The organism is Streptomyces sp. Edi4 (assembly GCF_040253615.1).
Classification (GTDB): Bacteria; Actinomycetota; Actinomycetes; order Streptomycetales; family Streptomycetaceae; genus Streptomyces.
Genome location: NZ_JBEJGY010000004.1, coordinates 4861879 through 4975839, shown reverse-complemented (window position 1 = coordinate 4975839; position 113961 = coordinate 4861879). Strand labels below are relative to the sequence as shown.

Annotated in this window: 109 protein-coding genes, 4 tRNA genes and 3 pseudogenes (2 of these 116 cut by a window edge); 42 read left to right on the top strand and 74 right to left on the bottom strand. The window is 70.3% G+C overall.

What is annotated here, in order from left to right; genetic code table 11:
* From rplC to ABR738_RS24615, 7 genes and pseudogenes are all read right to left on the bottom strand, one after another.
* A protein-coding gene (gene rplC, locus ABR738_RS24645; protein WP_120721902.1) for a 50S ribosomal protein L3 crosses the window boundary here: on the bottom strand, window positions 1-48 show its beginning. Its footprint begins 597 nt before the window's first position; the window shows 48 of its 645 coding nt (coding positions 1-48); its start codon is at window positions 46-48; its stop codon lies beyond the left edge, outside the window.
* Between the two features lie 14 nt (window positions 49-62).
* Window positions 63-371: a 30S ribosomal protein S10 gene (gene rpsJ / locus ABR738_RS24640; protein WP_003948644.1), complete on the bottom strand. Its 309-nt coding sequence runs from the start codon at window positions 369-371 to the stop codon at window positions 63-65.
* Window positions 372-911: 540 nt separating this feature from the next.
* Entirely contained in the window at window positions 912-1121 is a 210-nt protein-coding gene (locus ABR738_RS24635; RefSeq protein ID WP_350232144.1) for a DUF397 domain-containing protein, read from the bottom strand.
* Window positions 1122-1174: 53 nt separating this feature from the next.
* On the bottom strand, window positions 1175-1384 hold the full coding sequence (locus tag ABR738_RS24630) for a DUF397 domain-containing protein (protein WP_350232143.1): 210 nt from the start codon (window positions 1382-1384) through the stop codon (window positions 1175-1177).
* Window positions 1385-1595: 211 nt separating this feature from the next.
* A pseudogene (locus tag ABR738_RS24625) lies at window positions 1596-1806 on the bottom strand (DUF397 domain-containing protein).
* Between the two features lie 64 nt (window positions 1807-1870).
* Window positions 1871-2077 (bottom strand): DUF397 domain-containing protein, encoded by a 207-nt coding sequence (locus tag ABR738_RS24620; protein WP_350232142.1) that lies wholly within the window; start codon window positions 2075-2077, stop codon window positions 1871-1873.
* A complete protein-coding gene (locus tag ABR738_RS24615) occupies window positions 2074-2952 on the bottom strand; it encodes a helix-turn-helix domain-containing protein (protein WP_350232141.1) in 879 nt (292 codons plus the stop codon). Before ABR738_RS24615 ends, ABR738_RS24620 begins: the two co-directional genes overlap by 4 nt.
* A gap of 155 nt (window positions 2953-3107) precedes the next feature.
* Here ABR738_RS24615 and ABR738_RS24610 point away from each other — a divergent pair, with 155 nt between their 5' ends.
* The 3 genes from ABR738_RS24610 (at window position 3108) to ABR738_RS24595 (ending at window position 7387) form a co-directional block, all read left to right on the top strand.
* Complete coding sequence (locus tag ABR738_RS24610) at window positions 3108-3605, top strand: ATP-binding protein (protein WP_350232140.1); 498 nt, start codon at window positions 3108-3110, stop codon at window positions 3603-3605.
* 558 nt (window positions 3606-4163) lie between these two features.
* The gene (locus ABR738_RS24600) at window positions 4164-5072 is read left to right on the top strand and encodes an RpnC/YadD family protein (protein ID WP_350232139.1); all 909 of its coding nucleotides are present in this window, start codon (window positions 4164-4166) and stop codon (window positions 5070-5072) included.
* A 266-nt stretch (window positions 5073-5338) separates the two neighbouring features.
* Window positions 5339-7387: a PIG-L family deacetylase gene (locus ABR738_RS24595; protein ID WP_350232138.1), complete on the top strand. Its 2049-nt coding sequence runs from the start codon at window positions 5339-5341 to the stop codon at window positions 7385-7387.
* Between the two features lie 121 nt (window positions 7388-7508).
* Here the strand turns inward: ABR738_RS24595 and tuf are convergent, their stop codons facing one another.
* The 4 genes from tuf to rpsL form a co-directional block, all read right to left on the bottom strand.
* Entirely contained in the window at window positions 7509-8702 is a 1194-nt protein-coding gene (gene tuf, locus ABR738_RS24590; RefSeq protein ID WP_350232137.1) for an elongation factor Tu, read from the bottom strand.
* 159 nt (window positions 8703-8861) lie between these two features.
* Window positions 8862-10988: an elongation factor G gene (fusA, locus tag ABR738_RS24585; protein WP_350232136.1), complete on the bottom strand. Its 2127-nt coding sequence runs from the start codon at window positions 10986-10988 to the stop codon at window positions 8862-8864.
* Window positions 10989-11027: 39 nt separating this feature from the next.
* Window positions 11028-11498, bottom strand: coding sequence for a 30S ribosomal protein S7 (rpsG, locus tag ABR738_RS24580; protein WP_014154599.1), 471 nt, complete (start codon window positions 11496-11498; stop codon window positions 11028-11030).
* Window positions 11499-11500: 2 nt separating this feature from the next.
* The gene (rpsL, locus tag ABR738_RS24575; RefSeq protein ID WP_003948652.1) at window positions 11501-11872 is read right to left on the bottom strand and encodes a 30S ribosomal protein S12; all 372 of its coding nucleotides are present in this window, start codon (window positions 11870-11872) and stop codon (window positions 11501-11503) included.
* A gap of 558 nt (window positions 11873-12430) precedes the next feature.
* On the opposite strand from rpsL, the gene ABR738_RS24570 reads away from it, so the two are divergent.
* From ABR738_RS24570 to ABR738_RS24555, 4 genes are all read left to right on the top strand, one after another.
* Entirely contained in the window at window positions 12431-12832 is a 402-nt protein-coding gene (locus ABR738_RS24570; protein WP_350232135.1) for a phage tail termination protein, read from the top strand.
* A gap of 79 nt (window positions 12833-12911) precedes the next feature.
* Window positions 12912-13487 (top strand): phage tail tube protein, encoded by a 576-nt coding sequence (locus ABR738_RS24565; RefSeq protein ID WP_350232134.1) that lies wholly within the window; start codon window positions 12912-12914, stop codon window positions 13485-13487.
* A 192-nt stretch (window positions 13488-13679) separates the two neighbouring features.
* Window positions 13680-13970 carry a hypothetical protein gene (locus ABR738_RS24560; protein ID WP_350232133.1) on the top strand — a complete coding sequence of 97 codons (291 nt, stop codon included), beginning with the start codon at window positions 13680-13682 and terminating at the stop codon, window positions 13968-13970.
* 47 nt (window positions 13971-14017) lie between these two features.
* Complete coding sequence (locus ABR738_RS24555) at window positions 14018-14386, top strand: hypothetical protein (RefSeq protein ID WP_350234717.1); 369 nt, start codon at window positions 14018-14020, stop codon at window positions 14384-14386.
* Window positions 14387-14428: 42 nt separating this feature from the next.
* On the opposite strand, the gene ABR738_RS24550 is transcribed toward ABR738_RS24555, so the two are convergent.
* Window positions 14429-14848: a hypothetical protein gene (locus ABR738_RS24550; protein ID WP_350232132.1), complete on the bottom strand. Its 420-nt coding sequence runs from the start codon at window positions 14846-14848 to the stop codon at window positions 14429-14431.
* 247 nt (window positions 14849-15095) lie between these two features.
* Here ABR738_RS24550 and ABR738_RS24545 point away from each other — a divergent pair, with 247 nt between their 5' ends.
* The 4 genes and pseudogenes from ABR738_RS24545 to ABR738_RS24530 all read left to right on the top strand — a co-directional run bounded on the left by ABR738_RS24545 (window position 15096) and on the right by ABR738_RS24530 (window position 17210).
* On the top strand, window positions 15096-15431 hold the full coding sequence (locus ABR738_RS24545) for a hypothetical protein (RefSeq protein ID WP_350232131.1): 336 nt from the start codon (window positions 15096-15098) through the stop codon (window positions 15429-15431).
* A 469-nt stretch (window positions 15432-15900) separates the two neighbouring features.
* Window positions 15901-16641 (top strand): annotated as a pseudogene (locus ABR738_RS24540) (peptidoglycan-binding protein); the annotation flags it as partial.
* A 76-nt stretch (window positions 16642-16717) separates the two neighbouring features.
* A complete protein-coding gene (locus ABR738_RS24535; protein ID WP_350232130.1) occupies window positions 16718-16960 on the top strand; it encodes a hypothetical protein in 243 nt (80 codons plus the stop codon).
* Entirely contained in the window at window positions 16947-17210 is a 264-nt protein-coding gene (locus ABR738_RS24530; RefSeq protein ID WP_350232129.1) for a hypothetical protein, read from the top strand. The genes ABR738_RS24535 and ABR738_RS24530 overlap by 14 nt, the downstream gene beginning before the upstream one ends.
* A gap of 67 nt (window positions 17211-17277) precedes the next feature.
* On the opposite strand, the gene ABR738_RS24525 is transcribed toward ABR738_RS24530, so the two are convergent.
* The 10 genes from ABR738_RS24525 to ABR738_RS24480 form a co-directional block, all read right to left on the bottom strand.
* The gene (locus tag ABR738_RS24525) at window positions 17278-21177 is read right to left on the bottom strand and encodes a DNA-directed RNA polymerase subunit beta' (RefSeq protein ID WP_350232128.1); all 3900 of its coding nucleotides are present in this window, start codon (window positions 21175-21177) and stop codon (window positions 17278-17280) included.
* A gap of 96 nt (window positions 21178-21273) precedes the next feature.
* A complete protein-coding gene (gene rpoB / locus ABR738_RS24520; protein WP_350232127.1) occupies window positions 21274-24759 on the bottom strand; it encodes a DNA-directed RNA polymerase subunit beta in 3486 nt (1161 codons plus the stop codon).
* 611 nt (window positions 24760-25370) lie between these two features.
* Window positions 25371-25754 carry a 50S ribosomal protein L7/L12 gene (rplL, locus tag ABR738_RS24515; RefSeq protein ID WP_350232126.1) on the bottom strand — a complete coding sequence of 128 codons (384 nt, stop codon included), beginning with the start codon at window positions 25752-25754 and terminating at the stop codon, window positions 25371-25373.
* Window positions 25755-25867: 113 nt separating this feature from the next.
* Window positions 25868-26398 (bottom strand): 50S ribosomal protein L10, encoded by a 531-nt coding sequence (gene rplJ, locus ABR738_RS24510; RefSeq protein ID WP_053731188.1) that lies wholly within the window; start codon window positions 26396-26398, stop codon window positions 25868-25870.
* Window positions 26399-26698: 300 nt separating this feature from the next.
* Window positions 26699-27643, bottom strand: coding sequence for an SCO4651 family lipoprotein (locus tag ABR738_RS24505; RefSeq protein ID WP_350232125.1), 945 nt, complete (start codon window positions 27641-27643; stop codon window positions 26699-26701).
* Window positions 27644-27819: 176 nt separating this feature from the next.
* Window positions 27820-28542, bottom strand: a complete 723-nt coding sequence (gene rplA, locus ABR738_RS24500) for a 50S ribosomal protein L1 (protein ID WP_350232124.1) — start codon at window positions 28540-28542, stop codon at window positions 27820-27822.
* Between the two features lie 89 nt (window positions 28543-28631).
* Window positions 28632-29066 (bottom strand): 50S ribosomal protein L11, encoded by a 435-nt coding sequence (rplK, locus tag ABR738_RS24495; protein WP_267055802.1) that lies wholly within the window; start codon window positions 29064-29066, stop codon window positions 28632-28634.
* Window positions 29067-29258: 192 nt separating this feature from the next.
* Window positions 29259-30209, bottom strand: a complete 951-nt coding sequence (gene nusG / locus ABR738_RS24490) for a transcription termination/antitermination protein NusG (protein ID WP_350232123.1) — start codon at window positions 30207-30209, stop codon at window positions 29259-29261.
* Between the two features lie 75 nt (window positions 30210-30284).
* The gene (gene secE / locus ABR738_RS24485; RefSeq protein WP_053731183.1) at window positions 30285-30581 is read right to left on the bottom strand and encodes a preprotein translocase subunit SecE; all 297 of its coding nucleotides are present in this window, start codon (window positions 30579-30581) and stop codon (window positions 30285-30287) included.
* Between the two features lie 106 nt (window positions 30582-30687).
* Window positions 30688-30760: transfer RNA gene (locus ABR738_RS24480), tRNA-Trp, on the bottom strand.
* 215 nt (window positions 30761-30975) lie between these two features.
* Between ABR738_RS24480 and ABR738_RS24475 the strand changes: the two genes are divergently transcribed.
* Both ABR738_RS24475 and ABR738_RS24470 read left to right on the top strand, forming a co-directional pair.
* Window positions 30976-32214, top strand: a complete 1239-nt coding sequence (locus ABR738_RS24475) for a pyridoxal phosphate-dependent aminotransferase (protein WP_350232122.1) — start codon at window positions 30976-30978, stop codon at window positions 32212-32214.
* A gap of 124 nt (window positions 32215-32338) precedes the next feature.
* A complete protein-coding gene (locus ABR738_RS24470; protein ID WP_350232121.1) occupies window positions 32339-33358 on the top strand; it encodes an adenosine deaminase in 1020 nt (339 codons plus the stop codon).
* A 361-nt stretch (window positions 33359-33719) separates the two neighbouring features.
* Here ABR738_RS24470 and ABR738_RS24465 read toward each other — a convergent pair whose 3' ends face one another.
* Window positions 33720-34361 carry a TetR/AcrR family transcriptional regulator gene (locus ABR738_RS24465; RefSeq protein WP_350232120.1) on the bottom strand — a complete coding sequence of 214 codons (642 nt, stop codon included), beginning with the start codon at window positions 34359-34361 and terminating at the stop codon, window positions 33720-33722.
* 91 nt (window positions 34362-34452) lie between these two features.
* Between ABR738_RS24465 and ABR738_RS24460 the strand changes: the two genes are divergently transcribed.
* On the top strand, window positions 34453-35097 hold the full coding sequence (locus tag ABR738_RS24460; protein WP_350232119.1) for an NAD(P)-dependent oxidoreductase: 645 nt from the start codon (window positions 34453-34455) through the stop codon (window positions 35095-35097).
* A 15-nt stretch (window positions 35098-35112) separates the two neighbouring features.
* On the opposite strand, the gene ABR738_RS24455 is transcribed toward ABR738_RS24460, so the two are convergent.
* The 6 genes from ABR738_RS24455 to ABR738_RS24430 form a co-directional block, all read right to left on the bottom strand.
* Window positions 35113-36177, bottom strand: a complete 1065-nt coding sequence (locus ABR738_RS24455; protein ID WP_350234716.1) for a UDP-N-acetylmuramate dehydrogenase — start codon at window positions 36175-36177, stop codon at window positions 35113-35115.
* A gap of 91 nt (window positions 36178-36268) precedes the next feature.
* Window positions 36269-36700: a MaoC family dehydratase gene (locus tag ABR738_RS24450; protein ID WP_350232118.1), complete on the bottom strand. Its 432-nt coding sequence runs from the start codon at window positions 36698-36700 to the stop codon at window positions 36269-36271.
* Window position 36701: 1 nt separating this feature from the next.
* A complete protein-coding gene (locus ABR738_RS24445; protein ID WP_350232117.1) occupies window positions 36702-37154 on the bottom strand; it encodes an FAS1-like dehydratase domain-containing protein in 453 nt (150 codons plus the stop codon).
* Between the two features lie 184 nt (window positions 37155-37338).
* On the bottom strand, window positions 37339-37503 hold the full coding sequence (gene rpmG, locus ABR738_RS24440; protein WP_003956487.1) for a 50S ribosomal protein L33: 165 nt from the start codon (window positions 37501-37503) through the stop codon (window positions 37339-37341).
* Between the two features lie 88 nt (window positions 37504-37591).
* A tRNA-Met gene (locus tag ABR738_RS24435) sits at window positions 37592-37664 on the bottom strand.
* Between the two features lie 44 nt (window positions 37665-37708).
* A tRNA-Thr gene (locus tag ABR738_RS24430) sits at window positions 37709-37781 on the bottom strand.
* Window positions 37782-38032: 251 nt separating this feature from the next.
* On the opposite strand from ABR738_RS24430, the gene ABR738_RS24425 reads away from it, so the two are divergent.
* Together ABR738_RS24425 and ABR738_RS24420 are read left to right on the top strand one after the other, a co-directional pair.
* Window positions 38033-39304 (top strand): amidohydrolase family protein, encoded by a 1272-nt coding sequence (locus tag ABR738_RS24425; RefSeq protein ID WP_350232116.1) that lies wholly within the window; start codon window positions 38033-38035, stop codon window positions 39302-39304.
* Window positions 39305-39419: 115 nt separating this feature from the next.
* Window positions 39420-40076 (top strand): SDR family oxidoreductase, encoded by a 657-nt coding sequence (locus ABR738_RS24420; protein ID WP_350232115.1) that lies wholly within the window; start codon window positions 39420-39422, stop codon window positions 40074-40076.
* Between the two features lie 18 nt (window positions 40077-40094).
* On the opposite strand, the gene ABR738_RS24415 is transcribed toward ABR738_RS24420, so the two are convergent.
* Together ABR738_RS24415 and ABR738_RS24410 are read right to left on the bottom strand one after the other, a co-directional pair.
* Window positions 40095-40805 (bottom strand): hypothetical protein, encoded by a 711-nt coding sequence (locus ABR738_RS24415; RefSeq protein WP_350232114.1) that lies wholly within the window; start codon window positions 40803-40805, stop codon window positions 40095-40097.
* Window positions 40806-40860: 55 nt separating this feature from the next.
* Window positions 40861-40942 (bottom strand) — tRNA-Tyr (locus ABR738_RS24410).
* Between the two features lie 227 nt (window positions 40943-41169).
* Between ABR738_RS24410 and ABR738_RS24405 the strand changes: the two genes are divergently transcribed.
* From ABR738_RS24405 to ABR738_RS24395, 3 genes are all read left to right on the top strand, one after another.
* Entirely contained in the window at window positions 41170-41658 is a 489-nt protein-coding gene (locus ABR738_RS24405; protein WP_350232113.1) for a YajQ family cyclic di-GMP-binding protein, read from the top strand.
* 122 nt (window positions 41659-41780) lie between these two features.
* Window positions 41781-42290: a methylated-DNA--[protein]-cysteine S-methyltransferase gene (locus ABR738_RS24400; protein WP_350232112.1), complete on the top strand. Its 510-nt coding sequence runs from the start codon at window positions 41781-41783 to the stop codon at window positions 42288-42290.
* Window positions 42287-42958 (top strand): alpha-ketoglutarate-dependent dioxygenase AlkB family protein, encoded by a 672-nt coding sequence (locus tag ABR738_RS24395; protein WP_350232111.1) that lies wholly within the window; start codon window positions 42287-42289, stop codon window positions 42956-42958. The genes ABR738_RS24400 and ABR738_RS24395 overlap by 4 nt, the downstream gene beginning before the upstream one ends.
* A gap of 34 nt (window positions 42959-42992) precedes the next feature.
* Here ABR738_RS24395 and ABR738_RS24390 read toward each other — a convergent pair whose 3' ends face one another.
* The 14 genes from ABR738_RS24390 to ABR738_RS24325 form a co-directional block, all read right to left on the bottom strand.
* Complete coding sequence (locus ABR738_RS24390) at window positions 42993-43262, bottom strand: GlsB/YeaQ/YmgE family stress response membrane protein (protein WP_350232110.1); 270 nt, start codon at window positions 43260-43262, stop codon at window positions 42993-42995.
* A 115-nt stretch (window positions 43263-43377) separates the two neighbouring features.
* Window positions 43378-43770, bottom strand: coding sequence for a YccF domain-containing protein (locus tag ABR738_RS24385; protein ID WP_350232109.1), 393 nt, complete (start codon window positions 43768-43770; stop codon window positions 43378-43380).
* Window positions 43767-44630, bottom strand: coding sequence for a zinc metalloprotease HtpX (gene htpX / locus ABR738_RS24380; RefSeq protein WP_350232108.1), 864 nt, complete (start codon window positions 44628-44630; stop codon window positions 43767-43769). Before htpX ends, ABR738_RS24385 begins: the two co-directional genes overlap by 4 nt.
* A gap of 145 nt (window positions 44631-44775) precedes the next feature.
* On the bottom strand, window positions 44776-45234 hold the full coding sequence (locus ABR738_RS24375; protein WP_350232107.1) for a large conductance mechanosensitive channel protein MscL: 459 nt from the start codon (window positions 45232-45234) through the stop codon (window positions 44776-44778).
* A 135-nt stretch (window positions 45235-45369) separates the two neighbouring features.
* Complete coding sequence (locus ABR738_RS24370; protein ID WP_350232106.1) at window positions 45370-46980, bottom strand: NADH-quinone oxidoreductase subunit N; 1611 nt, start codon at window positions 46978-46980, stop codon at window positions 45370-45372.
* Entirely contained in the window at window positions 46977-48557 is a 1581-nt protein-coding gene (locus ABR738_RS24365; RefSeq protein WP_350232105.1) for a complex I subunit 4 family protein, read from the bottom strand. Before ABR738_RS24365 ends, ABR738_RS24370 begins: the two co-directional genes overlap by 4 nt.
* A gap of 3 nt (window positions 48558-48560) precedes the next feature.
* Entirely contained in the window at window positions 48561-50600 is a 2040-nt protein-coding gene (locus ABR738_RS24360; RefSeq protein ID WP_350232104.1) for an NADH-quinone oxidoreductase subunit 5 family protein, read from the bottom strand.
* Window positions 50597-50965, bottom strand: a complete 369-nt coding sequence (nuoK, locus tag ABR738_RS24355; RefSeq protein WP_350232103.1) for an NADH-quinone oxidoreductase subunit NuoK — start codon at window positions 50963-50965, stop codon at window positions 50597-50599. Before nuoK (ABR738_RS24355) ends, ABR738_RS24360 begins: the two co-directional genes overlap by 4 nt.
* Window positions 50965-51603, bottom strand: a complete 639-nt coding sequence (locus tag ABR738_RS24350) for an NADH-quinone oxidoreductase subunit J family protein (RefSeq protein WP_350232102.1) — start codon at window positions 51601-51603, stop codon at window positions 50965-50967. The genes nuoK (ABR738_RS24355) and ABR738_RS24350 overlap by 1 nt, the downstream gene beginning before the upstream one ends.
* On the bottom strand, window positions 51600-52274 hold the full coding sequence (locus ABR738_RS24345) for a NuoI/complex I 23 kDa subunit family protein (RefSeq protein ID WP_350232101.1): 675 nt from the start codon (window positions 52272-52274) through the stop codon (window positions 51600-51602). The genes ABR738_RS24350 and ABR738_RS24345 overlap by 4 nt, the downstream gene beginning before the upstream one ends.
* A complete protein-coding gene (locus ABR738_RS24340) occupies window positions 52274-53242 on the bottom strand; it encodes a complex I subunit 1/NuoH family protein (RefSeq protein WP_350232100.1) in 969 nt (322 codons plus the stop codon). The genes ABR738_RS24345 and ABR738_RS24340 overlap by 1 nt, the downstream gene beginning before the upstream one ends.
* Window positions 53235-54449: an NADH-quinone oxidoreductase subunit C gene (locus ABR738_RS24335; protein WP_350232099.1), complete on the bottom strand. Its 1215-nt coding sequence runs from the start codon at window positions 54447-54449 to the stop codon at window positions 53235-53237. Before ABR738_RS24335 ends, ABR738_RS24340 begins: the two co-directional genes overlap by 8 nt.
* A complete protein-coding gene (locus ABR738_RS24330; protein WP_350232098.1) occupies window positions 54446-55051 on the bottom strand; it encodes an NADH-quinone oxidoreductase subunit B in 606 nt (201 codons plus the stop codon). The genes ABR738_RS24335 and ABR738_RS24330 overlap by 4 nt, the downstream gene beginning before the upstream one ends.
* On the bottom strand, window positions 55042-55449 hold the full coding sequence (locus tag ABR738_RS24325; protein ID WP_350232097.1) for an NADH-quinone oxidoreductase subunit A: 408 nt from the start codon (window positions 55447-55449) through the stop codon (window positions 55042-55044). Before ABR738_RS24325 ends, ABR738_RS24330 begins: the two co-directional genes overlap by 10 nt.
* Before the next feature lie 209 nt (window positions 55450-55658).
* On the opposite strand from ABR738_RS24325, the gene ABR738_RS24320 reads away from it, so the two are divergent.
* From ABR738_RS24320 to ABR738_RS24280, 9 genes are all read left to right on the top strand, one after another.
* Entirely contained in the window at window positions 55659-56882 is a 1224-nt protein-coding gene (locus tag ABR738_RS24320; RefSeq protein WP_350232096.1) for a sensor histidine kinase, read from the top strand.
* Window positions 56883-57140: 258 nt separating this feature from the next.
* Window positions 57141-58466 (top strand): sensor histidine kinase, encoded by a 1326-nt coding sequence (locus tag ABR738_RS24315; RefSeq protein WP_350234715.1) that lies wholly within the window; start codon window positions 57141-57143, stop codon window positions 58464-58466.
* A gap of 237 nt (window positions 58467-58703) precedes the next feature.
* Window positions 58704-59363 (top strand): LuxR C-terminal-related transcriptional regulator, encoded by a 660-nt coding sequence (locus tag ABR738_RS24310; RefSeq protein WP_350234714.1) that lies wholly within the window; start codon window positions 58704-58706, stop codon window positions 59361-59363.
* A 237-nt stretch (window positions 59364-59600) separates the two neighbouring features.
* Complete coding sequence (locus tag ABR738_RS24305) at window positions 59601-61538, top strand: 2-oxoacid:acceptor oxidoreductase subunit alpha (RefSeq protein ID WP_350232095.1); 1938 nt, start codon at window positions 59601-59603, stop codon at window positions 61536-61538.
* Window positions 61531-62595 (top strand): 2-oxoacid:ferredoxin oxidoreductase subunit beta, encoded by a 1065-nt coding sequence (locus ABR738_RS24300; protein ID WP_350232094.1) that lies wholly within the window; start codon window positions 61531-61533, stop codon window positions 62593-62595. The genes ABR738_RS24305 and ABR738_RS24300 overlap by 8 nt, the downstream gene beginning before the upstream one ends.
* Window positions 62596-62671: 76 nt before the next feature.
* Window positions 62672-64621 (top strand): APC family permease, encoded by a 1950-nt coding sequence (locus ABR738_RS24295; RefSeq protein ID WP_350232093.1) that lies wholly within the window; start codon window positions 62672-62674, stop codon window positions 64619-64621.
* A 209-nt stretch (window positions 64622-64830) separates the two neighbouring features.
* Complete coding sequence (rarD, locus tag ABR738_RS24290) at window positions 64831-65733, top strand: EamA family transporter RarD (RefSeq protein WP_502964239.1); 903 nt, start codon at window positions 64831-64833, stop codon at window positions 65731-65733.
* A 667-nt stretch (window positions 65734-66400) separates the two neighbouring features.
* A complete protein-coding gene (abc-f, locus tag ABR738_RS24285) occupies window positions 66401-68032 on the top strand; it encodes a ribosomal protection-like ABC-F family protein (RefSeq protein WP_350232091.1) in 1632 nt (543 codons plus the stop codon).
* Between the two features lie 260 nt (window positions 68033-68292).
* Window positions 68293-68868 carry a flavodoxin family protein gene (locus ABR738_RS24280; protein ID WP_350232090.1) on the top strand — a complete coding sequence of 192 codons (576 nt, stop codon included), beginning with the start codon at window positions 68293-68295 and terminating at the stop codon, window positions 68866-68868.
* On the opposite strand, the gene ABR738_RS24275 is transcribed toward ABR738_RS24280, so the two are convergent.
* The 5 genes from ABR738_RS24275 to ABR738_RS24255 form a co-directional block, all read right to left on the bottom strand.
* Window positions 68834-69439, bottom strand: coding sequence for a TetR/AcrR family transcriptional regulator (locus tag ABR738_RS24275; RefSeq protein ID WP_350232089.1), 606 nt, complete (start codon window positions 69437-69439; stop codon window positions 68834-68836). The genes ABR738_RS24280 and ABR738_RS24275 overlap by 35 nt on opposite strands.
* 136 nt (window positions 69440-69575) lie before the next feature.
* The gene (locus tag ABR738_RS24270) at window positions 69576-70502 is read right to left on the bottom strand and encodes an ABC transporter permease (protein WP_502964129.1); all 927 of its coding nucleotides are present in this window, start codon (window positions 70500-70502) and stop codon (window positions 69576-69578) included.
* Window positions 70489-71418 carry an ABC transporter ATP-binding protein gene (locus ABR738_RS24265; RefSeq protein ID WP_350234712.1) on the bottom strand — a complete coding sequence of 310 codons (930 nt, stop codon included), beginning with the start codon at window positions 71416-71418 and terminating at the stop codon, window positions 70489-70491. The genes ABR738_RS24270 and ABR738_RS24265 overlap by 14 nt, the downstream gene beginning before the upstream one ends.
* Before the next feature lie 194 nt (window positions 71419-71612).
* Window positions 71613-72857, bottom strand: coding sequence for a LolA family protein (locus ABR738_RS24260; protein WP_350232088.1), 1245 nt, complete (start codon window positions 72855-72857; stop codon window positions 71613-71615).
* A 218-nt stretch (window positions 72858-73075) separates the two neighbouring features.
* Window positions 73076-74086: a polyprenyl synthetase family protein gene (locus ABR738_RS24255; RefSeq protein WP_350232087.1), complete on the bottom strand. Its 1011-nt coding sequence runs from the start codon at window positions 74084-74086 to the stop codon at window positions 73076-73078.
* A gap of 246 nt (window positions 74087-74332) precedes the next feature.
* Between ABR738_RS24255 and ABR738_RS24250 the strand changes: the two genes are divergently transcribed.
* Window positions 74333-76333: a CocE/NonD family hydrolase gene (locus ABR738_RS24250; RefSeq protein ID WP_350232086.1), complete on the top strand. Its 2001-nt coding sequence runs from the start codon at window positions 74333-74335 to the stop codon at window positions 76331-76333.
* Between the two features lie 53 nt (window positions 76334-76386).
* On the opposite strand, the gene ABR738_RS24245 is transcribed toward ABR738_RS24250, so the two are convergent.
* The gene (locus tag ABR738_RS24245) at window positions 76387-77592 is read right to left on the bottom strand and encodes an FAD-dependent oxidoreductase (protein WP_350232084.1); all 1206 of its coding nucleotides are present in this window, start codon (window positions 77590-77592) and stop codon (window positions 76387-76389) included.
* A complete protein-coding gene (locus ABR738_RS24240) occupies window positions 77589-78932 on the bottom strand; it encodes a carboxylate--amine ligase (protein ID WP_350234711.1) in 1344 nt (447 codons plus the stop codon). Before ABR738_RS24240 ends, ABR738_RS24245 begins: the two co-directional genes overlap by 4 nt.
* A 220-nt stretch (window positions 78933-79152) precedes the next feature.
* Between ABR738_RS24240 and fahA the strand changes: the two are divergent.
* A pseudogene (gene fahA / locus ABR738_RS24235) lies at window positions 79153-80380 on the top strand (fumarylacetoacetase).
* Window positions 80381-80881: 501 nt separating this feature from the next.
* Here the strand turns inward: fahA and recQ are convergent.
* The 15 genes from recQ to ABR738_RS24160 form a co-directional block, all read right to left on the bottom strand.
* Window positions 80882-82765, bottom strand: coding sequence for a DNA helicase RecQ (recQ, locus tag ABR738_RS24230; protein WP_350232083.1), 1884 nt, complete (start codon window positions 82763-82765; stop codon window positions 80882-80884).
* A 168-nt stretch (window positions 82766-82933) separates the two neighbouring features.
* Window positions 82934-84586, bottom strand: coding sequence for an NADH-quinone oxidoreductase subunit NuoN (gene nuoN / locus ABR738_RS24225; protein ID WP_350232082.1), 1653 nt, complete (start codon window positions 84584-84586; stop codon window positions 82934-82936).
* Window positions 84583-86154 (bottom strand): NADH-quinone oxidoreductase subunit M, encoded by a 1572-nt coding sequence (locus tag ABR738_RS24220; protein WP_350232081.1) that lies wholly within the window; start codon window positions 86152-86154, stop codon window positions 84583-84585. Before ABR738_RS24220 ends, nuoN begins: the two co-directional genes overlap by 4 nt.
* A gap of 4 nt (window positions 86155-86158) precedes the next feature.
* Complete coding sequence (gene nuoL, locus ABR738_RS24215) at window positions 86159-88114, bottom strand: NADH-quinone oxidoreductase subunit L (protein WP_350232080.1); 1956 nt, start codon at window positions 88112-88114, stop codon at window positions 86159-86161.
* Between the two features lie 15 nt (window positions 88115-88129).
* Entirely contained in the window at window positions 88130-88429 is a 300-nt protein-coding gene (nuoK, locus tag ABR738_RS24210; protein ID WP_100578793.1) for an NADH-quinone oxidoreductase subunit NuoK, read from the bottom strand.
* On the bottom strand, window positions 88426-89307 hold the full coding sequence (locus ABR738_RS24205) for an NADH-quinone oxidoreductase subunit J (RefSeq protein ID WP_350232079.1): 882 nt from the start codon (window positions 89305-89307) through the stop codon (window positions 88426-88428). Before ABR738_RS24205 ends, nuoK (ABR738_RS24210) begins: the two co-directional genes overlap by 4 nt.
* Complete coding sequence (nuoI, locus tag ABR738_RS24200) at window positions 89304-90035, bottom strand: NADH-quinone oxidoreductase subunit NuoI (protein WP_350232078.1); 732 nt, start codon at window positions 90033-90035, stop codon at window positions 89304-89306. Before nuoI ends, ABR738_RS24205 begins: the two co-directional genes overlap by 4 nt.
* Window positions 90028-91362: an NADH-quinone oxidoreductase subunit NuoH gene (gene nuoH / locus ABR738_RS24195; RefSeq protein WP_350234710.1), complete on the bottom strand. Its 1335-nt coding sequence runs from the start codon at window positions 91360-91362 to the stop codon at window positions 90028-90030. Before nuoH ends, nuoI begins: the two co-directional genes overlap by 8 nt.
* A 26-nt stretch (window positions 91363-91388) precedes the next feature.
* On the bottom strand, window positions 91389-93911 hold the full coding sequence (locus ABR738_RS24190; RefSeq protein WP_350232077.1) for an NADH-quinone oxidoreductase subunit G: 2523 nt from the start codon (window positions 93909-93911) through the stop codon (window positions 91389-91391).
* Window positions 93908-95269, bottom strand: coding sequence for an NADH-quinone oxidoreductase subunit NuoF (gene nuoF / locus ABR738_RS24185; RefSeq protein WP_350232076.1), 1362 nt, complete (start codon window positions 95267-95269; stop codon window positions 93908-93910). Before nuoF ends, ABR738_RS24190 begins: the two co-directional genes overlap by 4 nt.
* Window positions 95269-96093: an NADH-quinone oxidoreductase subunit NuoE gene (gene nuoE, locus ABR738_RS24180; RefSeq protein ID WP_350234709.1), complete on the bottom strand. Its 825-nt coding sequence runs from the start codon at window positions 96091-96093 to the stop codon at window positions 95269-95271. The genes nuoF and nuoE overlap by 1 nt, the downstream gene beginning before the upstream one ends.
* A 17-nt stretch (window positions 96094-96110) precedes the next feature.
* A complete protein-coding gene (locus ABR738_RS24175) occupies window positions 96111-97433 on the bottom strand; it encodes an NADH-quinone oxidoreductase subunit D (protein WP_350232075.1) in 1323 nt (440 codons plus the stop codon).
* Window positions 97433-98158, bottom strand: a complete 726-nt coding sequence (locus ABR738_RS24170) for an NADH-quinone oxidoreductase subunit C (RefSeq protein ID WP_350232074.1) — start codon at window positions 98156-98158, stop codon at window positions 97433-97435. The genes ABR738_RS24175 and ABR738_RS24170 overlap by 1 nt, the downstream gene beginning before the upstream one ends.
* Entirely contained in the window at window positions 98155-98709 is a 555-nt protein-coding gene (locus ABR738_RS24165; protein ID WP_350232073.1) for a NuoB/complex I 20 kDa subunit family protein, read from the bottom strand. The genes ABR738_RS24170 and ABR738_RS24165 overlap by 4 nt, the downstream gene beginning before the upstream one ends.
* A gap of 17 nt (window positions 98710-98726) precedes the next feature.
* The gene (locus ABR738_RS24160; RefSeq protein WP_030494815.1) at window positions 98727-99086 is read right to left on the bottom strand and encodes an NADH-quinone oxidoreductase subunit A; all 360 of its coding nucleotides are present in this window, start codon (window positions 99084-99086) and stop codon (window positions 98727-98729) included.
* Window positions 99087-99810: 724 nt separating this feature from the next.
* On the opposite strand from ABR738_RS24160, the gene ABR738_RS24155 reads away from it, so the two are divergent.
* The 4 genes from ABR738_RS24155 to ABR738_RS24140 all read left to right on the top strand — a co-directional run bounded on the left by ABR738_RS24155 (window position 99811) and on the right by ABR738_RS24140 (window position 102457).
* Entirely contained in the window at window positions 99811-100635 is an 825-nt protein-coding gene (locus tag ABR738_RS24155; protein ID WP_350232072.1) for a C40 family peptidase, read from the top strand.
* A 144-nt stretch (window positions 100636-100779) separates the two neighbouring features.
* The gene (locus ABR738_RS24150; protein WP_350232071.1) at window positions 100780-101331 is read left to right on the top strand and encodes a hypothetical protein; all 552 of its coding nucleotides are present in this window, start codon (window positions 100780-100782) and stop codon (window positions 101329-101331) included.
* A 124-nt stretch (window positions 101332-101455) separates the two neighbouring features.
* Entirely contained in the window at window positions 101456-102028 is a 573-nt protein-coding gene (locus ABR738_RS24145; protein WP_350232070.1) for a dihydrofolate reductase family protein, read from the top strand.
* 204 nt (window positions 102029-102232) lie between these two features.
* Window positions 102233-102457 carry a DUF397 domain-containing protein gene (locus tag ABR738_RS24140; RefSeq protein ID WP_350232069.1) on the top strand — a complete coding sequence of 75 codons (225 nt, stop codon included), beginning with the start codon at window positions 102233-102235 and terminating at the stop codon, window positions 102455-102457.
* A 48-nt stretch (window positions 102458-102505) separates the two neighbouring features.
* Here the strand turns inward: ABR738_RS24140 and ABR738_RS24135 are convergent, their stop codons facing one another.
* Complete coding sequence (locus ABR738_RS24135; RefSeq protein ID WP_350232068.1) at window positions 102506-102961, bottom strand: ATP-binding protein; 456 nt, start codon at window positions 102959-102961, stop codon at window positions 102506-102508.
* A 244-nt stretch (window positions 102962-103205) separates the two neighbouring features.
* On the opposite strand from ABR738_RS24135, the gene ABR738_RS24130 reads away from it, so the two are divergent.
* The 3 genes from ABR738_RS24130 (at window position 103206) to ABR738_RS24120 (ending at window position 105035) form a co-directional block, all read left to right on the top strand.
* On the top strand, window positions 103206-104057 hold the full coding sequence (locus ABR738_RS24130) for a Scr1 family TA system antitoxin-like transcriptional regulator (RefSeq protein WP_350232067.1): 852 nt from the start codon (window positions 103206-103208) through the stop codon (window positions 104055-104057).
* A 13-nt stretch (window positions 104058-104070) separates the two neighbouring features.
* Window positions 104071-104265 carry a DUF397 domain-containing protein gene (locus ABR738_RS24125; protein ID WP_350234707.1) on the top strand — a complete coding sequence of 65 codons (195 nt, stop codon included), beginning with the start codon at window positions 104071-104073 and terminating at the stop codon, window positions 104263-104265.
* 413 nt (window positions 104266-104678) lie between these two features.
* Entirely contained in the window at window positions 104679-105035 is a 357-nt protein-coding gene (locus ABR738_RS24120; protein ID WP_350232066.1) for a hypothetical protein, read from the top strand.
* Here ABR738_RS24120 and ABR738_RS24115 read toward each other — a convergent pair.
* Entirely contained in the window at window positions 105001-106284 is a 1284-nt protein-coding gene (locus tag ABR738_RS24115; protein ID WP_350232065.1) for a geranylgeranyl reductase family protein, read from the bottom strand. The genes ABR738_RS24120 and ABR738_RS24115 overlap by 35 nt on opposite strands.
* A 101-nt stretch (window positions 106285-106385) precedes the next feature.
* Here ABR738_RS24115 and ABR738_RS24110 point away from each other — a divergent pair, with 101 nt between their 5' ends.
* On the top strand, window positions 106386-106958 hold the full coding sequence (locus ABR738_RS24110) for a GNAT family N-acetyltransferase (RefSeq protein ID WP_350232064.1): 573 nt from the start codon (window positions 106386-106388) through the stop codon (window positions 106956-106958).
* Between the two features lie 74 nt (window positions 106959-107032).
* Here the strand turns inward: ABR738_RS24110 and ABR738_RS24105 are convergent, their stop codons facing one another.
* Window positions 107033-107725, bottom strand: coding sequence for a demethylmenaquinone methyltransferase (locus tag ABR738_RS24105; protein ID WP_350232063.1), 693 nt, complete (start codon window positions 107723-107725; stop codon window positions 107033-107035).
* Window positions 107726-107850: 125 nt separating this feature from the next.
* On the opposite strand from ABR738_RS24105, the gene ABR738_RS24100 reads away from it, so the two are divergent.
* From ABR738_RS24100 to ABR738_RS24085, 4 genes are all read left to right on the top strand, one after another.
* Window positions 107851-108861, top strand: coding sequence for a chitinase (locus ABR738_RS24100; RefSeq protein ID WP_350232062.1), 1011 nt, complete (start codon window positions 107851-107853; stop codon window positions 108859-108861).
* Between the two features lie 104 nt (window positions 108862-108965).
* A complete protein-coding gene (locus ABR738_RS24095) occupies window positions 108966-109490 on the top strand; it encodes a hypothetical protein (RefSeq protein WP_350232061.1) in 525 nt (174 codons plus the stop codon).
* A 130-nt stretch (window positions 109491-109620) separates the two neighbouring features.
* Window positions 109621-110061, top strand: a complete 441-nt coding sequence (locus ABR738_RS24090; protein ID WP_350232060.1) for a MarR family winged helix-turn-helix transcriptional regulator — start codon at window positions 109621-109623, stop codon at window positions 110059-110061.
* A gap of 86 nt (window positions 110062-110147) precedes the next feature.
* Window positions 110148-111038 (top strand): NmrA/HSCARG family protein, encoded by an 891-nt coding sequence (locus ABR738_RS24085; protein ID WP_350232059.1) that lies wholly within the window; start codon window positions 110148-110150, stop codon window positions 111036-111038.
* 86 nt (window positions 111039-111124) lie between these two features.
* Here the strand turns inward: ABR738_RS24085 and ABR738_RS24080 are convergent, their stop codons facing one another.
* The 4 genes from ABR738_RS24080 to ABR738_RS24065 form a co-directional block, all read right to left on the bottom strand.
* Window positions 111125-111763, bottom strand: coding sequence for an imidazolonepropionase-like domain-containing protein (locus ABR738_RS24080; protein ID WP_350232058.1), 639 nt, complete (start codon window positions 111761-111763; stop codon window positions 111125-111127).
* A 15-nt stretch (window positions 111764-111778) separates the two neighbouring features.
* Entirely contained in the window at window positions 111779-112978 is a 1200-nt protein-coding gene (gene mqnC, locus ABR738_RS24075) for a cyclic dehypoxanthinyl futalosine synthase (RefSeq protein WP_350232057.1), read from the bottom strand.
* Between the two features lie 149 nt (window positions 112979-113127).
* A complete protein-coding gene (locus tag ABR738_RS24070) occupies window positions 113128-113853 on the bottom strand; it encodes a prepilin peptidase (protein ID WP_350232056.1) in 726 nt (241 codons plus the stop codon).
* 17 nt (window positions 113854-113870) lie between these two features.
* On the bottom strand, window positions 113871-113961 hold the 3' portion of the coding sequence (locus ABR738_RS24065; protein WP_350232055.1) for an AfsR/SARP family transcriptional regulator. The gene runs 2882 nt beyond the window's last position; only the last 91 of its 2973 coding nucleotides appear in the window; the start codon falls outside the window, past its right edge; the stop codon is at window positions 113871-113873.

Here is a 113961-nt window from a genome sequence, read left to right as displayed (position 1 = left end):
GGTCATGCCGAGCTTCTCGCCCAGGACGCCCTTGATGTTCTTGCTCATCTCGGCCCGTCCCTTCAGAGCTTGATCTCGATGTCGACACCGGCCGGGAGGTCGAGGCGCATCAGCGAGTCAACCGTCTTCGGCGTGGGGTCGAGAATGTCGATGAGGCGCTTGTGGGTGCGCATCTCGAAGTGCTCGCGAGAGTCCTTGTACTTGTGCGGCGACTTGATGACGCAGTACACGTTCTTCTCAGTGGGCAGCGGCACCGGGCCCGCGACCGACGCACCAGTGCGCGTCACCGTCTCGACGATCTTCTTCGCCGAGGAGTCGATGACCTCGTGGTCGTAGGCCTTGAGCCGGATGCGGATCTTCTGTCCCGCCATGGCTACCTAGTAGTCCTTTGTCTCGTAACGCTCTGGAACCCGGGGGTTCTGTTGTCTTTCCGTCTCCGACCCACGCGGTCGGGCGTGTCGCACTCCCTCTACGCAGAAATCCCATACGGAATTTCCCAACCAAGGGGATGCGGGCCACAGGACCTCGCAAGCGGGGGCAGAACACCCACCGGACGCCTGGCCGGAGCCCCGCTGACACTTCCCGGAAGATTCCCGTACGTCCGCCCCTGCCCCTCTGATCCAGAGAAGCGTGGGGCGACGAGTACTGTGGGACTCGCTTCCGGTCCTCCCGGCGGGAGACGCGCAGCATCGGCACTCAACCGAGCAACCCCGACAGTCTGCCATACCAGGACAGCACCTGGCCAATCGCAGCCGGGAAGCGTACCCCACGTCACATGCGCTCACGCATTCGGCACGCTGGGTCCTCGGCGGGGCCGAGATCTTCCGGGCGTTACGTCGACGCGTACGTCAGCCACGCGGCCCCACCGGGACACCCGGCGCCAGCGCGCGACGCACCCCCGCCGCCCCCGGTCAGCTCGCCGAGGCGTACGCCACGAAGTCCACCCAGGCGTCCGGCGCCAGCGCGAGGTGGGGGCGATCAGTGGCCTTCGAGTCCCGGACGCGGACGACGCCAGGGGCGACGGCGACCTCGACGCAGTCATTGCCGTCACCGCTGCTGCTGTAGCTGCTCTTGAACCACGTCAGGCCGGAGGCATACCCGGCCGAGGTGTTGCGGATCACGCTTTCTCCAGGAGCTGGAAGGCGGTGCACCGATGCGGGCGTGAGATCTTGCGTCAGCCACCCGCCGCGTACGCCACGAAGCCCGCCCACGCCTCCCGGGCGACCCCAAGCTGGGGACCGTCCGCGTTCTTGGAGTCCCGGACGCGGACGACGCCGGGGGCGATCGCGACCTCGAGGCATTCATTGCTGTTGCTGCTGTCGCTGTAGCTGCTCTTGAACCACGCCGGGCCGGAGGCACCCTCGGCCCTGGTGTTGCGGATCATGATTCCCCCAGCAGTCGCTCGACAAGGGCAGCGGGCACGCGACGTAAGGGCTCGCACCCGGATGATGCCCGCAACGGGGCCCAAGGATGCGGCGCCGCCCGAACCGCAGACCGTCCGACCGTTGGCCCCGACCGGACGCCCTCTTCCGGACCCATACGCCAACACCCCGCACCCGGCTTCAACCGGGCGCGGGGCGCCAGTAGTTGGGAGGTCAGCGACCCGACGCGTACGCCACGAAGTCCGTCCAGGCCCCGGGCGTCAGCGCGAGTCGCGGCCCCGTTGCGCGCTTGGAATCCCGGACGTGGACGGTGCCCGGGGGCGGCGGCGACTTCGGTGCAATCGTTGCCGACGCCGCTGCTGCTGTAGCTGCTCTTGAACCACGTCAGCTCGGAAGGGTCTCCGGCAGAGACCTCGCGGATCATGTCTCTCCCATGCCTCCCAGCAGGTGCTCGATACCGTGGCGGCCGGGCGCCGTCTTCCGGACTTCTACGCCGAGGCGTACGCCACGAAGCCCGCCCACGCGTCCGGCGTCAGCACGAGCTGGGGGCCGCCGAGGGCCTTGGAGTCGCGCACGCGGACCGCGCCGGGGGCTGTAGCCACCTCGACACAGGACTCGCCATCGGTGCCGCCGCTATAGCTGCTCTTGAACCACGTCAGACCGGAGGTGTCCCCGGTGGAAACCTTGCGGATCATGTCTCTCCCAGCAGTTTCTCAATAAAGGCAAGGGACTCCCTCGGTGGGAGAGCCTGCGCCCGGAGGGTGCCATACCGCAGCTCAAGGATGCGAAGCTGCTTCGGATCGGCGATCGGCCGCCCGTTAAACGCCCCGTCAGAGCGTCCCACCGCCGTCCCGTCCCGGAACTTCAGCAGCTCGATCCTGCCGTCCAAGCCTGGATGCGCCTCGGTGTTCGTCGGCATGACCTGAAGCGTGACGTTGCGCAACTTCCCTACCTCCAGCAGCCGTTGGAGCTGCGGTGCCCACACCATTGTGCCCCCAACCTGTCGGCGCAGTGGGGCCTCTTCCAGCACAAAGTGGATCGAGGGAGCCGGATCCCGCTCGAAGACCGCCTGCCGGGACAGGCGTGCGGCCACCATCCGCTCCACATCGTCCGGGGAATACGGCGGCTGCGCTGCTCCGATCACGGCCCGGGCGTGCTCCGGCGTCTGCAACAGCCCCGCGATGATGTTGCACTCGTAGACGCCGATCTCGATCGCCTGGGCCTCCAGCTTCTTCAGCTCCCGCACCTTCTTCGGGTACCGAACCTTCGCCACGTCCTCCTTCATCGCCGAGATGAGCCCGCCCGCCCCCAGCACCTCGTCCGCCTTGTCCAGGTACTCGGGCTGGGGGATCCGTTTGCCGCCCTCGACCTTGTAGACCATGTCCTCGCCGTACCCCACCGCCACCCCGAACTCGGCGGCCCGCATCCCCTTCGCCTCGCGGCGCAGCCTCAGCTGCCGCCCCACCGTCGCGACGACCGCCACGCCCCAGTCGTCGTCCGGATCCACCTCCCAGCCCGGCTCGTCCGCCTCGCCCTTGAGCCGGCCCTCAGCGCCACCCTCGTACTCCATCTCGCACCCCTCCGCCGCACGCCCTGGTCGCCACGCCCCTTACCCGTGCGGCCCGTGCCGACAGCCAGGACAACGCCGGACAAACTCCGGACAGTGACCATACGGACCTGCTGAGTCACTGGCCACGGTACGCACGTGGCACCACGCTCAGTCGCGTGAACCAGGAAAACCGCACCCAACTCACCGCCCCCGCCCGGCACTTCAGCGTTCTGCTGTCCGCCACGCCACGCGGCGCCCGCCTCGCCCGCATCCTCGCCGTCTCGTGGCTGCGGGACTGGCGCCTGGCACCCGGCACCATCCGCACCGCCGAACACCTCGTCGCCGAACTCGCCGCGAACGCCGCCACGCACGGCCGACTCACGGGGCGGAACTTCCAGCTCGCCCTCCTGGCCACCGCCGACGTGCTCCGCGTCGAAGTGACGGACGCGCGCGGGGACACCCTTCCCCGGCGCCGGCCCCCGTCCCCGGACGCCGAATCGGGGCGCGGCCTGGTCCTCGTGGACGCGTTCGCCGACCGCTGGGGCGTCAGCCTCGGCCCCGTACCCCGAAAAACCGTCTGGGCCGAACTGGACCTGCTCCCGGCACGCTCACCGGCGGGACCGGGACCGGGGCACGGCGGCCCGTGCTCCGGTTCGGCCGACGCTCTTCTTTAAAAGAACCGCTGGAGAGAGAGAACCCCACCAAGCCCCACCCCTCCCTCCCGCACATCCGTCCACCTACCGCGCAAACTCACTCACGCGAGTGAGCATCGCCAACTCCGGTGGATTTGGGCCCAGTTGACAGCCCTACGCTCAGCGCGTCACCGCTGAAGGTGACCCCAGACATGCGACGGCCCCCGCCGGGACTGGCATCCCAAAGCGAGGGCCTGACCACCGAGGAAGAAGGACCTTCCCGATGGACGTGCAGAACCCTAGCGCCCCCCGCGCTCCCAGTCCCGTACCGCGGGTAAAAACCACCCCCACCGGCGGCGCGTCGCGGGCGTCATCCACGACAACACCCGGCACACCACCCGCCTCACTGCCCTGCTGCCGCCTCCGCCGCCGGTCCGCGCGCCCGCGCCGGCCCTGGACGTACGGCATCCGCTCCAGACCTGCGAGGGCTGCGACCGGGCCTTCCGTTCTCCCGCGCCGGGCCGCTGCCGCGGCTGCCGGGCTCCGTCGCCCGCATCCTCCTGACGACCCACTCACGAACAACGACCGGCAAGGAACCACATGGTCAGCTCGCCCCACGAGGCGACGCATCGCGTCTTCCAGGAGTATCCGGAGCTCTTCTCCCGGGTCTCGGAAGTACTCGGCGTCGGCTTCAAACCGCCCACTTCGATCACTGTCCTGCCCAATGACCTCACCGAGACCAGTCCCCTCGAACGCCGGGTCGACACGCTGGTGCGGCTGGAGATGGCGGACGACGAGCCGCTTCTTCTCGCCGTCGAGGCCCAGGGCAAGAAGGACCCGGCCAAGCCCGCGAGCTGGGCGTACTACGCCTCGTATCTGCTCACGAAGTACCAAGTGCAGCCGATGCTGCTGGTCGTCTGCCAGGACCGTGCCACCGCCGAATGGGCAGACCGACCGGTCAGCTTCGGCCCTCCCCAGTGGCCTCTGCTCACCCTGCGCCCACTGGTCGCGGGCCCGCACAACATGCCGTTGATGACCGACCCCTCGGAAGTCCGCAAAGATCTCGCCCTGGCCACTCTGGCCACGATCACGCACGGCAAGAACCCGGACATCGGCGCCGTACTCAAAGCAGTGACGACCGCTCTGGTGGACACGCCGGACGCCGTCAAGAATCCCGTCATCGAATTCATCTCACAGGGCCTGGGCAAGCTGCCCGCCGCAGCGCTATGGAGGAAACTAGTGGCCGTGGACCTTTCTTTCTACAAGTCGCCCCTCGTCGAGGAAATCCGTGACGAAGCCCGGGTCGAGGGCCGGGTCGAGGGCCGGGCCGAGGGCGAGACGCGGCGGGCTGCCGAGGACGTCCTGACGGTCCTGGCCGAGCGTGGAATCGACGTCCCCGAGGAAGCCCGTGAACGCATCACCGAGTGTGGTGATCCCGAGGTCCTGGGGCGCTGGCTCCGGCGCGCCGTCACGGCCCCGACGGCTGAAGATGTCTTCAGGGAGGAGTAGCCCCGGCCTGGCAGGGAGGTGGGCCCACGCCGCCGCAGGCGTGGGCTCCGCTCCTCGGGCGGGACGGCGAACACCGCCACCCGCCGCATCCGCACCCCGCCACTACCCCGCGAACCAGCCCACCGGTCAGCACACCTCGGTGATCTCCACCGTATCGCTTCCCCGCTACCCCTAGCGAGCAACCCCGTCCCCCGCTCCCCCGTCTCACTGGGCGCGCGATCCCGCCGGATCGCGGGGACCGGGCGAGCGATGGAGACAGGGCGGACGTGGACGAGAGAGCAAGGCCCGCAGAACCGGGGCGAAGGGTCGTGCTCGGGGGTGCCGTCGCCGCCGGGCTCGCCGTCACCGTCGCGGGGTGCGGCGTGCCCGTGCGGACGAGGGCGGACGGATCGGCCGCCGTCACCCCGCTCGCCGCCACCCCCCGCAACCCCCTGCTGCTCCAGATCCTCGCCCACCCCGACGACGACCTGTACTTCATGAACCCGGACACCCAGCACGCCCTGGACTCCGGCGTTCCGCTGGTCAGCGTGTACGTCACCGGCGGTGAGGCCAACGGCGACAACCGGGTCACGAGCGACACCGGGCCGCATGTGTACGACAAGGCCGCCTATTCGTCCGCCCGGCACCAGGGGCTGCGCCAGGCGTACGCGGTCCTGCTCGGGCTCGACCGGTACGCCCCCTGGGAGAAGTCCGTCGCCGAGCTGCGCGGCGGCCACCGCGCCGAGGTCAACCGGCTCCAACACCAGGGCCGCAGCGTGGAGTTGGTGTTCCTCAACACCGCGATGCACACCCCGCTCGGGGGGAGGATGGGGCTGCCCAGCCTCTGGGAGGACCACAGTCTGCGTCTGCCCGTCGTCATCGCCGAAGGCTCCCCGCTGACCGAGGCCAAGTCGTACACGTACGACGAACTGATCGACGTGCTGGCCGGGCTCCTCTCCGACCACTCCCCCACCCTCGTCCAGACCCTCGACCCCGACCCGGACATCCAGCACAGCTCCCCCGCGATTCGCGCGCACGACTCCGAGCAGCCCGGCTACTCCGACCACGCCGACCACACCGCCGCCGCCTCCTTCGCCTGGGCCGCGCTCATCCGGCACGCCGAACAGGGTCACGCCTTCCTCGCCACCGCCTACCGCGCCTACTACAACCGGCACTGGCCCAAGAACCTCCCGGCGGGCGTCCTCGCCGAGAAGGCCGCGCACCTCGTGCCGTACGGCGGCGCCGAGGACTGGCAGTGCGGCAACCCCGGCGGATGCGGGGACTACAACGTCGGCGGGAAGCGGCCGCTGACCAACTGGAAAGGGTGGGTGCGCTCCACCCACTACCGCCACCCCGGCGCCCGGCTGCTCGTCCCGGCCGACGGCGCCCACGCCTACGGCGTACTCGGTCTGCGGGCCGTGCGGTGGAAGCGGGGCGCCGACGACAGCTGGGGCGCGCCCGAGGACCTGGGCGGCTCTCCGCTGGCGCCCGTCCTCGGCGGCGCCACCCTGCCCGACGGCCGGCAGCTGCTGTTCGCGCTGCGCTTCTCCTCGCTCCAAGGGCGCGCCGGCGCCAACACCCGGGAGATCGTCCTGCTCGAACAGGCCGCCCCCGAGGGCAAGTTCGGCGCCTGGAAGGGCCTGGGCAACCCCGAGCGCGGGGACGCCCGGGGACGGCGGATCGGGCCGCCGCTCGCCGTGACCGCGCCGGGCGGACGCGTCCACCTCTTCGTGCGCAACGCGGACCGGGGCGTCAGCACCCGGGTGCGGGAGGCGGACGGCACGTGGTCGCGCTGGCGCGATCTGGGCGGCGGCGACGTGCAGGAGGGACTGAGCGCCGTGGTGGACGGGCGCGGGCGCGTGCACGTCTTCGCGGCCGGCGCCGACACGGTCCACCACTGGACCCAGAACGCCCCGGACAAGCCGCTCGCCCCCGTCGCCTCCCGGCTGCCACTCGCCGTGGACCCAGTGGCCCCGGTCGCGCTCGGCGAGGGCGAGGGCAGCGGCGTGCAGCTCCTGTACCGCACCTCGGCCGATCCGGCGAAGGCCAGCAAGGACCCCGGCTCCCCCGCGTCCCCGCACCTCACCGCCGTACACCTGGACGGCAGCGCGGCGCCGCCGGTCACGCTCGACGGGTACGGTCCGGTCGCCGCGGCCGGCGGCCATGTGCTGGGGACGGACGAGCGGGGAAGGGTCCGACTGGCCGCCGGGGGGCGGGTGTCGCAGCGGACCCTCGGCGCCGTCCCGGTCGGTCCGCCCACGCTGTACGTGCGTGACGGGCGGCCCCTCGCGCTGGGACTCGGGGTCGACGCCGCGCCCTGGAGCTGGCGCCCGTAGGACCCCGCCTGGCATCGCGCAGCCCGCACCGCCCGCACGTACAACGCCAAGAGCCCCGCACCTCGAAAGGTGCGGGGCTCTTGTGACAGCTCAGCGAGCTACCAGGTCAATCGTCAGGTACTTACTTGACGATCTTGACGACCTGGCCGGCGCCCACGGTCCGGCCACCCTCACGGATGGCGAACTTCAGGCCCTCCTCCATGGCGACCGGCTGGATCAGCGCGACCGTCATCGAGGTGTTGTCGCCCGGCATGACCATCTCGGTGCCCTCGGGGAGGGTAACGACACCGGTCACGTCAGTCGTACGGAAGTAGAACTGCGGGCGGTAGTTGTTGAAGAACGGCGTGTGACGGCCACCCTCGTCCTTGGACAGGATGTACGCCTGGGCCTCGAACTCGGTGTGCGGGGTGACCGAACCGGGCTTGATGATGACCTGGCCGCGCTCGACGTCCTCGCGCTTGATGCCACGAAGCAGCAGACCGACGTTCTCACCGGCCTGGCCCTCGTCGAGCAGCTTGCGGAACATCTCGATGCCGGTGACCGTGGTGGTGGTCTTCTCGGTCTTGATACCGACGATGTCGACGGTCTCGTTGACCTTCAGGACACCACGCTCGATACGACCGGTGACGACGGTGCCACGACCGGTGATCGTGAAGACGTCCTCGATCGGCATCAGGAACGGCTTGTCGACGTCACGCTCGGGCTGCGGGATCGCCTCGTCGACGGCGGCCATGAGGTTCAGGACAGACTTGCCCCACTCCTCGTCGCCCTCGAGCGCCTTGAGCGCCGAGACCTTGACGACCGGCAGGTCGTCGCCCGGGAACTCGTACTCGGAGAGGAGCTCACGAACCTCGAGCTCGACGAGCTCCAGGATCTCCTCGTCGTCCACCATGTCGGCCTTGTTCAGGGCGACGACGATGTACGGAACGCCGACCTGGCGGGCCAGGAGCACGTGCTCCTTGGTCTGCGGCATCGGGCCGTCGGTGGCGGCAACCACGAGGATCGCGCCGTCCATCTGCGCGGCACCCGTGATCATGTTCTTGATGTAGTCCGCGTGACCGGGGCAGTCGACGTGGGCGTAGTGACGCGACTCGGTCTGGTACTCGACGTGCGCGATCGAGATCGTGATACCGCGCTGGCGCTCCTCGGGAGCCTTGTCGATCTGGTCGAAGGCCGAGGCCTCGTTCAGGTCCGGGTACGCGTCGTGCAGCACCTTGGTAATGGCGGCCGTGAGGGTCGTCTTACCGTGGTCAATGTGACCGATGGTGCCGATGTTGACGTGCGGCTTAGTCCGCTCGAACTTCGCCTTCGCCACTGGGTCCTCCTGTGGAGTGGTTCTGTACGCCTTGCTTCATCGGCGCCAGGTGATCTTTGCTGGGATGCCGGGGCCCGGGGCACTCACCGTAAACCGGATGGTTTACGCCGAATGCCCCAGTGGCTCCGGTGACAAGCCTAAAGCGTGAACTTGGGAGAGTTACTCGCCCTTGGCCTTCGCGATGATCTCCTCGGCGACGTTCCGCGGAACCTCGGCGTAGGAGTCGAACTGCATCGAGTAGCTTGCGCGACCCGAGGTCTTGCTGCGGAGGTCGCCGACGTAGCCGAACATCTCCGAGAGGGGCACGAGGCCCTTCACGACGCGGGCGCCGCTGCGCTCCTCCATGGCCTGGATCTGGCCACGGCGGGAGTTGATGTCACCGATGACTTCACCCATGTAGTCCTCGGGCGTGACGACCTCGACGGCCATCATCGGCTCGAGGAGCACGGGCGAAGCCTTGCGCGCGGCCTCCTTGAAGGCCTGCGAACCGGCGATCTTGAACGCGAGCTCGGAGGAGTCGACCTCGTGGTAGCCACCGTCGAGAAGCGTGACGCGGACGCCCGTCATCTCGTAGCCGGCCAGGATGCCGAACTGCATGGCCTCCTGCGCACCCGCGTCCACCGACGGGATGTACTCCCGGGGGATGCGGCCACCGGTGACCTTGTTCACGAACTCGTACGCCGCTTCGCCGCCCTCGATGGGCTCGATCGCGATCTGCACCTTGGCGAACTGACCGGTACCACCGGTCTGCTTCTTGTGGGTGTAGTCCACGCGCTCGACGGTCTTGCGGATCGTCTCGCGGTACGCGACCTGCGGCTTGCCGACGTTCGCCTCGACCTTGAACTCGCGACGCATACGGTCGACGAGGACGTCGAGGTGAAGCTCGCCCATACCGCCGATGACGGTCTGGCCGGTCTCCTCGTTGGTGTGCACCTGGAAGGAGGGGTCCTCCTCCGCGAGACGCTGGATGGCGACACCCAGCTTCTCCTGGTCACCCTTGGACTTGGGCTCGATCGCGACCTCGATGACCGGCGCCGGGAAGTCCATGGACTCCAGGATCACCGGGCTCTTCTCGTCCGAAAGCGTCTCACCGGTGGTGGTCTGCTTCAGGCCCATGACGGCCACGATGTCACCGGCGCCCACCGACTCGATCTCCTCACGCTTGTTCGCGTGCATGCGGTAGATCTTGCCGATGCGCTCCTTCTTGCCCTTGACCGAGTTCAGCACAGCGGTGCCGGCCTCAAGGCGTCCGGAGTAGATCCGGATGAAGGTGAGCTTGCCCAGGTGCGGGTCGGACGCGATCTTGAACGCCAGCGCCGAGAGGGGCTCCTCGTCGGACGGCTTGCGCTTGACCACGACCTCCGGGTCCTTGACGTCGTGGCCCTCGATGGCCTCGACGTCCAGGGGGGAAGGCAGGTAGCGGACGACCGCGTCGAGCAGGGGCTGGACGCCCTTGTTCTTGAACGCGGTGCCACAGAACACGGGGGTGACGGTGGTGTCGCCGCCCTTGCCGGACGCGATGGTGATGCGACGCACCGCGGCGTACAGCTGCTCCTCGGTGGGCTCGACGCCCTCGAGGAAGAGCTCCATGATCTGGTCGTCGTTCTCCGCGACGGTCTCGACCAGCTTGCCGCGCCACTCCTCAGCGGCTTCGACGTGCGTGGCCGGGATGTCGACGACGTCGTACATCTCGCCCTTGGTCGCTTCCGCGGACCACACGAGGGCCTTCATGCGGACCAGGTCCACAACGCCCTCGAAGTTGGCCTCGGCACCGATCGGCAGCTGCATCACGATCGGGGTGGCGCCGAGGCGGTCCACGATCATGTCGACGCAGCGGTGGAACTCGGCGCCGGTACGGTCGAGCTTGTTGACGAAGCAGATACGCGGAACGCCGTAACGGTCGGCCTGACGCCAGACCGTCTCGGACTGCGGCTCCACACCGGCGACACCGTCGAACACGGTGACCGCACCGTCGAGGACGCGGAGCGAACGCTCCACCTCGACCGTGAAGTCCACGTGACCCGGGGTGTCGATGATGTTGATGGTGTGGTCGACGTCCTCGAGCGGCCAGTGGCAGGTCGTCGCGGCGGACGTGATCGTGATGCCGCGCTCCTGCTCCTGCTCCATCCAGTCCATCGTGGCAGCGCCGTCGTGGACCTCACCGATCTTGTACGACACACCGGTGTAGAACAGGATCCGCTCGGTGGTGGTCGTCTTGCCCGCGTCGATGTGAGCCATGATCCCGATGTTGCGGACCTTGGCCAGGTCAAGTGAAGTGGTAGCCATATCGGCTCAGTCTTCTCTCGGTCTCGATGTGGGTAGCGACTACCAGCGGTAGTGCGCGAAGGCCTTGTTGGACTCGGCCATCTTGTGGGTGTCCTCACGCTTCTTGACCGCGGCGCCGAGGCCGTTGGAGGCGTCGAGCAGCTCGTTCATGAGGCGTTCGGTCATGGTCTTCTCACGGCGGGCGCGGGAGTAACCCACGATCCAGCGAAGCGAGAGGGTGGCGGCGCGACCGGGCTTGACCTCGATCGGCACCTGGTAGGTGGCGCCACCGACACGGCGGGACTTGACCTCAAGAGACGGCTTGACGTTCTCCAGAGCGCGCTTGAGCGTGATGACCGGGTCAGCACCGGTCTTCTCGCGCAGGCCCTCCATGGCGCCGTAGACGATGCGCTCGGCGGTGGAGCGCTTTCCGTCCAGCAGGATCTTGTTGATCAGCGAGGTGACAAGAGGAGAGCTGTAGACCGGGTCGATGATGACCGGGCGCTTCGGGGCGGGGCCCTTACGAGGCATTCTTACTTCTCCTTCTTGGCGCCGTAGCGGCTGCGGGCCTGCTTGCGGTTCTTGACACCCTGGGTGTCGAGCGAACCGCGGATGATCTTGTAGCGAACACCCGGCAGGTCCTTCACACGGCCACCACGCACGAGCACGATGGAGTGCTCCTGCAGGTTGTGTCCCTCACCCGGGATGTAGGCCGTGACCTCGATGCCGGAGGTCAGACGCACACGCGCGACCTTACGGAGCGCCGAGTTCGGCTTCTTCGGGGTGGTCGTGAACACACGCGTGCAGACGCCGCGGCGCTGGGGCGAACCCTCGAGCGCGGGCGTCTTGTTCTTCTCGACCTTGTCCTGCCGGCCCTTCCGGACCAGCTGCTGGATCGTAGGCACTACTTCTCCGGTTTCTGTGTGCCGTAGTAAAACTAACCTGAAACACGTCTCCGACCCACGCGGTCGGGTGTGTCGAATACTGCGGACCCCGCCCGAGGGCGGGAGAAGCGCAGATTGCGGTGGCCGGTCCAGAAGCTCGCGCTGCGGACGTAGGCACGCAGCGGAGCCCAGGCACACCCCAGGCACAAGGTCTGAGCGTACCTACCGCATCGACTTGGGTCAAAACAAATGCCGTCCAGGACGACACGCCGGTCACTCCACGATTCCGGGGCGGCCCCTGATGCGGGCCGGCCGGGGTGCCTCGGCGGCCTCCAGCGCGGGCCGGCCCCGGGGTGCCTCAGCGGCCGGACGGCCCGGGGCAGGGGGCGCTCCGAAGCGCCTAGCGCCGTAGAACCGGCCGACCGTGGTGGGTGGCGTCGCGTTCAGCTGCTCGCCGAGATGTCGCGCTGCCGAGGCCGCGCACTGCTCGCGCGGCCCTCTCCCACCGGTCGCTCCACGCGATCCGGTCGTCCGCCGGACGGCCGGCCCTCTTGCCCCGACCACCGAAAGGAGGCTCGGTTGAACGAGGCCCTGCTCGCGTTCCCGGATGTGGAACGCCTGATCGTCGACCACCTCAAGTACCTGCCGGAGCTGTCCGGGGTGGCCGTCGACAACCGGCCGTCCGCCGTCTTCGACGATACGCAACAGGCGGTGCTGGTCTCCCGGACCGGCGGCGCCTGGGTCGACGACCTCCACCTCGACCAGCCTCTCGTCGAGTTGGAGGTGTACGGCCCGACCAAGACGGCGGCACACACCCTGTCGCTCTCGGTCCGCGCCGCACTCCTCCAGCTTCGCGGCACCACCTATGGCACCGCGGTCGTCACCGACGTCGTCGAGACCGAGGCCGTGCGCTGGCTGCCGGACCACAACCGGCCGGCCGGCAACCGCACCACGGTGCGCCTCTCGCTCCGCCCGTCCTGACCCACCCCCGCACCGTAGGGCCCCGCCGATCCGGCGGGGCCCTACGCGCATCCCGCACCACCCACCAAGGAGAACCAGCATGTCCGGAATGAACCCGAGCGAGATCCGCGTGGCCGGCACCGGCCGCATCTTCCTCGCCGCCGTCGGCACCGCCGCGCCCGCCGACACCACCGCCGTGTGGGGCCCGGCCTGGCACGACCTGGGTTACACCAGCACCGACGGCGTGAAGTTCGGCCGGAAGGGCAAGACCGCCAACATCGACACCTGGCAGTCGCTGACCCCGGCCCGCACGATCTACACCCAGCGCGAGCTCACCCTGAAGTTCGGCATGCTCCAGCTCAACGAGGACACCCTGCCGTTCTTCTTCGGCGGTGGCCAGGTCTCCGAGGTCGCCCCGAACACGGATCTCTACAAGTACGAGATCCACAGCGACCAGGGCGAGGACGAGCGCGCGCTGGGCATCGAGTTCACCGACGGCACCCAGGTGGCCTACCGCTTCGTGGTGCCGCGTGGCGTGGTGACCGTCTCCGACGACATCGACCTGAACCGCAAGGGCGCCGTCAAGCTGGGCGTCACCTTCACCGCGATGGCCCCCAAGCCGGGCGAGGCGCTGGCGACGTGGCTGATGAAGGACGCGTCGTTCGGCACGAAGTAGCCCTTCAGGAAGCCGAGTTGGGCTCGCGCCTCTTTTCGGGGTGAGCCCGCTTCCCGCCACATCGGGGCGGGCGCCGGTGCTCACGCGCCGGCCCCGCGCCGTCTCCGTACCACCTGAATCGGCGCCGCCCCGGGTCTCCCCTCCCCGGGGCGGCGCCACCCCCGCTTCCCTCGACTGCTTAGGAGCAGCACCATGTCCGGATTCGACGTCAACGCGGCCCGCGCCCAGCGCCTGGAGGCGCACGGGACCGCGTGGTCCTTCCAGTTGGACGGCGACACCTTCGAACTCCCCACCGAGATCGGCCACCGCACGGCACGGTCCCTGCGCGACCTCGACGACAGCGACGTCGACGGGCTGCTCGGACTGCTGTTCGGCGAGGCGCAGTTCAAGAAGTTCCTGGAGCACGACATCACGATGCAGGACATCGCCGCGATCCTGGAGGCGTACGGCAAGGAGACCGGGCTCGGCCTGGGGGAAGACTGAGCCTCGACGCGTTCGTCGAAGAACACGCCGAGGCTCTGGAAGCCGACCTGCTGCGCCACTACGCCGTCGACCTCCTCGACTGGCATCGCGGCACCCTGACGTCCCGCCGCCTCGCCGTCCTGGTCAAGCACCTGCCGCGCGACAGCGCGGTCAACCGCGACCTGCACGGCGAGGCGGTGGAGTGGGACTCCACCACCCACCTCCTCGCCGCCGCGGTGGACCACCTGGCTGTGGCGAACTGGATGACCGCGACGATCAATTCAGGCGAGGACGCGGACCCCCTGGACTACCCGGAGGCGGTGCCGCGGCCGGGCACCGCGGAAACACATCTGGATCAATCCGCGCGCTCCGGCCAGGAGCCGTACCTCGGGACGGACACGCCTACGCCTGCGGAGCTCGCGCGCTTCTTCAGCTGAGCTGACAGGCCGCAGACAAGTCCAGTCGCCGGAATGGAAGCGTCAAGAGATGCCCCACCGGATGAGGATATAGAAAATCTGAGCGAAACCTATCGCTGCGATAAACATTTCGCCGCGTAGGCGCGATATTCGGGGATGTGCAGTCGCCACGAAAACCTCGTGGGCATTCTTGGGGTCGTACGAGATCTTCAGCACCCCTTGCGGACGGACGACCTCACCTTTGGTCCGTAGGGCGACGAGCTTCTTTTCATCGGCCACGGGCACCCTTTCAAGGGTGTGCAGGGCAATCCCGCTCGATTCCATCTCCACGTAGATGCACCGGGCAGGCGTTGTGACCCTTCGGCGGTAGGAGAAGACGTCCGCCACCGCAAGCCCCACGGCGCAAGCCACCCAAGCCATACCCCCTAAAAAGATCCACCAACGACCCAGCGAGAGAACCCCGGAAAGGGCAATGGTTGTCACTTGGCAATCTCCAGATCGGGAGCAAAAAGGGGATTTTGCCATCACAATATGTGTTTGATCTCTTCACGTCAAGACCGTCACCCAGCAGGTGCGTACAGGCGATCACATGAATGGGCGACCAGCAGATGCCGGATACGGAACAACTCCAAGGAGAGCAGGATGCTCTAACCAAGCGGTTGGGAGCCGTTAACAGTCGCTCGCCAAGAAGGCCAACAAGGAGGAGAAGAAAGAGCTTCCCTTTGGGGCTATGTGGAGCGACAAGGACTGGAAAGAAAACCTCACCGCCTTTGTCGAGATCGTAGCCATCGCCAAGGCAACGAGCTTCATCAAGTTCGGCTTGCCAGCCATATTCGACGGCACAAAAATGGTCGAATCGTTCATCGAAAAGCGGTTCAATCGGAACAAGCGGGGATGGCTTTTCGGGAAGAAACCGGACGATCCCCTCGTCGCCGTGAACGTGCGCTTGAATAGCCTCGGAAATGGTCTGGCCCAGGCCGAGGGGATGAGAACCAGCGTTATCCGGTTCAGCTCGCAGTACCCGACAGCCCGGTCGGACCGAATCAACAACACATTCAGTCACTGAAAACAAAGGTGCGCTCCCTGGAAAACCGCCGCGATCACGTACAGAATCGCGCCAACGCAACTCCGCCGCCTCGCCGGTCCAGCGTAAATGGAATAGGGGATTTCACGGAGACGGCCGCTCAGATAAGCCGCCTGGAGGACCGCATCACACACCTGGCGCGGGCACTCGGCTGACGGAACCGAAGAAGCAGCGGGCTACGAAATGGATACACCATGTCCCTAGTTCAATCCCTCACCAGAGCCTCCGGCTCGCTCAAAGGGTTCAAAACAGGAATCGACGGCGCCGGCCGCTCCGCCGGCACGCTCGGTAGGCAGGCCGGGACGGCCAACACCAACGTCGGGCGGATCAAGGGGGCCGCTCAGCAGTCCGCCAAGGAGCTCAAGGGGATGAAGACCGCCGCCGACCAGGCGGCGAAGTCCGTCGGGAAGGCCGGCAAGGAGGGGCCGCGATCCTGCCCGTCGCCCTGTGGCTCGTCAGCGACGGCTACGACGAGCTGCCCGGCCCGCTGTGCCACGGCGTCATCGCCAAGGACGGCACCGTCCACCTGGTCGGCAACGGCCGGGCCAACCACGCGGGCGGCGGCGACCCGGCGGTCCTGAACGCCGTGATCGCCGAGAACTACGGCGACCGCCCGCCGGCCACCCACCAGCACGAGGGCAGCTCCGGCGCGGTCGACGGCAACGCCCGCTTCTACGGCTTCGAGTGCGTCAACCTCGGTGACGGCGCCGACCCGTGGCCCGCCGCCCAGCTCGACGCGATCGAGCGGGTCTCCGCGGCGCTGTGCCGGGCCCACGGCTGGTCCGCGAAGAGCGTGATCGGCCATCTGGAGTGGTCGGACTGGAAGAACGACCCGCGCGGCTTCACGATGGCGGCACTGCGCTCGCGCATCGCCGCCCGGCTCGCCGCCAACCCCACCGGCTACCACGGCTCGGTCATTCACGACGCGATGGGCTCACGCGGCTACCAGCCGTTTCCCGGCGCCGCCTTCTTCGCCGACGGCACCGACTCGGCGGTGATCACCGCGATGGGCCGGCGGCTCGTCGCCGAGGGCTGCTCCGCGTACTCCGAGGGCCCCGGCCCCCGCTGGACCAATGCCGACCGCGACTCCTACGCCCGGTGGCAGCGCAAGCTCGGCTTCCAGGGCGCGGACGCCGACGGCGTGCCGGGCCGTACCTCCTGGGACGCCCTGAAGGTCCCGTACACAGCCTGACCTCCCCGCCGAGCGGTCCCGAAAGTGGTACGCCGCTCCCGGGGACCGCTCCCCGTACCGAAGAAGGAAGCCCCTCATGTCCGAAGCCGCCAAGAGCGCCCTGCGCACCGTTCTCCAGACGGCCGTGGGCCTCGCTCTCGCGCTGCCCGCCATCGTGGACGCCGGCGGCGTCCCGGCCACCCTCCCCTGGGTCGCCGGGGCACTGGCCGTCGCCGGCGGGCTCGCCCGTGTCATGGCCCTGCCCGCCGTCCAGGGTCTGCTGCCCGGCTGGCTGCGCACCGGGACCCAGCCCGTGGGTGCCGCCGATGACCGAGCCTGACTGGAGCGACCCGGTGCCGGTCGCGCTGGAGCTGGAGCGTCTTCGCGGCACTCTGGAGGCCGGGTTCGCCCGGGCCGACGGGGCGCTGGCCCTGCTCGTCCAGCGCAGTGACCAGACCGATCGCCAGCTCGCCGACCACGAGGCACGGCTGGACGCTCTGGAGCGCGGGCGCTGGCCGGTGGCGAGCATCGCCGCGCTGACCGCCGTCACCGGCACCGCGCTCGGCCTGTGGCAGCTGGCCGCGCGCTGAAAACCCCGAAGGGCGCCCACCCCGCACACAGCGGAATGGGCGCCCTTCAGTACCTCAGACGTACGCCTTACTGGTTGTACGGACCGTAGTCGTAGTCCTCCAGCGGAACGGCCTGGCCGGAGCCCGTGCCGAACGGCGAGTAGTCGATGTCGTCGTAGCCGACGGCCGAGTACATCGCGGCCTTGGCCTCTTCGGTGGGCTCGACCCGGATGTTGCGGTAGCGGGACAGACCCGTACCGGCCGGGATGAGCTTACCGATGATGACGTTCTCCTTGAGGCCGATGAGGCTGTCGGACTTGGCGTTGATCGCCGCGTCCGTCAGGACTCGGGTCGTCTCCTGGAAGGAGGCGGCCGACAGCCAGGATTCCGTCGCCAGCGAGGCCTTGGTGATACCCATCAGCTGCGGACGGCCGGAGGCCGGGTGGCCGCCTTCCGTGACCACACGACGGTTCTCGGTCTCGAACTTCGAGCGCTCGACGAGCTCGCCCGGCAGCAGCTCCGCGTCGCCGGACTCGATGATCGTCACGCGGCGCAGCATCTGCCGGATGATGATCTCGATGTGCTTGTCGTGGATCGACACGCCCTGGCTGTTGTAGACCTTCTGGACTTCGCCGACCAGGTGGACCTGGACCGCACGCTGACCGAGGATCCGCAGCACGTCGTGCGGGTTGGTGGCACCGACGGTGAGCTTCTGGCCCACCTCGACCGCGTCGCCCTCGCCGACCAGGAGACGGGCACGCTTGGAGATCGGGAACGCCGTCTCCTCGCTGCCGTCGTCCGGGGTGACGACGATCTTCTTGGTCTTCTCGGTCTCCTCGATCCGGACGCGGCCCTTGGCCTCCGAGATCGGCGCGACACCCTTGGGCGTACGGGCCTCGAAGAGCTCGACGACACGCGGCAGACCCTGCGTGATGTCGTCACCGGCCACACCACCGGTGTGGAAGGTACGCATCGTCAGCTGGGTACCGGGCTCACCGATGGACTGGGCGGCGATGATGCCGACCGCCTCACCGATGTCGACCAGCTTGCCGGTGGCGAGCGAGCGTCCGTAGCAGAAGGCACAGGTGCCGACCGCGGACTCACAGGTCAGGACCGAGCGGGTCTTGACCTCCTCGACACCCGCGCCCACGAGGGCGTCGATGAGCACGTCACCGAGGTCCACGTTGGCCGGCGCGATGACCTTGCCGTCGACGACGACGTCCTCGGCGAGCATGCGGGCGTAGACGGAGGTCTCGACGTCCTCGGTCTTGCGCAGCACGCCGTCGGCGCCCCGCTCCGCGATCTTGAGCTTGAGGCCGCGGTCGGTGCCGCAGTCCTCCTCGCGGATGATGACGTCCTGCGAGACGTCCACCAGACGACGGGTCAGGTAACCCGAGTCGGCGGTACGCAGGGCGGTGTCGGCCAGACCCTTACGGGCACCGTGGGTCGAGATGAAGTACTCGAGCACGGTCAGGCCCTCGCGGAACGAGGCCTTGATCGGACGCGGGATGGTCTCGTTCTTCGCGTTCGACACCAGACCACGCATACCGGCGATCTGACGCATCTGCATCATGTTTCCTCGGGCACCCGAGTCAACCATCATGAAGATGGGGTTCGTCTTGGGGAAGTTCGCGTTCATCGCCTCGGCAACCTCATTGGTCGCCTTGGTCCAGATCGCGATGAGCTCCTGCGTGCGCTCGTCCTTGGTGATCAGACCGCGCTCGTACTGCTTCTGCACCTTCTCGTCCAGGGCCTCGTAGCCCTGGACGATGGCCTTCTTGGCCTCGGGGACGACGATGTCCGAGACGGCGACGGTGACGCCGGAACGGGTCGCCCAGAAGAAGCCGGCCGCCTTCAGGTTGTCGAGCGTCGCCGCCACGATGACCTTGGGGTAGCGCTCGGCGAGGTCGTTGACGATCTCGGAGAGCTGCTTCTTGCCGACCGAGTAGTCGACGAACGGGTAGTCCTCGGGCAGCAGCTCGTTGAAGAGCGCGCGGCCAAGAGACGTCCGCAGACGGAACGAGTCGCCCTGCTGCCAGGTCGTCTCGCCGTCCTCGTCGAGCGGCGGGGTCCAGCCACGCGGCGGGACGGTGCCGATCGGGAAGCGGATGTCGATCTTCGCCTGGAGCGAGAGCTCCCGGGCGTCGAACGCCATGATCGCCTCGGCGGTCGAGTTGAAGGCGCGGCCGGCGCCCTTCACCTCGCGCTCCTCTTCATCCGTGGTGAGGAAGAAGAGGCCGAGCACCATGTCCTGGGTCGGCATGGTGACGGGGCGACCGTCGGCCGGCTTCAGGATGTTGTTCGAGGACAGCATCAGGATGCGGGCCTCGGCCTGCGCCTCCGCGGAGAGCGGCAGGTGGACGGCCATCTGGTCACCGTCGAAGTCCGCGTTGAACGCGGTGCAGACGAGCGGGTGGATCTGGATGGCCTTGCCCTCGACCAGCTGGGGCTCGAAGGCCTGGATGCCGAGGCGGTGCAGCGTGGGCGCACGGTTCAGCAGAACCGGGTGCTCGGCGATGACCTCTTCGAGGACGTCGTACACGACCGTGCGGCCGCGCTCGACCATCCGCTTGGCGCTCTTGATGTTCTGCGCGTGGTTCAGGTCGACCAGGCGCTTCATCACGAACGGCTTGAAGAGCTCGAGCGCCATGGCCTTCGGCAGACCGCACTGGTGCAGCTTGAGCTGCGGGCCGACGACGATGACGGAACGCGCGGAGTAGTCCACACGCTTGCCGAGCAGGTTCTGACGGAAGCGGCCCTGCTTGCCCTTGAGCATGTCGGACAGCGACTTCAGCGGACGGTTGCCGGGGCCCGTGACCGGGCGACCACGACGGCCGTTGTCGAAGAGCGCGTCGACGGCCTCCTGAAGCATGCGCTTCTCGTTGTTCACGATGATCTCGGGGGCGCCGAGGTCAAGGAGTCGCTTGAGGCGGTTGTTGCGGTTGATCACGCGGCGGTACAGGTCGTTCAGGTCGGAGGTCGCGAAGCGGCCACCGTCCAGCTGCACCATCGGACGCAGGTCCGGCGGGATGACCGGCACGCAGTCCAGCACCATGCCCTTGGGGCTGTTGCTGGTCTGGAGGAACGCGGAGACGACCTTGAGGCGCTTGAGCGCACGGGTCTTCTTCTGGCCCTTGCCGGTGCGGATGATCTCGCGAAGGCGCTCGGCCTCCTCGTCGAGGTCGAACGTCTCCAGGCGCTTCTGAAGAGCAGCGGCGCCCATCGAGCCGTCGAAGTACGTGCCGAAGCGGTCACGCAGCTCGCGGTAGAGCAGTTCGTCGCCCTCGAGGTCCTGGACCTTGAGGTTCTTGAAGCGGCTCCACACCTCGTCGAGACGGTCGATCTCGCGCTGCGAACGGTCGCGCAGCTGCTTCATCTCACGCTCGGCACCCTCGCGCACCTTGCGGCGCACGTCGGCCTTGGCACCCTCGGCCTCAAGCTCGGCGAGGTCGCTCTCGAGCTTCTTGGCGCGGGCTTCGAGGTCGGAGTCGCGGCGGTTCTCGATCTGCTGGCGCTCGACGGAGACGTGCGCCTCCAGCGACGGCAGGTCGCGCGTACGGCGCTCCTCGTCCACGAACGTGATCATGTACGCGGCGAAGTAGATGACCTTTTCGAGGTCCTTCGGCGCGAGGTCGAGCAGGTAGCCAAGACGCGACGGGACGCCCTTGAAGTACCAGATGTGGGTCACGGGAGCGGCAAGCTCGATGTGGCCCATCCGCTCGCGGCGCACCTTGGCACGCGTGACCTCTACGCCACAGCGCTCACAGATGATGCCCTTGAAGCGGACGCGCTTGTACTTGCCGCAGTAGCACTCCCAGTCCCGGGTCGGACCGAAGATCTTCTCGCAGAAGAGTCCGTCCTTTTCGGGCTTGAGGGTGCGGTAGTTGATGGTCTCCGGCTTCTTGACCTCACCGTGTGACCACTGACGAATGTCGTCAGCAGTGGCGAGGCCGATCCGCAGCTCGTCGAAGAAGTTGACGTCGAGCACTTGTCGTCAATCCCTCTTTCGGGGTCGATTCTTCAAGATGGTCTGAGGGGGGTCCCGGGGAAGACGGGGGCTCTTAGCGAGCCCCCGTCAGACCCGTCAGACCTCTTCGACGCTGCTCGGCTCGCGCCGGGACAGGTCGATACCGAGCTCCTCCGCAGCGCGGAAGACGTCCTCGTCCGTGTCGCGCATCTCGATGGACATGCCGTCCGAGGACAGCACCTCCACGTTGAGGCAGAGCGACTGCATTTCCTTGATGAGCACCTTGAAGGACTCGGGAATGCCGGGCTCAGGGATGTTCTCGCCCTTGACGATGGCCTCGTAGACCTTCACACGGCCGGTCACGTCGTCGGACTTGATGGTCAGCAGCTCCTGGAGTGCGTACGCGGCGCCGTATGCCTCCAGCGCCCACACCTCCATCTCACCGAAGCGCTGGCCACCGAACTGGGCCTTACCACCCAGCGGCTGCTGGGTGATCATCGAGTACGGACCGGTCGAGCGAGCGTGCAGCTTGTCGTCGACCAGGTGGTGCAGCTTCAGGATGTACATGTACCCGACCGAGATCGGGTCCGGGAACGGCTCGCCGGAGCGGCCGTCGAACAGGTTGGCCTTGCCCGAGGGCTGGACCAGACGGTCGCCGTCGCGGTTGGGGATCGTGGCCTCGAAAAGACCGGTGATCTCGTCCTCGCGGGCGCCGTCGAAGACCGGGGTGGCGACGTTGGTGCCGGCGGCGACCTGGTCGGCGCCGATCGCCTGGAGTCGCTGAGCCCAGTCGTCGGCGAGACCGGAGACGTCCCAGCCACGGCTGGCGAGCCAGCCGAGGTGGATCTCCAGGACCTGTCCCGGGTTCATTCGGGACGGGACGCCGAGCGGGTTGAGGATGATGTCGACCGGAGTGCCGTCCTCGAGGAACGGCATGTCCTCGATCGGAAGGATCTTCGAGATGACACCCTTGTTGCCGTGACGGCCGGCGAGCTTGTCGCCGTCCGTGATCTTGCGCTTCTGCGCCACGTAGACGCGAACCAGCTGGTTCACACCCGGCGGCAGCTCGTCGCCCTCTTCACGGTCGAAGACGCGGACGCCGATGACCTTGCCGATCTCGCCGTGCGGCACCTTCAGCGAGGTGTCACGCACCTCACGGGCCTTCTCACCGAAGATCGCGCGCAGCAGGCGCTCCTCCGGCGTCAGCTCGGTCTCACCCTTGGGCGTGACCTTGCCGACGAGGATGTCGCCGGCGACGACCTCGGCACCGATACGGATGATGCCGCGCTCGTCGAGGTCGGCGAGGACCTCCTCGGAGACGTTCGGGATGTCCCGGGTGATCTCCTCCGGGCCGAGCTTGGTGTCACGGGCGTCGACCTCGTGCTCCTCGATGTGGATCGAGGAGAGGACGTCGTCCTGCACGAGGCGCTGCGACAGGATGATCGCGTCCTCGTAGTTGTGACCCTCCCAGGGCATGAACGCCACGAGCAGGTTCTTGCCCAGCGCCATCTCACCCTCGCGGGTGGCGGGACCGTCGGCCAGGACCTGGCCCTCGATCACGCGGGCGCCCTCGTCCACGACAACCTTCTGGTTGACCGAGGTGCCCTGGTTGGAGCGGGCGAACTTGGCGATCCGGTACGTGGTGTACGTGCCGTCGTCGTTGGCGACGGTGATGTAGTCCGCGGAGACCTCCTGGACGACACCCGCCTTCTCCGCCTTGATGACGTCACCGGCGTCGACCGCGCAGCGGTACTCCATGCCGGTGCCGACGAGCGGCGCCTCGGACGTGATCAGCGGCACGGCCTGACGCATCATGTTCGCGCCCATGAGGGCACGGTTGGCGTCGTCGTGCTCGAGGAAGGGGATCATGGCCGTCGCGACCGACACCATCTGGCGCGGCGAGACGTCCATGTAGTCGACCTCGGTGCCCGGCACGTAGTCGACCTCGCCGCCACGACGGCGGACCAGGACGCGCGGCTCGGTGAACCGCATGTCGTCGCTCAGCGCGGCGTTGGCCTGCGCGATGACGAAGCGGTCCTCCTCGTCGGCGGTGACGTAGTCGACCTCGTCGGTGACCTGGCCGTCGACGACCTTGCGGTACGGCGTCTCGATGAAGCCGAACGCGTTGACGCGGCCGTACGAGGCGAGCGAACCGATCAGACCGATGTTCGGGCCTTCAGGGGTCTCGATCGGGCACATGCGGCCGTAGTGCGAGGGGTGCACGTCACGGACCTCGAAGCCGGCCCGCTCACGGGAGAGACCACCCGGGCCGAGCGCCGACAGGCGGCGCTTGTGGGTGAGACCCGACAGCGGGTTGTTCTGGTCCATGAACTGCGAAAGCTGCGAGGTGCCGAAGAATTCCTTGATCGACGCCACGACCGGGCGAATGTTGATCAGGGTCTGCGGCGTGATCGCCTCGACGTCCTGGGTCGTCATGCGCTCGCGCACGACGCGCTCCATACGAGCCAGACCCGTGCGGACCTGGTTCTGGATGAGCTCGCCGACGTTACGCAGACGACGGTTGCCGAAGTGGTCGATGTCGTCGGTCTCGACGACGATGTTCCGGCCCGACTCGCCGACCGTCTCGGTCTCACCGGCGTGCAGCTTGACCAGGTACTTGATGGTCGCGATGACGTCGTCGGTGGTGAGCACGCCGGCGTCCAGCGGCTCGTCCGCGCCGAGCTTCTTGTTCACCTTGTAGCGGCCGACCTTGGCGAGGTCGTAGCGCTTGGGGTTGAAGTAGAGGTTCTCGAGCAGCGTCTGAGCGGCCTCGCGCGTCGGCGGCTCGCCCGGGCGCAGCTTGCGGTAGATGTCGAGCAGCGCGTCGTCCTGGCCCTGGGTGTGGTCCTTCTCCAGGGTGGCGCGCATCGACTCGTACTCGCCGAACTCCTCGAGGATCTGCTCGGTCGTCCAACCGAGAGCCTTGAGCAGGACGGTGACGGACTGCTTGCGCTTGCGGTCGATGCGGACACCGACCATGTCGCGCTTGTCGATCTCCATCTCGAGCCAGGCACCCCGGGACGGGATGATCTTGGCCGTGAAGATGTCCTTGTCGGACGTCTTGTCGATGTTGGAGTCGAAGTAGACACCCGGCGAGCGGACCAGCTGCGACACGACGACACGCTCGGTGCCGTTGATGACGAAGGTGCCCTTGTTGGTCATGAGCGGGAAGTCGCCCATGAAGACCGTCTGGGACTTGATCTCGCCGGTCTCGTTGTTGGTGAACTCCGCGGTGACGAAGAGCGGGGCCGCGAACGTGAAGTCGCGCTCCTTGCACTCGTCGATCGAGTTCTTCGGCGGCTCGAAGCGGTGGTCGCGGAAGGTCAGGGACATCGACCCGGAGAAGTCCTCGATCGGGGAGATCTCTTCGAAGATCTCCTCCAGACCGGACTTGGTGGGGACGTCCTGCCCGCTCTCGAGAGCGGCCTCGACGCGAGACTTCCAAGCGGCATTGCCGAGCAGCCAGTCAAAGCTCTCGGTCTGCAGCGCAAGAAGGTTCGGAACCTCGAGGGGTTCCTTGATCTTTGCAAAGGAGATGCGCAGCGGGGCGGTGCTGGCGCCGTTGTTCGTATTGGCGGTCGAGGCGTTGCGCGAGGCGGCCAAGAGGGGGTCCTTCCGAGGGCTCGGACTCACTACGCGCGTACCGGTCCCACGTGGGCACAGGGAGAGACGTTTCTGATTCGGCCGGAAAGGCCAGGTCAGATCGGTTCAATCCAAGGTGCTCAAGCGAGGGCATGCCCCTGGTGACGGGCAGGGGACAGCTAACAGGCAGCGCAAAGGGTCAGTGTAGCCACTCGGCTCACTGATGTCCAGGGCGGATTCTTCGACACCCGCGTTGCTCTTCTCAAGTACCTCGGTACCTCGGTCGGCCGTGCGCCGCGCAGACGCAGATTAGTACTGCCCTCTTCGCCGTCGATCCATGCCTCGGATGCGGATCGTTGTGACGACGCGTCCTGAGAATTGCGCGCTGCGTGCGGTTCGTCAAGACCCCTCCGCTCCCCGGAGATGCCGCGGGAGCCGTCGCGGAGCCTGCGCCTGCGTCTCGCCGAGCAGACGGCGAAGATCACCATACTCCCCGAGGAGGCCCGTGCAAGGCACGCGTCGCGGGTACGCCGAAGGGCGACCACCCGGATGGGTGATCGCCCTTGGCGGTGCCCAGCGGCGCGCGAGCGCGCCTGCCGGGCGGGTGCGGGACCTTGCGGACCCGCGAGGTGTTACTTGACCTCGACGGAGGCGCCGGCACCCTTGAGGGACTCGGCGGCCTTCTCCGCGGCCTCCTTGGCGACCTTCTCGAGGACGGGCTTCGGGGCGCCGTCGACGAGGTCCTTGGCCTCCTTCAGACCCAGGGAGGTCAGCTCGCGCACGACCTTGATGACCTGGATCTTCTTCTCGCCGGCACCGGTGAGGATGACGTCGAACTCGTCCTGCTCCTCAGCGGCCTCGACCGGGGCGCCCGGGCCCGCGGGGCCGGCGACGGCGACGGCCGCGGCGGCGGTGACGTCGAACTTCTCCTCGAAGGCCTTCACGAACTCGGAGAGCTCGATGAGGGTCATCTCCTCGAACTGGGCGAGCAGGTCTTCCTGGCTGAGCTTCGCCATGATGGGCGATCCTTCCACTAATTCGGCGGGTGCCGGATGTACATGTAGGCGGGCGTACGTTCGGCCCGCTGCGACCGCGTCCCTAAAGGGGCACGATCAATGCGCGAGCCGAATTACTCGGCACCGCCCTGCTCGGCGAGCTTGACGCGAAGCGCTTCCGCGGTGCGGACGAACTTCGACGGCAGCGCCTGGAGGAGCGAGGCAGTCTGCGACTGCTTGCCCTTGAACGCGCCGGCCAGCTTGCTGAGCAGAACCTCGCGGGACTCGAGGTCCGCAAGCTTCTTGATCTCATCGGCGGACAGCGCCTTGCCATCAAGGACACCGCCCTTGATGATCAGGTTCGGGTTCTCCTTGGCGAAGTCACGAAGACCCTTCGCCGACTCCACCGGGTCACCGGTGATGAAGGCAACCGCCGTCGGACCATTGAACTGGTCGTCCAGCGAAGTGATCCCGGCCTCGTTGGCCGCAATCTTGGTCAGCGTGTTCTTCACCACGGCGTACTGGGCGTTCTCACCGAGCGAACGACGCAGCGTCTTGAGCTGCGCCACGGTGAGACCCCGGTACTCGGTCAGCACGGCGGCGTTCGAGCTGCGGAACTGGTCCGCGAGCTCGGCTACCGCGGCAGCCTTGTCGGGCCTTGCCATAGAGCGTCGGCCTCCTTCCGGGTGATGAGGACCGCTCAGAAGGGGCTGAACAAAACGAAACGCCCCGGCGCAGGCGCACGGGGCGTAGCTCAACCAGCTGCACTCAGAAGAGAGACATCCGGGAACTTTCCACGGTCACCTGCGCGGGTCGTCCGCATCCAGCGGATCCTTCGGCCACCGCACCCTCGAATGAAGGCACGGCAACGACCAGCGGTCTTTGGCTTCTGGGAAAGCGTACGTTACGTCGTCCGTGTCAGGCAAATCCGCCCGAACGGCGCCGATGGGTCGCCAGCGGGTCCGTCAGGCGCTCTGGCCCGCGCCCGCGCCGCCCCCGGCGCCCTTCATCATGTCGGCGAAGTCGAACGTCTCGTCGGCCGACGGGGCGCTGACCGCGACCTTGGCGCCGTAGTCCGAGTAGTGCGCGCTCATGGTCATCTTCCCCTGGGGCATGGCGAAACCGACGTTCGTCTGCACCGGGTAGCCGTCCTTGTTGATCCAGAGCTCGGTGTCGTAGCCCGTGATGCCGGCCTTCTTCGTGGTGTCGATGAGCTTCTGGCGGTCCTGGGCGGACATGCCGTCGAGCGCCTGGTTGCTGGCGGCCATCTCGTCGATGCTCAGGGTGCCCTTGTAGTGCTCGGCCGGGGCGCCGTCGATCTGCTCGGTACCGAGATGCTTCACGTTCGGCGAGTCCGTCAGGATCGCGAGCTGCTGGGCCGGGTCCTGCTTCGGGGCGCCACCACTCAGCGACGGAACGGACGAACCGGCGGCGCCGGCGATGGCGCCGAGGTCCATCTTCATCCAGTGCTTGCCGTCCATGTCCTTGGCCGCCGCAGCACCCATGTCCATGTACATGACGTTGTCGAGCTGGACCATCCGGATCTGCTTCGGCGCGTCCTTGCCGGCCTGCGCGAAGGCCGAACCACTCATCGTCATGTCCAGCGCCGCCGGGTCCCACGACTGGACGCCGGTCATCTCCATGTCGCCGCCGGCTCCACCGGGGACGCCCGTGGCCGCACCCGGGATCGACATCTTGATGGTGACCTTGGCCGACTTGGCCGCCGACGTCCTCTTGTACGCCGCCTGAAGCGCCGCCCGCGCGTCCTTGGGGCTCGACTGCTGGGAGCCCTGCTTCGGCGCGTCGTCGGCCTTCTTGGACCCTCCCCCGCCCTGGCACGCGGTGGCCCCCGCCACCAGTGCCGCGACCGTCGCCAGGGATATACCGGCGCGCTTGACGGTCCTGCTCATGTGTCCCCACCCCTTGATCCATCCGATGAACTCTTCTGCCAACGTAACTCAGCCCACTGACAGACCGCTCACAAAAAACCGGCCCCCGCGCCTCTGACGAGGTGCGGGGGCCGGTCTCAGGACGGACGTACGTACGTCTCCGTACGCGAACCCGCGACTGCCGGTGATCCGTGGGATCAGACGGCGGCCGGGTCCTCCTCGACGAGGAGGTTGCGGGTGCGGTTCTGGTCCAGGGTGATACCGGGGCCCATCGTGGTGGTGATGGTCGCCTTCTTGATGTACCGGCCCTTGGCGGCGGACGGCTTCAGACGGAGGATCTCCTCCAGAGCCGCACCGTAGTTCTCCACCAGCTTGGTGTCGTCGAAGGACACCTTGCCGATGATGAAGTGCAGGTTCGAGTGCTTGTCGACGCGGAACTCGATCTTGCCGCCCTTGATGTCCTCGACCGCCTTGGCGACGTCGGGGGTGACCGTACCGGTCTTCGGGTTCGGCATCAGGCCACGGGGACCGAGCACGCGGCCGAGGCGGCCGACCTTGCCCATGAGGTCCGGGGTGGCGACGACGGCGTCGAAGTCCAGACGGCCCTTCGAAACCTCGTCGATGAGCTCGTCGGAGCCGACGATGTCGGCGCCCGCGGCAAGCGCGGCCTCGGCACGGTCGCCGGTCGCGAAGACCAGGACCCGGGCGGTCTTACCGGTGCCGTGCGGGAGGTTCACGGTGCCACGGACCATCTGGTCGGCCTTGCGCGGGTCGACACCCAGGCGGAAGGCGACCTCGACGGTGGCGTCGAACTTGGTCGTGGAGGTCTCCTTGGCGAGACGGACCGCCTCGAGCGGCGCGTACAGCTTCTCCGCGTCGATCTTGGCGTCCGCAGCGCGGAGAGTCTTGCTGCGCTTCACTTCTGCTCCTGTAAGTGTTCAGGCATGGAGTCGTGGTGCGGGCCAGCGCTTGGCCCTACCACTGGAGGTCAGACGGGGGTGAGCTGAGATCAGCCCTCGACCGTGATGCCCATGGAACGGGCGGTGCCAGCGATGATCTTCGACGCGGCGTCGAGGTCGTTGGCGTTCAGGTCGGCGAGCTTCGTCGTGGCGATCTCGCGCACCTGAGCCTGGGTGATCTTCGCGACCTTGGTCTTGTGGGGCTCGCCGGAGCCCTTCTCGACACCAGCGGCCTTGAGGATCATCTTCGCGGCCGGCGGCGTCTTGGTGATGAAGGTGAAGGAGCGGTCTTCGTAGACCGTGATCTCCACCGGGATCACCCAGCCACGCTGCGACTCGGTCGCGGCGTTGTAGGCCTTGCAGAACTCCATGATGTTGACGCCGTGCTGGCCGAGCGCGGGGCCGACCGGCGGAGCCGGGTTCGCCGCACCGGCGTTGATCTGGAGCTTGATAAGCCCCGTGACCTTCTTCTTCTTGGGAGGCATTGCTCTCTCCGGGTCCTAGTGAGAGTGAACCGCCTGCATCCGATCAACCGGATGGAGGCATACCGCACAACGATAACGGGTATAGCTGCGCGGCTAAAAACCGAGCAGGTCAGAGGGGCTGCGAGAGCCCTTCTGACCTGCTCGGAAGTGCGGGTTCCAGAAGCCGGTGCCCGAAGGCGTCGCCCGGAGGCGTCAGTTCTTCTGGATCTGGTCGAAGCTGAGTTCGACCGGGGTCTCGCGGCCGAAGATCTCGACGAGACCCTTGACCTTCTTCGAGTCGGCGTTGATCTCGTTGATGGTCGCCTGGAGCGTCGCGAAGGGGCCGTCGGTGACGGTGACCGAGTCGCCCACCTCGAAGTCCAGGACCTGGACCTCGACCTTGCGCTGCGGAGCCGGCTTGCCCTCGGCCTCGGCTGCCTCGCGGGCGGCCTTCTCCTCGGCCTCGGGGGCGAGCATCTTGACGATCTCGTCCAGGGTCAGCGGATACGGGTCGTAGGCGTTGCCCACGAAGCCGGTGACACCCGGGGTGTTGCGGACGACGCCCCAGGACTCGTTCGTCAGATCCATGCGGACGAGAACGTAACCGGGCAGCTTGTTCTGCCGGACGTTCTTGCGCTCGCCGTTCTTGATCTGGACGATCTCCTCTTCGGGGACCTCGGCCTGGTAGATGAACTCCTCGACGTTCAGCGAGACGGCACGCTGTTCGAGGTTGGCCTTCACACGCTTCTCGTAACCGGCGTACGTGTGGATGACGTACCACTCGCCGGGCAGGAAGCGGAGCTCCTGGCGCAGGGCCTCGACCGGGTCGACCGGGGCGGCGGGCTCCGCCGGCTCCTCGGCCTCGTCGGCGGCGGACTCGTCCTCGTCGGCGGACTCCTCGTCCGACTCGGCGGCCTCGTCCTCGTCCTCGTCGGAGTCGGCGGCGGCGCTCGCCTCGACGGCCTCGGCGTCGTTGGCCTCGGCGTCGGTGTCGTCGGCCTCGGCGTCGTCGGACTCGACGTGCAGGGCAGCCTCTTCGGCCGCTTCGCCCGCAGCGGCGTCGGCAGCCTCGGCCTCGTCCTCGTCGGCCGCCTCGACGATGTCGAGCTCGTCCTCGACGGACTCGACCGACTCGATGGCGTCGTTCAGGTTCGGGTCAGACACGGTGGCTGCTTCTTCCTGGCTACAGATGGCGGTGGAACATGCGAAAGGGGCGCCAAAAGGGGCGCCCTTCGCGGATCAGCCGAAGACGTACTTGACTACCTGCGAGAAGCCGGAGTCAATCAACGTCACGATGCCAATCATGATGACGACGAACACGATCACCACGGAGGTGTACGTCGTCAGCTGGCTGCGTGTCGGCCAGACAACTTTACGGAGTTCGGCGACGACCTGCCGGTAGAAGAGCGCGAGACGGCCCAGAGGGCCCTTCTTTCCGCGCTTACCGCCCTTGCGGGCCTTCTTCTTCGAATCCTTGGACTCCGCTGCCTCGTCCTGGGCATCAGGCATGTCGATGGAGCCCACGGCGTCCGTCACGCTACTCACCTGATTCCGGGTCATGGCCGTGCCGCGCCCGGTGGAGCCGCACGGCGGTGCATTGAAGTACGTACATGCGCACACAACCTGGCGAAGGTGTGTGTAGCAGGGCCGGAGGGACTTGAACCCCCAACCGCTGGTTTTGGAGACCAGTGCTCTACCAATTGAGCTACGACCCTTTGTGGTTCCCCCAACCTACCGCATGTGGTGGTGTGGTCGGTGAGGGCCAACAGGCAGTGAGTGTACGTGGTCGGCGGCCCGGCGTCGAACAGCTTCCCCGCGAACGCCGTCGGCCCGCCGCCGTCGGACGCCGCCGTCGGACGCCTGTCCACATGCTGACCGGTCCGTGAAACGCGCGTGCTCCCCTCGGGGCGGGTCTGGGACCATGGCCGGTATGAGCGCTGCAACTCCCCCGCCTTCCTCCCCCACCGAGCGCCGGGTCTCCGCGCGCGTCGGCGCCATCTCCGAGTCCGCGACCCTCGCCGTCGACGCCAAGGCCAAGGCCCTCAAGGCCGCCGGGCGTCCGGTGATCGGCTTCGGCGCAGGTGAGCCCGACTTCCCGACGCCCGACTACATCGTCGACGCCGCCGTCGAGGCCTGCCGCAACCCGAAGTACCACCGGTACACCCCGGCCGGCGGGCTGCCCGAGCTCAAGGCGGCGATCGCCGCCAAGACGCTGCGCGACTCGGGCTACGAGGTCGACGCCTCGCAGGTCCTGGTGACCAACGGCGGCAAGCAGGCGATCTACGAGGCGTTCGCGGCGATCCTCGACCCGGGCGACGAGGTCATCGTGCCGGCCCCGTACTGGACGACCTACCCCGAGTCGATCCGCCTGGCGGGCGGTGTCCCGGTGGAGGTCGTGGCCGACGAGACGACCGGGTACCGGGTGTCGGTGGAGCAGCTGGAGGCGGCCCGCACCGAGCGCACGAAGGTCGTGCTGTTCGTCTCCCCCTCCAACCCCACGGGCGCGGTCTACAGCGAGTCCGAGGCCGAGGCGATCGGACGCTGGGCCGTCGAGCACGGCCTGTGGGTCATGTCCGACGAGATCTACGAGCACCTGGTCTACGGCAGCGCCACGTTCACCTCGCTGCCCGCGATCCTGCCCGAGCTGCGCGACCGGTGCGTCGTCGTCAACGGCGTCGCCAAGACCTACGCGATGACCGGCTGGCGGGTCGGGTGGATCATCGGCCCGAAGGACGTCGTGAAGGCGGCCACCAACCTCCAGTCGCACGCCACGTCCAACGTGAGCAATGTGGCGCAGGTCGCCGCGCTCGCCGCCGTCACCGGGAACCTGGACGCGGTCGCGAAGATGCGCGAGGCGTTCGACCGGCGGCGCCAGACGATGGTGCGCATGCTGAGCGAGATCGACGGCGTCGTCTGCCCGACGCCGGAGGGCGCGTTCTACGCCTATCCGTCGGTGAAGGGCCTGCTCGGCAAGGAGATCCGCGGCAAGCGCCCGGCGACCTCCGCGGAGCTCGCGGCGCTCATCCTGGACGAGGCCGAGGTCGCGGTCGTCCCCGGCGAGGCCTTCGGCACCCCGGGCTACCTGCGGCTCTCGTACGCGCTCGGCGACGAGGACCTGGTCGAGGGGGTCTCGCGGATCCAGAAGCTGCTGGCGGAGGCCAAGGACTGAGGTCCGCTCCGCTCCGGGGCCTCACCTACGGGAATCGTAGGTGAGGCCCCGTTTTTGTGTACGAGCGAGACCACCTTCAGGGAAAGGCCTACCGGTGCGGTGGGGCGTGCGGCAGGATCTTGGGATGGAGCACGTTCGCGACGTACGAGATCTGCCGAAGGCCCATCTGCATCTGCACTTCACGGGGTCGATGCGGCCCGCCACCCTGCTCGAGCTCGCCGACAAGTACGGCGTGCGGCTGCCCGACGCGCTGACCGGCGCGGAGCCGCCGAAGCTGCGGGCCACCGACGAGCGCGGCTGGTTCCGCTTCCAGCGCCTGTACGACGCGGCCCGGTCGTGTCTGCGCTCGCCCGAGGACATTCAGCGCCTGGTGCGCGAGGCCGCCGAGGAGGACGTCAAGGACGGTTCCGGCTGGCTGGAGATCCAGGTGGACCCCACCTCGTACGCTCCGCTGCTCGGCGGGCTCATCCCGGCCCTGGAGATCATCCTGGACGCGGTCGACGCGGCGTCGCGCGAGACCGGGCTCGGCATGCGGGTCGTGGTCGCGGCGAACCGTATGAAGCACCCCCTGGACGCGCGCACCCTGGCCCGGCTCGCGGTCCGCTACGCCGATCGCGGGGTGGTCGGATTCGGCCTGTCCAACGATGAACGCCGGGGCATGGCAAGGGACTTCGACCGTGCCTTCGCCATCGCGCGCGAGGGCGGGCTGCTCGCGGCTCCGCACGGGGGCGAGCTGTCCGGGCCCTCGTCCGTGCGGGACTGCCTCGACGATCTGCGGGCGCGGCGCGTGGGGCACGGGGTGCGGGCGGCGGAGGATCCGCGTCTGCTGCGGCGCCTCGCCGACAAGGGTGTCACTTGTGAGGTGTGCCCCGCGTCCAACGTCGCCCTCGGTGTCTATGAGAAGCCCGAGGACGTGCCATTGCGGGTCCTGTTCGACGCCGGTGTGCCGATGGCGCTGGGTGCGGACGATCCTCTGCTCTTCGGTTCGCGCTTGGCGGCGCAGTACGAGATCGCGCGTCGCCACCACGGGTTCGACGACGTGGAGCTGGCGGAGTTGGCGCGGCAGTCGATTCGTGGGTCGGCCGCGCCTGGTGACGTCCAGGAGAAGCTTCTGGCCGGGGTCGATCAGTGGCTGTCGTCGTGACGCCGGGGTGGGGGTGGGCGCGGCCGGCCGGGCAGGCCGCGTAGACACCCTGGGCTGCGCCCAGACCCGGGGTACGCCCCACCCCGCCCCTTCCCGAAACCCTCCGGGGGTCGAAAAGAAACCCCGGGGCTCCGGACCCCGTTCGCGCCTGAAGGGCGCTCGTCCTCAAACGCCGGACAGGCTGGCAACGCCCCAGCACAACCACAGGGGCGCGGGGAACTGCGCGGGGGTGGGGCAGGGCTGTCGCACCGGCCGGCACCGGGCCCCCCAGGGGCGCGGGGAACCGCGCAACACCCCGGCCAAGCCTGCCGCACCGCCCGGCACCGGACACTCAGGGCGCGGGGAACTGCGCGGGGGTGGGTCAAGCGATGCCACGTATGACCGTCCGCGCGACGGACCGCGCGAATTCCTCCAGGCCGCGGGGGCCCGCCCCGGACGGGGTCATGTCGTACGCGAACGCCCGCTGCGCGCACGCGCCGAGCAGCAGGCACGCCGCCGCATACGTGTCCGCGTCCGCCCCGACCCGCCCCGCCCCCCGCTCCGCACGGAGATACGCGTCGACCCACTCGATCGGCATGTGCGGCCCCGCCCCCAGCTCCCGCAGCGCCTCGTCATGGCGGCGTTTGAGCTGGGGGTCCGCGTACAGGGACGCCGCGATCGGGAAGCTCTCCGCGTAGAACAGCGCGGCCTGCCGGGCGATCTCGGTCAGGTTCTCCTCCACTGTGCGCTCGCCGGGCGCCTCGGCCAGCCCCTCGATCAGCGGCCCGAGCCGGGGCAGCCGCTCCTTGAGGACCGCGACGAACAGGTCCTCCTTGCTCGCGAAGTGCTTGTAGAGCGCCGCCTCCGAACACCCCGCCGCCTTGGCGATCTCCTTCGTCGTGGCGCGGGCGAGCCCGATGGTGCGCATCAGCTCGTGCGCGGCGTCGACGATGCGGACGCGGGCGGGCGCGGGCGGGCGGGAGGACTGCGAAGGCGACGGCGACGGCGACGGCGACGACTGCATGGGCGCTCCATCGGGACTTGACGGGTGGGTGAGTACTTACTCACTCTAGGGGTGAGTAAGTACTCACCCATCCAAGGAGTGGAGTGACGCCATGAGGCTCACGGTTTTCGGTGCCACCGGCGGCATCGGCAAGGAAATCGTCACGCAGGCCCTGGCGGCGGGGCACGACGTCACGGCGGTCGTCCGCGACCCGGCCAGGTTCGCCGTCACCGGCACGGGCCTCGGCACGGGCCTCACGGTCTTCCGCGCCGACCTGACCGACCCGGTCCCGCTGCGCGAGGCGATCTCGGGCCGAGACGCGGTGCTGTCGGGCCTGGGCGCCCGCAAGCGGTCCGACGCCGGAATCACGACCCGGCTCACCCAGGCGGTGCTGGGCGCGATGGAGGCCGAGGGGACGCGCCGCCTGGTCGTCGTGAGCGCGGCGCCGGTCGGGCCCGAGGCGCCCGGCGACGGCCTGCTCGACCGGGGCATGCGGTCCATGATCAGCGCGATCCTGAAGGACGTGTACGCCGATCTGCGCGCCATGGAGGCCGCGTTGGCGGCCTCCGCCACGGACTGGACCTCCGTACGTCCGCCCAAGCTCACCGACAAGCCCCTGACCGGGGTCTACCGCCGCGTCGTCGGCGGCACCCCCCGGGCCGCGCGGACCATCGCGCGGGCGGATGTGGCGCACGCCATGCTGGCCTGCCTGGACGACCCGGCCACGGTCAAGCAGGGCGTGGGGGTGGCGTACTAGAGGACGCGCGGGGCGTCAGAGCTCCACGCCGACACCCACCGGCTCGTTCACCAGCGTCACACCGAACGCGCGCTCCACCCCGGCCACCACCTCGCGGGCCAGCGCGAGCAGGTCCTCGGTCGTGGCGCCGCCCCGGTTGGTCAGCGCCAGGGTGTGCTTCGTGGAGATGCGGGCCGGGCCGCTCCCGTACCCCTTGGTGAACCCGGCCTTGTCGATCAGCCAGGCCGCCGAGGTCTTGGTGCGGTCGCCGCCGACGGGCCAGGCGGGAGGCGTCGTGTCCGCGCCGAGCCGGTCCTTCGCGCGGGCCAGGAAGGCCGCGTACGCCTCGTTGGTGAGGATCGGATTGGTGAAGAACGACCCCGCCGACCAAGTGTCGTGGTCCTCGGGGTCGAGCACCATGCCCTTGCCCGCGCGCAGCTTCAGGACGGTCTCGCGGGCGACGGCCGCCGGGACGCGGTCACCGGGCTCGACTCCGAGGGTGCGCGCGGTCTCGGCGTACTTGACCGGCGCGGACAGGCCGCCCGCATCCTCCAGCTCGAAGACGACACGGAGCACGGCATAGCGCTCGGGGTGCTGCTTGAAGCGGCTGTGGCGGTAGGAGAAGGCGCACTCGGCGTTGGTGAGCGTCACCGTGGCGCGCTCGAGCCGGTCATAGGCGACGACGTGCGTGAGGGTGCTGGAGACCTCCTGGCCGTACGCCCCGACGTTCTGGATCGGGGTGGCGCCGGCCGAGCCGGGGATGCCGGCGAGGCATTCGATGCCGGCGAGCCCGGCCTCGACGCTGCGCGCTACGGCGTCGCTCCACACCTCGCCGGCGGCGAGTTCGAGGCGGGTGCCGTCGAGGTCGAAGCCCCGGGTGGCGATGCGCAGGGCGGTCCCGGCGAAGCCCTTGTCCCCGATGAGCAGATTGCTGCCGCCGCCGATGATCAGGAGCGGGGTGCCGCTGTCGTCGGCCTCGCGCACGGCGGCGACGATCTCGGCGTCGGTGGTGGCCGTGATCAGACGGTCGGCCGGGCCGCCGAGGCGGAGGGTGGTCAGGGGGGCGAGGGGGGCGTCGTGGAGTTCCTGCACGGAGTCCAGCGTACGGGTGCGGGCGGGCCGGGGTGCGGCGGCCCGGGCGGCGCGGCCGCCCGTGACCGCCGGGGGGCGGCAGCCAGGGCGGCCCGCGTCGTCAGGCCAGTCGCACGACGGCCCGGGACATCCCGAGCACCTTCTGTCCCGCGCTCATCGCGGTGATGTCCACGCGGACCGTGCGCGCCTCGTCGTCGAGCTTGGCCGCCACCTTGGCGGTGACCTCGATCAGCGCGCCCTCGTCGTTCGGGACGACCACCGGCTTGGTGAAGCGGACGCCGTATTCGACGACGGCGCCGGGGTCGCCCGCCCAGTCCGTCACCACGCGCACGGATTCCGCCATCGTGAACATCCCGTGGGCGATGACGTCCGGGAGGCCGACCTCCTTGGCGAACTTCTCGTTCCAGTGGATCGGGTTGAAGTCGCCGGACGCGCCCGCGTACCGCACGAGCGTGGCACGGGTCACGGGGAAGGAGGCGGCGGGCAGCTCGGTGCCGGGCTCGACGTCCTCGTAACGGATCTTCGCGGTCATCTCAGGCCCCCTCGGCCGCTCGGGACACCAGCTTGGTCCACGCGGTCACGACGTGTTCGCCGTCCTCGTCGTGGACCTCGCCCCGGATGTCCAGAATGTCGTTGCCCGCAAGGGACTTGATCGCCTCGATGGTCGAGGTGACGGTGAGCCGGTCGCCCGCGCGGACGGGACGGCTGTAGGCGAACCGCTGGTCGCCGTGTACCACCCGGCTGTAGTCGAGGCCGAGCTGGGGGTCCTGGACGACCTGGCCCGCCGCCGCGAACGTGATGGTGAACACGAAGGTCGGCGGCGCGATCACATCGGTGTGCCCCAGCGCTTTGGCCGCCTCGGGGTCGGTGTAGGCCGGGTTCTCGTCCCCGACCGCCACGGCGAACTCGCGGATCTTCTCGCGGCCCACCTCGTACGGGGCGGTGGGCGGATAGGTCCGCCCCACGAAGGACTGGTCGAGCGCCATCGGCTGGCTACCTCCTGCGGATGAGGGTGAGAGGGGAACATCGGCTCGCGCACGTGAGCCTCACGCACGTCAACCTCGCGCACGTCAGCTCACGCACGTCGGCCTCGCGCACGTCAACGCCGAGAGGCCGCTCCCCGGTGTGGGGAACGGCCTCTCGAACGAGCCTGAATGCCAGACGCCGTTGTTAGCGGGTCTCGCGGTGCGCGGTGTGCGAGTTGCAGCGCGGGCAGTGCTTCTTCATCTCAAGACGGTCCGGGTTGTTACGCCGGTTCTTCTTGGTGATGTAGTTCCGCTCCTTGCACTCCACGCAGGCCAGCGTGATCTTCGGGCGGACGTCGGTGGCAGCCACGTGAGTGCTCCTTGACGGACGGGTTGACGGATGAACGCATGAAAGAGTAGCCGATCGAAGGACCGACCCCACAATCGGCTACTGTGTGTAGCGGTGACCGGACTTGAACCGGTGACACAGCGATTATGAGCCGCTTGCTCTACCGACTGAGCTACACCGCTTTGACACGGAGTCCCTCACCCGAAGGTGAGGGCTTCCGCACCAGAGCCCCAATACGGAATCGAACCGTAGACCTTCTCCTTACCATGGAGACGCTCTACCGACTGAGCTATTGGGGCGAGCGAGGAAGACATTACACGGTCCCTCGCCGATCGCCCAAATCCGTTTCGCGCCGCCGCACCAGCGGTCTCCCGAGGGACCCTCCCAGCGGTCCCGTAGGCCACTCAGGGCCACACCGGTACGACTATTTCGCTCCTCCTCGATGCGTGCCGCGGCCGCCCCTAGGCTCGCCTCACGCTGCGTGATCTGCCCGCCCGAGCCCGATCACCCGAGCCCGCTCACCCGAGCCCGAGCCCGACGCAGGAGCGCGATGTCCGACAGCCACCAGCAGCCGGCCCACTCCCCCGGCACCGGCGAGGGCCCTGACCCCGCCTCCGGCTCCTCGCTGCTGCTGTGCGGCGCGCTGCTCGCCGACGGACGCGGCGTGGACGTGCGGCTCGGCGGCGGTCGCATCGAGGCGGTGGGCACGGCCGGCAGCCTGGCCGCGCCCGGCTCCTCGCGCGTCGACCTGAACGGGTTCCTGCTGCTGCCCGCCCCCGCCGAGCCGCACGCCCACAGCGACACCGCCCTGACCGCCCTCGGCGCGGAGGGCCCGGTCTCCTACGCGGTCGAGGAGGTCCAGCGCCGGGCCACCGAAGCGGCCCTGCTCCAGCTCGGGCACGGCGCCACCGCGCTGCGCTCGCACGTACGCATCGACGAGGTGAGCGGGCTCGACCCGCTGGAGGCGGTGCTCCAGACCCGTCGCTCCCTGCGCGGCCTCACCGAGCTCGCCGTGGTCGCCGTACCCCGGCTCCTGACCGGGGTGGCCGGCGCCGACGGGCTCGCGATGCTGCGCGACGCGGTCAAGATGGGCGCCTCCGTGGTCGGCGGCTGCCCCGATCTGGACGCCGACCCGGCCGGTTACGCGCAGGCCGTCTTCGAGCTCGCCGCCGAGCACGGCTGCGCGGTGGACCTGCACACCGACGGCACCGACCCGGCGCGCCTGGCCCGGCTGGCGGCCATGTCCGGCGGTCTGCGCCCGGGTGTCGTCATCGGCCCCTGCGGCGGCCTGTCCCGCCTCCCACGCGAGACCGCGGCCCGGGCCGCCGACCAACTCGCCACGGCAGGCGTCGCGGTGACCTGTCTGCCCCAGGGCGGCTGCGGTATGACGGACCGTCAATCCGTGGCGCCGGTACGTCTGTTGAGGTCGGCAGGGGTGCGACTCGCCGCCGGGAGCGGGACGTTGCGCGACGTCTCCAACCCGGTCGGGCGCGGCGACCCCCTGGAGGCCGCCTATCTCCTCGCCTCGCAGGCCGGGCTGCGCCCCGAGGACGCGTACGCGGCGGTCAGCACGGTGGCGCGCGAGACGATGGGCCTGCCCGAGGTGCGCGTGGAGGCGGGCTTCCCCGCCGAACTGCTCGCCGTACGCGGCGAACGCATCGCCGGCGCCCTCTCCCTCGCCTACAGCCGCATCGTCATCCACCGGGGCCGCGTGGTGGCCCGTACCAGCGCGGTGCGTGAGTACTGCGACTCGGCGGCGGCCGTCGCCCTCGACCTTCCCCGGCAGGGCCGGGCCGAGTCCTCACGGGGCGAACCGGGCTGAGCCGGCGGCCACGCGCACGCACCGCGCCCGGGGGCCCGGTGGCCCCCGGGCCTCAGCCCCAGCCCCAGCCCCGCCCCGCCAGCGGACCGCGCCATCTCCGCGTACCGTCGTGACCATGCGCATTGTCATCGCTGGAGGTCATGGTCAGATCGCGCTGCGCCTTGAGCGGCTGCTCGCGGCGCGCGGCGACGAGGTGGCGGGCATCATCCGCAAGCGGGAGCAGGCGGACGCCCTGCGGGAAGCCGGCGCCGAGCCGGTGGTGCTCGACCTGGAGTCCGCCTCCGTGGACGAGGTCGCCGACGTGCTCAAGGGTGCGGACGCGGTGGTGTTCGCGGCCGGCGCGGGCCCGGGCAGCGACGCGGCCCGCAAGGAGAGCGTGGACCGCGCGGCGGCCGTCCTGCTCGCCGACGCGGCGCAGCGGGCGGGCGTACGCCGCTACGTCATCGTGTCGTCGATGGGCGCGGACGCCTCGCACGCGGGCGACGGCGTCTTCGACGCCTACCTGCGCGCGAAGGGCGCGGCCGACGACGCCGTACGCTCCCGCGCGAGCCTGGACTGGACGGTCCTGCGCCCCGGATCGCTGACCAACGACGCGGGCAAGGGCCTGGTCTCCCTCGCCGCCTCGACCGGCCGCGGCGCCATCCCCCGCGACGACGTGGCGGCGGTCCTGGCCGAACTCGTGGACACCCCGGCCACGTCGGGCCTGACCCTGGAACTCATCGCGGGCTCCACACCGGTCACGGTCGCGGTCAAGGGCGTGGCAGGCAACTGAGCGCGCCTTCGGCGATGCTCAAACGGGAGCCAGGACTGCGGCAGGGGCCCCGAAGTCGCGCAGGGTGAGGGCGTTCTTGACCGCCGAGCCGTCGGGCGCGGTGAACTCCTGCTCCACCCGGACCACGCGCCCCTTCCCGTCGATCCACACGGAGTTGGCGAAGGAGTCGACACCGGCGAGGTTGCCGGCGGCGACCGGGTCGACCGCCTTCAGGTCGGCCGGAGTGGTCCGGGCGGTCAGCCGGCGCGTGGGACCGGTCCCCTCGTCGTCGCCGACGGCGCCCTTGGCCCCGTGGACGGCGAGGAAACGGGCGTAACCGCGCAGGTTTCCGGCCGGAATGCCACCTTCCGCCGTTGCGGCGTCGAAGGAGGCCCAGGCGCCGCTGCCGGACACGGGGCGCCGGTAGACCCGGGTGGCCGTAATGATCACGTCCTCGTCCGGGGCCCCGCTGGTCTCCTCCGCGAGGCGCCCGGTGAGCGGACCGTTGAGGTTCACCCGCCCCTGGGCCTGGTAGACCTGCTCGCCGTTGCGCAGCGAGATCGCCCTCAGCTGCGCCGAGCAGGGCCGCGTGTCCGCGCCGTCCAGCAGCTTCACCGCCGCGTCCTCGGCCGTGGCGCCGCCGCCGCACCCCGACACCAGCAGGCCCACCAAGGCCGCCGCGAACCCGCCCGCTCTTCTCCCCCGCCCACGCGTGAGGCCCGCCACCCGCACCACTCCCCCTCGGAACACGAAGAAACCCCCGGTGATCCGCGTTACTGCGGATCACCGGGGGTTTCACCCAGTGTGGCGGCGCCAGGATTCGAACCTGGGTAGGCAGAGCCGACGGATTTACAGTCCGTTCCCATTGGCCACTCGGGCACACCGCCATGGGATGTCGCCACCGGATCTCCGCTGTGGGGCGGTGCTCCGTGGCAACGACGTAAACGATACCTGATGCTCAGGGGTGCTTCGCCACCCCATTGATCAGCGCTCTCCCGCGCGGGGGGTGGCTAGGCTTTGGGACGGTGGTTCGGCAGTGGGGCCGGGTCGCCGCGCGCCCGGCCGCCGGCTCGTGCGCACCCCCGACACACCCCGATCCAAGGAGCCACAGGACATGGCCGACTCCAGTTTCGACATCGTCTCGAAGGTCGAGCGGCAGGAGGTCGACAACGCCCTCAACCAGGCCGCCAAGGAGATCTCGCAGCGTTACGACTTCAAGGGCACGGACGCCTCGATCTCGTGGTCCGGCGAGAAGATCCTCATGCAGGCGAACGGCGAGGAGCGGGTCAAGGCGATCCTCGACATCTTCGAGTCCAAGCTGATCAAGCGCGGTATCTCCCTGAAGTCGCTGGACGCGGGCGAGCCGCAGCTGTCCGGCAAGGAGTACAAGATCTTCGCCTCCATCGAGGAGGGCATCTCCCAGGAGAACGCCAAGAAGGTCGCCAAGGCCATCCGCGACGAGGGCCCCAAGGGCGTCAAGGCCCAGGTCCAGGGCGACGAACTGCGTGTCTCCTCCAAGAGCCGCGACGACCTCCAGGCCGTCCAGGCCCTGCTCAAAGGCAAGGACTTCGACTTCGCGATCCAGTTCGTGAACTACCGCTGACCCCTGCCGCCGGCCCGGTCCGCCCCCGCTCGGGGCGTCCGGTCGTGGTGTCTGATTTCCGCCAGCGCGAGGGGCGGTCGGGGTCGCAGACTCGGTGTCGTACGCAAAGAAGGGAAAGTGCGATGACTGTTTACGCGACCCTCGAAAGCCCCCTGGGTGCGCTGTTGCTCGTGGGGCAGGAGTCGGCGACCGCGCCGGGCGGGACCGCGCTGGTCTCGCTCTCCGTGCCGGGGCAGAAGGGCGGCGCCGTGGTCGGGGACGGGTGGCGGCGGGCGCCGGGGGCCTTCGCCGCGATCTCCGCGCAGCTGCGGGCGTACTTCGCCGGTGAGCTGACCCGCTTCGACATCGAGTACGCCGCGGACGCGCCCGGCACCGCCTTCCAGCGCCGGGTCTGGGCCGAGCTGGACGCGATCGCGTACGGGACGACGACGTCGTACGGGGAGATCGCGCGGCGGCTCGGCGCCTCCCCGGTGATGGTGCGCGCGGTCGGCACCGCGATCGGGCGCAACCCCCTGCTCGTCGTGCGGCCCTGCCATCGCGTGATCGGCTCCGACGGCTCCCTCAAGGGGTACGCCGGCGGCCTGGAGCGCAAGGCGGCGCTGCTCGGGCTCGAGGGCGCGCTCGCCTCATGAGCGAGGGGCTGTTCCGGCTGCCGCGGCCCGGGCGGGCCGAGATCGCGCCCGGCGCGGTCCATGTGCCGGACTGGCTGCCGCTGGAGGGCCGGCGCGAGCTGGTCGCCGCCTGCCGGGAGTGGGCGCGCGGGCCGGTGCCCATCCGGCACACCGTGCTGCCAGGCGGCGGCGTCATGTCGGTGCGGACGGTGTGCGTCGGATGGCACTGGCAGCCCTACCGCTACACGCGCACGGCGACGGACGTGAACGGGCACGCGGTCGCCGCGTTTCCGGAGTGGCTGCGGGAGTTGGGGCGCTCGGCGGTCGCCGCCGCCTATGGCAACCCGGACGCCGGGGCGCGCTACCGGCCCGACACCGCGCTCATCAACTTCTACGACGGCGCCGCGACGATGGGCCTGCACCAGGACAAGGACGAGCGGTCCGACGCGCCCGTCGTCTCGCTGAGCATCGGCGACAGCTGTGTCTTCCGCTTCGGCAACAGCGAGAACCGGGGCCGGCCCTATACGGATGTGGAGCTGGCCTCCGGCGATCTGTTCGTCTTCGGGGGGCCGTCCCGTTTCGCGTACCACGGCGTCCCCAAGGTGCTCCCGGGCACCGGCGATCCGGCGGCCGGTCTCGCCCGTGGGCGGCTCAATATCACCTTGCGCGAAACGGGACTTGACGGGTGAACGCCTCAATTCACCCTGCCCCACCCCCTGTTGGTCAGCGGCTGCGTGAATTGCCGAACAGGATGCGGTAGATGATCAGCAGGACGAGCGAGCCGCCGATCGCGGCCACCCAGGTCGCGCCGTCGTAGAAGCTGTGGGCGACGGGCCGGTCCAGCCAGCGGGCCGATATCCAGCCGCCGACGAACGCCCCCGCGATCCCGATGAGCGTCGTGCCCACGAGACCGCCCGGGTCGCGGCCGGGGAGCAGGACCTTGGCGATGACTCCGGCGATCAGACCGAGGACGATCCAGCTGACCATGCCCATGGCGGGAACCTGCCTTTCGTGCGTACGCGCTCACGGGCACTTGCCGTGTTGCGTAATTCCGCAACTGACGTCTTCGCCGGGGAAGACGCCCGAAGGGCCCGCGCGGTTGCGGCTCTCAGCGCGCGGCGAACGGCTCGTTCGTGGAGACGATCTCCTTGCCCAGGGGCAGCAGGGACACCGGGATGAGCTTGAAGTTGGCGATGCCCAGCGGGATGCCGACGATCGTGACGCAGAGCGCGATGCCGGTGACGATGTGGCCGAGCGCGAGCCACCAGCCCGCCAGGACCAGCCACAGGACGTTGCCGACGCAGGAGGGCGCGCCCGCGCCGCGCCGGTCCACCACGGTGTAGCCGAACGGCCAGAGCGCGTACCTGCCGATGCGGAAGGCGGCCACCCCGAAGGGGATGCCGATGATCGTGACGCACAGCAGCGCGCCGGCCAGGAGGTAGCCGAGGAACATCCAGAAGCCGCACAGAATCAGCCAGATGATGTTCAGAATTGTCTTCACGGGCGGCGACCTGCCATTTGTTCGAGTCGGGCGATGCGTTCCGCCATGGGCGGATGGGTCGAGAACAGTTTGGACACTCCCTGACCGGGGCGGAAGGGGTTGGCGATCATCATGTGGCTGGCCGTCTCGATCTGCGGCTCCGGGGGCAGCGGCAGCTGCTGGGTGCCCGCTTCGAGCTTGCGCAGCGCGCTGGCCAGGGCCAGCGGATCACCGGTGAGCTGGGCTCCGGACGCGTCCGCCTCGTACTCACGTGAGCGGCTGATCGCCAGCTGGATCACCGAGGCGGCCAGCGGGCCGAGCAGCATGATCAGCAGCATGCCGAAGATGCCGGGCCCCTCGTCGTCGTTGGAGCGGCCGAACGGGATCAGCCACGCGAAGTTGACCAGGAACATGATCACCGACGCGAGGGCGCCGGCGACCGAGGAGATGAGGATGTCGCGGTTGTAGACATGGCTGAGCTCATGGCCGATCACGCCCCGCAGCTCGCGCTCGTCCAGGATCCGCAGGATCCCGTCCGTGCAGCACACCGCCGCGTTGCGCGGGTTGCGGCCCGTCGCGAAGGCGTTGGGCGCCTGGGTGGGCGAGATGTAGAGCCGGGGCATGGGCTGGCGCGCCTGCGTCGAGAGGTCGCGGACCATCCGGTAGAGCTCCGGGGCCTCGAACTCGCTGACCGGGCGCGCGCGCATGGCCCGCAGCGCCAGCTTGTCGCTGTTCCAGTACGCGTACGCGTTGGTGCCCAGCGCGACCAGGAGCGCGACGATCAGCCCGGTGCGCCCGAAGAAGCTGCCGATGACGATGATGAGCGCGGACAGTCCTCCGAGAAGGACAGCGGTCTTCAGCCCGTTGTGCCGGCGGTGCACGGTACGCCCTCCAAGTGGTGCGGTGGGGAGCCTTCGCAGGTGGTCCTCCCGATGTCCAGTGGACTCTCCCGTACTGGTCAACGCCAGGCGGGGGACGCTGGTTCCCTTGTGCGCGCCGAAGGGCGGTTACGCCGTCCGTGTCCGCTCAGCGCGGCGCGGGCAGCCCGGCGAGTTCCAGCGCCTTCGGGTCGGGCTCCAGCTCGCTCGTGCAATGCGCGCAGCGGGTCGCGATGCCGGGAACCTGGGAGTAGCAGGCGGGGCAGTCGCGCAGCGCGGCCTTGATGTCCACCGGCTTGTCCTTGCGGTCGAAGCGGGCCTGCACCTTCATCATGGGCACGACGACGACGAAGTACAGCACCGCCGCCGTGATCACGAAGGCGATGGCCGCGGCGACGAACTTGCCGTAGGGGAACGTCACGCCGTCGGCGCTGAAGGTCGCCGTGCTGAAGTCGCCGGTCGAGCGGGTGGCCAGGCCGATCAGCGGGGTGATGAACGCGGTGCTGAAGCCCGTGACCACCGCCGTGAAGGCCGATCCGACGGCCAGACCGACCGCCATCGTCACTATGTTCCCGCGCAGGATGAAGTCCTTGAACCCGCTCAGCACCGCTCTGCTCCCTGATGTCTCTCGTCGTGTTCCGCGCCGTCGCACGCGCGTGCGCGCCGGGATGTACGCGTACGACACTGCCGTCTCCAGGGCGCCGGCGCCAAACCGCGCCCTTGGCGCCGCGCCCCGCGGACCTCAGAAGAGGGTCACGGTGGCGAAGTGCAGGACCAGTTGGGGCAGGCCGGACAGGACGACCCCGGCGACGGCGGTGAGCCCGATGGCGAGCGAGAGCGGGGCGGGGACGCGGGCGCGTACGGGCCGCTCGGCCGGGGACCCGGGCCCGGATCCGTGCGCGGACTCGTTCACGGACGGGTTCGTGGTCTCGTGCACGGACTCGTTCGCGGACTCGTCGGCGGTCCGCGCCGGGCGGAACAGGAGCGCGGTCCAGCGCAGGTAGTAATAGAGGGCGACGACCACGTTGAGCGCCATGACGACCGCGAGCCATCCCAGGCCCGCGTCGACGGCCGCCGAGAAGACGGTGACCTTGGCGAACAGGCCGATGATGCCCGGCGGGAGGCCTGCCAGGCACAGCAGGAAGAAGGCGAGCGCGAGCGCGGCCAGGGGGCGCTCGGCGTACAGGCCCCGGTAGTCGCCGAGGCGGTTCAGGGGCCGCTCGCGGGCCACCAGGGCGGCGACCGCGAACGCGCCCAGGTTCACGACGGCGTACATCAGGGCGTACGCGACGGTCGCGCCGACCTTGCTGTCGCTGGAGTACGCGGCGGCCGCGATCGGCACCAGGAGGTAGCCGGCCTGGCCCACCGAGGACCAGGCCAGCAGCCGGACCGCGCTGTGGGCGCGGGTGGCGGACTGGCGCAGGGCGGCCGCGTTGCCGAGCGTCATGGTCAGCGCGGCGAACACAGCGAGCGCCGGGCCCCACACGTCGGCGTACGCGGGGAAGGCGACGACCGTCACCAGGATGAGCCCGGAGAAGCCGACCGCCTTGCCGACGACGGAGAGGTAGGCGGCGATGGGCAGGGGGGCGCCCACATAGGTGTCGGGCACCCAGAAGTGGAAGGGCGCCGCCGCCGTCTTGAAGGCGAAGCCGACCAGGGTCAGGACGACGCCCACCTCGGCGACGGTCGCCAACTGGCCGGGAACGGTGGCCAGTTGGGTGGCGAGTTCGGTGAGGTGCAGGGTGCCGGTCGCCGCGTACACGAAACTGACGCCGAGCAGCATCACGGCCGTCGCCGTCACCGACGACAGGAAGAACTTCAGGGCCGCCTCGGAGGAGAGCCGGTCGCCCCTCTTGAGGCCGACGAGCGCGAAGGCGGGCAGCGAGGCGACTTCCAGGGCCACGACGAGGGTGGCCAGGTCGCGGGCGGCGGCCAGCAGGGCCGCGCCGGCCGCCGAGGAGAGCAGCAGGAACCAGAACTCGCCGGCCGGGAGCTTGTCCTCGGTGTCCTTCATGGCGAGCAGCGCGGTGAGCAGGGCGCCGCCCAGGACCAGCGCCTGGATGACGAAGGCGAACTGGTCGGCGGTGTAACTGCACGCGTCGGGGTTGGCGGTCAGACAGAACGTGGAGCGGCTGCCGGTGCGCAGCGGCGTGAGCGAGGCGAGCGCCACGACGAGCCCTGCGGCGGTGATCCAGCCGAGGAGCGGCTTGCGCCGCGCAGGCAGGAACAGGTCGGCGAGCAGCACGACCAGGGCCAGGACCGCCGTGATCAGGGGTGGCGCGATCGCGGTCCAGTCGACGGACTGGACCAGGCTCGCGGTGCCGGCCGCCGCGGTGGTGACGTCGGGGGTCACGACTTGCCTCCTGCGAGGAGCTTCTGGACGGCCGGGTCGGTGAGGCCGAGGAGGACCGCGGGCCAGAGCCCGGCGAGGACGGTGAGCGCGACGAGCGGGCTCCAGGCGGCGAACTCATGGCCCTGGATGTCGGCGAGCACGGGCCCTTCGGCGGGCTTGGCGCCCATGCAGACCCGGCGCACGACGACCAGCAGGTACGCGGCGGTGAGCAGGGTGCCGAGGGCCGCGATGGCCACGAAGGTGCGGTAGGCGGGGCGGCTGAGTCCGGCCGCCGGGTCGAAGGCGCCGAACATCGCCAGCATCTCGCCCCAGAATCCGGCGAGTCCCGGCAGCCCGAGCGAGGCGACCGCCGCGAAGGCGAGCAGGCCGCCGAGGCGCGGGGCCCGGCCGTAGAGCGCGGCTCCGGTGGCGCCGGCCAGGGTGTCCAGGTCGGCGGTGCCGTAGCGGTCCTTGAGGGCGCCGACCAGGAAGAACAGCAGGCCGGTGATGAGACCGTGCGCGATGTTGGCGAAGAGCGCGCCGTTGACGCCGGTCGGGGTCATCGAGGCGATGCCGAGCAGCACGAAGCCCATGTGGCCCACGGAGGAGTACGCGATCAGCCGCTTCAGGTCGCCCTTGTTGCCCTCCTTGGCCAGGGAGAGGCAGGCGAGCGACCCGTAGATGATCCCGGCGACCGCGAAGGCCGCGAGGTAGGGCGCGAAGGTGTGCATGCCGTGCGGCGCGACCGGCAGCACGATCCGTACGAACCCGTACGTGCCCATCTTCAGGAGCACCCCGGCGAGCAGCACCGATCCGACGGTCGGGGCGGCGGTGTGGGCGTCCGGGAGCCAGCTGTGCAGCGGGAACATCGGGGTCTTGACCGCGAGCCCGATCCCGATCGCCAGAACGGCGACCACCTGCACCGACGTGGTCAGTCCCCGGCCGTTGTCAGTGGCGAGTGCCACCATGTCGAACGTGCCCGCCTTGACCCCGATCAGGAGCAGGCCGAGCAGCATGACGACCGAACCGAGCAGCGTGTAGAGGATGAACTTCCAGGCGGCGGCGGCCCGTTCGGCCCCGCCCCAGCGGGCGATGAGGAAGTACATCGGGATGAGGACCATCTCGAAGGCGAGGAAGAACAGCACGAGATCGAGGACGGCGAAGGTGGCGAGGGTGCCGGACTCGAGGACGAGCAGGAGCGCGACGAACGCCTTCGGGTTGGTTCCCTGCCCACGCGGGGGCGATCCGTAGCTGTACAGCGCACAGAGGAAGGTCAACAGCGCGGTCAGGACGAGGAGGGGGAGGGAGATGCCGTCGATGCCGAGATGGATGTGGACGTTGAGAGCCGGGATCCACTGGATGTCCGTCGTGGCCTGCATCTTCGACGGGTGGCCCCGGTCGAAGCCCAGCGCGAGGACGATCGCGGCGATGAGGATCACGCCGGTCACGGTCACGCCGTGGCGCAGCACGGCCTGCTCGGGGCTGCGGCCCTTGAGACCGGGCGGCGCGGGCAGCAGCGCCGCCACGGCCCCGATCAGGGGGAGGACGACGATGAACGCCAGAAGGAACCGCATCACGGACTCGCTGATATCAATCACGGCTCAGGACCCCGAGGTGACGTTGGCAAGGACGACCACGGCGGCCGCCAGGACGAGGGAGCCGGCCAGCAGCGCGCCGAGGTAGCGCTGCACATTGCCGTTCTGCGCGCGGCGCACGGCCCAGCCGAGCCCGCGTGGCCCGGCGCTCGCGGCGCGTACGTAGGTCTCGACGACTTCCCGGTCAAGGAAGCGGACCAGGCCGGCCGCCGCGAGGACCGGGCGGACGAACAGGGCGGAGTACACGGCGTCCAGGTGGAAGCCGTTGGCCGCGTGGCGGTGCAGTGGGCCGAGCAGGAGCCGGCCGGGGTCGGCGGGGTCGGGGGCGGAGGCGATGGACCCGTAGACCTCGGTGTGGCTGGCGATGGCCTCCTCCTCGACCAGGCCGGCGCCGCCCTCGGGGTGGGCGGCGACGGCGCCCATCGGGGTACGGGCGGCCCGCGCCGAGGTGTGGCGCCAGGCGGCGTAGGTGACCAGAGCGCCGATGAGCGCGACACCCGTGGACAGCACGGCGGTGGTGAGGGCCGGCGTGAGGGGCCGCCCGTCGAACCAGCCGGCGAGACGTCCCGTGGTGAGTCCGAACGCGAGGGAGGGGACGGCGAGCACCCAGAGCACGGCGTTCATGACGACCGGCTGCCGCCTTGGGGTCTCCCCTGCTCGAACGGAGTGGAGAGCGTGGGGAAGGTCCGGGGCCTCGGCTTCCCTGCCCCGGAAGGCGAGCAGCCACAGGCGCGTCGCGTACGCGGCGGTGAGCAGGGCGGTGACCAGGCCGGCGATCAGCACGGTCCACCCGGCGCCGGACGGGGCGACATGGCTCTCGCCGAGCGCGGTGTGCTCGGCGGCGGACAGCACGGCCTCCTTGGAGAAGAAGCCGGCGAAGGGCGGGATCGCGGCGAGCGCGAGCAGCGCGACGGTCATCGTCCAGTACGCGTCGGGGATCCTCTTGGCCAGGCCCCCCATGCGGGACATGGCGGTCAGGGAATTGGTGCCGGAGGCGTGGATGATCACGCCGGCGGCGAGGAAGAGCAGCGCCTTGAAGGCGCCGTGCGACAGGAGGTGGAAGACGGCGGCGCCGCGGTCGCCGACGGCCAGGGCGCCCGACATGTAGCCGAGCTGACCGATGGTCGAGTAGGCGAGGACCCGTTTGATGTCGTCCTGCGCGAGCGCGGCGAGCGCCGAGCCGACCATGGTGATCGCGGCCATCACGGCGAGCACGGTCATCGCGGCCGCCGACGCGGCGAAGACGGGCAGCAGCCGGGCCACGAAGTAGATGCCGGCGGCCACCATGGTCGCGGCGTGGATCAGCGCGGAGACCGGAGTCGGGCCGGCCATCGCGTCGGGCAGCCAGGTGTGCAGCGGGAACTGGGCGGACTTGCCGGCCACCCCGGCGAGCAGCAGCAGCGCGATGAGGGTGGGGTGGCCGATCCCACCGGTCAGGGCGGCCTGCACGACGCCGGTGATCCGGAACGTACCGGCGTCGGTGGCCAGCGCGAACAGGGCGATCAGGAAGGGGACGTCGCCGAGCTTGGTGACCAGGAAGGCCTTCAGGGATGCGGCGCGCGCCTCGGGGGTCTCCCAGTAGTGGCCGACCAGGAAGTACGAGCAGATGCCCATGATCTCCCAGCCGACCAGAAGCACCATGAGGTCGCCGGAGTAGACGACGAGGAGCATCGCGGAGGTGAACAGGGAGACGAGCGCGGCGTAGGAGGTGTAGCGCGGGTCGTCGCGCAGATAGCCCGTCGAGTAGAGCTGGACGCAGGTGGCGACGAGGCCGACGAGAACGGCGACGAGGACCGCGAACCCGTCCAGATGGAGGGCGAGTTCGATCGGTACGGAGCCGGTCGGGGTGAGCCTGGTGGCGGCGTCGATCGTCTTGCCGCCGCCCTGGTCCACGGCGACGGCGATCGCGAGACCGAACGCGGCGAGCGTCGGGAGCACCGCGAGCGGGCGGACGAAGCCGGGAACGCGGCGGCCGAGCAGCAGGGCGGCCGCGGCGCCCAGGAACGGCAGGACGGGGACCAGGACGGCGAGGGTCGTGGTGGTCACGCGGCGGCCTCAGCCTTCTGCGCCGGGGCGGCGGGGTCTTCGGGGTCCGCCGGGCCGTGGCCTTCGGCGGTGTCGCGGAGCTTGTCGATGTCGGCGGTGCCTCGGTTGCGGTACACCGCGAGCACGATCGCCAGACCGATGCCGATCTCGGCGGCGGCGATGGCGATGGTGAACAGGGTGAGCGCCTGGCCCGCGTGCAGGCTGTCACGCAGCCAGACGTCGAAGGCGACGAGGTTGAGGTTGACGGCGTTGAGCATCAGCTCGACGGACATCAGGACCAGGATCGCGTTGCGCCGCGCGAGCACACCGTAGAGGCCGACGCAGAACAGGAGGACGGCGAGCACGGCGGGATAGGCGAGGTGCATCAGCGCGTCTCCGTCTCACGGGGGGCGGCGGGGCCGGGGGCCGCGCCGAAAGCGTCGTCGGCGAGTGAGGCCGTGGCGTCCCCCGGGCCGCTCCTGCGGGAGAGCACGATCGCGCCGACCAGGGCCGCGAGGAGCAGGACGGACAGCGCTTCGAAGGGCAGCACCCAGTGCCGGAACAGGATCTCTCCGGTCACCTTGGTGGAGCCCTGGGCCGCGCCGTCCAGGTCGATCCAGCTCGTGCGGAAGGCGTCCACGACGACCCAGACCAGGGCGCCGGCGGCGGCCACGGCCACCGTGAGCGCGGCCCAGCGGTTGCCGGAGTCGGCGTCCGGGGAACGGCCGATGGGCGCCCGCGTGAGCATCAGCCCGAACAGAAGGAGCACCACGATCGAACCGACGTAGATGAGGACCTGCACCCAGGCGATGAACTCGGCGGTGAGCAGGAGGTATTCGACGGCGAGTCCGCCGAGCGCCACGACCAGCCACAGCGCCGCGTGCACGAGCTGCTGGGTCGTGACGGTCAGGACGGCCGCGGCGAGGGTGGCGACGCCGACGAGGACGAAGGCGATCTCCACGCCGGTCGGCGACAGGAAGCCGTGCGGCGCGGTGAGGGCCGCCTGGGCGAGAACGGCGCTCATGCCTGCCCTCCCTCGGGGGCGGAGTCGGGGCCGGAGCCGGGGCCGGGGGTGGCATCCGGGGTGGAGCGGGTCTCGGCCTGGGCGCCATCGGCGGCCTGCGCGGCATCAGCGGCCTGCGCGGCATCAGCGGCCTGCGCGGCTTCCACGGCCTGCGCGGCGGCCAGCTTGTCGGCGGCCTTGCGGGCGGCGGCGACCTCCTTGGGCTCCTCCGCGCCGGGGTCGAGCGCGGGCGGGGCCGGGACCGTCCACATCCAGTCACGCAGCTTGTCGCGCTCATGGGTGAGTTCGTGGATGTCCGTCTCGGCGTACTCGAACTCCGGCGACCAGAAGAGCGCGTCGAAGGGACACACCTCGATGCAGATGCCGCAGTACATGCAGAGCGAGAAGTCGATCGCGAACCGGTCGAGGACGTTGCGGCTGCGTTCGCGGCCGCCTTCGACCGCCGCCGGGACCGTCTCCTTGTGGGAGTCGATGTAGATGCACCAGTCGGGGCACTCGCGGGCGCACAGCATGCACACCGTGCAATTCTCCTCGAACAGGCCGATCACGCCCCGGCTGCGGGGCGGGAGTTCGGGCTGGACGTCGGGGTACTGCGCGGTGACGGTCTTCTTCGTCATCGTGCGCAGCGTGACAGCGAGGCCCTTGGCGAGGCCGGAACCGGGGACAGCCATTAGCTGATCGCCACCTTCACGATGCCGGTGAGCGCGATCTGGGCGAGCGCGAGCGGAATGAGCGTGGTCCAGGCGAGCTTTTGCAGCTGGTCCTCGCGCAGGCGCGGATAGCTGACCCGGAGCCAGATGACGACGAAGGCGAGTACGGCCGTCTTGAGCAGGGTCCATACCCAGCCCAGGCCGTCGGCGCCGCCCGGGCCGTGCCAGCCGCCCAGGAACAGGACGGTGGTCAGGCCGCACAGGACGACGATGCCCGCGTACTCGGCGAGCAGGAACAGCGCGAAGCGCAGGCCGGTGTACTCGGTGTACGCGCCGAAGATGATCTCGGAGTCGGCGACGGGCATGTCGAACGGCGGGCGCTGGAGTTCGGCGAGACCTGCGACGAAGAAGACGAGCGCGCCGACGATCTGCCAGGGCAGCCACCACCAGTGGAAGGCATTGAGGATGCCGGGCAGCGAGACCGTGCCGGCCGCCATCGCCACGGAGGCGGCGGCGAGCAGCATCGGCAGCTCGTACGCGAGGAGCTGTGCGGCGGTGCGCAACCCGCCCAGCAGGGAGAACTTGTTGGCCGATGCCCAGCCCGCCATGAGCGAGCCGAGTACGCCCACGCCCATCACGGCGAGCACGAAGAAGATGCCCGCGTCGACGGCCTGGCCGACCGCGCCCTGGCTCGGGCCGATGGGGACGGCGACGAGGACGAGGAGGTAGGGCAGCAGCGCGACGGCGGGCGCGAGCTGGAAGATCCGCCGGTCGGCCGCGGCCGGGACGATGTCCTCCTTCTGCGCGAACTTCACGCCGTCGGCGACGAGTTGGGCCCAGCCGTGGAAGCCGCCCGCGTACATGGGGCCGAGCCGGCCCTGCATGTGCGCCATCGCCTTGTGCTCGGCCTGCCCGACGACCAGCGGGAGGACGAGGAAGACGACGAAGACGACGACGATCCGGAGGGCGACGTCGAGTGCGTCATTCACGCGGGTCGCCTCCGGCGGGGTCGGTTGGTTCGGCGGGGTCGGATCGTTTGTGGGAGTCAGGCTCGGCGTCGGGTTCGGCGGGGCCGGACGGTTCGGGTTCGGCGGGGCCGGACGGTTCGGGCGCGGACTCCGGTGCGGACTCCGGTGCGGACTCCGGCGCGGGCTCCGGTGCGGGTCGGGGGCGGGGTTCGCCCGCCGGGCCCGGGTCCGTCTCGTCGAAGGCCGGTTTCGGGTTGTGCCAGGGGGCGTCCGAACCGCGCGTCCTGGCCGGCGCGGCGGGCTCGGCCTCGACGTTCGCGCCGGCTTCCCGGGCTGCCGCGTCGGGAGCCGCCTGCGAGGCGGACCCCTCGCTCGCGCTCCGGTTGCGGCGCGGACGTACGGCCGGGGCGTCGGAGCCCGAGGGCGCCGCCGGAGTCGCAGCCGTACCCGGAGTCACCGGCGCACCCGGGGCCGCAGGAGTACCCGGGGTCGCCTGAGTACCCGGCGCCGTCTCCGTGCCCGGCGCCTGGGACGCCGAGCCCTCCGACACGCTGCGCGCGCGCCGCACCGGACGCTCCCCCGCCGCGCGGGCCGGACGCTCCCCCGCCGCACGAGCGGGGCGGGCCGGGCGGGCCGGGGCCGGGGGGAGCTGGCCCTTCAGGGGGCCCCACTCGTTGGGGTCGGGGACGCCGGGCGGAAGCATCTGGCGGCGCTTGGGGCCCTGCGCCCCCGCCGCCGGCTCCCCCGGCTCCTTCGCACCCGGCCACGCCTTCGCGACCCGGGCCGCGAGCACGAAGTCCTTGCGCAGCGGGTGGCCCTCGAAGTTCTCCGGCAGGAGCAGCGGCACCAGGTGCGGGTGGCCGGTGAAGTCCACGCCGAACATCTCGTGGGTCTCGCGCTCGTGCCAGGCCGCGCCCGCGTACACATCGACGGCGGACGGCAGTACGGCGGCGGCGTGCGGAACGGTCGTGCGCAGGAGCAGCCGGCGGACCGCGCCGTCGGCCAGGGCGACGACATGCGCGCAGACCTGGAAGCCGGTGCCGGGCTCGTCGACCGCGCTCAGCCAGTCGAAGTAGGTGCAGCCCAGCTGGTCGCGGGCGGTTTCGAGGGCGGCGATCCAGGAGTCGGCCGGCACGTCCACGGTGAGCAGGTCATACGCCCGCGCCGCCGTGGCCCCGGCCCCGAAGATCTCGGCGACGCCGTCGGGCAGGGTGTCGTACGCGTTCACGCCCGCCCCTCCCCGGGCACGGGCGGCGCGGCCACGAGCCCGCTGGTCAGCTGGGCCGGGGTGGCCGCGTCGGCGTACCGCTCGCCGAGCGATTCGCGGGCGATCTTCTCCTGGAGCTTGAGGATGCCCTGGAGCAGCGCCTCGGGCCTGGGCGGGCAGCCGGGCACGTAGACGTCGACCGGGATGATCTGGTCCACGCCCTTGGTCACCGAGTACGAATCCCAGTACGGGCCACCGCAGTTGGAGCAGGCGCCGAAGGAGATGACGTACTTGGGCTCGGGCATCTGCTCGTAGAGACGCTTGACCGCGGGCGCCATCTTGTCCGTGACCGTGCCGGAGACGATCATGAGGTCGGCCTGGCGCGGCCCCGGCGCGAAGGGGATCACGCCGAGCCGGATGAAGTCGTGGCGGGCCATCGAGGCGGCGATGAACTCGATGGCACAGCAGGCGAGGCCGAAGTTGAAGACCCACAGGCTGTAGCGGCGGCCCCAGTTGAGGACCACCTTCATCGGCTCGGGGGCCAGGCGCGAGAGCACGCCCAGTCGCTTCGGCTCGGGCAGCGGAACGGGCTGCGAGGCGGGCCCGGGAGTCGTCACGTCCATTCCAGGACGCCCTTCTTCCATGCGTAGAGCAGTCCCAGGGCCAGAAAGCCCAGGAAGATGAACATCTCGACCAGGGTGGCGGCGCCGAAGCCGGGCGCCGCGAAGACGGTCGCCCAGGGGAAAAGGAAGATCGAGTCGACGGCGAAGATCACGTACAGGAACGCGTAGACGTAGTAGCGGACCTGGGTGTGGGCCCAGCCCTCGCCCACCGGGTCCACTCCGCACTCGTACGTGAGCATTTTCTCGCGCGTCGGCACGACGGGCCGCAGCAGCCGCCCGGCCGCGAAGGCCACGGCGACGAACAGCACGCCGACCACGGCCAGCAGGCCGACGACCGAGTAGCTGTGGAAGTAGTCGGCAGCCAACGCCGGCGTCTGGCGCACGATCGGTTCCGGCACGTCGCGCCCCTCGTTCCCTGGCCTCGATGGTCTCGATGATCCCGTAGCGCCCTGTTCGACGCTGTGTACGCACGGGAGTCTAGGCCCTGCTAAGGGGGCCCTTGGCAGGCACGTCCGGCGCCGGGCCCCGCCGGGGTGGGGTTTTCCCCCGTACAAGAGGGTGCGGCACCCCATGGCATCGGGGATCGGCGCCCGGCAGTCTTGGCACCATGACCAGCACCCCCCGCGACCAGCAACGGTACGCAGCACCATCCGCAGGCGTCACCGCCGGCGCCCAGAGCGCGACCCCGCCAGCGGTGCGGTTCGCCTACGACCGGCACACCTGGAAGGAGATCGTTCATCTCCTCGTCAACTTGCCGCTCGGAGTGTTCGGCTTCGCCTATGTCGTCGTGGTGGTCGTGCTGGGGCTCGGTCTCTCCGTCACCGTGATCGGCCTGCCGCTGCTCGCGGCCGGGCTGCTCGGGGCGCGCCAGCTGGGCAAGGCGGAGCGGGCCAGGGCGCGGGCCCTGCTGGGGGTGCGGGTCGAGGAGTCCACGCCCATCCCGGCGAGTCCACGACGTCACGGCGGTCTCCTGCCCTGGCTGTGGACCAGCCTGCGCGACCCGGTGGCCTGGCGCAATGTGCTGTACGAGTTCGTGCGGCTGCCGTGGGGGATCCTGACCTTCACGGTGACGGTGGTCTCCCTCTTCCTCGCGTGGCCGGTGCTCGGCTTCGTGGTGCGGGGCCTGTCCAACGTCGACCGGATGATGGTGCGCTCCCTGCTCTCGCCGTCCGACAGCCTGGAGCGCAGGATCGCCGAGCTGGAGTCCGACCGGGGGGTGGTCGTGGACACGGCGGCGGCCGATCTGCGCCGCATCGAGCGCGATCTGCACGACGGCGCTCAGGCCCGTCTGGTGGCGCTCGCCATGGGGCTCGGTCTGGCGAAGGAGAAGCTGCTGGAGGATCCGGACGCGGCGGCCGTGATGGTGGACGAGGCGCACGGCGAGGTGAAACTGGCGCTGCGGGAGCTGCGTGATCTGGCGCGCGGCATCCACCCGGCGGTGCTCACCGACCGGGGTCTCGACGCGGCCCTGTCCTCGGTCGCCTCCCGCTGCACGGTCGCGGTCACGGTCGCCGTCGACCTGCCGGCGCGCCCCGCCGCCGCCATCGAGGGCATCGCCTATTTCACGGTCTCCGAACTGCTCCAGAACATCAGCAAGCACAGCCGGGCGCGCACCGCGTCGGTCGAGGTGTGGCGCAGCGCGGAGCGGTTGCTCATCCAGGTCGAGGACGACGGGGTGGGCGGCGCACGGCTCGACGGCGGCACCGGCATGGCCGGGCTCGCCGAACGCCTCGACGCGGTGGACGGGCTGCTGGTCCTCGAGTCCCCCGAGGGCGGCCCGACCGTCGTGACGGCCGAACTGCCCTGGCGCGACCGGGGCCCGAAGGACTGACCCGGCGGCGGCCGGGGCGTATCCAGGGGGCGGGGCCAGGGGGTCCGGGGGTCCGGGGACCTGGGACCTGGGAGTTCCGGGTGGCCGGGGACCTGGGACCTGGGAGTTCCGGGTGGCCGGGGGTAGGGAAAACCCCCGCCCGAAGAGGGTGACCGGCCGCATGGTCCCGGGCCGCGCCCGGCGCGAAGCTGGTGTTCATGAGGGCGGCGCCACCACGGCGGCCGCGTCACGAGGAATGGACGGACAGGACCGATGACCATGGAGAGCGAGTACGGGTACGGCGGGGCGCGCTCCCGCGAGCCGCGGCAACACCTCCTTCCGCCGGTGCTGCGCGCGCCGTTCGAGGGGCGCACGTTCCGGGAATTCGGCTACCTGCTGCTCAGTCTGCCCATCAGCATCGTGCTGTTCTGCTGGGCGGTCGTGATGGTGTCGATGAGCGCGGGCCTGCTCATCACCTTCCTCGGCATCCCCTTGATGGCCGTGAGCCTGATGGGCTGCCGCGCCTTCGGGGCGATGGAGCGGGTCAGGGCGCGGACGCTGCTGCGGGTGGAGATCGCCGACCCGGGGCCGGTGCGCTCGCGCGCCGGGTTCATGGGCTGGGTCGGCGGGGTGCTCAAGAGCGGGGTCTCCTGGCGCCACCTGCTCTACTCGGTGCTGCACTTCCCCTGGGCGATCTTCGCCTTCGTCACCGCCCTGACCACGTGGACGGTCGGCTGGACGCTGCTGTCGTACCCGCTGTGGCAGTGGGTCTTCCCCACTTACACCAGCCACGACGGCATCCAGGTCTACGGCGGCGACAAGCACAACGTGTATCTGGACACGCCCGCCACGGTCGCCCTGACCGCGCTGGTAGGGCTGCTGATCACCCTCGTCGTGCCGTGGCTGGTCCGCGCGCTCGCCACGATGGACAAGATCCTCGTCGTCGGGCTGCTCGGCCCTTCGCGCCTCGAGGAGCGGGTGAGCGAGCTGGAGTCGGACCGGGGGGTCGTCGTGGACACCACGGCGGCCGACCTGCGGCGCATCGAGCGGGACTTGCACGACGGCGCGCAGGCCCGTCTGGTGGCGCTCGCCATGGACCTGGGCCTGGCCAAGGAGAAGCTGGCCGAGGACCCCGAGGCCGCGGCCGCGATGGTCGACGAGGCGCACGGCGAGGTCAAGGTCGCCCTTCAGGAGCTGCGTGATCTGGCGCGCGGCATCCACCCGGCGGTGCTCACCGACCGCGGCCTGGACGCGGCCCTGTCCTCGGTGGCCTCCCGCTGCACGGTCCCGGTCATGGTCGAGGTGGACCTGCCGGCCCGGCCGGTCCCGGCGATCGAGGGCATCGCGTACTACACGGTCTCCGAACTGCTCCAGAACGTCAGCAAGCACAGCGGGGCCGGCCGCGCGTCCGTCGATGTGTGGCGCGCGGGGGAACGGCTGATGCTCCAGGTCGGTGACAACGGGCGCGGCGGGGCGGACGCGTCGGCCGGTTCGGGCCTCGCGGGTCTGGCGGAACGGCTGGACGCCGTGGACGGGATTCTGGTCGTCGACTCGCCGCCCGGCGGCCCGACCACGATCACGGCGGAGCTGCCGTGGCGCGCCTGACGCGCCCCTGACCTCGCCCGCCTTCGCGCCCGCGCGGTACGGCGCGCCCGGCCCACTCCCCCGGCCCCCGCACAGGGCCGGGGGATTTTGCCTGGCGCAGGCGGATTCTTGCCCCGATGCTGGGATGCTGGGTGGGCACAACGCCATGGCTCACGCCGAGTCATGGGCCGGGCGCCCGGGCGGGCCCGGCCACGGAGCCAAGGAAGCACGGGGGGCAGCGGGATCGTGGAGGACAGGGTGCGGGTGGTCATCGCCGAGGATTCGGTGCTGCTGCGGGAGGGCCTGACCCGGCTGCTGACCGACCGGGGGCATGACGTCGTCGCGGGTGTGGGCGACGGGGACGCGCTGGTCAAGACGGTGGGGGAGCTGGCGGAGCAGGGCATGGCCCCGGATGTGGTGGTGGCGGACGTGCGGATGCCGCCCACCCACACCGACGAGGGCGTGCGCGCGGCGGTGCTGCTGCGGGCGCGCTACCCCGCGATCGGGGTGCTGGTGCTCAGCCAGTACGTGGAGGAGCAGTACGCCACCGAACTGCTCGCCGGGTCGAGCCGGGGCGTGGGCTATCTCCTCAAGGACCGGGTCGCCGATGTGCGGGAGTTCGTCGAGGCCGTGGTGCGGGTAGCCAAGGGCGGCACCGCGCTCGACCCCGAGGTCGTCGCCCAGCTCCTGGGGCGCAGCCGCAAGCAGGACGTGCTCGCCCATCTGACGCCGCGTGAACGGGAGGTCCTCGGCCTGATGGCCGAGGGCCGGACCAACTCCGCGATCGCCAAGCAGCTGGTCGTGAGCGACGGCGCCGTCGAGAAACACGTGAGCAACATCTTCCTGAAGCTCGGGCTCTCGCCCAGCGTCGGCGATCACCGCCGGGTCCTGGCGGTCCTGACGTACATCAACTCATGACCGTCCGCCGCCCCGTCGGGGACCGTGCGGGCCCCGGCCGTCCGGGGTGAAGGGCCCACCGGGCCGCGCCGCCCCGGGGAAGCGGAGCAATGGCAGTTCAGGGCAGTGAGGCGTCTCAAAAGAGCGTCCAACATGTGAGCGGTCCAGGGAAGGCCACCCTTACCGACGTAGGGTGGGCCTTGGCGCTACCGGTCGGCCGGAGGCGCCCGAGCAGCCGCCCGAGGGAGGTCCAGTTCAGTGACCAGCCAGGTCAGTAGCCCAGCCGAGCAGGCCGACGGAGCCGAAGAGGCCCTGGTCAAAGAGCAGCGCAGGCCCGCCGGCGCGAAGGAGATCCGGCGTCTCGACCGCGTGATCATCCGTTTCGCGGGTGACTCGGGTGACGGCATGCAGCTCACCGGTGACCGCTTCACTTCGGAGACCGCGTCGTTCGGCAACGACTTGTCGACGCTGCCCAACTTCCCGGCAGAGATCCGGGCGCCCGCCGGCACGCTGCCGGGTGTCTCCAGCTACCAGTTGCACTTCGCCGATCACGACATCCTCACCCCGGGCGACGCGCCGAACGTGCTGGTGGCGATGAACCCGGCGGCGCTGAAGGCGAACCTGGGGGACGTGCCGCGCGGCGCCGAGATCATCGTGAACACGGACGAGTTCGCCAAGCGCGCGATGGCCAAGGTCGGCTACGACACCTCCCCGCTGGAGGACGGCTCCCTGTCGGCGTACAACGTGCACCCGGTGCCGCTGACCACGCTGACGGTGGAGGCGCTGAAGGAGTTCGGGCTCTCGCGCAAGGAGGCCGAGCGCTCCAAGAACATGTTCGCCCTCGGGCTGCTGTCGTGGATGTACCACCGGCCCACCGAGGGCACGGAGAGGTTCCTGCGAACCAAGTTCGCCAAGAACCCGGCCATCGCCGAGGCGAACGTGGCGGCGTTCCGCGCGGGGTGGAACTTCGGCGAGACCACCGAGGACTTCGCGGTCTCCTACGAGGTCGCGCCGGCCACGGCGGCCTTCCCGGCCGGCACCTACCGCAACATCTCCGGCAACCTGGCCCTGTCCTACGGTCTGATCGCGGCCGGACAGCAGGCGGACCTGCCCCTCTACCTGGGCTCCTATCCGATCACCCCGGCCTCCGACATCCTGCACGAGCTGTCGCGTCACAAGAACTTCGGCGTGCGGACCTTCCAGGCGGAGGACGAGATCGCGGGGGTCGGGGCCGCCCTCGGCGCGGCGTTCGGCGGCTCGCTCGCGGTCACCACCACCTCGGGACCGGGCGTCGCCCTGAAGTCCGAGGCGATCGGTCTGGCCGTCTCGCTCGAACTGCCCCTGCTGATCGTGGACATCCAGCGCGGCGGGCCCTCCACTGGTCTGCCGACCAAGACCGAGCAGGCCGACCTGTTGCAGGCGATGTACGGCCGCAACGGCGAGGCGCCGGTGCCGGTCGTGGCGCCGAAAACGCCGGCCGACTGCTTCGACGCGGCACTGGACGCGGCGCGCATCGCGCTGACCTACCGCACCCCGGTCTTCCTGCTCTCGGACGGCTATCTGGCCAACGGCTCCGAGCCGTGGCGGATCCCCGAGCTGAGTGAACTCCCGGACCTGCGCGTGCGGTTCGCCACCGCGCCCAACCACACCCTGGCCGACGGCACCGAGGTGTTCTGGCCCTACAAGCGCGACCCCCAGACCCTCGCCCGCCCGTGGGCGGTCCCGGGCACGCCGGGGCTCGAACACCGCATCGGCGGCATCGAGAAGCAGGACGGCACGGGCAACATCTCCTACGACCCGGCCAACCACGACTTCATGGTCCGCACCCGCCAGGCCAAGATCGACGGCATCGAGGTCCCCGACCTGGGCGTGGACGACCCGGGCGGCGCCCGCACCCTGGTGCTCGGCTGGGGCTCCACCTACGGCCCCATCACCGCCGCCGTGCGCAGGCTGCGCGCCCGGGGCGAGCTCATCGCCCAGGCCCATCTGCGCCACCTCAACCCCTTCCCGAAGAACCTCGGCGAGATCCTGGCCCGCTACGACAAGGTCGTCGTGCCGGAGATGAACCTCGGCCAGCTCGCCACCCTCATCCGCGCCAAGTACCTGGTGGACGCCCACTCCTACAACCAGGTCAACGGCATGCCGTTCAAGGCGGAGCAGCTTGCCACCGCCCTCAAGGAGGCCATCGATGCCTGACGCTCACGCCAACGAGCTCCTGCACCTGGTCCCCAGGGCCGAGGGCAAGCAGTCCATGAAGGACTTCAAGTCCGACCAGGAGGTGCGCTGGTGCCCGGGCTGCGGTGACTACGCGGTCCTGGCCGCCGTGCAGGGCTTCATGCCCGAACTCGGCCTGGCCAGGGAGAACATCGTCTTCGTCTCCGGCATCGGCTGCTCCTCGCGTTTCCCGTACTACATGAACACGTACGGCATGCACTCCATCCACGGCCGCGCACCGGCGATCGCGACCGGACTCGCCTCCTCCCGGCGGGACTTGAGCGTGTGGGTGGTCACGGGGGACGGCGACGCGCTGTCGATCGGCGGCAACCACCTCATCCACGCCCTGCGCCGCAACGTGAACCTGAAGATCCTTCTGTTCAACAACCGGATCTACGGTCTCACCAAGGGCCAGTACTCCCCGACCTCCGAAGTCGGCAAGATCACCAAGTCGACGCCGATGGGATCGCTCGACGCGCCCTTCAACCCGGTGTCCCTGGCGATCGGCGCCGAGGCGTCCTTCGTCGCGCGCACCGTCGACTCCGACCGCAAGCACCTCACCGAGGTGCTGCGCCAGGCCGCCGAACACCCGGGCACCGCGCTGGTGGAGATCTACCAGAACTGCAACATCTTCAACGACGGCGCCTTCGACGTCCTCAAGGACAAGGACCAGGCGCAGGAAGCGGTGATCCGCCTCGAACACGGGCAGCCGATCCGCTTCGGCGCCGACGCCGCCAAGGGCGTCGTCCGTGACGCGGCGACCGGTGACCTCGTGGTCGTCCCCGTCACCCCGGACAACGAGGGGGACATCCTGGTCCACGACGCGCACAGCGCCTCGCCGACCACCGCGTTCGCGCTGTCCCGGCTCGCCGACCCGGACACCCTGCACCACACCCCCATCGGTGTCTTCCGCTCCGTGGAGCGTCCGGTCTACGACACTCTGATGGCCGACCAGCTCGACACCGCCATCGAGCAGAACGGCAAGGGAGACCTGGGCGCGCTGCTCGCGGGCAAGGACACCTGGACCGTCGTCGGCTGATCCAGTGGCATGAGCGCCGGGTGCCCGGCCGGGGAGTCTGCGCGAATCCCGGGCCGGGCACCCGTACTCATGGGGCATGGACCGTCTCGCCTACCGCGTCAAGCGGCGCCTGCTCGGCAAGCCCCTCACCACGGAGCGCGTCAGCGACGAGAGGCTGAGCAACCGCACGGCGCTCGGCGTGCTGGCGTCGGACTGCGTCAGCTCCTCCGCTTACGGCTCCGAGGAAATGCTGCGGGTGCTGGTCCCGGTGGCGGGGGCCGCGGCGTTCTCGCTGCTCATGCCGGTGACGGGGGCGATCCTGCTCGTCCTGCTCCTGCTGACCCTCTGCTACAGCGACGTCGTCATGATCTACACCCGGGCCGGCGGCTCCTACGTCGTGGCCCGCGAGAACTTCGGCCCGACCATCGCGCAGGTCGCCGCGGTCGCCCTGCTCGTCGACTACATCGTGACCGTCGCCGTCCAGGTCTCGGCCGGCACCAACGCGATCGTCTCCCTCGCGCACCTGGTCGGCGGCGGCCCCACCGCCCTGGACCACCTCCAACTCCCGCTGTCCTTCGGGGTGATCCTGGTCCTCGCGTACGGGAATCTGCGCGGCCTGCGCGAGGCGGGGCGGCTGTTCGCGCTGCCCGCCTACCTCTTCATGGCGGCCGTCGCCCTGATGCTCGCCGTCTCGGCCGTACGCGGTCTCACCCACGGGCTGCCCCACGCCGACCCGCACGCGGCGGGCGTGGTCCCCTTCGGCGCCCCGGGCCACGGCTGGCTGTACGGGGCGTCGCTCTTCATCGTGCTGCGCGCCTTCGCCAACGGCGGCTCCTCGCTGACCGGCCTCGAGGCGATCTCCAACGGCGTCTCGGTGTTCCGCGACCCCCAGGGCCGCAACGCGCGGCGCACCCTCATCACGATGAGCTGCGTCCTGGGCGTCCTGGTCCTCGGCGTCTCCACGCTCGCCCGCTTCACGCACGCGGTCCCCTACCAGGACGGCACCCCGACGGTGATCGCCCAGGAGGCCCACTTCGCCTTCGGGGGCGGCGTGTTGGGGACGGCCGGTCTGGTCTTCGTCCAGCTGGCCACGGCCCTCGTGCTCTACACGGGCGCCAACACCCCCTTCACCGGCTTTCCCTTCCTCGCCAGCTTTGTCGCCGAGGACCGTTTCCTGCCGCGGCAGTTGACCCGGCGTGGCCACCGGCTCGCCTTCTCCAACGGGATCATCGCGCTCACCGTCGTCTCCCTCGCCCTGCTCCTGGTGACCGGCGCGAGCGTGGACAAGCTGGTGGCGCTGTACGCCATCGGGGTGTTCACGGCGTTCACGATGGCCGGGGCGGGTCTCACCGCCTACCACTGGCGGCGGCGCGAGCGGTACCGGCGCCTCAAGCTCGGCGTCAACGCGCTCGCGGCGGTGGTGTCCGCCGCCGTCGTCCTGATCTTCGCCGTCACCAAGTTCACCGAGGGCGCCTGGCTGGTGGTGGTGATCTTCCCGCTTGGGGTGTGGGCGCTGACCCGGATCAACCGCGAGTACCGGCGCGAGGCGTCCGCGCTCACCGCCCTTTCCGCGCCCGGCGCCGACCGGCCAAGGGCGGGCCGGCACGTGGTGTTCGTCCTGGTCGAGACGCTGGATCTGGCGACCCTCAAAGCGCTGCGGTACGCGCACGAGGTGCGGCCCGACGAGATCAGGGCCGTCCACTTCGCGATCGACGAGCCACGGGCGCGCGACCTGGCGGCGGCCTGGGAGGCGACGGCGGCGACCTCGGTCCCCCTGAACCTCCTGGCCTGCCCCGACCGCCGGCTGCGGCACGCCATGGTGGAACTGGCCGCACGCACCACCGAGGACGGCGCGACATCGCTGACGGTCCTGGTCCCCCGGCGCCTCTACACCAACGCGCTGGGCAAGGTGCTGCACCGGGGTACGGCGGAGGAGATGGCGAAGGCCCTGGAGCACCTTCCCTCCGTCGCGGTGACGATCCTGCCCTTCGACGTGTCCCGCGCGCTGCACCTCCTGGAGGCCGGCCAGGCCCCTCAGCCGGACTGACCTCCGCGCGGGCGGTGGGACGGGTGAGGCGGGGCGGGATGAGGTGGGTCCGGCCGGGGCGTCAGGACCGTATCGCGGTACGGGCATGACACCGTGGCCGATTCGGCGCTACCTTCGGCTGGTCGAGCGTGCGCACGGGAGGACCAGTGGCCGAGGAATCGTCGGGACAATTCAAGGCCGGGCTGCTGTACGGGATCGGCGCGTACGGGATGTGGGGGCTCGTGCCCCTGTTCTGGCCGCTGCTCAAACCGGCGGACGCCCTGGAGATCCTGGCCCACCGCATGGTGTGGTCCCTGGCCCTCGTCGCCGTCGCCCTGCTCGCGCTGCGCCGCTGGGCGTGGATCGGCGAGCTGGTGCGCACCCCGCGCAGGCTGGCGCTCATAGCCGTCGCCGCCGTCGTGATCACCGTCAACTGGGGCGTCTACATCTGGTCGGTCAACTCCGGCCACGTGGTCGAGGCGTCACTGGGCTACTTCATCAACCCACTCGTCACCATCGCGATGGGCGTGCTGATCCTGAAGGAACGGCTGCGGCGGGCCCAGTGGGCGGCGGTCGCGACGGGGCTCGCGGCGGTGATCGTCCTGACGGTGGGCTATGGGCGTCCGCCGTGGATCTCGTTGACGCTGGCGTTCTCGTTCGCGACGTACGGCCTGGTGAAGAAGCAGGTGAACCTCGGCGGGCTTGAGTCCCTGGCCGCCGAGACCGCCGTGCAGTTCCTGCCTGCGCTCGGATATCTGCTGTGGCTGGGCGGCCAGGGCCGGTCCACCTTCACGAGCGGGGGCCCGGGGCACGCGGCGCTGCTCGCCGCGACGGGCGTGGTGACGGCCATTCCGCTGGTCTGCTTCGGCGGCGCGGCGATCAGGGTGCCGCTGTCGACGCTCGGGCTGCTGCAATATCTGGCACCGGTCTTCCAGTTCGCGCTGGGCGTCGTGTACTTCCACGAGGAGATGCCACCGGAACGCTGGGCGGGCTTCGCCCTGGTGTGGCTGGCCCTGACCACCCTGACCTGGGACGCCCTCCACACCGCGCACCGCTCCCGCCAGTCCCTGACGAGGGCCCGCACGCAGGCGTCGACATCCCGCCCCGCGTCCGAGGTGAACACGCCTTCGTGAGCCGCGGGGGCGGGGGCGCTCGCGCGCGCTTGGGGGGTTGGGTGTTTGGGCGGTGCGGGTGAGCGGGGTGGTGGACGGCGGCGCTCGCGCGCGCTTGGGGGGCGGGTGAGCGGGTGCTGGAGGGCGGCGTTCGCGCGCTTGGGGGGCGGGTGAGCGGGTGTTGGAGGGCGGCGTTCGCGCAGTTCCCCGCGCCCCTGAAACGGCCCCGACGGGCGGGTCGATGCGGCCCCCTCCCCGCAGACCGTGCGTGGTTGCTCGCGCAGTTCCCCGCGCCCCCGAGGGGCTGCGGGGGTGCAGGGGGCGAAGCCCCCGCAGGGGGGCTGGGGCGCAGCCCCAGGGGGCCAGCTTTCTCCACCCCTTGCACGGGTGGGCGGGTGGGCAAACCCCCGGGGGTGCAGGGGGCGAAGCCCCCGCAGGGGGCTGGGGCGCAGCCCCAGGGGGCCAGCTTTCTCCACCCCTTGCACGGGTGGGCGGGTGGGCGAACCCCCCGGGGGCGGCCCGGGTCGCGGAAAAACCCCGCGCGCCCCCAACCCCACCCCCGCTAACCTCCCCCCATGCACACGTACTCGTACTACTTCTTCCGCTGACCCCCACGCGGCAGCGCCCCGCGCCCCGCACCCCGCCCCGCCAGGAAGAAGCCCGTACCGAGTACCCCAGGGGATCCCCCATGCGCCCACGCGCCCACCACCCTTCCCAGCTGACCCTGCACGACGTCCGCAAGGCCTACGGCAACCGCGTCGTACTCGATCAGGTCTCGTTCAGCCTCCACCCCGGCGAGAGGGCCGCCGTCATCGGCGAGAACGGATCCGGCAAGTCGACCCTGCTGCGGCTGCTCGCCGGCGCGGAGCGGCCCGACGCCGGAGAGGTCACCGCCGTCTTCCCGGGCGGCACCGGCCACCTGGAACAGACCCTCGCCCTGGCCCCCGACCACACCGTCCAGGACGTCGTGGACCGCGCGCTCGCGGACCTGCGTACCCTCGAAGCCGACATCCGCGCCGCCGAGACCCGCCTCGCGCACGCGACGGAGGCCGAACTCGCGGCGTACGGCGACCTGTTGACGGCGTACGAGGAACGCGACGGCTACCGTGCCGACGCCCGCGCCGAGGCCGCGACGTACGCCCTGGGCCTCGCGCACCTCACCCGCGACCGCACCCTCGGCTCACTCTCCGGCGGCGAGCAGTCCCGCCTCGCGCTGGCCTGCGTCCTGGCCGCCCGCCCCGAGCTGCTGCTGCTCGACGAGCCGACCAACCACCTCGACCGCCAGGCGGTGGACTGGCTGGCCGCCCAACTCACCGCACACCGCGGCACATTGGTGATCGTCACCCACGACCGCGCCTTCCTCGAACGCGTCTCCACCACCATCCTGGAGGTCGACCGGGACCTGCGCACGGTCGTCCGGTACGGAGACGGCTGGGCCGGATACCGTACGGCGCGGGCCGCCGCGCGCCGCCGGCGCGAACTGGCCCACGAGGAGTGGACGGAGGAGCTGACCCGCGCCCGCGACCTGACGGAGGCGGCCACCCGTCGCCTCGCCAACACCGCCAAGGACCCGGGCCAGGGCTTCGGCAAGCACCGCCGCTCATCGGAGGCGAAGCTGTCCGGGCAGGTCAGGGCGGCCAGGACCCGCCTGGACCAGCTGGAGCGCCACCCGGTCGCCGCCCCGCCGTCACCCCTGCGCTTCCAGGCCCGCCTCACCACGGCGGCCGCCACCGCGCCCGACGGACCGCTCGTCGAACTGACCGGCGTCACCGTGGGCGCCCGCCTCGACGTGCCGAGCCTGAGCGTCGAGCCGGGCCGCCGCCTGCTGGTCTCGGGCCCCAACGGCGCGGGCAAGACCACCCTGCTCCGCGTCCTCGCGGGCGACCTCACCCCGGACACGGGACGGGTCCGCCGGACGGCCCGTCACATTGGTTACCTCGCACAGGAGTTGGGCCGCAGTCACGCCCGCGTACCGTTGCTCGGAGCGTACGCGGCCGGACGCCCCGGCCTCCCCGAGGAGCACGCCGACGAACTCCTGTCCCTCGGCCTGTTCCGCGAGGAAGACCTGGCGGTACCCCTCGCGGCGCTCTCCGCGGGCCAGCGGCGCCGGCTCGAACTGGCCCGCCTGGTCACCCGCCCCGCCGACCTGCTCGTACTGGACGAGCCGACCAACCACGTCTCGCTCGCCCTGGTCGAGGAGGTGGAACAGGCGCTGGCCGGCTACCCGGGCGCGATCGTCGTGGTCTCGCACGACGAACGGTTCAGGTCCTCCTTCCACGGCGACCGCCTGGAACTCCGCGCGGGCACACCGGTGAGCTGACCGACCGTGGGCGGTGGACCAGGGGCGGCGGCGGGACCGGGGGCGGCCCCGGTCCCGGTCCCCCCAACCCCCCGTCGCAGCCGCTCCCCGGGCCCCCGCCCCCAACTCTCCGCCCCGGAGCCGGGCCCCGGCCCCCCGCCTCCAACTCCCCATCGAAACGCCCCCCTTCGCCCCTCTCCCCAATCGCATGCGCATGCATATACTGCACGCGCATGCTTTCCTCGGGCCGTCCACGGCCCGGGCCACAGACGGAGGGGACCATGGCCCGCGACTTCCTTTTCCTGCTCGGCAGCACCCGCGCCGGCGGCAACACCGAAACGCTGGCCCGCCGCGCGGCCGAGCAGCTGCCCGCCGGTGACAGCACCCGCTGGCTGCGCCTCACCGACCTCGAACTCCCGCCGTTCAGCGACCCTCGCCACGGCGAGGAGCGGGTACGTCCCGCTCCGGCGGGCGACGCGGCGGTGCTCCTGGACGCGACGCTGGCCGCCACCGACCTGGTCATCGCCTCACCGCTGTACTGGTACAGCGTCTCCACCCCGGTCAAGCACTACCTGGACCACTGGGTGAACTGGCTCCACACCCCCGAACTCGGCTTCAAGCGCCGCATGGCGGGCCGCACCCTGTGGGGCGTCACCGCGCTCGCCGGGAGCGACCACACGGCGGCCGACCCCCTGAAGGGCACCCTGCGCCTCTCGGCCGCGTACCTCGGCATGAACTGGGGCGGCGTACTGCTCGGCACCGGCAATAACCCCGGCGACATCGAGGGCGACCTGGACGCGATCACCCGCGCCAAGACCTTCTTCAGCTCGACCCCGACGCCCGCAACGCACGCATGACATGCGCCACCAGCGCGTCCACCCGCTCCTGCGAGGGAAGCGGCCGCCCCAGCGCGTACCGGTAGTAGAGCGGGCCGTACAGCATCTCGACGGCCAGCGGAAGGTCCGCGTCCTTCGGCAGCTGGCCCTGCTCCTGGGCCTGGCGCATCCGCTCGTGGATGAGGGTGACGCGCGGAATGACGAGCTCGTCGTTGACCGCCCGGGCCAGCCGCTCGTCATGCAGCACCTCGGAGAGGATCCCGGTGTAAGCGGCGCCCGCCACCCGCGAGTTCAGCAGGTTCACCACGCTTGCGATGTGGGCGCGCAGATCGGCCTCGATGTCGCCGGTGTCGGGGAAGGGCGTATCGCTCACCGCTAGCTCGGTGACCGCGTCGAGCAGGACCGCGCCTTTCGTGGGCCACCACCGGTAGATCGTCTTCTTGCTCACGCCCGCACGGGCCGCGATGGCCTCGATGGTGACCTTGTCGTATCCGTGTTCCGTACACAGACCCAGCGCGGCCGACAGGGTCGCGCGCCGCGACTTCTCGCTGCGGCGCCTGGCACTCGGGGCGGACTCGGACGGGGTGATCATGCCCTCACTCTACGAGCAGGCCCGGAACCGGATTGACAGCACGACGTCCGACTCCAAACAATGGCGCAGGAAACGGAACGTGTCGTGTCGAGCCGCACGGGGGTGGGCTCGGCACGACTGTCCCGCTCGGCTCGGCTCACGCCGTGATGTCCTTCGTCGTGAAGCGTGCCCAGGCCGCCGAGCCGAACACCGCGACGTACAGGGCCTGGAGTTCGAAGTTGCGCTCCAACTGGTCCCAGTAGACCGGCTCGCGCAGGACGTCCGCGAAGGACAGCCAGTAGTGCGGGAAGAGATAGGGCCCGATGGCGTGCAGCTGCGGGATCTGGCCCAGGATCTGGACCGTGATCAGCAGCCCCACGGTCGAGGCCATCGCCGCGATCCCGCTGTTGGTCAGCGTCGAGACGAACAGGCCGAGCGCCGCCATCCCGGACAGCGACAGCGCGGCGATCCCCGCGATCGCCACGCCCCGCAGCAGCCCGTCCCCGAACGAGATCCGCGTGCCGGAGATCGTGGTGACCTCGCCGAGCGGGAACAGCAGCGCGCCGACAGCGAGCGCCGAGACCGCCACCACCAGCGTGGCGATCAGGCAGAACGCGAGCACCGAGGCGTACTTGGCGAGCAGCAGCCGGGTACGGCCCGCCGGGGCGACCAGCAGATAGCGCAGGGTGCCCGCGTGGGCCTCGCCCGCCACCGCGTCGCCCGCCACCACGCCGACCGCCATCGGCAGGAAGACCGGCAGGGTGGCGGCGATCGCCGCGAAGACCAGGAAGAGACCGTTGTTGGTGATCTGCGAGAGGAAGGCGGGACCGCCGCCCTCGCCACCGCCTCCCCCGCCCCTGCCGCCCCTCGTGTCGATCTTCACCGCGATGCCGATCAGGACCGGTACGGCGGCGAGCACGGCGAGCAGCGCGAGCGTGCGCCAGCGGCGCACCACGGTGACCAGCTCGGAGCGGAAGAGCCCGAGCGACCACAGGACGCCCGGCGCGCGCACCGGCGGTCCCTGCGCCGGCCCGTCCATGGCCTCAGTGCCCTCAGTGCCCTTGGCGGCTTCAGCCCGCGACATCGAAGCCCTCCCCGGTCAGCGCGACAAAGGCGTCCTCAAGTGAGGCCCGCTCGGCCGCGAACCCCCGCACCCGCACCCCGGCCCGCACGAGCGCGGCGTTGAGGTCGGCCAACTCGACGTCGTCCGGCGGCAGTTCACCCGTGACGCGGTCGCCGCCCGCCACCGTCACACCGGCGATCCCGTGCTCCTTCAGGAGGCGGGCCGCCGCGCCGGTGTCCGGGGTGGTCACCGCGAGGCGGCCGCGCGCGCTCGCCGCCAGCTCGGCCACCGCGCCCTGGACCACGAGCCTGCCCTGGTTCATCACGGCGGCGTGCGAGCAGACCTGCTCGATCTCGTCCAGCAGGTGCGAGGAGAGGAAGACGGTCGTCCCCTCGTCCGCCAGCTCCCGGACGAGGGCGCGGATCTCGCGCATGCCCTGCGGGTCCAGGCCGTTGGTCGGCTCGTCGAGGACCAGCAGGTCACGGCGTTGGAGCAGCGCGGACGCGAGGCCGAGGCGCTGCTTCATGCCCAGCGAGTACGCCCGCGCCTTCTTGCCCGCCGCGCTCGTGAGACCCACCCGTTCGAGGGCGGCGGCCACCCGGGCGGCGCGGGTGCGCGGGTCGGCGGTGGGGTCGGCGGCGTCGTACCGCAGCAGGTTGTCGCGGCCGGACAGGAACCCGTACAGGGCCGGTCCTTCGATCAGGGCGCCCACCCGGGGCAGCACGGCGCGGGCGGCCTTCGGCATGGGCCCTCCGAGGACCCGCGCGCTGCCGGAGGTCGGATCGATCAGGCCCATCAGCATGCGGATGGTGGTGGTCTTGCCCGAGCCGTTGGGGCCGAGGAAGCCGAAGACACTGCCGCGCGGCACGGTGAGGTCGAGTCCGTTCACGGCCAGCTGGCCGCCCCGAAAACGTTTGGTCAGGCCGTGCGTCTCGATGGCCGGTTCGCCGACGGCCCGTTGACCGACGGCCCGTTGACCGTTGGCCGGTTCACGGTTGGCCCGGTCGCCGACGGCCCGTTCACCGCCGGCCGGTTCAGTGCTTCCCACCCCGCGCCTTTCCGCCGCTCACGCGAGGCGCGGCCGGGGCGGGTGCGGCCGGAGTTCCGGCCGCGCCCGCCCCAACCCCCTCGCTACTTGCCCGAGTTGGCCGCGTCGACCAGCGCGTCCTTGGTCACCGCGCCCACGTACACCTTGCCGTTGTCCGTGATCAGGGCGTTGATCAGGCGGGTCTTGAAGACCGTGCCCGTGCCGAACTTGCCGGAGACCTTGTCGCCCAGGGAGTCCAGGAACTTCTGCGCGTTCCCGCCACCCTTGCCGGGGTCCGCCTTCGGCATGCCCTTGCCGCCGGTCTGGATCTCGGCGATGGCGCTCCAGCCCTCACCGATCACCTTGGTGTCCTTGCCGTTCTTGCCGTTCTTGCCGTCGCCCAGGGCACCGAGTCCGCCGAGTCCACCGGGCAGGTTCTGCCCGGGCTTGGACGTCTGCTGGTGCTTGCCGTCGTCCTCGGTCACCTTCGCGCCCTTGGGCGGGGTGAAGGTGAAGGTGCTCGCGGACGGCTTCGAGAAGTCGACCTTGGTGAAGCCCGCGTCGACCACGGCGTTGCCGCCCGCGCTCGGCGCGAGGGTGAACTTCAGCGGTACGCCCGTCTTGGCGTCCACGGCTATGCGGACCGAGCCGATGGTCGAGCCGGACTGCTTCGGCTTGATCAGGAGCTGGTAGGCGTCGCGCCCGGCCACCTGCGCCGTGCCGTCCACCGACACGGCGGTGGTCGGGTCGACGTTCTTGAGGAACTGGTCGGCCAGCGCCTTCGGCGTGGTCGGCACGTCCGAGCCGGGGTTCTTGCCGCCGTGCTCCCGGCCCGCGCCTGTCGCGGCGTGCCGCTCGTGATAGGCCTGGTTGGAGCCGCTGTCGTACGCCCAGACGTCGTCGCCGTTGTGGATCACGCTGTACTCGGCCGCGTCCTCCAGGATGGACACCTTCTGGCGGTCGGGACCGTCGGCCGCGACGCGCAGGGTGTGGGTGCCCGTGGCGAGCTCGGTGAGCTTGGCGTCCGGCGCGGCCGACTTGTCGGAGCCGCCGCCCTTGGGGGCGAAGGAGCCGAGGCTGCCGAGGCCCGGCAGGCCCAGGTCGGTGCTGATCTTCACCGTGCCGGACAGCTCCTGGGTGTCCGACGCGGCCATCTTCTCGATGAGCTGCTGCGCACTGATCTTCGGCAGACTGGGGTCGCCGGCCGCGGCGAGAGCCGGGACGAGCCCGATGGTCGCTGCCGCGACGCCCGCGACGGCGACCGGGACCAGGTAGCGCGCCGCCTTGCGGCGGCCCGCGCCGGGCTCCCTGGCCTCGTCGGTGGCCTGTGCGCTGTCGTTCGGTGCCATGTGTGCCCTACCTCCGTGGTCGGCGGCGTCCGTCCGTCGTGCTCAGTTCCACCCCGCGCCGCCATTCTCACCCGAATTGGTCAGGAGTGGTGATGTCCATTCGACCAAAACCGGCGCCACGGCGCGTCAGCCCCCGGGCGCAATCCGCGTACCTCTCCGGTATGACAGAACCCTGAGACGGACCCCGTCGTCAGGGGGCGCCCGCGCCCCCGACCGGATCAGCCGGCGCGGTGCACGACCGCGTCGCAGAGCTCTTCGAGCGCGGACTTCGCATACCCCGAGGGCAGCGGCGCCAGCGTGGCCCGCGCCTCCTCCGCGTACCGGACGGTGTCCCTGCGGGCCTGTTCGAGGGCCGGGTGGACGCGCAGCCGGCCCAGCGCCTCCGCGTGGCGCGCGTCGTCGGCGAGGTCGCCGTCGAGCAGCGCCACCAGCTCCAGGTCCTCGGCCCGGCCCTCCCGCGCGGCCCGCGCCCGCAGATGCAGGACGGGCAGCGTGGCGATGCCCTCGCGCAGGTCGGTGCCGGGGGTCTTGCCGGACTCGTGCGAGTCGCTGGCGATGTCCAGGACGTCGTCGGCGAGCTGGAAGGCGGTGCCAAGGCGCTCGCCGTACTGCGTGAGGATGTCCACGACCGACTCGTCGGCGCCGGACATCATCGCGCCGAACCGGCCGGCCACGGCGACGAGCGAGCCAGTCTTGCCCGCCAGCACGTCGAGGTAGTGGTCGACCGGGTCGCGCCCGTCGCGGGGGCCCGCGGTCTCCAGGATCTGGCCCGTGACGAGCCGTTCGAACGCCTCGGCCTGAATACGTACGGCCTCGGGGCCGAGATCCGCCAGTATGTGCGACGCGCGCGCGAAGAGAAAATCACCCGTGAGGACCGCGACGGAGTTGCCCCAGCGGGCGTTGGCGCTGTCCACGCCGCGGCGCACGTCGGCCTCGTCCATCACGTCGTCGTGGTAGAGCGTCGCGAGGTGCGTGAGCTCGACGACCACGGCGGAGGGGACCACGCCCGGCGCGTACGGGTCGCCGAACTGGGCGGCCAGCATCACGATCAAGGGGCGGAAACGCTTGCCACCTGCACGGATGAGGTGCTGAGCGGCCTCCGTGATGAACGGAACCTCGCTCTTGGTGGCGTCGAGCAGCCCCGCCTCGACCGCTGCCAATCCGGTCTGGACATCGGCTTCAAGTGCCTGGTCCCGCACGCTCAGCCCGAACGGCCCGACGACGGTCACGAGGGGTACTCCTGTCTGCTGACGATCACACGGATTGTCGATGTGTCGCTGCCTTCACTCAAGTCAGCGTATCGGGTCGCTGTTCGATCACCATGGGCGCCTTCCCGTCACCCCGCGCGCACAGTCCCTTGGACACCAGTATGTTCTTGATCAGCCCATACACCCAGGAAGAGACTTTTGTCCGGAACAAGGGCCGGCGCCCCGGAGAACCTGCCGGACCGCACCCCGTACCCCGAGGTTGCCGCCATGCACATCCGCACCGAGTTCCCGCACCGGACGCGGCGCGAGGATGTCCGCATCCCGCTGTCCGACGGCACGCTCCTGTACGCGCGCCTGTGGCGTCCCGTCACCGACGAGCCCGTCCCCGCCCTGCTGGAATACGCCCCGCACCGGCTCACCGACGGGACGGCCCCGCGCGACTGGCAGCGCCACCCCTGGTACGCCGGGCACGGCTACGCCTCGGTCCGCGTCGACGTGCGCGGGTACGGCTGCTCCGAGGGGCTGCCGGGCGACCCGTACGACGCGGCCGGACTCGCCGACGGCGTCGAGGTGGTCGGCTGGCTGGCCCGGCAGCCCTGGTGCACGGGCAGGGTGGGCATGTTCGGCATCGCCTGGGGCGGCTGCGCCGCTCTCCAGATCGCGGCGCTCGCCCCCGAACCCCTGAAGGCGGTCGTCACGGTCTGCTCCAGCGACGACCGCTACGACAACGACGTCCACTACCTGGGCGGCTCGGTGCTCGCCGTGGACACACACGCCTGGGCGGCCGCCCTGCTGGCGCTGGTCGCGCGCCCGCCGGACCCCGCCTTCGTCGGGGAAAAATGGCGCGAAATGTGGCTGGAACGGCTCGAATCGGTGCGGCCTTTCATCCACACCTGGCTCGCCCACCAGACCCGGGACGCCTACTGGAAACAGGGCAGCGTCCCTGAGGACCACGGGGCCATCGGCGCGGCCGTCCTCGCGGTGGGCGGCTGGCACGACCCCCACCGGGACACGGTCCTTCGCCTGGTGGAACACCTGCCCGCCGACCGGGTGCGGGGTCTGCTCGGGCCCTGGTCGCACCAGTACCCCGACCGGGGCCTGTCGCCCGGGCCCGCGATCGGCTTCCTCCAGGAGACCCTGCGCTGGTGGGACCAGCACCTCAAGGGCGAGGAGACGGGCGTGATGAAGGAGCCGCTGCTGCGGTCCTGGATCAGCCAGTCGCACCCGCCGGCCACGGCCTACGCCGAGCTTCCCGGGCGCTGGGTGGGCGACCCCGCCTGGCCCTCGCCGCACATCACACCCGTGGCGTACGCGCTGGGCGGCGCGCCCGTGCGGGTGCGCTCGCCGCAGCACACCGGACTCGACGCCGGCCGCTTCGTCCCCTTCGGCGGCGCCGCCGACCTGCCCCCCGACCAGCGCGCCGAGGACGCCCACTCGGCCGCCTTCGACTTCCCCGTGCCGGAGGGGCCTGGGCCCCTGGAGATCCTGGGCCGCCCGGTGGTGACCCTGCGGCTGCGCATGGACGTGCCCTTCGGCCAGGCGATCGCGCGGCTGTGCGACGTGGCCCCGGACGGCTCCTCCACGCTCGTGACGCGCGGCGTCCTGAACCTGTCCTCGCGCCACGGCAAGGACCGCGCGGACGCCTGGCCGCTGGGCGCGAGGCAGGACGTGACCTTCGCCCTCAGCGGCATCGGACACGCCTTCTCGCCGGGGCACCGCGTCCGGCTCGCGGTGTCCTCCGCGTACTGGCCGTGGATCTGGCCGCAGGCCGACTCGGTCGGGTTCACGCTCGATCCCGCCGGCTCCTCGCTCCAACTCCCGGTCAGGGAGCACACGTGCGACGACACGATCGCCTTCGCCGACCCCGAACAGTCCGAGCCGCTGGGCGTCTCCTTCCCTGCGCCGCTGGACGAGCCGCGTCCGGAGCGGCTTGTCGTACGGGACGTGGCGAAGGGCGAGTGGCGCCTGGAGGCCGGGCCGCGCCCCGGCGGGACCCGGGTCCACCCCGACGGCCTCGAATGTGTGGAGGACGCGCGCGAGACGTATGTGATCGAGTCCGACGATCCGCTGTCCGCGCGGACCTGTTCCACCTGGCATGTCCAACTGCACCGGCCGGAGCTGGGGTGGGACGTGAGCGTGGACACGCGCTCGGAGATCTCCTGCGACGCGGCGGACTTCGTGATGTCGGACGAGGTGGTGTGCCGCGAGGGCGACGAAGTCGTCTTCCACCGCACCTGGCACCACCGCCTCCCCCGCACGGCGGGCTGACCACACCCGCCCGCACCAGCCGCGGCGGGGCGCGGGGAGCCGCGCACAGCGGGTCAGAGGCCGGCCAGCGACGATGCCAGGCGCGGCGAGGCGTACCCCGTGCCGCAGACGAAGCGCATCAAGGGTCCGAACGAGGACGCCGCGGGCAGACCCGTGAAGTACAGCCCCGGCACCGCGGACTGAAAGCCCGCGTCCAGCACCGGCGCCCCGCGCGAGGTGAGGAGCCCGGCCCGCACCCCGTCCCCCAGAAACCCCAGCGCCGCCACGTCCACGCGGTACCCCGTCGCCGCCATCACGTGATCCGCCGACAGCTCCCGCTCCGCGCCCGTCCCACCGCTCAGCGTCAGCACCGGGCGTCCCGCCTCCACCCGGGCCCGCACGATCCGCCGCCCCTCGCTCACCCCGACGCGCCCGGTGAAGCGTTCGCGCAGCCACCACGCGCCCAGCGGGCCCAGCACATGGCGCACCAGATAGTGCCGGGCCGGCGCGGGCAGATGGCGCACGTGCGTCGCGTGGGACGACAGGGCGTACAGCGACCAGGCCCTGCCGAACGGCGAGCCGGGACGCAGGCGCGGCTGCCGGTCGGGGGCGGCGCCGAAGCGGACCGCGCCCGTCCGCCGCGTCACGACCCGTACGTCCGCCCCCGCCTCCGCCATCAACACCGCGTTCTCCAGGGCGGATTGACCCGCCCCGACCACCAGCACCTCGCGCCCCGCGAAGCCGGACAGGTCGCGGTGCTGGGAGGCGTGCGAGATCGGGCCACTCACGCGGGGCCCGTCGGGCGCGGCCGCCGCCAGCTCGCGCGGCATCCGGGCGAACCCGGTAAGACCGGTGGCCACGACGACCGCCCGCGCCTCGAAGCTCTCCCCGGAGTCGAGTTTCAGGGCGAATCCACCGCGCGGCACCTGGTCCACCGAGACCACCGCGACCTGCTCCAGATCGGGCAGGAGCCGCGCGGCGAACCACTGCCCGTACGCAGCGAAGTCCTCCACCGGTATGAGGTCCCAGTCCGATTCGAGCCGCCGCGCCCCACTGTCCGCGCAGAAGTCCAGCAGCCCGTGTCCCCGCTGCGGCGCGTCGATGCCGGAGGCGGCCGGCGTCGATTTGAGGATCATGCCCGCCGGCATGTGCGTACGCCAGCTGACCATCGGCTTGCCGAAGACGCGGACCGGGATGCCCCGGGCCCGTAGGTGCGCGGCGGCGGACAGGCCGAACGGCCCCGCCCCGATCACCGCCACCGGACGTGTCGCAGTGCTCACTCGCGGCCCCTTCTCTCGGTTCTCTCGGATCTCTCGGATCTCTCGGATCTCTCGGATTCGGCCGGCTCGGCCGGCGTGTACGACAGGTGAGTTGGGCGGCCGGCCTCTTTCGTCACCGCGCGGCGCGAACTGCGCCAGAGCCGGTACAGGTGGCGCGCCCCGGGGCTCAGGGAGCGCGCCGCCATCGCGAAGAAGGGACGCAGATCGTCCCCGGCGACCCAGGCGAGCTCGGTCCCGGCCGGGCGCCCCGGCACATGCGGGCTGACCCAGCCGTCCCGGCGGTAGGCGAGCAGGGCGGGCAGGTCGATGTTCTCCACCACATACCGCCGCCCCGCCCGCTGTTCGCCCTTGGGCACCCCCCGGCCGGTGAGGTGGAGGTGCTGGGCGCGGATCACATCGACGCCCGCGACGTTCTCGAAGAGCCGGAACTGCGCGCCCATGCGGGGGTTGAAGTCCAGGAGCTTGTAGCGCCCGTCGCGCCGGTCGAAGCGCAGATCGAGGTCGACGATGCCGGTGAACCCGATCTGTTTGACGAACTGCTGGGCCAGCGCGGCCAGTTCGGGGTTGTCCACGACGTACGCGGTCGCCGTCATCCCCGCGTGCGGCGGCCAGGACCGCACCTTCACGCCGGTGAACAGCGCGAGCGGCGTGGAGTTCTCGTCGAAGTAGGCGTGCACGATCCAGTCCTCGGCCTGTTCGCGCGGCAGGTACTCCTGGAGGATCACGCCGGGCCGCTCGCCCCAGCCACGGGCGAGCGCGAGCAGGTGCGCCGGGTCCTCGATCCGGGTGGTGCCGGGCACGGCGGGGCGGCGGCGGCGCACGAACGCCTCCAGGTTCTTGGCCACCACGGGAAAGCGGGCGTGCCGCGCGAAGTCCTCGACGTCGGCGTACGTGTCGGGGAAGGCGGCCGCCGGGGACGGCACGCCGTGCTCCACGCACAGTTCGTGCAGCCCCCGCTTGCTGGCAAGACGCCGGGGCAGGCCGGGCGCGACCGGCGGGAAGAGGAAGCGTTCCGCGAGTTCCTTCTGGTGCTCGGCGATCAGCACCGCGGCCTCTTCGTCGGTGGGGATCAGGACGGCGGGCCGCCCGATCCGTTCGCCGATGGCGAGCAGCCCCGCGACCAGCGCACCCGGCTCCTCGGCGCCGGTCGTGGGCCACGGGAAGGCCCGGGTGAGGTAACGCGAGTGGGCGGCGGGCGTCCAGCGGTCCTCGGTGATCGCGTACATCGGCACGCCGAGTCTGCCGAGGCTGCGGATGGCGCCGACGCCGCCGTGATGCAGCGGATAGTTCCCGAACTTCACGATCAGACCCGGTATGTCGCGGTCCGCCCTGAACAGCACGCCACTGCCCGCCACCAGTCCCCCCTCGGGACAAAAGGCACCCCGGCCCGGTGGGACGGGCGGCCCCCTCGCCGCTCGCGCCCCGGACAGAGACGCTAAGGGGGAACGGTCCCTTCCGGGGGCGGAATTTCCGGACATGACGAACTCTTTAGGCACTGCCGCGCTGAGCAGCGCCGACGTAACGTGTAGCCCACACCCGTCGAAAGCGAGGCAGGCACCGATGTCCGAGCAGAGCCCGCTCGAACTGGCCGAGGGCGACCCCTTCGGCCCGCACAATCTCCCCTACGGCGTGTTCTCCACGCCGGGCAGTCCCCGAGGACCGCAGGGTCGGCGTACGCATCGGCGACCATGTCCTGGACGCGGGGGCCGCGGCGCACGCGCTGGGCTCCCCGTACGCGGCGCTCCTCGCCAAGCCGAGCCTCAACCCGCTGCTCGCGGCGGGGCGCACGGCCTGGCGCGATGTGCGCAGGGCGCTCACCGCGTGGGTGACGGTGCCCGCGCACCGCCCCGTGATAGAGCCCCTGCTCCACCCGCTCGCGGACGTCGAGCTGCATCTGCCGTACGAGGTCGCCGACTACGTCGACTTCTACGCGAGCGAGCACCACGCCACCAACGTGGGCCAGATCTTCCGTCCCGACGGCGCGGCGCTCACCCCCAACTGGAAGCACCTGCCGATCGGTTACCACGGCCGGTCCGGCACGATCGTGGTCTCGGGCACGGAGGTGCGCCGCCCCCGGGGGCAGCGCAAGGCACCCTCCGACGCCGCGCCGGTGTTCGGCCCGTCCGTCAAGCTGGACATCGAGGCCGAGGTCGGCTTCGTGGTCGGCACGCCGTCCGCGCTGGGCGAGCCGGTGGAGCTCGGCTCCTTCGAGGAGCACGTCTTCGGCCTGTTCCTGCTCAACGACTGGTCCGCGCGGGACATCCAGGCCTGGGAGTACGTGCCGCTCGGCCCCTTCCTCGGCAAGTCCTTCGTGACGTCGGTCTCGGCGTGGGTCACCCCGCTGGAGGCCCTCGCGGCGGCCCGCGTCGCCCCACCGGCCCGCGACCTGCCCCTCCAGCCGTACCTGGACGACTCCGCAGAGGAGGTCCCGGGCGGGTTCGACCTGCGCATCACGGTCTCGATCAACGGCACGCCGGTCGCCGAGCCGCCGTTCGCCTCGATGTACTGGACGGCCGCGCAGCAGCTGGCCCACATGACGGTGAACGGCGCGTCGCTGCGGACCGGGGACGTGTACGGCTCGGGCACGGTCAGTGGGCCCGAGCGCGACCAGCGCGGGTCCCTGCTCGAACTCACCTGGAACGGCACGGAGCCGCTGGAACTCGACTCGGGCAAGCGGGCGTTCCTGGAGGACGGCGACGAGGTCACCCTCACGGCGTGGGCCCCCGGCCCCCACGGGGTCCCGGTAGGCCTCGGCGAGGTCCGGGGCCGGGTTACTCCAGCGCGGTAGCCCGTCCGGGGGGGCGGTGTACTGCGTGCGCGGGCCGCAGGTGGCTGCCCGCGAAGTTCCCCGCGCCCCTGGCGGGCTGATGCTGGCCCGCATGGGCATAGTCAGCCCGTCCGCCCCCGGCAGGGCTCGTGCTGGCCCACTGGGACATACCTAGCCCGTCCGGCGATTGAGGACGAGCGCCCTTCAGGCGCGAACGGGGTCTGGGGCGGAGCCCCAGGGGCCCCGGCTGCGGGCCGTGCGTGGCTGACCGCGCAGTTCCCCGCGCCCCCGGCAGGGCTCGTGCTGGCCCACTGGGACATACCTAGCCCGTCCGGCGATTGAGGACGAGCGCCCTTCAGGCGCGAACGGGGTCTGGGGCGGAGCCCCAGGGGCCCCGGCTGCGGGCCGTGCGTGGCTGAGCGCGCAGTTCCCCGCGCCCCTGGCAGGGCTGATGCTGGCCCGCATGCGCATCCTCAGCCCGCCGCCCCCGGCAGGGGGCGATGCTGGCCAGGACCGGCAACCTCAGCCGCCACCCCCGGCAGGGCCCGTGCCGGCCAGGACGGACAGGACGCCCTCGCCGTACTTGGCGCGTTTGTTCTCGCCCACCCCACTCACCGTGGCCAACTCCTCCAACGACCCCGGCCGAACCGTGGCGATCTCCCGCAACGTCGCATCGTGGAAGATGACGTACGCCGGAACCCCCGCCTCCTTCGCCTCCCCCGCCCGCCACGCCCGCAGCGCCTCGAAGACCGGCACCGCCTCCTCGGGCAGGTCGGCCACCGCGGCCTTCTTGCCGGACGCCCCGCGCGCAGCCCGCGCCGCCCGCGCCGGCTTCTCCGGTTCCGTCCGCATCCGGACCTCACGCCGCCCGCCGAGAACGTCCCCGCTCGTCGCGGTCAGAACCAGCGTCCCGTACTCGCCCTCCACCGCGAGCAGCCCCTGCGCGAGCAACTGCCGCACCACACCCCGCCATTGGGTCTCGGAGAGGTCTTCCCCGATACCGAAGACCGACAGCGCGTCATGGTCGAACTGGATGACCTTCGCGGTCCTGCGGCCGAGCAGGATGTCGATGATCTGGCCCGCGCCGAACTTCTGGCCCCGCTCGCGCTGAAGACGCACGACCGTGGAGAGCGCCTTCTGCGCCGCGACCGTGCCGTCCCACGTCTTGGGCGGGGTCAGGCAGGTGTCGCAGTTGCCGCAGTTCTCCGCGGTGGCTTCCTGGCCGAAGTAGCCAAGGAGCTGCGCACGCCGGCACGAGGCGGCCTCGCACAGGGCCAGCATCGCGTCGAGGTGCGCGGCGGCCCGGCGCCGGAAAGCCTCGTCACCCTCGCCGCCCTGGATCATCTTGCGCTGCTGGACGACGTCCTGGAGCCCGTACGCCATCCAGGCCGTCGACGGCAGCCCGTCACGCCCGGCGCGGCCGGTCTCCTGGTAGTAGCCCTCGACGGACTTGGGCAGGTCGAGATGGGCGACGAACCGGACGTCCGGCTTGTCGATGCCCATGCCGAAGGCGATGGTGGCCACCACCACCAGGCCGTCCTCCCGCAGGAAACGGGACTGGTTGACGGCGCGCGTGCCCGCGTCGAGCCCCGCGTGGTAGGGGACGGCCTGGACGCCGTTGTCGCTCAGGTACTGCGCGGTCTTCTCGACCGAGGCGCGCGAGAGGCAGTAGACGATGCCCGCGTCCCCGTCGTGCTCCTCCTTGAGGAAGGCGAGGAGCTGCTTCTTCGGGTCGCTCTTGGCCACGATCCGGTACTGGATGTTGGGCCGGTCGAAGCTCGCCACGAAGTGCCGGGCGTCCGGCATGACCAGGCGCTGGGTGATCTCGCGGTGGGTGGCGTCGGTGGCGGTCGCGGTGAGGGCGATCCGCGGCACGTCCGGCCAGCGCTCGCCGAGCAGGGAAAGGGCGAGGTAGTCGGGGCGGAAGTCGTGGCCCCACTGGGCGACGCAGTGCGCCTCGTCGATGGCGAAGACGGAGATCTTGGCTCGGGAGAGCAGATCGAGGGTGGCCTCCACGCGCAGCCGCTCGGGTGCCAGATAGAGCAGGTCGAGCTCCCCGGCGAGCAGCTCGGCCTCCACGGTGCGGCGCTCGTCGAAGTCCTGCGTGGAGTTGATGAACCCGGCCCGCACGCCGAGGGCCCGCAGCGCGTCCACCTGGTCCTGCATAAGGGCGATGAGCGGGGAGACCACGACGCCGGTGCCGGGCCTGACCAGCGCGGGGATCTGGTAGCAGAGGGACTTGCCGCCGCCGGTTGGCATGAGCACCAGGGCGTCGCCGCCCGCCACCACGTGCTCGATGATGTCGCCCTGGGCGCCGCGGAACGCCTCGTATCCAAAGACGCGGTGCAGTGTGCGCAGGGCGTCGCTCTGCGTGTCCACCATCTGCGTCCCGCCCGTTGCGGTCATCGCTCGGTCCCCCGTACTGGTCCGTCGTCCGCCTCACCGTTCACCCTCGTAACGATAGGCGCCCCCGCCGACAGCCCGAGAGTTATCCACAACCCCGGACCCCCGCGAGGGAAAGGCAAAGGTCCCGGCGCCACCCACCCGCGCCGGGACCCGCACCCCTCAGAAGGCCTACCGCACGAATACCCCCGCGTGGTGCGCGAGGTCGAGGAAGTACTGCGGCGCGACGCCGAGCACCAGCGTCACCGCCACCCCCACCCCGATCGTCGTCATCGTCAGCGGCGACGGCACCGCCACCGTCGGCCCGTCCGCCTTCGGCTCGCTGAAGAACATCAGCACGATCACCCGGATGTAGAAGAACGCCGCGACAGCGGAGGAGACCACACCGACCACGACCAGCGCCCCCGCGCCGCCCTCAGCCGCCGCCTTGAACACGGCGAACTTCCCGGAGAACCCGGAGGTCAGCGGGATGCCCGCGAAGGCGAGCAGGAAGACCGCGAAGACCGCTGCGACCAGCGGCGAGCGCCGGCCGAGCCCGGCCCACTTGGACAGGTGCGTCGCCTCGCCGCCCGCGTCCCGCACCAGCGTGACCACCGCGAACGCGCCGATCGTCACGAAGGAGTACGCCGCCAGGTAGAACAGGACCGAGGAGATGCCGTCCGCGTTGGTGGCGATGACACCGGCCAGGATGAACCCGGCGTGCGCGATCGAGGAGTACGCGAGCAGCCGCTTGATGTCGGTCTGCGTGATCGCGACGACCGCGCCGCCCAGCATCGTGATGATCGCGACGCCCCACATGACCGGCCGCCAGTCCCAGCTCATGCCGGGCAGCACCACGTACAGGAGGCGCAGCAGGGCGCCGAACGCCGCGACCTTCGTGGCCGCCGCCATGAAGCCGGTGACCGGGGTCGGGGCGCCCTGGTAGACGTCCGGGGTCCACATGTGGAACGGCACCGCGCCGACCTTGAAGAGCAGCCCCATCAGGAGCATCGCCCCGCCGATCAGGAGCAGCGCGTCGTTGCCCATGGTGCCGGCGAGGGCCGGGTCCAGGTTCTGCACCGAGCCGCTGATCACGTCGGCGATCGTGGCGTACGAGACGGAGCCGGCGTACCCGTACAGGAGCGCGATGCCGAAGAGCAGGAACGCGGAGGAGAACGCGCCGAGCAGGAAGTACTTGACGGCCGCCTCCTGCGACATGAGCCGCTTGCGGCGGGCGAGCGCGCACAGCAGGTAGAGCGGGAGAGAGAACACCTCAAGCGCCACGAACAGGGTCAGGAGGTCGTTGGCCGCCGGGAAGACCAGCATCCCGGAGACCGCGAACAGGGCGAGCGGGAAGACCTCGGTGGTGGTGAACCCGGCCTTGACGGCGGCCTTCTCGCCGTCGCTGCCGGGCACCGAGGCCGCCTGGGCCGCGAAGGAGTCCACCTTGTTGCCGTGCGTCACCGGGTCGAGGCGGCGCTCGGCGAAGGTGAAGACGGCGACGATGGAGGCCAGCAGGATCGTGCCCTGGAGGAAGAGCGCGGGGCCGTCGACCGCGACGGCGCCCATGGCCGCGATGTGCGCCTTGGTCGTGCCGTAGCCGCCGGCCGCGAGGGCGACGACCGCCGCGAAGGCGGCCGCCAGCGCGACCACCGAGAGGAACACTTGCGTGGGGTAGCGGCCCCGGCGCGGGACGAAGGCCTCCACGAGCACGCCGATGACCGCCGCGCCCAGCACGATCAGCGTGGGCGCGAGCTGCGCGTACTCGATGTGCGGCGCGGGGATCTTGTCCAGCGTTCCCCCGGCCGCCGTGGTCCACAGGCTGTGGACAGCTGATGAGCTCACTTGGCCGCCTCCACCGCGGGGTTGGGATCCTTCTTGTGCACGTCCGACATGGTCTGGCGCACCGCCGGGTTGACGATGTCCGTCAGCGGCTTCGGATAGACGCCGAGGAAGACAAGGAGGGCGATCAGCGGGGCGACCACCAGCAGTTCGCGGACCTTGAGGTCGGGCATGCCCTGGACCTCCGCCTTGACCGGTCCCGTCATCGTCCGCTGGTAGAGGACGAGGACGTACAGCGCGGCCAGGACGATGCCGAGAGTCGCCACCACGCCGGCCACCGGATAGCGGCTGAACGTGCCGACCAGGACCAGGAATTCACTGACGAACGGCGCGAGCCCCGGCAGCGAGAGCGTGGCGAGGCCCCCGACCAGGAACGTACCGGCGAGCACCGGGGCGACCTTCTGGACGCCGCCGTAGTCCGAGATGAGCCGGGAGCCCCGGCGCGAGATCAAGAAGCCCGCCACCAGCATCAGGGCGGCCGTCGAGATGCCGTGGTTGACCATGTACAGCGTGGCGCCGGACTGGCCCTGGCTGGTCATCGCGAAGATGCCCATGATGATGAAGCCGAAGTGCGAGATCGACGCGTACGCCACCAGGCGCTTGATGTCGCGCTGGCCGACCGCGAGCAGCGCCCCGTAGATGATGCTGATCACGGCGAGCACCACGATCACGGGCGTCGCCCACTTGCTGGCCTCCGGGAAGAGCTGGAGGCAGAAGCGCAGCATCGCGAACGTGCCGACCTTGTCGACGACCGCGGTGATCAGGACGGCGACCGGCGCGGTCGCCTCACCCATCGCGTTGGGCAGCCAGGTGTGCAGCGGCCACAGCGGGGCCTTGACCGCGAAGGCGAAGAAGAAGCCGAGGAAGAGCAGCCGCTCGGTGCCGGTCGCCATGTGGAGCGTGCCGCCGGCGCGCGCCTGGGCGATCTCGTTCAGCGAGAACGAGCCGGCCACCACGTACAGGCCGATGACGGCGGCCAGCATGATGAGTCCGCCGACCAGGTTGTAGAGCAGGAACTTGACTGCCGCGTACGAGCGTTGGGTCGCCGCCGCCTCGTCGCCCCCTGCGTGGGCCCGGTCGCCGAAGCCGCCGATGAGGAAGTACATCGGGATGAGCATGGCTTCGAACAGGATGTAGAAGAGGAAGACGTCGGTGGACTCGAAGGACAGCACCACCATCGCCTCGACGGCGAGGATCAGGGCGAAGAAGCCCTGGGTCGGGCGCCAGCGGCTGCTGTGCGTTTCCAGGGGGTCGGCGTCGTGCCAGCCGGCCGCGATGATGAACGGGATCAGGAGCGCGGTGAGCCCGATGAGGGCGACGCCGATGCCGTCGACACCCAGTTCGTAGCGGACGCCGAAGTCCTTGATCCAGGCGTGTGACTCGGTCAACTGGTAGCGCGCGCCGCCCGGTTCGAACCGCACGAGCTGGATCGCGGCGAGCACCAGGGTGCCCACCGAGACCAGCAGGGCCAGCCATTTGGCGGCGGTCCGCCGGGCGGCGGGGACGGCGGCGGTCGCGACCGCGCCGAGCGCCGGCAGGGCGGCCGTCGCGGTCAGGAGGGGGAAGGACATCGCGTTACACCGCCCTCATCAGCAGAGTCGCGGCGATGATCACCACAGCACCTCCGAACATCGAGACCGCGTAGCTGCGGGCGTAGCCGTTCTGTAGCCTGCGCAGGCGGCCGGAGAGCCCGCCGACCGAGGCGGCGGTTCCATTGACGACTCCGTCGACCAGGCTGTGGTCGAGGTAGACGAGCGAGCGGGTGAGGTGTTCGCCGCCCCTGACCAGGACCACGTGGTTGAAGTCGTCCTGGAGCAGGTCACGGCGGGCCGCCCGGGTGAGCAGCGAGCCGCGCGGGGCGACGGCCGGGACGGGCTTCCTGCCGTACTGGGCGACGGCGAGACCGACGCCGATCAGGAGACAGACGATGGTGGCGGCGGTGACCGTCCACTGCCCCACCGGCGAGTCGCCGTGGTCGAAGGAGGTGACCGGCTCCAGCCATTTCACGAACCGGTCGCCGATGCCGAAGATCCCGCCGGCGAAGACCGAGCCGAAGGCGAGGACGATCATGGGGATCGTCATGGACTTCGGGGACTCGTGCGGGTGCGGCTCGTCGTGGGCGCCGCGCGTCTCGGCGGCGGGCTCCACGCTCGGCTCGGCCGGCGAGGGGGTCCTGGCGTTGCGCCAGCGCTCCTCGCCGAAGAAGGTCAGCACCATCACGCGCGTCATGTAGTACGCGGTGATCGCGGCGCCCAGCAGGGTGACCGCGCCGAGGATCCAGCCCTCGGTGCCGCCCTTGGCGAAGGCCGCCTCGATGATCTTGTCCTTGGAGAAGAAGCCGGACAGGCCGGGGAAGCCGATGATGGCGAGATAGCCGAGGCCGAAGGTGACGAAGGTGACCGGCATGTGCTTGCGCAGGCCGCCGTACTTGCGCATGTCGACCTCGTCGTTCATGCCGTGCATCACCGAGCCGGCGCCGAGGAAGAGCCCCGCCTTGAAGAAGCCGTGCGTCACCAGGTGCATGATCGCGAAGGCGTAGCCGATCGGGCCGAGGCCGGTGGCCAGGATCATGTAGCCGATCTGCGACATCGTCGAGCCTGCCAGGGCCTTCTTGATGTCGTCCTTGGCGCAACCGACGATCGCACCGAACAGGAGCGTGACCGCGCCGACGACCACCACGGCCGTCTGGACGTCGGGCACCGCGTTGAAGACCGCCCCGGAGCGGGTGATCAGATAGACGCCTGCGGTCACCATGGTCGCCGCGTGGATCAGGGCCGAGACCGGGGTCGGGCCCTCCATCGCGTCGCCGAGCCAGGACTGGAGCGGGACCTGCGCCGACTTGCCGCAGGCGGCCAGCAGCAGCATCAGGCCGATGACGGTGTCGCGGCCCGAGCTCGCCTGCCCCGCGCCGCCGAGCACGGTGGTGAAGGCGAAGGAGCCGAACGTCGTGAACATCACCATGATGGCGATGGACAGGCCCATGTCGCCGACCCGGTTGACCAGGAAGGCCTTCTTCGCGGCGGTCGCAGCGCTCGGCTTGTGCTGCCAGAACCCGATGAGCAGGTAGGACGCGAGGCCCACGCCTTCCCAACCGACGTACAGCAGGAGGTAGTTGTCGGCGAGGACCAGCAGGAGCATCGCCGCGAGGAACAGGTTGAGGTAGCCGAAGAAGCGCCGGCGGTTCTCGTCGTGCTCCATGTAGCCGATCGAATAGACGTGGATCAGGGTGCCCACGCCGGTGATCAGCAGGACGAAGGTCATCGACAGCTGGTCCAGGTGGAAGCCCACGTTGGCCTGGAAGCCCTCGACCGGGACCCAGCTGAACAGGTGCTGGGTCACCGTCCGGTGCTCGCCCGAGCGGCCCAGCATGGCGAAGAAGAGCACCGCGCCGATGACGAAGGACGCGGCCGCGAGCAGGGTGCCCAGCCAGTGGCCCGCCTTGTCCAGGCGCCGGCCCCCGCACAGCAGGACGGCCGCTCCGAGCAGGGGCGCCGCGATGAGCAGCGCGATGAGGTTGTCTGTGTTTCCCACGGTTGCAGCGACCCCTTACAGCTTCATCAGGCTGGCGTCGTCGACCGAGGCCGAGTGGCGGGAACGGAAGAGCGACACGATGATCGCGAGCCCGACCACGACCTCCGCGGCGGCGACGACCATCGTGAAGAACGCGATGATCTGGCCGTCGAGGTTGCCGTGCAGCCGGGAGAAGCAGACGAAGGCGAGGTTGCAGGCGTTGAGCATCAGCTCGACGCACATGAAGACCACGATCGCGTTGCGCCTGATGAGCACCCCGGCGGCGCCGATGGTGAACAACAGGGCTGCCAGGTAGAGGTAGTTGACCGGATTCACTTGGCGGCCTCCTCTTGGTCGCGCCCGAGGTCGTGGTCGCGCCCGGCGCCGCCGCCGCCCCCTGAGTCGTGGCCCCGGCCCAGGCGGCGCTCCGAGCGCTGCTCCAGTGCCTTGAGGTCGGCCAGTGCCTCGCTGGAGACGTCGCGGATCTGACCGCGGCCGCGCAGCGTCTGGTTGACGGTGAGCTCGGAGGGTGTGCCGTCGGGGAGCAGGCCCGCGACGTCCACCGCGTTGTGCCGGGCGTAGACGCCGGGGGCGGGCAGCGGGGGCAGGTGCTTGCCGCGTACGCGCTCCTCGGACATCTCGCGCTGGGTCTTGGCGCGCTCGGTGCGCTCCCGGTGGGTGAGCACCATCGCGCCGACCGCCGAGGTGATCAGCAGGGCGCCGGTGATCTCGAAGGCGAAGACGTACTTGGTGAAGATGAGGGCGGCAAGGCCCTCCACGTTGCCGTTGGCGTTGGCCTGGCCGAGTCCGTTGAAGCTCTTCAGGGAGGCGTGGGCGATGCCCGCGATGAGCAGCACCCCGAAGCCGAGCCCGCAGGCCGCGGCCCACCAGCGCTGGCCCTTGATGGTCTCCTTCAGCGAGTCGGCGGCGGTGACGCCGACCAGCATGACCACGAAGAGGAACAGCATCATGATCGCGCCGGTGTAGACGACGATCTGGACGATGCCCAGGAAGTACGCCCCGTTGGCCAGGTAGAACACCGCGAGGATGATCATGGTTCCGGCCAGGCACAGCGCGCTGTGCACGGCCTTCTTCATGAGGATCGTGCACAGGGCGCCGATCACGGCGACCGTGCCGAGCACCCAGAACTGGAAGGCCTCACCGGTGGAGGTGGCCGAGGCCGTGGCGGCCAGCAGCTCGGTGGGCGCGCTCATGCCCCCACCGCCTTGCCGGACGCGGGCTCGTCCGCACCGAAGGTGGAGGCACCCTCCTGGGGCCGCTCGCCCTTGCTGAGCGCGACTTGGCGCACGGTGCCGGGGGCCGCCTCGGTGACCAGGCCCCGGTAGTAGTCCTGCTCGTCCATGCCCGGGTAGATCGCGTGCGGGCTGTCGACCATGGTGTCCTCAAGGCCGGCGAGCAGCTGCTCCTTGGTGTAGATCAGGTTCTCGCGCGAGGAGTCGGCCAGTTCGAACTCGTTGGTCATCGTCAGCGCCCGGGTGGGGCATGCCTCGATGCACAGCCCGCACAGGATGCAACGGGCGTAGTTGATCTGGTAGACGCGGCCGTAGCGCTCGCCCGGCGAATAGCGCTCCTCGTCCGTGTTGTCGGCGCCTTCCACATAGATGGCGTCGGCGGGGCAGGCCCAGGCGCACAGCTCGCAGCCCACGCACTTCTCCAGGCCGTCCGGATGCCGGTTGAGCTGGTGGCGGCCGTGGAAGCGCGGCGCGGTGACCTTGGGCTGTTCCGGATACTGCTCGGTCAGCCGCTTCTTGAACATGGCCTTGAAGGTCACGCCGAAGCCGGCCACGGGGTTGAGGAACTTGTCCTGCGGCTCCTGCGGTTCGGCCGGCTTCCCGGCCTTCGCCGGCTTCCCGGCCTTCGCCGGCTTGTCGGCCTTCGCCGGGTTGCCGCTCAAGGACTTGTCCGATGGCGTGTCAGACACCGTCGCCCTCCCTTCCTTCTGCGTCACTCTGAGTATCCGTCCCGCCACTGACAATCAACTGGCCCTCATGGCGCGGCCGTCGGCGGGGCACGGGCGGAAGGGTCTGGCCGGGCAGCGGCGGCACCGGGAATCCCCCGGCCATCGGGTCGAAGGCGGCGGGTTTCGCCCCCTCGGGCCCCTCGGCCCCCTCGTTCTCCTTCTTGTTCCGGAACACATCCACGAGGAAGGAGAGGAGCAGCAGCGCGAGGACCGCGCCGGCGACGTACAAAACGACCTTGGAGAAGCCGTAGCCCTCGTTGTGCAGGGCCCGCACGGTCGCGACCATCATCAGCCAGACCACGGAGACCGGGATGAGGACCTTCCACCCCAGCTTCATGAGCTGGTCGTAGCGGACCCGGGGCAGCGTGCCGCGCAGCCAGATGAAGAAGAAGAGCAGCAGCTGGACCTTGATGACGAACCAGAGCATCGGCCACCAGCCGTGGTTCGCGCCCTCCCAGAAGGTGCTGATGGGCCAGGGGGCGCGCCAGCCGCCGAGGAAGAGGGTGACCGAGACGGCCGAGACGGTGACCATGTTGACGTACTCGGCGAGCATGAACATCGCGAACTTGATCGAGGAGTACTCGGTGTTGAAGCCGCCGACCAGGTCGCCCTCGGACTCCGGCATGTCGAACGGCGCCCGGTTGGTCTCGCCGACCATCGTGACGATGTAGATGATGAACGAGACCGGCAGCAGCACGATGTACCAGCGGTCGCCCTGCGCCTCCACGATCTTCGAGGTCGACATCGACCCCGAGTACAGGAAGACCGAGGCGAAGGCCGCGCCCATCGCGATCTCGTAGGAGATCATCTGCGCGCAGGAGCGCAGACCGCCGAGGAGCGGGTACGTCGAGCCGGAGGACCAGCCCGCGAGCACGATGCCGTAGATGCCGACCGAGGCGACCGCCAGGACATACAGCATGGCGATCGGCAGGTCGGTGAGCTGCATCGTGGTGCGGTGGCCGAAGATCGACACCTCGTTGCCCGCGGGCCCGAAGGGGATCACCGCGATCGCCATGAACGCGGGGATCGCGGCGATGATCGGGGCCAGGACGTAGACGACTTTGTCGGCCCGCTTGACGATGACGTCTTCCTTCAGCATCAGCTTGATGCCGTCGGCGAGCGACTGGAGCATGCCCCAGGGGCCGTGCCGGTTGGGCCCGATGCGCAGCTGCATCCAGGCGACGACCTTGCGCTCCCACACGATGGAGAACAGCACGGTCACCATCAGGAACGCGAAGCAGAAGACGGCCTTGACGACGACGAGCCACCAGGGGTCGCGGCCGAACATGGAGAGGTCTTCCGCGGCGAACGTGATCACGCCTCCACCACCTCCGAGGGTGCTTCCGTGGCGGCCGGTCCGATCCGGACGACCTGTCCGGGGACCGCGCCGGTGTCGGCGGCGACCCCGCCGCCGACGGAGTTCAGCGGCAGCCAGACCACGCGGTCGGGCATCTCGCTCACCTGGAGCGGGAGTTGGACGCCGCCGCGCGGGCCGGTGACCTGGAGCAGGTCGCCGTCCTTGACGCCGGACTCGGCCGCGGTGGCCGCCGAGAGCCGGGCCACGGACGCGTGCCGGGTGCCGGCCAGCGCCTCGTCGCCCTCCTGGAGGGAGCCCCGGTCGAGCAGCATCCGGTGGCCCGCGAGCACCGCCTCCCCCTCGGCGGGCCGGGGCAGAGGCCGCGCGGACGCGACTCCTGGCTCCAGGGGTCCGCTCGCGCGCGGCCCGTCCCAGGTGCCGAGCCGGGTCATCTCGCCCCGTACGGAGCGGACGTCGGGCAGCGCGAGGTCCACGTCGAGCGCGTCGGCCAGCATGTGAAGGACGCGGGCGTCGGTGGGCGACGGCGTGCGGGTCAGCTGTTCCGGCTTCAGGGCGGCCTCGAACAGCCTCGCGCGGCCCTCCCAGTTGAGGAAGGTGCCCGGCTTCTCGGCGACCGCGGCGACCGGGAAGACGACGGCGGCGTGGTCGGTCACCTCGCTCGGCCGCAGTTCGAGGCTGACCACGAAGGCCCCCGCGAGCGCCTGGCGGGCCCGCGCGGGGTCCGGCAGGTCGGCCGGGTCGACGCCCGCGACGAGCAGCGCGCCCAGTTCCCCGGTGACGGCGGCCTCGACGATCTGGCCGGTGTCGCGCCCGTAGCGGTGCGGGAGTTCGCGTACGCCCCAGGCGGCGGCGACCTCGTCGCGGGCGCGCGGGTCGGTGGCCGGGCGTCCGCCCGGCAGCAGCGAAGGAAGCGCGCCCGCCTCCACCGCGCCGCGCTCACCGGCCCGGCGCGGGATCCACACCAGTGCGGCGCCGGTCGCGGTGGCCGCGCGCACGGCGGCGGTCAGGCCGCCGGGCACGCCCGCGAGGCGTTCACCGACGACGAGGACTGCGCCCGGCGAGCGCAGCGCGTCGGCCGCCCGCGCCCCGTCCTCGTCCAGGCCTACGCCGCCCGCGAGCGCGTCGAGCCATTCGGTCTCGGTGCCGGGCGCCGCGAGCAGCAGGGTGCCGCCCGCCTTCGCCAGGCCCCGCGTCAGGTGGCTGGCGAGCGAGAAGGTGCGCTGGCCGTGCCCCCGCCAGGCCTTGCGCAGCCGCAGGAAGACGCCGGGCGCCTCCTCCTCGGACTCGAAGCCGGCCAGCAGGACCGCCGGCGCCTGTTCGAGCAGGGTGTAGGTCACGCCCTGTCCGTCGAGGTCGCGCCCGTGCCCCGCGACGCGGGCCGCCAGGAAGTCGGCCTCCTCCGCGGAGTGCGGGCGGGCCCGGAAGTCGATGTCGTTGGTGTCCAGGGCGATCCGGGCGAACTTGGCGTAGGCGTACGCGTCCTCGACGGTGAGCCGGCCGCCCGTGAGCACCCCGGCCCGCCCGCGCGCGGCGGCGAGTCCGGCGGCGGCGGCCTCCAGCGCCTCCGGCCAGCTCGCCGGTTCCAGTACGCCCTCGGCGTTGCGCACCAACGGCGTGGTCAGCCGGTCGTGCTGCTGCGCGTACCGGAAGGCGAACCGGCCCTTGTCGCACAGCCATTCCTCGTTGACCTCGGGGTCGTCGGCCGCCAGGCGCCGCATGACCTTGCCGCGCCGGTGGTCGGTGCGGGTCGCGCAGCCGCCCGCGCAGTGCTCGCACACCGAGGGAGACGACACGAGGTCGAAGGGGCGGGAGCGGAAGCGGTAGGCGGCGGAGGTCAGCGCGCCGACCGGGCAGATCTGGATGGTGTTGCCGGAGAAGTACGACTCGAACGGGTCGCCCTCGCCGGTGCCGACCTGCTGGAGCGCGCCCCGCTCGATGAGTTCGATCATCGGGTCGCCGGCGATCTGGTTGGAGAAGCGGGTGCAGCGCGCACACAGCACACATCGCTCGCGGTCCAGGAGCACCTGGGTGGAGATCGGGACGGGCTTCTCGTAGGTGCGCTTGTGGCCCTCGAAGCGCGAATCGGTGGAGCCGACCTGCATCGCCTGGTTCTGCAAGGGGCACTCGCCGCCCTTGTCGCAGACCGGGCAGTCCAGCGGGTGGTTGATCAGGAGGAGTTCCATCACACCGCGCTGGGCCTTCTCGGCGACCGGCGAGGAGAGCTGGGACTTGACCACCATGCCGTCGGTGCAGGTGATGGTGCAGGACGCCATCGGCTTGCGCTGGCCCTCGACCTCGACGATGCACTGCCGGCACGCGCCGGCCGGGTCGAGCAGGGGATGGTCGCAAAAGCGCGGGATCTCGATGCCGAGCTGTTCGGCGGCGCGGATCACCAGAGTGCCCTTGGGGACGCTGATGCCGATGCCGTCGATGGTCAGCGAGACCGTTTCCTCAACGGCCTTGGACGGCCCCGCCGCCTCGCCGCCCCCGGAGGAAGCGCTACTCGTCGTCACAGTCATGCGTTCACCTCCGTGCTGTCGTCCGCCCAGGCGGTGGACCTGGCGGGGTCGAAGGGGCAGCCCTTGCCCGTGATGTGCCGCTCGTACTCGTCGCGGAAGTACTTGAGCGAGGAGAAGATCGGCGAGGCCGCGCCGTCGCCGAGCGCGCAGAACGACTTGCCGTTGATGTTGTCGGCGATGTCGTTCAGCTTGTCGAGGTCGTCCATCGAGCCCTTGCCGGCCTCGATGTCGCGAAGCAACTGGACCAGCCAGTACGTCCCTTCGCGGCAGGGCGTGCACTTGCCGCAGGACTCGTGGGCGTAGAACTCCGTCCAGCGGGTGACCGCCCGCACCACGCAGGTGGTCTCGTCGAAGCACTGGAGCGCCTTGGTGCCCAGCATCGAGCCGGCCGCGCCCACCCCTTCGTAGTCCAGCGGCACGTCAAGGTGCTCGTCGGTGAACATCGGGGTCGAAGAGCCGCCCGGCGTCCAGAACTTGAGGCGGTGGCCCTTGCGCATGCCGCCGCTCATGTCGAGCAGCTGGCGCAGGGTGATGCCGAGCGGCGCCTCGTACTGGCCGGGGCTTGTGACGTGCCCGCTGAGCGAGTACAGCGTGAAGCCGGGGGACTTCTCGCTGCCCATCGACTTGAACCAGTCCTTGCCCCGGTGCAGGATCGCGGGAACCGACGCGATGGATTCGACGTTGTTCACCACAGTGGGGCACGCGTACAGACCGGCGACAGCGGGGAAGGGGGGTCGCAGCCGGGGCTGGCCGCGACGGCCTTCGAGGGAGTCCAGGAGCGCGGTCTCCTCGCCGCAGATGTACGCGCCGGCGCCCGCGTGCACGGTGAGGTCGAGGTTGAGACCGCTGCCAAGGATGTCCTCGCCGAGGAAGCCCGCCTCGTACGCCTCACGCACGGCCTCGTGCAGCCGCCGCAGTACGGGGACGACTTCGCCGCGCAGATAGATGAAGGCGTGCGAGGAGCGGATCGCGTAGCAGGCGATCACGATGCCCTCGATGAGGGAGTGCGGGTTGGCGAACAGGAGCGGAATGTCCTTGCAGGTCCCGGGCTCCGATTCGTCGGCGTTGACGACCAGGTAGTGCGGCTTGCCGTCGCCCTGCGGAATGAACTGCCACTTCATGCCGGTGGGGAAGCCGGCGCCGCCGCGCCCGCGCAGTCCGGAGTCCTTGACGTAGGCGATGAGGTCGTCCGGCGTCATGGCGAGCGCCTTGCGCAGGCCCTCGTAGCCGTCGTGGCGGCGGTAGGTCTCCAGGGTCCAGGATTCGGGCTGGTCCCAGAAGGCGGTCAGGACCGGCGCCAGGAGCTTTTCCGGGCTGCTCCCGTTGCCGTTTCCCTCGATCTCGGTGGCCAAGGTCATCACTCCCCCTCCTCGGAGACCGGGCCCGCCGGGTGCTCGGGGTCGGACGCTGAGGTCGGCTGCGGTGCGTCGTGCGAGCTCAAGTGGTGTGAGCCCGGCTGGGGTTCGTCGTGCGGTTCCTGGCCGCCGCGCGGGTGCACCACGCGCGCGCCCGGCGTCTCGCCCCTGGCCAGGCGCAGCCCGGCGAGGGAGGCGGGGCCCGCGCCGCCGGTCGCGGCGACGGCGCCGGGGCGCTCGTCGGGGAAGCCGGCCAGGATGCGCGCGGTCTCCTTGTACGTGCACAGCGGCGCGCCCCGGGTGGGCTCCACGGGGCGTCCGGCGCGCAGGTCGTCCACCAGGCGCTTGGCGCTCTCGGGGTCCTGGTTGTCGAAGAACTCCCAGTTGACCATCACGACGGGCGCGAAGTCGCAGGCGGCGTTGCACTCGATGTGCTCGAGGGTGACCTTGCCGTCCGCCGTGGTCATGTCGGATCCGTTGTCGCCGACGCCCAAATGCCGCTTGAGCTCGTCGAAGATGGCGTCGCCACCCATGACCGCGCAGAGCGTGTTGGTGCAGACGCCGACTTGGTACTCGCCCGAGGGCTTGCGCCGGTACATGGAGTAGAAGGTGGCGACGGCCGTGACCTCGGCCGTGGTCAGCTCCAGGAGGTCCGCGCAGAAGGCCATGCCGGTGCGGGAGACGTATCCCTCCTCGGCCTGGACGAGGTGGAGCAGCGGCAGCAGCGCGGAGCGGCTGTCCGGGTAGCGGGCGATGATCTGCCTGCCGTCCGCTTCGAGCCGGGCGCGTACATCGGCCGGGTAGTGGGGCGCGGGCAGTTGGGGCATGCCCAGGTGGGTGTCGGTCACCGGTCGACGCCTCCCATCACGGGGTCGATGGACGCGACGGCGACGATGACGTCGGCGACCTGGCCGCCTTCGCACATGGCCGCCATGGCCTGGAGGTTGGTGAAGGACGGGTCGCGGAAGTGGACCCGGTAGGGGCGGGTGCCGCCGTCGGAGACGACGTGCACGCCGAGTTCGCCCTTGGGCGATTCGACGGCCGCGTACACCTGGCCGGCCGGGACCCGGAAGCCCTCGGTCACCAGCTTGAAGTGGTGGATCAGGGACTCCATCGAGGTGCCCATGATCTTCTTGATGTGGTCGAGGGAGTTGCCGAGGCCGTCGGGGCCGAGCGCGAGCTGCGCCGGCCAGGCGATCTTCTTGTCCTCGACCATGACCGGCCCGGGCGCGAGCCGGTCCAGGCACTGCTCGACGATCCTGAGCGACTGGCGCATCTCCTCCAGACGGACCAGGAAGCGGCCGTAGGAGTCGCAGGTGTCGGTGGTCGGCACGTCGAACTCGTAGGTCTCGTAACCGCAGTAGGGGTCCGTCTTGCGCAGGTCGTGCGGCAGGCCCGCCGAGCGCAGGATCGGGCCGGTGGCGCCGAGCGCCATGCAGCCGGTGAGATCGAGGTAGCCGACGTCCTGCATGCGGGCCTTGAAGATGGGGTTGCCGGTGGCGAGCTTGTCGTACTCCGGCAGGTTCTTCTTCATCGTCTTCACGAACTCGCGCAGCTGGTCCATCGCGCCGGGCGGCAGGTCCTGGGCGAGGCCGCCGGGGCGGATGAACGCGTGGTTCATCCGCAGACCGGTGATCAGCTCGAAGAGGTCGAGGATGAGTTCGCGGTCGCGGAAGCCGTAGATCATGATCGTGGTCGCGCCCAGCTCCATGCCCCCGGTGGCGATGCACACCAGGTGCGAGGAGAGCCGGTTGAGCTCCATGAGCAGCACGCGGATGACCGAGGCCCGGTCGGGGATCTGGTCGGTGATGCCGAGCAGCTTCTCGACGCCGAGGCAGTACGCCGTCTCGTTGAAGAACGGCGTCAGGTAGTCCATGCGCGTGACGAAGGTGGTGCCCTGGGTCCAGGTGCGGAATTCGAGGTTCTTCTCGATGCCGGTGTGCAGATAACCGATTCCGCAGCGGGCCTCGGTGACGGTCTCGCCATCGATCTCCAGGATCAGCCGGAGCACGCCGTGCGTGGAGGGGTGCTGGGGACCCATGTTGACGACGATGCGTTCGTCGTCGGCCTTCACGGCGGACTGGACGACGTCGTCCCAGTCGCCGCCGGTGACTGTATATACAGTCCCCTCGGTCGTCTCCCGGGGGGACGAAGGTGACGTGGTCATCAGGTGTACGACCTCCGCTGGTCCGGAGCCGGGATCTGGGCGCCCTTGTACTCGACCGCGATGCCGCCGAGGGGGTAGTCCTTGCGCTGCGGGTGGCCCTGCCAGTCGTCCGGCATCATGATCCGGGTGAGGGCGGGATGGCCGTCGAAGACGAGACCGAAGAAGTCGTAGGTCTCGCGCTCGTGCCAGTCGTTGGTCGGATAGACCTCGACGAGCGAGGGGATGTGCGGGTCGCTGTCGGGGGCGCTCACGTCGAGCCGGATGAGCCGGCCGTGGGTGAGGGAGCGCAGGTGGTAGACGGCGTGCAGCTCGCGGCCCTTGTCTCCGAGGAAGTGGACGCCGCTGACGCCCGTACAGAGCTCGAAGCGCAGGGCCGGGTCGTCGCGCAGGGTGCGGGCGACGCGCGGCAGGTGTTCGCGCGCGATGTGGAAGGTGAGCTCGCCCCGGTCGACGACCGTCTTCTCGATGGCGTTCTCGGGCAGCAAGCCCTGCTCCTCCAGGGCGCCTTCGAGTTCGTCGGCCACCTCGTCGAACCAGCCGCCGTAGGGGCGGGAGGCGGCGCCGGGCAGCGTCACGGTCTTGATGACGCCGCCGTAGCCGCTGGTGTCACCGCCGTCGGCGGCCCCGAACATGCCCTTGCGTACGCCGATGACGTCGCCGGTGTTCTCGCGCGGGGCGGGTACCCCGCTCTGCTCGGGGGTGTCGGGAGTATCGGGAGAGCTCACCGCAGCAGCCCCTTCATCTCGATGGTGGGGAGCGCCTTGAGGGCCGCCTCCTCCGCCTCACGGGCCGCCTCCTGCTGGTTGACCCCGAGCTTGGAGCTCTGGATCTTCTGGTGGAGCTTGAGGATGGCGTCGATCAGCATCTCGGGGCGGGGCGGGCAACCGGGCAGATAGATATCAACCGGAACAATGTGGTCAACGCCCTGGACAATCGCGTAATTGTTGAACATTCCGCCCGATGAGGCGCAAACCCCCATGGAAATGACCCACTTGGGGTTGGGCATCTGGTCGTAGACCTGCCGCAGGACCGGCGCCATCTTCTGGCTGACCCGACCGGCCACGATCATCAGGTCGGCCTGGCGCGGGGAGCCTCGGAAGACCTCCATGCCGAACCGGGCCAGGTCGTAGCGGCCCGCGCCCGTCGTCATCATCTCGATGGCGCAGCAGGCGAGGCCGAAGGTGGCGGGGAAGACGGACGCCTTGCGCACCCAGCCCGCGGCCTGCTCAACCGTGCTCAGTACGAAGCCGCTAGGCAGTTTCTCTTCGAGTCCCATAAGTGCCCCTCAGCCCCTCAGTCCCATTCCAGGCCGCCGCGCCGCCACACATACGCGTAGGCGACGAAGACGGTGAGCACGAAGAGCAGCATCTCCACGAGCCCGAAAAGCCCCAGGGCGTCGAAGGTGACCGCCCAGGGGTAGAGGAAGACGATCTCGATGTCGAAGACGATGAAGAGCATCGCCGTCAGGTAGTACTTGATCGGGAAGCGACCGCCGCCGGCCGGCGTGGGAGTGGGTTCGATGCCGCACTCGTACGCCTCAAGTTTCGCCCGGTTGTACCTTTTTGGGCCGATAAGCGTGGCCATGACCACGGAAAAGATCGCAAACCCTGCCCCGAGGGCGCCGAGCACGAGGATGGGCGCGTAGGCATTCACGCTCCTCGCTCCTTCCAGTCGTCCTTGACCGTTGGACCGCACAGCGGGCCCCGCGAACCGCCCTGTCGCCCCTTCGCACGGCGCGAAGATCGCCCACATGTGAGGCAGTTCACAAGCCCGACTGCCCCGCATCTTATGCCCGGCGGTCTGTGATCTGCGACACGGGGTACGCCAACGCCTTTGTGATCTCCACCACCTGACGAAGGATCATCAAGTCGGATGAGCGGTGATCTTCATACGCGAAGCGCCTGAGTGATCACGAGACGTGACATCCCGAGGTGTTACCCCTGGTCATCGACGGTCTGGCATTATCAAGAGATGTGCGCTACAGGCAAATTGGCAGGGCAAGCGCCTTCAGTGATAAGCGCCCGGCGCTCACTCGTGCGGGGGGCTTCGGCGCCCGTCGGTGGACGCGTGCGCGCGTTCACGAGTCGCGCGGCCTCTCTCCGCCCGACCCGATCTCTTCATGCTGTGACCTGTGTCACACACCAACGCGCGGGAAATCAACGGGGCTTGGCCATCGACGTGAGGGGATGGTAAGCGCCGGGCAATTCGGGCGTTTCATGGAAAACGCAAGATCACAGGCCTGTTTGGTGCTGCCAGGTTTGTCCGTTACGGCGTCAATAAGCCCCGGCGTGAAGCGGATTCACAGTCTCCGGGGCCAACTGTGGCGCAGCACACGTTTCTTGAAGGGAACCCCGAACCCCTGATAGCGGTTATTCCCATGTCCCACACCGCTCACATACCCAGCCACCGGAAGCCCCGCCGCAGCGCCTCGAAGGTCTCGCTCCGGGCCGGAGTTGCCGGTGGCGTACTCAGCACCATCGCGCTGGCAGGCGCGGCCGCCCCCGCCATCGCCGCCCAGCCGGTCACCGAGACCATCGAGATGCCGACGCTGACGGGCGACCTCGCGACCACCGCGGCCGCCTCCGCCCAGGCCACCAAGGCGATCGCCGCCGACCTCCAGCTCCAGGCCGCCCAGGACGCCGCCGCGACCAGCGCCGCCAAGGACGCCAAGCAGGCCAAGGACGACGCCGAGAAGAAGGCCGCCGAAGCCAAGGCCAAGGCGGACGCCGAGGCCGAGGCGAAGGCCGACGCCGCCGAGCGCGCCTCCCGCTCCGCCGAGCGCACCACGCTGAAGTCGGTCGCGGCCACCTCCACCGGCACGACCTCGGTGAAGTCGTCCACCGCCACCGGTTCGGCCGCCGCCATCGTCAACTTCGCGCTGGCCCAGGTCGGCAAGGCGTACGTCTCCGGCGCCACCGGCTCCAGCGCGTACGACTGCTCCGGTCTCGTGCAGGCCGCCTACCGCCAGGTCGGCGTCGACCTGCCGCGCGTCTCGCAGGACCAGTCGGCCACCGGCACCGATGTCTCGCTGTCCAACCTCCAGCCGGGCGACGTCCTGTACTGGGGCGGCAAGGGCTCCGCGTACCACGTGGCGATCTACGTGGGCGGCGGCAAGTTCGTCGGCGCTCAGAACCCCTCCACCGGCGTCGTCGAGCGCAGCCTGGACTGGGACTCCCCCTCGGGCGCCGTCCGCGTTCTCTGAGGCGTTCAGCGGCCTTCTGAGCCGCACGCGCACCTTCCGCAAGGGCCGTCGCTCCCCCGCTCGGGAGCAACGGCCCTTCGGCGTGCCCTAATTGTGTTGAACTCTGCCCGTTTCCGGGCAGCATCCCCTATCGGGGGTGGGCATATGGACGAGCGGGTGCGGGACGCGGGACCGGGGCCGTATGAGCCGTACGAGGTGTACGCCGACGGACTCGGCATGTTCGCGGCGATCGGCATCGTGTTCATGGCGCTGGGGCTGTGGATGCTCACCGGCATCCGCCCCTGGCAGGGCCCGATCAACTGGTCCAAACTCGCCTTCGGCTGGGGGTTCGCGCTGTTCGTCCTCGGCGCCGGCGCGTTCCTGGTCGTCGCCTGCGTGTACGGGGCGCTGCGTCCGGTCATCCGCGCGGACGCGCGGGGCATACACCTCGCCACCCGGTTCGACGCGGCCTGGTCGCAGGTGCGCGAGATCGAGGTGGGCACGGTCGCGATCTGGGAGCTCGGCGACGAGGGGACGGCCGGCGGCTACGAGCACCACCGCGCGGTGTGGGTGACGCTGCACGACGGCAGGCGCCACGAATATGTCGCGCGCCGCCAGAACGGCGGCCTCTCCCCGGACGAACTGCGCACCGGTCTGTCCCGGTTCGCCGGAGAGGTCCCCGTCCGCTGGACGGACGAGGTGGAGCGGCGCTGCTGAACGGGGCGCGCGGCGGTCGATGAGTTCCGGTGTGACCCGGGGTCAGAATGCGCGTGAGCACGTCCCGGCGGCCCTGGCCGGTGCGCGCACCGTACGTATTCCGCCACGAACCCGAGGGCTTTCGATGCGCACCTTGATCAGCACCGCCTTCATCTCACTGGACGGCGTCGTGGAGGCCCCGGGCGGCGAGTCCGGTTACCGCAACGCCGGCTGGACCTTCAAGCACACCGAGTTCCTGCCCGAGGCGTTCGAGATCAAGGGCCGCGAACAGGACGAGGCCACCGCGATGCTCCTGGGCCGCGTGAGTTACGAGGCGTTCAGCCCCGTGTGGCCCGGTATGGAGGACTTCGCCGGTTACAAGGTGATGCCCAAGTACGTCGTCTCGACCACCCTCACCGAGGACGGCCTGGTGTCGGACTGGGGCGAGACCACGATCCTGCGCGGCCTTGAAGAGGTGGCCGCCCTGAAGCAGACCGACGGCGGCCCGATCATCGTCCACGGCAGCGCCACCCTGAACCGCGCCCTCTCGGACGCGGACCTGATCGACCGCTACCACCTGCTGGTCTTCCCCCTCCTGCTCGGCGCGGGCAAGCGGCTGTTCAGCACGGCGGACAAGGATGTGCGGCGGCTGAAGCTGGTGGAGTCCGAGGCGTACGCGAACGGGGTGCAGAAGAACGTGTTCGACGTGGTGCGCTGACCGGGCGGCGCGAGATCTTCGGCCGACCGGCGGCCCCCACTTGCCCTTGGGTGGCAAAGTGCCGCCCACAGACATAGCGTTGCTCGAAGGCGAGGCAGGCGGATGACGGACGGGATCAACGGGAGCAATCAGCAGAAGCCCTCCTTTTCAGGAGCCGACTCCACGTCCTGTATGCCGACGCCACCAGTGGGCAACCGGAGGACTGTGAGAACCCAGGGCGGGAGTTCAGCACCCGACAACTGGCAGAAAGCGACCGCCTCCGGTGGCGGTGGCGAGAACTGCATTGAGCTCCAGGCCGGCGCCGAAGGAGGCACGATCCGCGTCCGCGAAAGTCTGCTGCCGGATGCTGAGATCATCACCACCAGGGCCAACCTGGCGGCCTTCATCGAAGGGGTCAAGAAGGGCGAGTTCGACCACTTCGCGAAGTAGCGAGAGCGCCAGCTGCGCCGGGCAGGGCCCAGACGAGGCCCGGCACGCTCACGACACCCCCCGCCCGCCCTTGACCATGCGGAACCACACGGCCTTCGAGGTCGGCCGGGGTGCGCCGAAGCGCGTCGTGCCCCACGCGTCGGCCAGCTCGTTGACCAGCGTCAGTCCGCGCCCGCTCTCCCGGTACTCGGAATCCGCTCCGGTCGGGGCGAGCGGCGGGCGCGGCTGGTCGTCGTAGACGCGCACCGTCACCTCGACCTCGCCCAGCACGACCTCCACGTGCACGAGCCGGGCCCGGGTGTGCCGGTGGACGTTCGTCACGAGTTCGCTCGTGCAGAGCGTCGCGGACTCGACCAGCGGTCCGTGTCCGGCGACCCGGAGCAGCGCGGCCACGATCGCGCGCAGCTCGGCCGCCGCGGTGGCGCGGTTCGCGGTGGTCAGCCGGTGTGTTCTGGTGGGGGCGGATTCGGGCGGGGCGGACGGTGTTGATGCCGTGAGGGTCATGGCGTCTCTCCCAACGCGGTCAGGGCTCGCGCCGCCCACCACACGTGGCGATGGCCGTACGGTTCCTCACGCCCCAACGGGCGTACGAATGGCTGCACTTCGGGCTCCCCGGCGTGCGGCGCGGTGCTGGGAAGAAACATGGCGGTGCGTATCACTCGTTGTACGAAGTTGGCTCAAGTGAGGAGCCGGCTGGACCGTCACAGCCGAGCAGGGCCACACTGAGCACGGACAGAAGGGGAGGCAGATGCCGCCGAGGAAGGCTCCGACCGCAAGGCAACGACGGTTGGGGGCAGAGCTTCGAAAGATGCGCGAGCACGCCGGCCTCCTGCCCTCCGCCGCCGCCGAACTGGTCGGCACGGACCGCACGACCATCAGCAACAGCGAGTCGGGGCGGTTCGGGCTCAGCGGCGAGCGCGTGCGCACCTGGGCCACCCTCTACCAGTGCCCTGACTCCGCATACGTCGATGCCCTGGTGTCCATGGCCGAGGAGCGCTCCGGCGGGTGGTGGGACGACTACCGCGACCGGCTGTCGAGTGCCGCGCTCGATCTCGCCGAGCTGGAACACCGGGCCACCAGGCTCCGCAGCGTCACGATCATGCACGTACCCGGACAACTCCAGACCGAGGACTACGCCCGGGCGGTCTTCGAAGAGGCCGTGCCGCCACTGAGCCCCGTCGACCTGCGCACCCGCCTGTCGCACCGCCTGAAACGCCGCGACGTGCTCGACCGTGATGAGCCCCTGCCCTGCACCTTCCTCATTCACGAGGCAGCGCTGCGGATGCGGTTCGGCGGGCCGGACGTCAGCCGGGCTCAGCTCGACCATCTGCTCAAGCAGTCCGAGCGTCCCAACATCACGGTGCGGGTCATCCCGTTCGCGGTGGGAGGGATCCCGAACGCCGGGAGTTCCACGCTCTACGTCTATGGGCCCGTGCCACAGCTCGATACCGTGCAGATGGACACCCCAACAGGCCCGGCGTTCCTGGACGCCGAAACCCTTCTCGCCAACTACCGGGCCGTACTCGATCGCACCGAGAAGCGGTCGCTGCACCCGGTCAGGTCGCGGGACTTCATTCGTGAGATCGCTCAACAAGCATGAAGGCGTGGAGACAGTGGAAATTCAGTGGCAAAAGTCCTCATTCTCAACGGACGCGGAGGGCAACTGCCTGGAGCTCGCCAGAGTCGGAGATGAAGTCCTCCTCCGCGAGAGCGACAACGGCGACGTGATCGTGCGGACGAGCCGGCAGAAGCTCCTCGCGTTCCTCCAAGGCGCTCAGGCGGGCGAGTTCGACGCCCTCGCGAAGTAGCGCTTCCCCCCGGCCCCTCGCCCTGCGGCGGGGGGCTTTCACGTCCGTACAACGCGTTGTCACATGCCGTCTCACTCGTTAGACGTCAAACTATTGATACGCATCCGTACATAGCGCTACGTTCGCACCGCGACACCGTCCCGCATCGCCCGCTGCGGTGAGCGGGCGGTTCCAATCTCCACGCCATCACGCCTGTTGGGGGAGAGTCGCCAGCGGTTGCCCTCCCTGTCACCCCCCCGCACGGTGGGTCACGGGAGGGCTGCCCCGCCCGTCGGCAGAGAGGGATCGGATGTACGCGCCTGACCAGCAGCACGCGCAGGCGGCGTCTCCCGCCTTGGCCTGCCCCCTCGTAGAGGCAACCCCACACCTCGGGTACTGGTACGAAACCCTGCGCTACCCAACCCCCACGCCCCGTGCCCACGGCAACCCGGCTCACCATGGCGCCCACGGCATTCAGCGCCGTCCGCGCGCTGCGCTGCGAACTCCGCGCGGCCCACGTCTTCGCGGTCAGCGCGCGCGAGTCACGCCGGGCGATCGACTGGGCCGACGCCGGCTACGTCGCCGCGGCGGCCCCCCTCTGCCGGGGGCGGGGCATCGGGTTCACCCTCCCCCTCCGCACCGGAGAGATCGCCGAGTGGCACATCCGGCCCCTGCCCTGCCTCCAACTCACCGCGCCCGAGTGGTGCGAGGGGGCCGGGTCGCCCCCGGCCCCCTGCCTGGTCCCGGAGGGCCAGGTCACGCCTTCGGCGCGACCTTCGACAGCCCGTTGATGATGCGGTCCATCGCGTCCCCGCCCGTCGGATCCGTCAGGTTCGCCAGCATTTTCAGGGTGAACTTCATCAGGAGCGGGTGGGTCAGGCCGCGCTGGGTGGCGATCTTCATGACCTTCGGGTTGCCGATGAGCTTCACGAAGGCGCGGCCCAGCGTGTAGTAACCGCCGTACGTGTCCTTGAGGATCTTCGGGTAGGCGTGCAGGGCCAGTTCGCGCTGGGCGGGGGTCGCGCGGGCGTGGGCCTGGACGATGACGTCCGCCGCGATCTGGCCCGACTCCATGGCGTACGCGATGCCCTCGCCGTTGAACGGGTTGACCAGGCCGCCCGCGTCGCCGACCAGCAACAGGCCCTTGGTGTAGTGCGGCTGGCGGTTGAAGGCCATCGGCAGGGCCGCGCCGCGGATCGGGCCCGTCATGTTCTCCGGGGTGTAGCCCCAGTCCGCCGGCATGGACGCGCACCACGCCTTCAGGATCTCGCGCCAGTCCAGCTCGCGGAAGGCGGAGGAGGAGTTGAGGATGCCGAGGCCGACGTTGGACGTGCCGTCGCCCATGCCGAAGATCCAGCCGTAGCCGGGGAGCAGCCGGTCCTGCGGGCCGCGCCGGTCCCAGAGTTCGAGCCAGGACTCCAGGTAGTCGTCGTCGTGGCGGGGCGAGGTGAAGTACGTCCGTACGGCCACGCCCATCGGGCGGTCCTCGCGCCGGTGCAGGCCCATCGCCAGGGAGAGCCGCGTGGAGTTGCCGTCGGCCGCCACCACCAGCGGGGCGTGGAAGGTGACCGGGGTCTTCTCCTCGCCGAGCTTGGCGTTGACGCCGATGATCCGGCCGGTGCGCTCCTCCAGGATGGGGGCGCCGACGTTGCAGCGCTCGTAGAGGCGGGCGCCCGCCTTCTGCGCCTGGCGCGCCAGCTGCTCGTCGAAGTCGTCACGCTTGCGGACGAGTCCGTAGTCCGGGTACGAGGCGAGATCCGGCCAGTCGAGCTGGAGCCGGACACCCCCGCCGATGATCCGCAGACCCTTGTTCCGCAGCCAGCCGGCCTCTTCGGAGATGTCGATCCCCATCGAGACGAGCTGCTTGGTGGCGCGCGGGGTCAGACCGTCGCCGCACACCTTCTCGCGCGGGAAGGCGGTCTTCTCCAGGAGCAGCACATCGAGTCCGGCCTTGGCCAGGTAGTACGCGGTCGTCGAACCGGCCGGGCCGGCGCCGACGACGATCACGTCGGCGGTGTGTTCGGAGAGCGGCTCGGTCACAGCGGGATCTCCCGAAGACTCGAATTTGCGTGCCGAGAAGCACAGGACCCATGCAGTCTATGGGTGGCCGTTGATCGACATCGCGAAGGGTTGCCCCCGCCATGAGCACTGTGTCCACCGAGTCAGCCGAGTCCGCCGAGCCCGCCCGGTCCGGCGCCCCCGAGAAGCCCCTTCCCGTCGTACGGCTGCGCGTGCCCACCGAGGAGGACGCGTACGAATGGCACCGCGTGTTCGACGACCCCGACGTGATGGAGTTCCACGGCGGACGCCCGGCCGAGGTCTCCGTGTACGAGGAACTGACCGCCCGCCAGCGCAAGCACGACGCCGAGCGCGGATTCTGTCTGTGGACGCTCCTGGACGAGGACGACACGGTCATCGGCTTCACCGGCGCGCAGCCCTGGCCGCTCGACGACTGGGGCCCGGTCGGCGAGATCGAGATCGGCTGGCGCCTCGCCCGCGCCCACTGGGGCCGGGGCTACGCGACGGCGGCGGCCCGGGCGACCCTGGCCCGCGTCCGCGCCGCCGGTGTGCCGCGCGTGGTGGCGATGGTCCATCCCGGGAACGTACGTTCGGTGGCGGTGACCGAGCGCCTGGGGATGACGCTGTCCAGGACGTACCCGTCGTCGCCGCTGGGGGTGGACGCGCTCTGCTTCCGCCTGGAGCTGGATGCCTGACCCGGGCCCGGCCGGGCTGGATCTGAGTGCCTGGCGCCGGCCCGGTCCGCGCCTGGACCGCGCGCCCGGCCTGGCTACGCCTTGAAGCCCCGGTGCAGCGCCACGATTCCGCCCGTCAGGTTCCGCCACGCCACCTTGGACCAGCCCGCCCCCTGGAGCCGCGCCGCGAGCGCGTCCTGGGCGGGCCAGGCCCTGATGGACTCCGCGAGGTAGACGTACGCCTCCGGGTTGGAGGACACCGCCGTCGCGACGGGCGGCAGCGCGCGCATCAGGTACTCCGTGTACACCGTCCGCAGCGGCTTCCAGGTCGGCTGCGAGAACTCGCAGATCACGACCCGCCCGCCCGGCTTGGTGACCCGGTGCATCTCGCGCAGCGCGGCGTCGGTGTCCTGCACGTTGCGCAGCCCGAAGGAGATCGTCACGGCGTCGAAGGTGTCGTCACGGAAGGGCAGCTTCGTCGCGTCGCCCGCCGTGAACGGCAGGTGCGGCTGGCGCCCCTTGCCGACCTTGAGCATGCCGAGCGAGAAGTCGCAGGGCACGGTGTACGCCCCGGCCGCCGCGAAGGGCAGCGAGGAGGTGGCCGTGCCGGCCGCGAGGTCGAGCACCTTCTGCGCGGGGCGCGCGTCGACCGCCTTGGCGACCTCCTTGCGCCACAGCCGGGCCTGGCCGAGGGAGAGCACGTCGTTGGTGAGGTCGTAGTGTGCCGCGACGTCGTCGAACATCGAGGCGACTTCGTGCGGCTGCTTGTCCAGGGATGCGCGGGTCACGCCGCCCATTCAAGCAGTACGGGGCCGAGCACCGGCCGCCCGGCCCTCACCGGCACAGCGGGGCCACGTACATTCTCCTTTCGGTGCCACGGGGGCGCACATACATGAGAGCGGGTGCACACGACATGCGGAGTTTCCTGAGGGTGCCGGTCGCGGGGGCCGGTGTCCTGGCCGCGCTGCTGTGCGCGGGGTGCGGTGCGGACTCAGCCGCCCCGAAGGCCCGGGACACCCCGGCCGCCCCCGCCGCGACCGGCCCGCTGACCACCACGTACTCCCCCTATGTCAGCGCCACCACCGCCGCGCCGACCGACGCCGTCGGCTCCCCCGCCGTCTACAACCTGGCCTTCGTGATCGCCCACGGCAGCACCTGCCGCGCGGTGTGGGACGACGACACCGCGATCGTGGACAGCGACGTCAAGGACCGGGTGGCCGCGCTCAAGAAGGGGGGCGCATCGGTGCGGGTGTCGTTCGGCGGGCAGGCCGGCAAGGAGCTCGCGCTCACCTGCCGCACCCCGGACCAGCTGGCCGCCGCCTACGGCTCCGCGCTGGACGCGGCCGGCGCCGCCGAGGCCGACTTCGACATCGAGGGCGCCGCGCTGACCGACGCGGCCGCCCTGTCCCGGCGCGCCGAGGCGATAGCCCTGCTCCAGAAGCGGCGCACCCTGAAGGTGACGTTCACGCTGGCGGCGATGCCGACGGGGTTCACGCCCCAGGCGCTGGCGCTGCTCACGTCGGCCAAGGAGCACGGCGTGACAGTCTCGGCGGTCAACGCCATGACGATGAACTACGGCACGTCGTTCGGCGGGAACATGGGCGACTACGCGGTACGGGCGGCGACGGCCGCGCAGACCCAGCTCAAGCAGGCGCTCCAGCTCTCCGACCGGGCGGCCTGGCAAGGGCTCGGGGTGACACCGATGATCGGCGTCAACGACGTCAAGGGCGAGACGTTCACGCTCGCGGACGCGGCGAAGGTGCGGAAGTTCGCCCGGGACAAGGGGGTGGGGCGGGTGTCCATGTGGGTGACGTACCGCGATCAGAAGTGTGCCGGCGGCGTCAACACCTCGGTGGCGCAGGCCAGTTGCAGCGGCGTCGACCAGGAACCGGGCGCCTTCGCGAAGGCGCTGTCCCAGGCCTGAGCCCGGGCACGCCGCGGAGCGCGCGGGGAACTGCGCGATCAGCTCTCTCATCGTGAACGACCCCTCGGATAGGGTGACGCGACAGTTCGGAGGGGGAGCGGAAGATGACGAGGCAGGCACTGCGAGCGGTGGCCATGCTGGGCCTGTCCGGGGTGCTCATCACGGGATGCGGCGATTCTGGAAGCGGCAATCGCGCGGACCGGCCCTCGGCCTCCCCCTCGTCGTCCAGTGGATCGGTCTCGGCGAAGGCGGAGGTCGCCCAGAACGTGAAGCTCGCTGTCGAGGAGGGCATCTCGGCGGATGAACAGCGGTTCGGTTCAGGTACGAATTCGCCCTGCGCGACGTCCTCACCTCAGATGTTCACCGCGAAGTGCAAGGCAGCGGCCGACGCCACCTCCAAAGCCGCCGACCAGGCCTTGCGCGAGATCAACGGGCGCAAGGGATTCGCGACGCTCGATTCCGTTGCCCGGAAGCTCCAGGTCGCTGTCCGAACCTACGGAACCCTGGGATGTGCCACGGGCCCGACGGCGGCGGACACCCGCAAGGCATGCCTGGAGCCGGCCGCTGTCATCGCGCAGGGGTTTCCGGAGTTGCGGGACGGGGCCAATCTGGGGCTCGCCGGTAAGTAGCCTCCTCGGCAAAGACGCGGGGAACCAGGCCGACGGTCCACCTGGCCCGCGACCGCGTGCACCTGAACGAAGTGATCACCGGCCCGCGACGAGTAGGCTGATCGTTCGACTTCGGACCGGGGAGACCGGCGTGGACTATGGCGACAAACTCTTCTGGCTCTCGGTCGTGATTCAACGCAAGTACGCGCAGATCTGCGCCGAGTTCGACCTGACCCCCTCGCAGGCCACGCTGCTCTGCGCAGTCAGGAACGAGCCGCGGCAGATGGCTGACCTCGCCGCGTCGTTGGGTATGACCAAGAACGCGTTGAGCCAGCTGGTCGATCGCACCGCGCGGCGCGAGTTGGTCGGCCGGGCAAGCTCGGCGCAGGACCGACGGGTCGTCATGCTCAGTGCTACGCCCGCGGGGAAGGTGCTCGGCGAGGCCATTTACGCCGAGGTCGCCAAGCGCCTGCCCGAGATCGCGAGGAACCTCGACGCCGACGACCAGCGCGACTTCGAGCGCGTGGCCACCGCCATCGTGGACACCTCGGACCTCTCTTCGCCCACCCCGAACCCACCCATCACACCGTGAGGTGATCCCGCCACACCCGCACCTTGACGACGTTCACGCCATGAACTAATTTCATTCATGGCATGAACTACTTAGGGGTGGAAGCGATGAGCACACGGACGACCGGCACGATCGCGGTCTTCGGCGCGACGGGGCAACAGGGCGGGGCGGTGGTCGACGCGCTGCTGGACCACAAGGCGCGGGTGCGGGCCCTGGTCCGCAACCCGCAGTCCGACCGGGCTCGGGCGCTGGCCGCCCGCGGCGTCGAGCTGGCGGCCATCCGGGCCGAGGACCCGGCGTCGCCGGCCGCCGCGCTGGCGGCGGTCGAGGGGTTCTACTTCATGACCCCGGAGGCGAACAGCCTCGAAGAGGTCGAGGCGGAGATCCGCGTCGGTACCGCGCTCGTCGACGCGGCGGTCGAGGCGGGCGTCCCGCACGTCGTCTTCAACTCGGTCTTCGGCGCGGACCGGGAGTCGGGTGTGCCGCACCACGACTCGAAGCACTGGATCGAGGAGCGCCTGAGGAAGTCCGGCCTCAGGGCCTCGATGGTTCGCGCGACCGCCTTCATGGAGAACTTCGCGAGCGTGTTGGCGCCGAGCCTGGAGCACGGGGAGATCGTGCTGAGGATGCCGCTGCCGGAGGACGTCGCCCTGAAGATGATCTCGGTCAGGGACATCGGCCGAGTCGCCGCCGCGCTCCTGCTCGGCACCGCGGAGGCGCCCGGCGGAGCCGTCGAGCTCGTCGGCGACGAGCTGACGGGCCCCCAGATCGCCGCGGCGTTCGGCGCGCGCGCCGGGCTTCCGGCACGGTACGAGGTCCTCCCGTTGAGCGTGCTTCCCAACGACCTCGACAAGGTGATGTTCCGCGAGTTCGCGAACGCGGGCAAGTACCCCTCGGACCTCGCGGTGGTGCGCGCGATCGAGCCGGCCACCCTGGATCTGGTCGAGTGGATCAGAGTCACCGGCTGGAGCGCGCCCACAAACGTGGCTGTTTCCTGAGCCGCCGCCGGCCGCGATGAACGCCCCGCGATCGGGCTACTTGGAACGCGATCGGGCCATTCAGAACCGGGGCTTGGAAGCAGGCACTAGGCGCGCCGGTGCAGCAGCCGGCCGCCGATGACGGTGGCGACGCAGGTGCCGGCTCCTCGCGCGCGCAGGGCCTCCTCGTCCGGCGCCGCGAAGACCGCGAACCGGGCGGGGCCGCCCACCGTGAGTGGGGCCCGGAAGGCGGCGGCCGGCGCGGTGTCGGCGAACGGGTCCAGGGTGGCCGGCCCCGCGCCGTCGGCGGCGCCCGGCAGGACCTCAAGTCCCGCCCGGCGTACGGCACTTCGCACCGAGGGGGTGGTCAGCGACCCCGTCACCGCCACCACGCCGCGCGCGAGCAGCTTCTGGGTGCAGCGGCGGGCGCTGTTGCCCCGGCGGGACTCGCCCGGCGCGAGCGCGGCGAGGGCGGCCCCGGTGAGCGGTTCGCTGCCGAGCTCGTCCACCTCGAAGGGGTCGTCCGGGAAGTAGGTGTGCTCGAACAGGGCCGTGCCGTGCCGGTTGACCAGGCCCGGCGTGAGCGTCCCCGGCCAGCGGCGGACGCGCGCGGCGGGATGGGCCGCCGCCAGGTCCTCGTACCGCCCGATGGCCGCGATCCGGCCGCCGTCGACGAGGACCGCGCCGCCAGGAACCGGCTCGCGGTCCCCGGGCAGCAGCAGTTCGGCGGCGTGCAGCGTCAACACCTCCGGAACACAGCCTCAGTTGGCGGAGAGGAGCTTGAGCTCGGGGTGGGCGGTGCCGCCGGCGATCGCGGTGGAGGAGATGTGCGACTGGACGCGCGCGTCGAGGGGGTCGTTGGCCGGGTCGTCGTGCACCACAAGGTGCTCGTAGGTGGTGGAGCGCTGGGCGGGCACCCGGTCGGCCGTGCGGATCATGTCGATCATCTCGCGGAGGTTCGAGCGGTGCTTGGCACCGGCGGAGGAGACGACGTTCTCCTCCAGCATGATCGAGCCGAGGTCGTCCGCTCCGTAGTGCAGGGTGAGCTGCCCGGCCTCCTTGCCGGTGGTCAGCCAGGAACCCTGGATGTGGGCGACGTTGTCGAGGAAGATGCGCGCGATGGCGATCATGCGCAGGTACTCGAAGATGGTCGCCTGGGTGCGGCCCTTGAGGTGGTTGTTCTCGGGCTGGTAGGTGTACGGGATGAACGCGCGGAACCCGCCGGTGCGGTCCTGCACGTCGCGGATCATGCGCAGGTGCTCGATGCGCTCGGCGTTGGTCTCGCCGGTGCCCATGAGCATGGTGGACGTCGACTCCACACCCAGACGGTGCGCGGTCTCCATGATCTCCAGCCACCGCTCGCCGGACTCCTTGAGCGGCGCGATCGCCTTGCGCGGCCGCTCGGGCAGGATCTCGGCGCCCGCCCCGGCGAAGGAGTCGAGCCCGGCGGCGTGGATGCGGCTGATGGCCTCCTCCACGCTCACCTTCGAGATGCGGGCCATGTGCTCGACCTCGGAGGCGCCCAGCGAGTGGATCACCAGCTGCGGGTAGGCCTTCTTGATCGCCGCGAAGTGCTCTTCGTAGTACTCGACGCCGTAGTCGGGGTGGTGCCCGCCCTGGAACATGATCTGCGTGCCGCCGAGCTCCACGGTCTCCGCGCAGCGGCGCAGGATGTCCTCGAGGTCACGGGTCCAGCCCTTGGCGGTGTCCTTGGGAGCGGCGTAGAACGCGCAGAACTTGCACGCCGTCACACAGACGTTGGTGTAGTTGATGTTCCGCTCGATGATGTACGTCGCGATGTGCTCGGTGCCGGCGTAACGCCGCCTGCGCACCGCGTCGGCGGCGGAGCCGAGCGCGTGCAGCGGCGCGGAGCGGTAGAGGTCGAGCGCTTCCTCGGGGGTGATCCGCCCACCCGCGGCGGCACGGTCGAGAACGGACTGGAGGTCGGCCTTCTCAGTCACCGGGGGTGTCCCTTTCTGGGGGGTTTCGAATCTGGGGGTACGGCGCGAAGCGCCTCGTTCAGGGTGGTGGTGGGGACGGGCGGGCGGACCGATCCAGCGTACGCCAGGGGGCGGGGGCGGGTGTGCGGGGGCCGTCGCGTGGCCTGGCCCTATGCGGTGAGGCCGCCGAGCAGCAGGCCGCCGAAGGCTCCGGCGATGAGGAACGGGCCGAGCGGGAACGCGGTCTTGCGTCCGGCCCTTCGGAACACGACGAGTCCCATCCCGTACACCGCGCCGAGGACGAGACCGAGCAGCGCCCCGGCGAACAGGCACGGCCAGCCGTACCACCCGAGCGCCACGCCGAGCCCGAGCGCGAGCTTCACGTCACCGAAACCGAGGCCCGCCGGATTGATGAGGAACAGCACGAAGTACCCGCCGCCGAGCGCGAGCCCGCCGAGCAGGGCGGCCCCCCAGGAACCCGCGTGCCCGGGAAGGAGCGCGGCGAGCCCAAGCAGCAGGGCGCCGGCGGCGGCCAGCGGCAGGGTGAGCAGGTCGGGCAGTCTGCGTACGGCCAGATCGACCAGGGCCAGCAGTACCGCGAACGGCGCGAGCAGGAGCCAGACCGCCAGTTCGGGGCGCGGCCCGGTGGCGGCGGCGAGCGCGGCGCACACGAGCGCGGTCCCCGACACGGCGTACAGGACCCGGCCGCTGGCGGCGTCCCCCTGGCAGTCACGGCAGCGGGCGGGGCCGAGCCACCCGGCGATCGGATGCCCGGCCGGGCAGGCCGCGCGCCAGGGCTCGTCGGGTTCGACGGAGAGCCGGTGCAGGGCGCGCGGCAGCAGGTATCCCGCGCCGGCGCCCCACCCGGCGGCCACGGTGGTCAGCGTTGCGTTCACGGGACCAAGAGTGCCCGTCAGCCCGCGGACGCCGCGGCGGGCCCGGCGTCACCGCGCCAGGCCGGGAGGAGTTCGTCGAGGAGGGCGGCGGTGCGCGGGGGCAGGCCG

Coding starts and splice junctions, on each gene's coding strand:
- ABR738_RS24320 (WP_350232096.1), top strand. CDS start 55,659: ATGACCAGCACCCCCCGCGACCAGCAACGGTACGCAGCACCATCCGCA.
- ABR738_RS24620 (WP_350232142.1), bottom strand. CDS start 2,077: ATGATCCGCAAGGTTTCCACCGGGGACACCTCCGGTCTGACGTGGTTC.
- ABR738_RS24530 (WP_350232129.1), top strand. CDS start 16,947: ATGACCGAGCCTGACTGGAGCGACCCGGTGCCGGTCGCGCTGGAGCTG.
- recQ (WP_350232083.1), bottom strand. CDS start 82,765: ATGACCGCAACGGGCGGGACGCAGATGGTGGACACGCAGAGCGACGCC.
- nuoE (WP_350234709.1), bottom strand. CDS start 96,093: ATGCCCCAACTGCCCGCGCCCCACTACCCGGCCGATGTACGCGCCCGG.
- ABR738_RS24600 (WP_350232139.1), top strand. CDS start 4,164: ATGGTCAGCTCGCCCCACGAGGCGACGCATCGCGTCTTCCAGGAGTAT.
- ABR738_RS24630 (WP_350232143.1), bottom strand. CDS start 1,384: ATGATCCGCAACACCAGGGCCGAGGGTGCCTCCGGCCCGGCGTGGTTC.
- ABR738_RS24395 (WP_350232111.1), top strand. CDS start 42,287: ATGAGCGAGGGGCTGTTCCGGCTGCCGCGGCCCGGGCGGGCCGAGATC.
- ABR738_RS24460 (WP_350232119.1), top strand. CDS start 34,453: ATGAGGCTCACGGTTTTCGGTGCCACCGGCGGCATCGGCAAGGAAATC.
- ABR738_RS24465 (WP_350232120.1), bottom strand. CDS start 34,361: ATGCAGTCGTCGCCGTCGCCGTCGCCGTCGCCTTCGCAGTCCTCCCGC.
- rplJ (WP_053731188.1), bottom strand. CDS start 26,398: ATGGCAAGGCCCGACAAGGCTGCCGCGGTAGCCGAGCTCGCGGACCAG.
- ABR738_RS24270 (WP_502964129.1), bottom strand. CDS start 70,502: ATGTCGCGGGCTGAAGCCGCCAAGGGCACTGAGGGCACTGAGGCCATG.
- ABR738_RS24175 (WP_350232075.1), bottom strand. CDS start 97,433: ATGACCACGTCACCTTCGTCCCCCCGGGAGACGACCGAGGGGACTGTA.
- ABR738_RS24560 (WP_350232133.1), top strand. CDS start 13,680: ATGTCCGGATTCGACGTCAACGCGGCCCGCGCCCAGCGCCTGGAGGCG.
- fusA (WP_350232136.1), bottom strand. CDS start 10,988: ATGGCTACCACTTCACTTGACCTGGCCAAGGTCCGCAACATCGGGATC.
- ABR738_RS24350 (WP_350232102.1), bottom strand. CDS start 51,603: ATGAGCGCCGTTCTCGCCCAGGCGGCCCTCACCGCGCCGCACGGCTTC.
- ABR738_RS24565 (WP_350232134.1), top strand. CDS start 12,912: ATGTCCGGAATGAACCCGAGCGAGATCCGCGTGGCCGGCACCGGCCGC.
- ABR738_RS24145 (WP_350232070.1), top strand. CDS start 101,456: ATGCGCACCTTGATCAGCACCGCCTTCATCTCACTGGACGGCGTCGTG.
- ABR738_RS24315 (WP_350234715.1), top strand. CDS start 57,141: ATGGAGAGCGAGTACGGGTACGGCGGGGCGCGCTCCCGCGAGCCGCGG.
- ABR738_RS24190 (WP_350232077.1), bottom strand. CDS start 93,911: ATGACTGTGACGACGAGTAGCGCTTCCTCCGGGGGCGGCGAGGCGGCG.
- ABR738_RS24420 (WP_350232115.1), top strand. CDS start 39,420: ATGCGCATTGTCATCGCTGGAGGTCATGGTCAGATCGCGCTGCGCCTT.
- ABR738_RS24095 (WP_350232061.1), top strand. CDS start 108,966: ATGACGAGGCAGGCACTGCGAGCGGTGGCCATGCTGGGCCTGTCCGGG.
- ABR738_RS24280 (WP_350232090.1), top strand. CDS start 68,293: ATGGCCCGCGACTTCCTTTTCCTGCTCGGCAGCACCCGCGCCGGCGGC.
- ABR738_RS24470 (WP_350232121.1), top strand. CDS start 32,339: ATGGAGCACGTTCGCGACGTACGAGATCTGCCGAAGGCCCATCTGCAT.
- ABR738_RS24445 (WP_350232117.1), bottom strand. CDS start 37,154: ATGGCGCTCGACCAGTCCTTCGTGGGGCGGACCTATCCGCCCACCGCC.
- nuoF (WP_350232076.1), bottom strand. CDS start 95,269: ATGACCTTGGCCACCGAGATCGAGGGAAACGGCAACGGGAGCAGCCCG.
- ABR738_RS24165 (WP_350232073.1), bottom strand. CDS start 98,709: ATGGGACTCGAAGAGAAACTGCCTAGCGGCTTCGTACTGAGCACGGTT.
- ABR738_RS24545 (WP_350232131.1), top strand. CDS start 15,096: ATGTGGAGCGACAAGGACTGGAAAGAAAACCTCACCGCCTTTGTCGAG.
- ABR738_RS24615 (WP_350232141.1), bottom strand. CDS start 2,952: ATGGAGTACGAGGGTGGCGCTGAGGGCCGGCTCAAGGGCGAGGCGGAC.
- rarD (WP_502964239.1), top strand. CDS start 64,831: ATGTGGGGGCTCGTGCCCCTGTTCTGGCCGCTGCTCAAACCGGCGGAC.
- ABR738_RS24390 (WP_350232110.1), bottom strand. CDS start 43,262: ATGGGCATGGTCAGCTGGATCGTCCTCGGTCTGATCGCCGGAGTCATC.
- ABR738_RS24475 (WP_350232122.1), top strand. CDS start 30,976: ATGAGCGCTGCAACTCCCCCGCCTTCCTCCCCCACCGAGCGCCGGGTC.
- ABR738_RS24330 (WP_350232098.1), bottom strand. CDS start 55,051: ATGGACGTGACGACTCCCGGGCCCGCCTCGCAGCCCGTTCCGCTGCCC.
- ABR738_RS24130 (WP_350232067.1), top strand. CDS start 103,206: ATGCCGCCGAGGAAGGCTCCGACCGCAAGGCAACGACGGTTGGGGGCA.
- ABR738_RS24135 (WP_350232068.1), bottom strand. CDS start 102,961: ATGACCCTCACGGCATCAACACCGTCCGCCCCGCCCGAATCCGCCCCC.
- ABR738_RS24085 (WP_350232059.1), top strand. CDS start 110,148: ATGAGCACACGGACGACCGGCACGATCGCGGTCTTCGGCGCGACGGGG.
- ABR738_RS24275 (WP_350232089.1), bottom strand. CDS start 69,439: ATGATCACCCCGTCCGAGTCCGCCCCGAGTGCCAGGCGCCGCAGCGAG.
- rplL (WP_350232126.1), bottom strand. CDS start 25,754: ATGGCGAAGCTCAGCCAGGAAGACCTGCTCGCCCAGTTCGAGGAGATG.
- nuoH (WP_350234710.1), bottom strand. CDS start 91,362: ATGTTCGGCCGCGACCCCTGGTGGCTCGTCGTCGTCAAGGCCGTCTTC.
- ABR738_RS24220 (WP_350232081.1), bottom strand. CDS start 86,154: ATGTCCTTCCCCCTCCTGACCGCGACGGCCGCCCTGCCGGCGCTCGGC.
- ABR738_RS24345 (WP_350232101.1), bottom strand. CDS start 52,274: ATGGCTGTCCCCGGTTCCGGCCTCGCCAAGGGCCTCGCTGTCACGCTG.
- rpsJ (WP_003948644.1), bottom strand. CDS start 371: ATGGCGGGACAGAAGATCCGCATCCGGCTCAAGGCCTACGACCACGAG.
- ABR738_RS24100 (WP_350232062.1), top strand. CDS start 107,851: ATGCGGAGTTTCCTGAGGGTGCCGGTCGCGGGGGCCGGTGTCCTGGCC.
- ABR738_RS24110 (WP_350232064.1), top strand. CDS start 106,386: ATGAGCACTGTGTCCACCGAGTCAGCCGAGTCCGCCGAGCCCGCCCGG.
- nuoK (WP_350232103.1), bottom strand. CDS start 50,965: ATGCACCTCGCCTATCCCGCCGTGCTCGCCGTCCTCCTGTTCTGCGTC.
- ABR738_RS24155 (WP_350232072.1), top strand. CDS start 99,811: ATGTCCCACACCGCTCACATACCCAGCCACCGGAAGCCCCGCCGCAGC.
- ABR738_RS24250 (WP_350232086.1), top strand. CDS start 74,333: ATGCACATCCGCACCGAGTTCCCGCACCGGACGCGGCGCGAGGATGTC.
- ABR738_RS24425 (WP_350232116.1), top strand. CDS start 38,033: ATGTCCGACAGCCACCAGCAGCCGGCCCACTCCCCCGGCACCGGCGAG.
- ABR738_RS24205 (WP_350232079.1), bottom strand. CDS start 89,307: ATGAGCGCGCCCACCGAGCTGCTGGCCGCCACGGCCTCGGCCACCTCC.
- rpsG (WP_014154599.1), bottom strand. CDS start 11,498: ATGCCTCGTAAGGGCCCCGCCCCGAAGCGCCCGGTCATCATCGACCCG.
- ABR738_RS24300 (WP_350232094.1), top strand. CDS start 61,531: ATGCCTGACGCTCACGCCAACGAGCTCCTGCACCTGGTCCCCAGGGCC.
- ABR738_RS24260 (WP_350232088.1), bottom strand. CDS start 72,857: ATGGCACCGAACGACAGCGCACAGGCCACCGACGAGGCCAGGGAGCCC.
- ABR738_RS24400 (WP_350232112.1), top strand. CDS start 41,781: ATGACTGTTTACGCGACCCTCGAAAGCCCCCTGGGTGCGCTGTTGCTC.
- abc-f (WP_350232091.1), top strand. CDS start 66,401: ATGCGCCCACGCGCCCACCACCCTTCCCAGCTGACCCTGCACGACGTC.
- ABR738_RS24505 (WP_350232125.1), bottom strand. CDS start 27,643: ATGAGCAGGACCGTCAAGCGCGCCGGTATATCCCTGGCGACGGTCGCG.
- ABR738_RS24150 (WP_350232071.1), top strand. CDS start 100,780: ATGGACGAGCGGGTGCGGGACGCGGGACCGGGGCCGTATGAGCCGTAC.
- ABR738_RS24405 (WP_350232113.1), top strand. CDS start 41,170: ATGGCCGACTCCAGTTTCGACATCGTCTCGAAGGTCGAGCGGCAGGAG.
- ABR738_RS24295 (WP_350232093.1), top strand. CDS start 62,672: ATGGACCGTCTCGCCTACCGCGTCAAGCGGCGCCTGCTCGGCAAGCCC.
- ABR738_RS24450 (WP_350232118.1), bottom strand. CDS start 36,700: ATGACCGCGAAGATCCGTTACGAGGACGTCGAGCCCGGCACCGAGCTG.
- rplK (WP_267055802.1), bottom strand. CDS start 29,066: ATGCCTCCCAAGAAGAAGAAGGTCACGGGGCTTATCAAGCTCCAGATC.
- ABR738_RS24535 (WP_350232130.1), top strand. CDS start 16,718: ATGTCCGAAGCCGCCAAGAGCGCCCTGCGCACCGTTCTCCAGACGGCC.